Origin of the sequence: Kitasatospora sp. NPDC051170 (assembly GCF_044455705.1) — a bacterium.
Classification (GTDB): Bacteria; Actinomycetota; Actinomycetes; order Streptomycetales; family Streptomycetaceae; genus Kitasatospora.
Genome location: NZ_JBITFA010000005.1, coordinates 257137 through 368015 on the forward strand (window position 1 = coordinate 257137; position 110879 = coordinate 368015).

The 110879-nt window shown below is 72.7% G+C and carries 106 protein-coding genes, 5 tRNA genes and 1 pseudogene; 52 read left to right on the plus strand and 60 right to left on the minus strand.

Going from position 1 to position 110879, the window contains the following annotated elements; all coding sequences use genetic code 11:
- Positions 1 to 195: 195 nt before the first annotated feature.
- The 12 genes and pseudogenes from ACIBCA_RS14085 to ACIBCA_RS14140 all read right to left on the minus strand — a co-directional run.
- Positions 196 to 1296, minus strand: a pseudogene (locus tag ACIBCA_RS14085) (CynX/NimT family MFS transporter); the annotation flags it as partial.
- Positions 1297 to 1361: 65 nt separating this feature from the next.
- The gene (locus tag ACIBCA_RS14090; RefSeq protein WP_396283125.1) at positions 1362 to 2087 is read right to left on the minus strand and encodes a FadR/GntR family transcriptional regulator; all 726 of its coding nucleotides are present in this window, start codon (positions 2085 to 2087) and stop codon (positions 1362 to 1364) included.
- A gap of 61 nt (positions 2088 to 2148) precedes the next feature.
- The gene (locus ACIBCA_RS14095) at positions 2149 to 3423 is read right to left on the minus strand and encodes a metallopeptidase TldD-related protein (protein ID WP_396283126.1); all 1275 of its coding nucleotides are present in this window, start codon (positions 3421 to 3423) and stop codon (positions 2149 to 2151) included.
- Entirely contained in the window at positions 3420 to 4736 is a 1317-nt protein-coding gene (locus ACIBCA_RS14100; protein WP_396283127.1) for an aKG-HExxH-type peptide beta-hydroxylase, read from the minus strand. Before ACIBCA_RS14100 ends, ACIBCA_RS14095 begins: the two co-directional genes overlap by 4 nt.
- Positions 4737 to 4795: 59 nt before the next feature.
- A complete protein-coding gene (locus tag ACIBCA_RS14105) occupies positions 4796 to 6115 on the minus strand; it encodes an MFS transporter (protein WP_396283128.1) in 1320 nt (439 codons plus the stop codon).
- A complete protein-coding gene (locus ACIBCA_RS14110; RefSeq protein WP_396283129.1) occupies positions 6112 to 8259 on the minus strand; it encodes a JmjC domain-containing protein in 2148 nt (715 codons plus the stop codon). Before ACIBCA_RS14110 ends, ACIBCA_RS14105 begins: the two co-directional genes overlap by 4 nt.
- Positions 8249 to 9514, minus strand: a complete 1266-nt coding sequence (locus ACIBCA_RS14115) for a hypothetical protein (RefSeq protein ID WP_396283130.1) — start codon at positions 9512 to 9514, stop codon at positions 8249 to 8251. The genes ACIBCA_RS14110 and ACIBCA_RS14115 overlap by 11 nt, the downstream gene beginning before the upstream one ends.
- Positions 9511 to 10275, minus strand: a complete 765-nt coding sequence (locus ACIBCA_RS14120; RefSeq protein WP_396283131.1) for a hypothetical protein — start codon at positions 10273 to 10275, stop codon at positions 9511 to 9513. The genes ACIBCA_RS14115 and ACIBCA_RS14120 overlap by 4 nt, the downstream gene beginning before the upstream one ends.
- A complete protein-coding gene (locus ACIBCA_RS14125) occupies positions 10272 to 11267 on the minus strand; it encodes a DUF692 family multinuclear iron-containing protein (protein WP_396283132.1) in 996 nt (331 codons plus the stop codon). Before ACIBCA_RS14125 ends, ACIBCA_RS14120 begins: the two co-directional genes overlap by 4 nt.
- Entirely contained in the window at positions 11264 to 13003 is a 1740-nt protein-coding gene (locus ACIBCA_RS14130) for a B12-binding domain-containing radical SAM protein (RefSeq protein ID WP_396283133.1), read from the minus strand. Before ACIBCA_RS14130 ends, ACIBCA_RS14125 begins: the two co-directional genes overlap by 4 nt.
- A gap of 321 nt (positions 13004 to 13324) precedes the next feature.
- Positions 13325 to 13462 (minus strand): hypothetical protein, encoded by a 138-nt coding sequence (locus ACIBCA_RS14135; protein ID WP_396283134.1) that lies wholly within the window; start codon positions 13460 to 13462, stop codon positions 13325 to 13327.
- 150 nt (positions 13463 to 13612) lie between these two features.
- A complete protein-coding gene (locus tag ACIBCA_RS14140) occupies positions 13613 to 14119 on the minus strand; it encodes a nuclear transport factor 2 family protein (RefSeq protein WP_396283135.1) in 507 nt (168 codons plus the stop codon).
- A 146-nt stretch (positions 14120 to 14265) separates the two neighbouring features.
- Here ACIBCA_RS14140 and ACIBCA_RS14145 point away from each other — a divergent pair, with 146 nt between their 5' ends.
- Positions 14266 to 15180: a LysR family transcriptional regulator gene (locus tag ACIBCA_RS14145; protein ID WP_396283136.1), complete on the plus strand. Its 915-nt coding sequence runs from the start codon at positions 14266 to 14268 to the stop codon at positions 15178 to 15180.
- Positions 15181 to 15218: 38 nt separating this feature from the next.
- Here the strand turns inward: ACIBCA_RS14145 and ACIBCA_RS14150 are convergent, their stop codons facing one another.
- The 9 genes from ACIBCA_RS14150 to ACIBCA_RS14190 form a co-directional block, all read right to left on the minus strand.
- Positions 15219 to 16073 carry an HAD family hydrolase gene (locus ACIBCA_RS14150; protein ID WP_396283137.1) on the minus strand — a complete coding sequence of 285 codons (855 nt, stop codon included), beginning with the start codon at positions 16071 to 16073 and terminating at the stop codon, positions 15219 to 15221.
- 67 nt (positions 16074 to 16140) lie between these two features.
- Positions 16141 to 17415 carry a serine--tRNA ligase gene (gene serS, locus ACIBCA_RS14155; RefSeq protein ID WP_396283138.1) on the minus strand — a complete coding sequence of 425 codons (1275 nt, stop codon included), beginning with the start codon at positions 17413 to 17415 and terminating at the stop codon, positions 16141 to 16143.
- Positions 17416 to 18022: 607 nt separating this feature from the next.
- A complete protein-coding gene (gene pheA / locus ACIBCA_RS14160; protein WP_396283139.1) occupies positions 18023 to 18964 on the minus strand; it encodes a prephenate dehydratase in 942 nt (313 codons plus the stop codon).
- Positions 18965 to 19139: 175 nt separating this feature from the next.
- The gene (gene efeB, locus ACIBCA_RS14165) at positions 19140 to 20411 is read right to left on the minus strand and encodes an iron uptake transporter deferrochelatase/peroxidase subunit (RefSeq protein WP_396283140.1); all 1272 of its coding nucleotides are present in this window, start codon (positions 20409 to 20411) and stop codon (positions 19140 to 19142) included.
- 5 nt (positions 20412 to 20416) lie between these two features.
- The gene (locus ACIBCA_RS14170) at positions 20417 to 22444 is read right to left on the minus strand and encodes a copper resistance protein CopC (protein ID WP_396283141.1); all 2028 of its coding nucleotides are present in this window, start codon (positions 22442 to 22444) and stop codon (positions 20417 to 20419) included.
- A 12-nt stretch (positions 22445 to 22456) separates the two neighbouring features.
- Positions 22457 to 22984, minus strand: a complete 528-nt coding sequence (locus tag ACIBCA_RS14175; protein ID WP_396283142.1) for a copper chaperone PCu(A)C — start codon at positions 22982 to 22984, stop codon at positions 22457 to 22459.
- Entirely contained in the window at positions 22981 to 23652 is a 672-nt protein-coding gene (locus ACIBCA_RS14180) for an SCO family protein (protein ID WP_396283143.1), read from the minus strand. The genes ACIBCA_RS14175 and ACIBCA_RS14180 overlap by 4 nt, the downstream gene beginning before the upstream one ends.
- A gap of 70 nt (positions 23653 to 23722) precedes the next feature.
- Positions 23723 to 24484, minus strand: coding sequence for a YcnI family protein (locus ACIBCA_RS14185; RefSeq protein ID WP_396283144.1), 762 nt, complete (start codon positions 24482 to 24484; stop codon positions 23723 to 23725).
- A gap of 147 nt (positions 24485 to 24631) precedes the next feature.
- Entirely contained in the window at positions 24632 to 25459 is an 828-nt protein-coding gene (locus ACIBCA_RS14190; protein WP_396283145.1) for a hypothetical protein, read from the minus strand.
- 229 nt (positions 25460 to 25688) lie between these two features.
- Here ACIBCA_RS14190 and ACIBCA_RS14195 point away from each other — a divergent pair, with 229 nt between their 5' ends.
- From ACIBCA_RS14195 to ACIBCA_RS14205, 3 genes are read left to right on the plus strand one after another with little or no spacing between them, the layout of a single operon-like run.
- Positions 25689 to 26321 carry an ATP-binding protein gene (locus tag ACIBCA_RS14195; protein ID WP_396283146.1) on the plus strand — a complete coding sequence of 211 codons (633 nt, stop codon included), beginning with the start codon at positions 25689 to 25691 and terminating at the stop codon, positions 26319 to 26321.
- A 52-nt stretch (positions 26322 to 26373) separates the two neighbouring features.
- Complete coding sequence (locus ACIBCA_RS14200; protein ID WP_396283147.1) at positions 26374 to 26604, plus strand: hypothetical protein; 231 nt, start codon at positions 26374 to 26376, stop codon at positions 26602 to 26604.
- Positions 26605 to 26625: 21 nt separating this feature from the next.
- Positions 26626 to 27924 (plus strand): amidase, encoded by a 1299-nt coding sequence (locus tag ACIBCA_RS14205; RefSeq protein WP_396283148.1) that lies wholly within the window; start codon positions 26626 to 26628, stop codon positions 27922 to 27924.
- Here ACIBCA_RS14205 and ACIBCA_RS14210 read toward each other — a convergent pair.
- Positions 27921 to 28562: a TetR/AcrR family transcriptional regulator gene (locus tag ACIBCA_RS14210; RefSeq protein ID WP_396283149.1), complete on the minus strand. Its 642-nt coding sequence runs from the start codon at positions 28560 to 28562 to the stop codon at positions 27921 to 27923. The genes ACIBCA_RS14205 and ACIBCA_RS14210 overlap by 4 nt on opposite strands.
- Before the next feature lie 151 nt (positions 28563 to 28713).
- Between ACIBCA_RS14210 and ACIBCA_RS14215 the strand changes: the two genes are divergently transcribed.
- The 18 genes from ACIBCA_RS14215 (at position 28714) to ACIBCA_RS14300 (ending at position 42602) form a co-directional block, all read left to right on the plus strand.
- Positions 28714 to 29640, plus strand: a complete 927-nt coding sequence (locus ACIBCA_RS14215) for an alpha/beta hydrolase (RefSeq protein ID WP_396283150.1) — start codon at positions 28714 to 28716, stop codon at positions 29638 to 29640.
- A complete protein-coding gene (locus tag ACIBCA_RS14220; RefSeq protein WP_396283151.1) occupies positions 29637 to 30281 on the plus strand; it encodes a TIGR03086 family metal-binding protein in 645 nt (214 codons plus the stop codon). The genes ACIBCA_RS14215 and ACIBCA_RS14220 overlap by 4 nt, the downstream gene beginning before the upstream one ends.
- Before the next feature lie 314 nt (positions 30282 to 30595).
- The gene (locus tag ACIBCA_RS14225; protein ID WP_396283152.1) at positions 30596 to 31417 is read left to right on the plus strand and encodes a protein phosphatase 2C domain-containing protein; all 822 of its coding nucleotides are present in this window, start codon (positions 30596 to 30598) and stop codon (positions 31415 to 31417) included.
- Positions 31418 to 31487: 70 nt separating this feature from the next.
- On the plus strand, positions 31488 to 31892 hold the full coding sequence (locus tag ACIBCA_RS14230) for a hypothetical protein (RefSeq protein ID WP_396283153.1): 405 nt from the start codon (positions 31488 to 31490) through the stop codon (positions 31890 to 31892).
- Between the two features lie 241 nt (positions 31893 to 32133).
- Positions 32134 to 32853, plus strand: a complete 720-nt coding sequence (locus ACIBCA_RS14235) for an ABC transporter ATP-binding protein (protein WP_396283154.1) — start codon at positions 32134 to 32136, stop codon at positions 32851 to 32853.
- Entirely contained in the window at positions 32850 to 33644 is a 795-nt protein-coding gene (locus ACIBCA_RS14240) for an ABC transporter permease (RefSeq protein ID WP_396283155.1), read from the plus strand. The genes ACIBCA_RS14235 and ACIBCA_RS14240 overlap by 4 nt, the downstream gene beginning before the upstream one ends.
- A gap of 101 nt (positions 33645 to 33745) precedes the next feature.
- Positions 33746 to 33895: a daptide-type RiPP gene (locus tag ACIBCA_RS14245; protein ID WP_396283156.1), complete on the plus strand. Its 150-nt coding sequence runs from the start codon at positions 33746 to 33748 to the stop codon at positions 33893 to 33895.
- A 32-nt stretch (positions 33896 to 33927) separates the two neighbouring features.
- Positions 33928 to 34071, plus strand: a complete 144-nt coding sequence (locus ACIBCA_RS14250) for a daptide-type RiPP (protein WP_396283157.1) — start codon at positions 33928 to 33930, stop codon at positions 34069 to 34071.
- A 58-nt stretch (positions 34072 to 34129) separates the two neighbouring features.
- Positions 34130 to 34279: a daptide-type RiPP gene (locus tag ACIBCA_RS14255; RefSeq protein ID WP_396283158.1), complete on the plus strand. Its 150-nt coding sequence runs from the start codon at positions 34130 to 34132 to the stop codon at positions 34277 to 34279.
- Positions 34280 to 34337: 58 nt separating this feature from the next.
- Entirely contained in the window at positions 34338 to 34487 is a 150-nt protein-coding gene (locus ACIBCA_RS14260; protein WP_396283159.1) for a hypothetical protein, read from the plus strand.
- Positions 34488 to 34602: 115 nt separating this feature from the next.
- A complete protein-coding gene (locus ACIBCA_RS14265) occupies positions 34603 to 34755 on the plus strand; it encodes a hypothetical protein (protein WP_158845151.1) in 153 nt (50 codons plus the stop codon).
- Between the two features lie 92 nt (positions 34756 to 34847).
- Positions 34848 to 36527, plus strand: coding sequence for a hypothetical protein (locus tag ACIBCA_RS14270; RefSeq protein ID WP_396283160.1), 1680 nt, complete (start codon positions 34848 to 34850; stop codon positions 36525 to 36527).
- Between the two features lie 38 nt (positions 36528 to 36565).
- A complete protein-coding gene (gene mpaB, locus ACIBCA_RS14275) occupies positions 36566 to 37585 on the plus strand; it encodes a daptide biosynthesis RiPP recognition protein (protein ID WP_396283161.1) in 1020 nt (339 codons plus the stop codon).
- Positions 37582 to 38472, plus strand: coding sequence for a daptide-type RiPP biosynthesis methyltransferase (gene mpaM, locus ACIBCA_RS14280; RefSeq protein ID WP_396283162.1), 891 nt, complete (start codon positions 37582 to 37584; stop codon positions 38470 to 38472). Before mpaB ends, mpaM begins: the two co-directional genes overlap by 4 nt.
- A complete protein-coding gene (gene mpaD / locus ACIBCA_RS14285) occupies positions 38472 to 39752 on the plus strand; it encodes a daptide-type RiPP biosynthesis aminotransferase (protein WP_396283163.1) in 1281 nt (426 codons plus the stop codon). The genes mpaM and mpaD overlap by 1 nt, the downstream gene beginning before the upstream one ends.
- Positions 39753 to 39772: 20 nt before the next feature.
- Complete coding sequence (locus tag ACIBCA_RS14290; RefSeq protein ID WP_396283164.1) at positions 39773 to 40987, plus strand: iron-containing alcohol dehydrogenase; 1215 nt, start codon at positions 39773 to 39775, stop codon at positions 40985 to 40987.
- Entirely contained in the window at positions 40984 to 42282 is a 1299-nt protein-coding gene (locus ACIBCA_RS14295) for a YcaO-like family protein (protein WP_396283165.1), read from the plus strand. Before ACIBCA_RS14290 ends, ACIBCA_RS14295 begins: the two co-directional genes overlap by 4 nt.
- A 65-nt stretch (positions 42283 to 42347) precedes the next feature.
- Positions 42348 to 42602 carry a hypothetical protein gene (locus tag ACIBCA_RS14300; protein WP_396283166.1) on the plus strand — a complete coding sequence of 85 codons (255 nt, stop codon included), beginning with the start codon at positions 42348 to 42350 and terminating at the stop codon, positions 42600 to 42602.
- 25 nt (positions 42603 to 42627) lie between these two features.
- Here the strand turns inward: ACIBCA_RS14300 and ACIBCA_RS14305 are convergent, their stop codons facing one another.
- The 3 genes from ACIBCA_RS14305 to ACIBCA_RS14315 all read right to left on the minus strand — a co-directional run bounded on the left by ACIBCA_RS14305 (position 42628) and on the right by ACIBCA_RS14315 (position 45436).
- Complete coding sequence (locus tag ACIBCA_RS14305) at positions 42628 to 43584, minus strand: LuxR C-terminal-related transcriptional regulator (protein WP_396283167.1); 957 nt, start codon at positions 43582 to 43584, stop codon at positions 42628 to 42630.
- Positions 43585 to 43837: 253 nt separating this feature from the next.
- Complete coding sequence (locus tag ACIBCA_RS14310) at positions 43838 to 44806, minus strand: pirin family protein (protein ID WP_396283168.1); 969 nt, start codon at positions 44804 to 44806, stop codon at positions 43838 to 43840.
- Positions 44807 to 44932: 126 nt separating this feature from the next.
- Positions 44933 to 45436, minus strand: coding sequence for an SseB family protein (locus ACIBCA_RS14315; protein ID WP_031072267.1), 504 nt, complete (start codon positions 45434 to 45436; stop codon positions 44933 to 44935).
- 214 nt (positions 45437 to 45650) lie between these two features.
- Between ACIBCA_RS14315 and ACIBCA_RS14320 the strand changes: the two genes are divergently transcribed.
- Complete coding sequence (locus tag ACIBCA_RS14320) at positions 45651 to 47480, plus strand: acyl-CoA dehydrogenase (protein WP_396283169.1); 1830 nt, start codon at positions 45651 to 45653, stop codon at positions 47478 to 47480.
- 91 nt (positions 47481 to 47571) lie between these two features.
- Here the strand turns inward: ACIBCA_RS14320 and ACIBCA_RS14325 are convergent, their stop codons facing one another.
- The 4 genes from ACIBCA_RS14325 to ACIBCA_RS14340 all read right to left on the minus strand — a co-directional run bounded on the left by ACIBCA_RS14325 (position 47572) and on the right by ACIBCA_RS14340 (position 52118).
- A complete protein-coding gene (locus tag ACIBCA_RS14325; protein ID WP_396283170.1) occupies positions 47572 to 48834 on the minus strand; it encodes an ABC transporter permease in 1263 nt (420 codons plus the stop codon).
- Positions 48831 to 49535 carry an ABC transporter ATP-binding protein gene (locus ACIBCA_RS14330; RefSeq protein WP_396283171.1) on the minus strand — a complete coding sequence of 235 codons (705 nt, stop codon included), beginning with the start codon at positions 49533 to 49535 and terminating at the stop codon, positions 48831 to 48833. The genes ACIBCA_RS14325 and ACIBCA_RS14330 overlap by 4 nt, the downstream gene beginning before the upstream one ends.
- Positions 49532 to 51055: a peptidoglycan-binding protein gene (locus tag ACIBCA_RS14335; protein ID WP_396283172.1), complete on the minus strand. Its 1524-nt coding sequence runs from the start codon at positions 51053 to 51055 to the stop codon at positions 49532 to 49534. Before ACIBCA_RS14335 ends, ACIBCA_RS14330 begins: the two co-directional genes overlap by 4 nt.
- An 82-nt stretch (positions 51056 to 51137) precedes the next feature.
- Positions 51138 to 52118 (minus strand): hypothetical protein, encoded by a 981-nt coding sequence (locus ACIBCA_RS14340; protein ID WP_396283173.1) that lies wholly within the window; start codon positions 52116 to 52118, stop codon positions 51138 to 51140.
- A 299-nt stretch (positions 52119 to 52417) separates the two neighbouring features.
- On the opposite strand from ACIBCA_RS14340, the gene ACIBCA_RS14345 reads away from it, so the two are divergent.
- On the plus strand, positions 52418 to 53725 hold the full coding sequence (locus ACIBCA_RS14345; RefSeq protein ID WP_396283174.1) for a M18 family aminopeptidase: 1308 nt from the start codon (positions 52418 to 52420) through the stop codon (positions 53723 to 53725).
- A 60-nt stretch (positions 53726 to 53785) separates the two neighbouring features.
- Here the strand turns inward: ACIBCA_RS14345 and ACIBCA_RS14350 are convergent, their stop codons facing one another.
- The 4 genes from ACIBCA_RS14350 to ACIBCA_RS14365 all read right to left on the minus strand — a co-directional run bounded on the left by ACIBCA_RS14350 (position 53786) and on the right by ACIBCA_RS14365 (position 58746).
- Positions 53786 to 55594 carry an NHL domain-containing thioredoxin family protein gene (locus tag ACIBCA_RS14350; protein WP_396283175.1) on the minus strand — a complete coding sequence of 603 codons (1809 nt, stop codon included), beginning with the start codon at positions 55592 to 55594 and terminating at the stop codon, positions 53786 to 53788.
- Positions 55595 to 55646: 52 nt separating this feature from the next.
- Entirely contained in the window at positions 55647 to 56777 is a 1131-nt protein-coding gene (locus tag ACIBCA_RS14355; protein WP_396283176.1) for an acyltransferase family protein, read from the minus strand.
- A gap of 71 nt (positions 56778 to 56848) precedes the next feature.
- Complete coding sequence (locus ACIBCA_RS14360) at positions 56849 to 58156, minus strand: acyltransferase family protein (protein ID WP_396283177.1); 1308 nt, start codon at positions 58154 to 58156, stop codon at positions 56849 to 56851.
- Between the two features lie 89 nt (positions 58157 to 58245).
- Positions 58246 to 58746, minus strand: a complete 501-nt coding sequence (locus tag ACIBCA_RS14365) for a GNAT family N-acetyltransferase (protein ID WP_396283178.1) — start codon at positions 58744 to 58746, stop codon at positions 58246 to 58248.
- A gap of 102 nt (positions 58747 to 58848) precedes the next feature.
- Here ACIBCA_RS14365 and ACIBCA_RS14370 point away from each other — a divergent pair, with 102 nt between their 5' ends.
- Both ACIBCA_RS14370 and ACIBCA_RS14375 read left to right on the plus strand, forming a co-directional pair.
- The gene (locus ACIBCA_RS14370; protein WP_396283179.1) at positions 58849 to 59337 is read left to right on the plus strand and encodes an LURP-one-related/scramblase family protein; all 489 of its coding nucleotides are present in this window, start codon (positions 58849 to 58851) and stop codon (positions 59335 to 59337) included.
- 114 nt (positions 59338 to 59451) lie between these two features.
- Positions 59452 to 60021, plus strand: a complete 570-nt coding sequence (locus ACIBCA_RS14375) for a GNAT family N-acetyltransferase (RefSeq protein ID WP_396283180.1) — start codon at positions 59452 to 59454, stop codon at positions 60019 to 60021.
- Between the two features lie 43 nt (positions 60022 to 60064).
- On the opposite strand, the gene ACIBCA_RS14380 is transcribed toward ACIBCA_RS14375, so the two are convergent.
- Together ACIBCA_RS14380 and ACIBCA_RS14385 are read right to left on the minus strand one after the other, a co-directional pair.
- The gene (locus tag ACIBCA_RS14380) at positions 60065 to 60469 is read right to left on the minus strand and encodes a type II toxin-antitoxin system VapC family toxin (protein ID WP_396283181.1); all 405 of its coding nucleotides are present in this window, start codon (positions 60467 to 60469) and stop codon (positions 60065 to 60067) included.
- Positions 60466 to 60741, minus strand: coding sequence for a type II toxin-antitoxin system Phd/YefM family antitoxin (locus ACIBCA_RS14385; protein ID WP_396283182.1), 276 nt, complete (start codon positions 60739 to 60741; stop codon positions 60466 to 60468). The genes ACIBCA_RS14380 and ACIBCA_RS14385 overlap by 4 nt, the downstream gene beginning before the upstream one ends.
- A gap of 231 nt (positions 60742 to 60972) precedes the next feature.
- Here ACIBCA_RS14385 and ACIBCA_RS14390 point away from each other — a divergent pair, with 231 nt between their 5' ends.
- Positions 60973 to 61857, plus strand: a complete 885-nt coding sequence (locus ACIBCA_RS14390; protein ID WP_396283183.1) for a class I SAM-dependent methyltransferase — start codon at positions 60973 to 60975, stop codon at positions 61855 to 61857.
- On the opposite strand, the gene ACIBCA_RS14395 is transcribed toward ACIBCA_RS14390, so the two are convergent.
- Together ACIBCA_RS14395 and ACIBCA_RS14400 are read right to left on the minus strand one after the other, a co-directional pair.
- Entirely contained in the window at positions 61854 to 62513 is a 660-nt protein-coding gene (locus ACIBCA_RS14395; protein WP_396283184.1) for a LuxR C-terminal-related transcriptional regulator, read from the minus strand. The genes ACIBCA_RS14390 and ACIBCA_RS14395 overlap by 4 nt on opposite strands.
- Positions 62477 to 63835 (minus strand): sensor histidine kinase, encoded by a 1359-nt coding sequence (locus tag ACIBCA_RS14400; RefSeq protein ID WP_396283185.1) that lies wholly within the window; start codon positions 63833 to 63835, stop codon positions 62477 to 62479. Before ACIBCA_RS14400 ends, ACIBCA_RS14395 begins: the two co-directional genes overlap by 37 nt.
- Positions 63836 to 64075: 240 nt before the next feature.
- Here ACIBCA_RS14400 and ACIBCA_RS14405 point away from each other — a divergent pair, with 240 nt between their 5' ends.
- Positions 64076 to 66076 (plus strand): serine hydrolase domain-containing protein, encoded by a 2001-nt coding sequence (locus tag ACIBCA_RS14405; protein ID WP_396283186.1) that lies wholly within the window; start codon positions 64076 to 64078, stop codon positions 66074 to 66076.
- Positions 66077 to 66149: 73 nt separating this feature from the next.
- Here ACIBCA_RS14405 and ACIBCA_RS14410 read toward each other — a convergent pair whose 3' ends face one another.
- Both ACIBCA_RS14410 and ACIBCA_RS14415 read right to left on the minus strand, forming a co-directional pair.
- Positions 66150 to 66350 carry a DUF397 domain-containing protein gene (locus ACIBCA_RS14410; protein WP_396283187.1) on the minus strand — a complete coding sequence of 67 codons (201 nt, stop codon included), beginning with the start codon at positions 66348 to 66350 and terminating at the stop codon, positions 66150 to 66152.
- Complete coding sequence (locus ACIBCA_RS14415; protein ID WP_396283188.1) at positions 66347 to 67198, minus strand: helix-turn-helix domain-containing protein; 852 nt, start codon at positions 67196 to 67198, stop codon at positions 66347 to 66349. Before ACIBCA_RS14415 ends, ACIBCA_RS14410 begins: the two co-directional genes overlap by 4 nt.
- A 309-nt stretch (positions 67199 to 67507) precedes the next feature.
- Between ACIBCA_RS14415 and ACIBCA_RS14420 the strand changes: the two genes are divergently transcribed.
- The gene (locus ACIBCA_RS14420; protein WP_396283189.1) at positions 67508 to 67663 is read left to right on the plus strand and encodes a hypothetical protein; all 156 of its coding nucleotides are present in this window, start codon (positions 67508 to 67510) and stop codon (positions 67661 to 67663) included.
- Positions 67664 to 67728: 65 nt separating this feature from the next.
- Here ACIBCA_RS14420 and ACIBCA_RS14425 read toward each other — a convergent pair whose 3' ends face one another.
- Both ACIBCA_RS14425 and ACIBCA_RS14430 read right to left on the minus strand, forming a co-directional pair.
- Complete coding sequence (locus ACIBCA_RS14425) at positions 67729 to 68331, minus strand: GNAT family N-acetyltransferase (protein ID WP_396283190.1); 603 nt, start codon at positions 68329 to 68331, stop codon at positions 67729 to 67731.
- A 124-nt stretch (positions 68332 to 68455) separates the two neighbouring features.
- Positions 68456 to 69739: an adenylosuccinate synthase gene (locus tag ACIBCA_RS14430; protein WP_396283191.1), complete on the minus strand. Its 1284-nt coding sequence runs from the start codon at positions 69737 to 69739 to the stop codon at positions 68456 to 68458.
- Positions 69740 to 69865: 126 nt separating this feature from the next.
- On the opposite strand from ACIBCA_RS14430, the gene ACIBCA_RS14435 reads away from it, so the two are divergent.
- The 3 genes from ACIBCA_RS14435 (at position 69866) to purM (ending at position 73749) form a co-directional block, all read left to right on the plus strand.
- On the plus strand, positions 69866 to 70696 hold the full coding sequence (locus tag ACIBCA_RS14435) for a diacylglycerol kinase (protein ID WP_396283192.1): 831 nt from the start codon (positions 69866 to 69868) through the stop codon (positions 70694 to 70696).
- A gap of 298 nt (positions 70697 to 70994) precedes the next feature.
- Positions 70995 to 72578, plus strand: a complete 1584-nt coding sequence (gene purF / locus ACIBCA_RS14440) for an amidophosphoribosyltransferase (protein ID WP_396283193.1) — start codon at positions 70995 to 70997, stop codon at positions 72576 to 72578.
- Positions 72579 to 72663: 85 nt separating this feature from the next.
- Positions 72664 to 73749, plus strand: a complete 1086-nt coding sequence (gene purM, locus ACIBCA_RS14445; RefSeq protein ID WP_396283194.1) for a phosphoribosylformylglycinamidine cyclo-ligase — start codon at positions 72664 to 72666, stop codon at positions 73747 to 73749.
- A gap of 166 nt (positions 73750 to 73915) precedes the next feature.
- On the opposite strand, the gene ACIBCA_RS14450 is transcribed toward purM, so the two are convergent.
- Entirely contained in the window at positions 73916 to 74176 is a 261-nt protein-coding gene (locus ACIBCA_RS14450) for a DUF3073 domain-containing protein (protein WP_396283195.1), read from the minus strand.
- Between the two features lie 387 nt (positions 74177 to 74563).
- Positions 74564 to 75718 carry a Glu/Leu/Phe/Val dehydrogenase dimerization domain-containing protein gene (locus tag ACIBCA_RS14455; protein WP_396283196.1) on the minus strand — a complete coding sequence of 385 codons (1155 nt, stop codon included), beginning with the start codon at positions 75716 to 75718 and terminating at the stop codon, positions 74564 to 74566.
- A gap of 199 nt (positions 75719 to 75917) precedes the next feature.
- Between ACIBCA_RS14455 and ACIBCA_RS14460 the strand changes: the two genes are divergently transcribed.
- Together ACIBCA_RS14460 and bldC are read left to right on the plus strand one after the other, a co-directional pair.
- A complete protein-coding gene (locus tag ACIBCA_RS14460; protein WP_396283197.1) occupies positions 75918 to 76850 on the plus strand; it encodes a hypothetical protein in 933 nt (310 codons plus the stop codon).
- A 486-nt stretch (positions 76851 to 77336) separates the two neighbouring features.
- Positions 77337 to 77543, plus strand: coding sequence for a developmental transcriptional regulator BldC (bldC, locus tag ACIBCA_RS14465; RefSeq protein ID WP_014137253.1), 207 nt, complete (start codon positions 77337 to 77339; stop codon positions 77541 to 77543).
- A 358-nt stretch (positions 77544 to 77901) separates the two neighbouring features.
- Here the strand turns inward: bldC and ACIBCA_RS14470 are convergent.
- Positions 77902 to 77975, minus strand: a tRNA-Asp gene (locus ACIBCA_RS14470).
- 106 nt (positions 77976 to 78081) lie between these two features.
- Positions 78082 to 82074, minus strand: a complete 3993-nt coding sequence (gene hrpA, locus ACIBCA_RS14475) for an ATP-dependent RNA helicase HrpA (protein WP_396283198.1) — start codon at positions 82072 to 82074, stop codon at positions 78082 to 78084.
- A 155-nt stretch (positions 82075 to 82229) separates the two neighbouring features.
- On the opposite strand from hrpA, the gene ACIBCA_RS14480 reads away from it, so the two are divergent.
- The gene (locus ACIBCA_RS14480; protein ID WP_396283199.1) at positions 82230 to 82751 is read left to right on the plus strand and encodes a SigE family RNA polymerase sigma factor; all 522 of its coding nucleotides are present in this window, start codon (positions 82230 to 82232) and stop codon (positions 82749 to 82751) included.
- Positions 82748 to 83671 carry a hypothetical protein gene (locus ACIBCA_RS14485; RefSeq protein ID WP_396283200.1) on the plus strand — a complete coding sequence of 308 codons (924 nt, stop codon included), beginning with the start codon at positions 82748 to 82750 and terminating at the stop codon, positions 83669 to 83671. Before ACIBCA_RS14480 ends, ACIBCA_RS14485 begins: the two co-directional genes overlap by 4 nt.
- Positions 83672 to 83687: 16 nt before the next feature.
- Here ACIBCA_RS14485 and ACIBCA_RS14490 read toward each other — a convergent pair whose 3' ends face one another.
- From ACIBCA_RS14490 to ACIBCA_RS14510, 5 genes are all read right to left on the minus strand, one after another.
- Positions 83688 to 83993 carry a Uma2 family endonuclease gene (locus ACIBCA_RS14490; RefSeq protein ID WP_396283201.1) on the minus strand — a complete coding sequence of 102 codons (306 nt, stop codon included), beginning with the start codon at positions 83991 to 83993 and terminating at the stop codon, positions 83688 to 83690.
- Between the two features lie 55 nt (positions 83994 to 84048).
- Positions 84049 to 84122: transfer RNA gene (locus ACIBCA_RS14495), tRNA-Phe, on the minus strand.
- A gap of 27 nt (positions 84123 to 84149) precedes the next feature.
- Positions 84150 to 84223 (minus strand) — tRNA-Asp (locus ACIBCA_RS14500).
- 58 nt (positions 84224 to 84281) lie between these two features.
- Positions 84282 to 84354, minus strand: a tRNA-Glu gene (locus ACIBCA_RS14505).
- 129 nt (positions 84355 to 84483) lie between these two features.
- Positions 84484 to 84828: a metallopeptidase family protein gene (locus ACIBCA_RS14510; RefSeq protein ID WP_396283276.1), complete on the minus strand. Its 345-nt coding sequence runs from the start codon at positions 84826 to 84828 to the stop codon at positions 84484 to 84486.
- A 70-nt stretch (positions 84829 to 84898) separates the two neighbouring features.
- Here ACIBCA_RS14510 and crcB (ACIBCA_RS14515) point away from each other — a divergent pair, with 70 nt between their 5' ends.
- Genes crcB (ACIBCA_RS14515) through crcB (ACIBCA_RS14525) form a run of 3 tightly spaced genes read left to right on the plus strand, consistent with a single transcriptional unit; the run spans position 84899 to position 86120 of the window.
- The gene (crcB, locus tag ACIBCA_RS14515; RefSeq protein WP_396283202.1) at positions 84899 to 85378 is read left to right on the plus strand and encodes a fluoride efflux transporter CrcB; all 480 of its coding nucleotides are present in this window, start codon (positions 84899 to 84901) and stop codon (positions 85376 to 85378) included.
- On the plus strand, positions 85375 to 85749 hold the full coding sequence (locus tag ACIBCA_RS14520; RefSeq protein ID WP_396283203.1) for a DUF190 domain-containing protein: 375 nt from the start codon (positions 85375 to 85377) through the stop codon (positions 85747 to 85749). Before crcB (ACIBCA_RS14515) ends, ACIBCA_RS14520 begins: the two co-directional genes overlap by 4 nt.
- On the plus strand, positions 85746 to 86120 hold the full coding sequence (gene crcB / locus ACIBCA_RS14525; protein WP_396283204.1) for a fluoride efflux transporter CrcB: 375 nt from the start codon (positions 85746 to 85748) through the stop codon (positions 86118 to 86120). Before ACIBCA_RS14520 ends, crcB (ACIBCA_RS14525) begins: the two co-directional genes overlap by 4 nt.
- Before the next feature lie 113 nt (positions 86121 to 86233).
- On the opposite strand, the gene ACIBCA_RS14530 is transcribed toward crcB (ACIBCA_RS14525), so the two are convergent.
- Positions 86234 to 86410, minus strand: a complete 177-nt coding sequence (locus ACIBCA_RS14530) for a hypothetical protein (RefSeq protein WP_396283205.1) — start codon at positions 86408 to 86410, stop codon at positions 86234 to 86236.
- 758 nt (positions 86411 to 87168) lie between these two features.
- On the opposite strand from ACIBCA_RS14530, the gene ACIBCA_RS14535 reads away from it, so the two are divergent.
- From ACIBCA_RS14535 to ACIBCA_RS14555, 5 genes are all read left to right on the plus strand, one after another.
- Complete coding sequence (locus tag ACIBCA_RS14535) at positions 87169 to 89493, plus strand: DEAD/DEAH box helicase (RefSeq protein ID WP_396283206.1); 2325 nt, start codon at positions 87169 to 87171, stop codon at positions 89491 to 89493.
- 203 nt (positions 89494 to 89696) lie between these two features.
- Positions 89697 to 90581, plus strand: a complete 885-nt coding sequence (locus ACIBCA_RS14540; protein ID WP_396283207.1) for a TIGR02452 family protein — start codon at positions 89697 to 89699, stop codon at positions 90579 to 90581.
- A gap of 82 nt (positions 90582 to 90663) precedes the next feature.
- Positions 90664 to 91863, plus strand: coding sequence for a low temperature requirement protein A (locus ACIBCA_RS14545; RefSeq protein ID WP_396283208.1), 1200 nt, complete (start codon positions 90664 to 90666; stop codon positions 91861 to 91863).
- The gene (locus ACIBCA_RS14550; protein ID WP_396283209.1) at positions 91856 to 92323 is read left to right on the plus strand and encodes an RICIN domain-containing protein; all 468 of its coding nucleotides are present in this window, start codon (positions 91856 to 91858) and stop codon (positions 92321 to 92323) included. The genes ACIBCA_RS14545 and ACIBCA_RS14550 overlap by 8 nt, the downstream gene beginning before the upstream one ends.
- Positions 92324 to 92373: 50 nt before the next feature.
- Positions 92374 to 92817 carry a very short patch repair endonuclease gene (locus ACIBCA_RS14555; protein ID WP_396283210.1) on the plus strand — a complete coding sequence of 148 codons (444 nt, stop codon included), beginning with the start codon at positions 92374 to 92376 and terminating at the stop codon, positions 92815 to 92817.
- Here the strand turns inward: ACIBCA_RS14555 and ACIBCA_RS14560 are convergent.
- From ACIBCA_RS14560 to ACIBCA_RS14580, 5 genes are all read right to left on the minus strand, one after another.
- Positions 92713 to 93918 (minus strand): DNA cytosine methyltransferase, encoded by a 1206-nt coding sequence (locus ACIBCA_RS14560; RefSeq protein ID WP_396283211.1) that lies wholly within the window; start codon positions 93916 to 93918, stop codon positions 92713 to 92715. The genes ACIBCA_RS14555 and ACIBCA_RS14560 overlap by 105 nt on opposite strands.
- 145 nt (positions 93919 to 94063) lie before the next feature.
- On the minus strand, positions 94064 to 94942 hold the full coding sequence (locus tag ACIBCA_RS14565; protein ID WP_396283212.1) for a protein NO VEIN domain-containing protein: 879 nt from the start codon (positions 94940 to 94942) through the stop codon (positions 94064 to 94066).
- Positions 94943 to 94949: 7 nt separating this feature from the next.
- Positions 94950 to 96782, minus strand: a complete 1833-nt coding sequence (locus ACIBCA_RS14570) for a DEAD/DEAH box helicase (protein WP_396283213.1) — start codon at positions 96780 to 96782, stop codon at positions 94950 to 94952.
- Positions 96779 to 98203 (minus strand): ParB N-terminal domain-containing protein, encoded by a 1425-nt coding sequence (locus tag ACIBCA_RS14575; RefSeq protein WP_396283214.1) that lies wholly within the window; start codon positions 98201 to 98203, stop codon positions 96779 to 96781. The genes ACIBCA_RS14570 and ACIBCA_RS14575 overlap by 4 nt, the downstream gene beginning before the upstream one ends.
- Positions 98204 to 98272: 69 nt before the next feature.
- A complete protein-coding gene (locus tag ACIBCA_RS14580) occupies positions 98273 to 98959 on the minus strand; it encodes a hypothetical protein (protein WP_396283215.1) in 687 nt (228 codons plus the stop codon).
- Positions 98960 to 99281: 322 nt separating this feature from the next.
- Here ACIBCA_RS14580 and ACIBCA_RS14585 point away from each other — a divergent pair, with 322 nt between their 5' ends.
- Positions 99282 to 100028 (plus strand): helix-turn-helix domain-containing protein, encoded by a 747-nt coding sequence (locus ACIBCA_RS14585; RefSeq protein WP_396283216.1) that lies wholly within the window; start codon positions 99282 to 99284, stop codon positions 100026 to 100028.
- 140 nt (positions 100029 to 100168) lie between these two features.
- Here the strand turns inward: ACIBCA_RS14585 and ACIBCA_RS14590 are convergent, their stop codons facing one another.
- The 3 genes from ACIBCA_RS14590 to ACIBCA_RS14600 all read right to left on the minus strand — a co-directional run bounded on the left by ACIBCA_RS14590 (position 100169) and on the right by ACIBCA_RS14600 (position 102945).
- Positions 100169 to 100864 carry a tyrosine-protein phosphatase gene (locus ACIBCA_RS14590; protein WP_396283217.1) on the minus strand — a complete coding sequence of 232 codons (696 nt, stop codon included), beginning with the start codon at positions 100862 to 100864 and terminating at the stop codon, positions 100169 to 100171.
- A 64-nt stretch (positions 100865 to 100928) separates the two neighbouring features.
- Complete coding sequence (locus tag ACIBCA_RS14595) at positions 100929 to 101684, minus strand: SDR family oxidoreductase (RefSeq protein WP_396283218.1); 756 nt, start codon at positions 101682 to 101684, stop codon at positions 100929 to 100931.
- Between the two features lie 10 nt (positions 101685 to 101694).
- Positions 101695 to 102945, minus strand: coding sequence for a DNA glycosylase AlkZ-like family protein (locus tag ACIBCA_RS14600; protein WP_396283219.1), 1251 nt, complete (start codon positions 102943 to 102945; stop codon positions 101695 to 101697).
- A gap of 105 nt (positions 102946 to 103050) precedes the next feature.
- Here ACIBCA_RS14600 and ACIBCA_RS14605 point away from each other — a divergent pair, with 105 nt between their 5' ends.
- Both ACIBCA_RS14605 and ACIBCA_RS14610 read left to right on the plus strand, forming a co-directional pair.
- On the plus strand, positions 103051 to 103740 hold the full coding sequence (locus ACIBCA_RS14605) for a DNA polymerase beta superfamily protein (RefSeq protein ID WP_396283220.1): 690 nt from the start codon (positions 103051 to 103053) through the stop codon (positions 103738 to 103740).
- Positions 103741 to 103850: 110 nt separating this feature from the next.
- Positions 103851 to 103923: transfer RNA gene (locus ACIBCA_RS14610), tRNA-Lys, on the plus strand.
- 231 nt (positions 103924 to 104154) lie between these two features.
- Here the strand turns inward: ACIBCA_RS14610 and ACIBCA_RS14615 are convergent.
- On the minus strand, positions 104155 to 104385 hold the full coding sequence (locus tag ACIBCA_RS14615; RefSeq protein WP_396283221.1) for a hypothetical protein: 231 nt from the start codon (positions 104383 to 104385) through the stop codon (positions 104155 to 104157).
- A gap of 71 nt (positions 104386 to 104456) precedes the next feature.
- Between ACIBCA_RS14615 and ACIBCA_RS14620 the strand changes: the two genes are divergently transcribed.
- The 5 genes from ACIBCA_RS14620 (at position 104457) to ACIBCA_RS14640 (ending at position 110814) form a co-directional block, all read left to right on the plus strand.
- Complete coding sequence (locus tag ACIBCA_RS14620; protein ID WP_396283222.1) at positions 104457 to 104633, plus strand: hypothetical protein; 177 nt, start codon at positions 104457 to 104459, stop codon at positions 104631 to 104633.
- A 196-nt stretch (positions 104634 to 104829) separates the two neighbouring features.
- Complete coding sequence (locus ACIBCA_RS14625; RefSeq protein ID WP_396283277.1) at positions 104830 to 106101, plus strand: cytochrome P450; 1272 nt, start codon at positions 104830 to 104832, stop codon at positions 106099 to 106101.
- A 239-nt stretch (positions 106102 to 106340) separates the two neighbouring features.
- Complete coding sequence (locus ACIBCA_RS14630; protein WP_396283223.1) at positions 106341 to 107447, plus strand: ABC transporter ATP-binding protein; 1107 nt, start codon at positions 106341 to 106343, stop codon at positions 107445 to 107447.
- Positions 107444 to 108304, plus strand: coding sequence for an ABC transporter permease (locus ACIBCA_RS14635; RefSeq protein WP_396283224.1), 861 nt, complete (start codon positions 107444 to 107446; stop codon positions 108302 to 108304). Before ACIBCA_RS14630 ends, ACIBCA_RS14635 begins: the two co-directional genes overlap by 4 nt.
- 68 nt (positions 108305 to 108372) lie before the next feature.
- Positions 108373 to 110814 (plus strand): AAA family ATPase, encoded by a 2442-nt coding sequence (locus tag ACIBCA_RS14640; RefSeq protein ID WP_396283225.1) that lies wholly within the window; start codon positions 108373 to 108375, stop codon positions 110812 to 110814.
- The last annotated feature ends 65 nt before the right edge of the window (positions 110815 to 110879 follow it).

The following is a 110879-nucleotide window of genomic DNA, read 5'->3' on the forward strand; positions in this document are numbered from 1 at the left end:
GTACTCCCCGAGCGGCACGGCCCCCGGGGGGGGGGCGGCCCCCCCCCCCCCCCCGGCCCCCCCCCCCCCCGCGCCCCAGCCGGCCACGCCGACCACGGCGGCCAGCACCAGCATCACCGTCAGCGGGGCCGTCCAGCCGCCGGTCAGCTGGTGCAGCGCACCGGCGCCGACCGGGCCCGCCGCCGCGACGACGTAGCCGATCGCCTGCGACATGCCGCCCAGCTGGGCGGCCCCGGCCGCGGAGCCGGTCCGCAGCACGATGAACGCCAGGCCCAGGCCCAGCGAGCCGCCCTGCGCGACCCCGAGGATCGCCGCCGCGACCCAGGCGCCGGAGACCGGAGCCGCCAGCAGCACGGCGATGCCCAGCCCGTTCAGCACCGCCATGGTGACGGCCAGCCCGCGCTGGCGGGTCATCCGGCCGGCCAGCAGCGGCACCAGGAAGGCGCCCACGACCTGCAGCAGGTTGGAGAAGGCGAAGGCCAGCGCGGCCTGGCCGCGCGCCATGCCCTGGTCGGCCAGGATGGTCGGCATCCAGGCGACGACGATGTAGACCAGCAGCGACGAGATGCCCATGAAGAGGCTGATCTGCCAGGCCAGCGGCGTCTTCCACAGCCCCGCGATCGGCTTGCCTGGCTGGACGGCGGCCACCCGAACCTGCTCCTCGGCCCGCTCCTGCCGCGAGCGCAGCACCTGCGGCAGCCAGGCCACCGCGGCGACGACGGCGAGCAGCGACCAGACGCCCAGCGAGGCCTCCCAGCCGCCGCCCAGCATGTGCTCCAGCGGGACGGAGAGCCCGGCGGCCAGGGTCGCGCCGACCAGCATGGTGGTCGAGTAGACGCCGGTCATCGTCGCCGCGCGGTCCGGGAACTCCCGCTTGACCAGGCCCGGCATCGACACGTTCAGCACCGCGATCGCCACGCCGATCACCATGCAGCCCAGATAGAGCGCGTACACCGAGGGCAGCACCCGCAGCAGCACGCCCGCGCCCAGCACCAGTACGGCGCCCAGGACGACCCGCTCGGCGCCGAAGCGCCGGGTCAGCCGGGGCGTGAGCGGCGCGCCGACGCCCTGGAACAGCACCGGCACGGTGGTGATCAGGCCGCTCGCGGTGGCGGAGAGGCCGAAGGTGCGCTGGATCTCGGCGATCATCGGCGAGACGGCCGCCAGGCAGGCGCGCATGTTGAGCGCGACCAGCAGGATGCCGGTCAGCAGCAGGGCGGGGTGGGCCAGCCGGGAGCGGACGGGGAGCGCGGCGGAGGTGGTGACCACCGGCTGCTGGGCACGGGTGACGGCCATGGTTGTGCGGTTCTTTCGTGTACGGGGCGGGCTGGCGGACGGCGGAAGGGAGGCTCTCGCCCGTCCTACTTCCGCGCCGCGATGGCGGCGAGCAGCTGCTCGACGGCCGCGGTGGGCTCGGCGAGCAGCTCGCGACAGGCCGTCTCGGCGCGGTCCGGGTCGCCGCTCTCGATCGCGTCGACCAGCGCCGCATGGGTGGCCACGTCCACCTCGGGCATCTCGTGGTCGCCGAAGGCGGTGGTCATCGACTCGCGCACGGAGGCGCCGAAGTACCGGTACACCTCGGCCAGCGCCGGGTTGTGCGCGGCGTCGACGACGGCGGTGTGGAACTCCAGGTCGTGCTCGACGGTCGCCTCGCGGTTGGCCCGCTCGGGGTTCGCCGCCATGACCTCGGCCTCACGGGCCAGCGCGGCCCGCATCCGCCGGACGTCCTCGGGGGTGTGCCGCAGCGCGGCCAGCCGGGCGGCCTCCGCCTCCAGCGCCGCGCGGACCTCCAGGACGTCCCGCACGCCGGAGCGCTGGACGCCGCGCAGGACGGCGGCCGGGTCGCTGGTGGAGCGGACGAAGGTGCCCTCGCCCTGGCGCGAGACCAGCATCCCGGCATGCGCCAGCACCCGGATGGCCTCCCGCACGGTGTTGCGGCCGACCCGCAGCTGCTCGGCGAGCTCGTGCTCGGTCGGGATCTGCGACCCGACGGGCCAGGTTCCGCCGACCACCTGCGCGCGCAGCTGCTCGATCGCGGTGTCCACCAGGGAACGCCGCCCGGCCGCCTGCAGGCTCTCGCCGCCCATACCGGGCCTCCCTTCGCACACCGCTCATCGGTCGTCGGTCATCCTACAACCACTTGCCCGGTCATCCTACAACCGGCGCCCTCCGCGCTACGGGAAGCGGCACCGCCGTCAGCCGCTCGAACCCCAGGGACGGGCTCGCCATGCTCACCGGCAGCTCCTGGCCGTCCTTGCCGCAGCCCGTCACCGGATTGAACACGGCCAGGTCGTCGCCCACCTGCCGCAGCGAGCGCAGCGCCGCCGTCTTGCGGCCCTTGAGGTCCAGCCGGCCCACCAGCCGCCCGGTGAGCTCGCCATCCTCGATCCACTCCGCGTAGGCCGGGCGGATGACGAAGAACTCCTCCACCGACCCGCCGCCCCAGGCCCCGCGGCAGTACAGCCCCCGCCGTACGGAGCCGATCAGCTCCCCGGCCGGGGTGGCGCCCCGCGCCACGCACACGGAGGACATCCGCGGCAGGGCCCGCCCGGCCCCGAAGGCGCGCCGGCCGTTGCCCGTCCGGGGCAGCCCCTGCTCCCGCGCCTCCCGGGCGTCGGTCAGCACCCCGGAGACCACCCCGGCGTCCACCAGGGGGGTGACGGCGGCGGGGTGCCCCTCGTCGTCCACGGGCTGCGAGGTCTCCAGGCCGCCGGGCGCCGAGCCGTCCAGCCCCGCGCCGTCCAGGCCCGGGCCGTTCACCGCCGCGCCGTCCAGTCCCGTGCCGTCCACCGCCGCGCCGTCCGGCACCGGCCCGTCCAGCACCGTGAGCACCTCCGAGGCGACCCGGGTGCCCAGGGCCAGGCCCGCCCCGGCGGCGTAGCCGCGGTAGTTGTCGGCCTCCAGGCTGTGCCCGAGGGTCTCGTGCGCGAAGTGCACCGCCAGGTCCGCCGCCAGCACCACGGGCCCGGCGAAGGGCTCGGCCAGGGGCGCGGCGGTCAGCGCGGCCCGGATCTCCCCGGCCAGCCGGTCGGCGGTGGCGCCCAGCGCGGCCAGGGGATCGGCCCCCGCCCACTGCCACAGCAGCGGCACCGCCCGCCCCGACGGCCCGACCACCCGCAGCTGCACCAGCGCCTCCAGCCGGGTGCGCGGCACGTACCCCAGCGCCCCCAGCTCCCGGTTCACCCAGCGGCTGACCAGCCGGACGGCGACCCGGGTGTCCGCCGCCCCCGCCCCCTCGGCGACCGCCGAGGCCGCCCGGTGCAGCGCCACCGCCGCCTCCCGCAGCCGCGCCGCTTCGACCAGCGGAGCGTCCGGGTGCGGCCCGGACGCCTCCTCGGCGACCGCCGGCTCGATCGCCGGCTGGGCCGCCGGCCCGGAGACCGTCACCCGGCGGTGCGCGATCACGTCGGGCCCAGCCGTCATCCGGGCATCGCGGCGCGGAAGGCGGTCAGCAGCTGCGCCCCCTGCTCGGTCACCCGGGCGTGGCGCTCCAGGGTCTCCAGGCCGACGGTCAGCCGGTCGGTGATGTCCTTGACGTACGGGGCGATGGCCGGACCGTCCGCCGGGCCGAAGACCTCCTGGCAGCGGATCGCCATGTGGACGTCGTTCAGGAACGCGAAGACCCCGTGGAAGATGTTGACCAGCGGGCGGGGGACCTCGACGAACGGCGAGTAGTGCTCCTCGGCGGCGTTTTCGGCGACGGAGTAGAGGTCGAGCACGGTGTTGAAGCGGTTGTGCCCGCACTCGTGCACCAGGGTCTGGGCGGAGAGGTAGGTGTGCCGCCCGCTGGTGAGGACCAGCCCGCGGAACTCCGGGATGGTGAAGTTGAACGGCCAGTTGCCCTGGCTGACCACCGGCATCACCTGCTTCGCGGTGCGCCGCACCACGGCCGCCGCCTCCGGCCAGTGGGCGTCCACGGTGGCCAGGCCCGTACCGATGGCCGCGGCGAACCCGTCGAGTTCCGGCGCCGACAGCTCCAGGGGCCTGCCGGCCGCCGGAGGGTAGGCGATCCGGTGCCAGGACTGCGGCCCGGTGACCACCAAGCCCTCGGCCAGGGAGGGCAGTTCACGCAGTGCCGGGTGCTCGCCCGCGCCGGACAGCGCCTCCAGCGGCACCGCCACCACCCGCTCCCCGGCGCTCACCCGCAGCGAGGTGCCGTCCACCCGCACGGTCAGCAGGGTGCCGGCCGCCGCCGGAAGCCGCAGCGCGCGGCCCAGCGGCATCAGCGGCAGCTCGCCCTGCTCCGGCCCTTCCTCCGGACCCTTCTCCGCGACGGCGAGGATCCCGGCCTCCGCGAGCACCCCCGGGCGCAGCAGCCCCGGCAGCAGGAAGCTCCCCGCGTAGGCCACCAGCAGCTCCGGGTCGACCTGACGCTCGCCGCGCTGGACCAGCTGCGCGACCCTCGTCCAGGAGGTGACCTCCGGGCGCAGGACGGTGCGCAGCAACTCCTCGTGCGGCAGCCGCAGCAGGCCGTCCACCAGCCCCTGCGCGGAGCGCCGGGCCTCGGGGGAGCCGCTCGCGTTGCCCTGGTCGCGCAGCTGGACGAGCAGCCGCTTGAGGTAGAGCTTGGCGGCGCTGCGCGCCAGGACGGGGGTGGGGTCGTCCGGGTGCCCGGGCAGGACGGCCCGGCTGAGGTCGACCGCGGGCGCGGGCTCGTGGAACAGCGGGCGCAGCGACGACACGTCGACCTGCACCCGGTCGGCCGTCAGGCCGCTCGACGCGGTGGCTCGAGACATCTCATCCCCTTGGCAGCAAGCGGTGGTTGGTGTGGAGGCGCGGTGCGGCAGCGCCCGGGTTACGCCGGTGAACCGACCGGGTCCGCCGGGTCGGAGGCCCCGGCCTGCGGGTCTGCCGGGTCTGCCGGGTCCGCCGGGTCCGCCTCGGTGTGCCCGAACTCCCGTACCCCGGCGACCAGGAGGGGGGCGAGGGTGCTCAGGATGAACAGCCCGGCACCGGTCAGGGTGATGGACCACATCGGCACCCTGGCCAGGGCGAGCCCCACCAGGGCGTAGCCGATCGGCGCGGAGGCGGTGGAGCAGAGCCAGTCCAGGGACATGATGCGGCCCAGGAGTTCGTCCGGGATCCGGCGCTGGAGGGCGCTCATCCACAGCACCTGGAAGCAGGCCAGGCCCGCGCCGGCGGGCAGCGCGGCGAGGGCCAGCAGCGGCACCGAGGTGGTCAGCCCGAGGATCCCGATGGCGAGGCCGAACGGCACCAGCGCGAGCAGCGCCAGGGTGCCGGAGCCGTTGCGCCGGCCGCGGCGCACCAGGAGGCCGCCGATCAGCGCCCCGGCCGAGAAGGCCGCCATCACCACGCCGTAGCCGACGGTGTCCGAGCTGGACTTCAGCAGCCGTTCGGGCAGCAGCACGAACCAGACCGGTACGGAGGTCATCATGTGGAAGACCGACATCAGCAGCACGGCCCACACCCAGGGCCTGGAGCGCGCCGCGCGGACGCCCTCCAGCATCTCCGCGACGAGCGAGCCCCCGCCCGGCTCGGGCGCGCGCTCGACGGGCTTCTCCCGCACGCCCAGCAGCAGTGCGGCGCTGGCCACGAAGGTGACGGCGTCGAAGAGCAGCGCCGTGCGGGCGCCGATCATCGCGACCACGGCGCCCGCGACGGTGGGGCCGAGGATGCCGAGGGTGCGCTCGGTCGCCGTGGTGAGCGAATTGGCCGCCTCCATCTGGTGCTTGGGCAGCAGCCGGGGCAGCAGCGACTCGTAGGCCGGGTCGAAGAACGCCTCGCCCGCGCCGACCAGCAGCACCAGCAGGGCCAGCACCCAGGTCGGGGCGCCGACCACGGCCAGGGCCGCGCCGCCGACCAGCAGGGCGCGCAGCACGTCGACGCCCGCCATGATCCGGGTGCGCGGGAAGCGGTCGGCCACCACGCCGCCGATGAGCACGCACAGCGCCATGCCGAGGGAGCGGGCGGCCAGGACGGCGCCGAACCCGGCGACGCTGTGGTTCTCGATGAGCACCGAGGTGGCGATCGCGAACGGGAACATCTGGTCGCCCAGTGTGCTCGTCAGCTGGCTGATCCACACCCGCGCGAACGTGGGTTCGCGCAGCACGGTTCGCCAGGAACCGGTCGCCTCGGCGGTGTCGGTGGATGTCACTGCGATGTCCTGTCCATCCGTTCGGCCTGCGTCGTCCCGGCCTGCGTCGTCATGAAGGTCTCGAACCAGCCGCCCGGGCCCGCCTGGGCCCGGGCCAGCTCCGCCCGCACCTCGTCCACGGCCTTGGCGGCGGCGGAGAGCGCCGTCGTGGCGGCCGCGCCGCCGAGGCCGCGGTCGAGGAGGCGGTGGGCGAGTTCACCCTGCATCCTGGCGGCGAAGATCTGGCCGCACAACCATGCCGCCGAGCGGGAGGAGCCGTCCCAGGGGGAGGTGACCGGGGGCAGCGCGTGGGTCTCCACCGGGTACAGGTCGGTGACGATCCGCCAGCGCGCCCTGGCCAGCACGGTGACCAGGCCGGCCGCCACGCTCTCCACCGTTCGGCTGGTCGCGCCGGTCGCGCCGGTCGCGCCGGTCGTGCCGGTCGTGCCAGTCGTGCCGGTCTCGCCGTCGGGGGGCCAGCAGAGCCACTCGGCGGGCGTCCCGGGCTGAGTGAACGTCAACAGGCCCGACTCGACCTCGGCATGCGCCTGCGGCCAGCAGTCGGCGAGCAGGGAGAGGGCCTCCGCCGCCCGCTCCCGCAGGTCCGCCGAGGGGGCGGGCAGTCGGCCGCAGTGCCAGGAGACGCCGTGCCGCTGGGCCGTGTCCCACCAGGCGTGCCGCTCCAGCAGCAGCAGCGAACTGCCGGGCACCCGGGGGAGCGGCTCGGCGGCGGCCCGGTGCCAGGAGCCGTCGACGGCCCGCAGCAGCGGTGTCGCGGCCTGCGGCTCGAAGCGCGCCTCGGTGACCGCGGGGAGGTCCGCGGGCGCCGTCCAGCGCTCGCCGAGGTGCAGTTCGGCGATCCCGCGCGGCTCCGAGACCGCCACGGTCAGGGTGCGGCCGGCCAGGATGTCGGGGCGCCGGGCGGCGAGGCCGAGCACGGCGGTGGCCAGCTGGGCGACGAAGGCGTCCCCGGTCTCCCGGTAGTCGGCCGCCGCCTCGTGCTCGGCGCGGCGCACGGCGCCCAGCACCACCGGGTCGAGGGCGAGTCGGGCCAGGTCCTCGGCGGTGGCCGCGGCCAGCAGGTCGATCAGCGCCTGCGCCGTGGCCCGGATCCGCGGCTGCGCGCCCCACTGCTCGCTGCGGTGGCGCAGCAGTCGCAGCAGCCGGAGCAGGACGTGCCGGGAGTGCTCGGCGCGCGCGGCGGCCCAACTCGCCTCCGTGGCACCGTCGAGGAGCAGTTCCTTCGGCTCGGGCAGCCGCTGGGGCCGGTGCAGCAGTGCGCGCAGCGCCCCGCCGCCGAGGGAGAGGGTCAGGGGCTGTTCGGCGGCCTCGGCGGCCGGGCCGCTCTCCCCGAGGCCGCTCTCCTCGACCCGCTGCTCGCTGAGGCCGTTGGCGACCCAGGCGCCGTGCCGCTCCGCCAGCAGCGTCTCGACCCGGGCGCGCAGCGCGGGGTCGGCGAGGGCCTCCCAGAGGGCGTCGAGGTCGGCCGGCCCCGGGGGCATCGGCTCCCACCAGGCGCGCCGCTGCGCCAACTCCGAGGTGATCAGCGGGAGTACGGCGTCGAGGGCGCTGGCCGAGTTGAGCGCGAGGCTGACGCTGAGCGAGGGCCCGTCGCTGACGCCCCAGTGGCTCCAGAAGATCGGCAGGTAGAGCAGGTCCCCGGGGTTCAGCTCGAACTCCAGGGCGTCCTCGGGCATGTAGGCCGTGCCGACCGAGTGGTCCCCGACCATGCGGCGGCGCAAGGACTCGTCCGGCAGGCCCGAGGGCGGGGAGAGCTGCCAGCGCTTGGTGCCCTCCTGCTGGAGGACGAAGTTGTCGCTGTCGTCGAAGTGGCAGCCGATGCCGGAGGGGCCGAGGGTCTGCACCGCGTCGCACCAGACGTTCGGCCAGTCCAGGGTCCGCCGGACGGTCTCGCTCAGCGCCGCCAGCCGCTCGCTCGCCAGGTCGGCGACGCGGACGAACCAGGCTTCGCCGGGCCGCTCCACGACCTGGACGGGCTGCTCGCGGGTCATCCGCTCGCGGACGGCGTCGAACTCGGGGACGGTCAGCGGCGGGTTCAGCAGCGTACGGGCGCCGCCGCGCAGCACGAAGGGCTTGCGGCGGAAGTACTCGGCGAAGAAGGTCTCCCGGCTCAGGCCGGGCAGGAAGTCGATGTCAGGAGCCATTCCACACCTCCGCGAGGATCTCGGCGTGCTGCTGGGCGTCTCGTTCGGCGGCGTCGTCCCCGGCCCTGCGGCCGGCCAGGGCGAGCAGGCCTGCGCAGTCCCGGTGCAGTGGGACGACGTCCAGCGCCAGGCGGGCCCGTCGCACGCCCTCCCCGGCCCGGCCCAGGCGCAGGGCGCAGATGACGCTCAGGATGGCCGCGTGGGCGTCGAGGGTGTCGGAGACCTCTTCCGTGCACAGGTCGAAGAGGGCGAGCGCGCCCTCGTGCCGGCCCGCCCGCATGGCGGCCAGCCCGGTCACGTAGCCGGGCCAGGTGGCGCGGGCGCCCAGGGCGCGGGCCCGGTGCACCCCGGCGAGGGCCTCGTCGATCCGGTCCGACTGGGCGTCGAGCACGGCCTTCAGGGTGTGGCCCTCGGCGCCCATCGAGGCCAGTTCCTCGTCCCAGAGCCGGGCCAGCTCCTCCGGGGTGGTCAGGGCGCCGAGCGCGGCCGCGGCGAGGCTGCGCTCGGGCATGGTGTCGGCGTCCGGCGGCATGAAGACGGTGGCCGCGGGCCGGTGCAGCGTCAGGCCCAGCGCCTCCGCCAACCGGTCGGCCAGCGAGGCGAACTCCTGCGGGACGAAGCCGCTGGAGACGCTCATCGAGCCGCTCCAGCTGTCGATCCGGTCCCGCAGCGGGGCGAGCGCGGCCACGGTCTCGGTGACGGTGTGGTCGACGCTGCCGTCGCTGTCCACGAAGAAGTCGATGTCGAAGTCGACGGCGGTGATCGTGTCCAGGAGCTCCGGGCGCAGCCCGGGCAGCCCGGTGCAGGCGATCGTGCCGACGGGCAGCTCCGCGCGCACGCCCCAGGGCTCGCGCGCGAAGGTCTCGATCACCCGGCGGCCGACGTGCGGCACCAGGCTCAGGGCGCCCAGCAGGGCCGCGCCGGGGTCGCGTCCGGCCTGGCCCGGCACCACCCAGCACACCGAGGACAGCCAGCCGCCCGCCAGGGCCGGGTAGAGGAAGTCGTCCAGCCCGTAACGGCCGTGGCCGGGTTCGCGGAACGGCAGCCGGCGGCACTGGGCGGCCAGCTCCTCCGGGCGTCCGCGCAGCCCGGCGAGGGCCTCGCAGTCCGCCGCGGGCAGGTGCTTGAGGTCCAGGTGCCGGTCGAAGAAGAGCAGCCGCTCCTCGCGGAAGCCCCGGACGTCCCAGACCGGGAGCACGTGGCCGTGCTCCGGGACGATGGTCAGGCCGTCGCGGGTCTCGTCGAGTGGTGTCACCAGAGTCCTCGAATCCGTAGGGCGTCCAGCACCTGCGCGGAGGCCGGGTCGTCGGGGTGCTCCACGGCCGTCACGACGCGCTCGGAGACCTTCCCGAAGGCCAGGCCCCGCGCGGTGCTGGAGTACAGGCAGCCCACCGGGCCCGGGCCGTCGACGGCGACGCCCCAGGCGGCGACCACCTCGGCCGGGTGGCGCCGTACGGCCGCGTAGCCGTTGTCGGTGCGCCTGATCCCCTCGACGTCGCTGCGGAAGCTCACCGGGTGCTCGTGGACGAGCGCGGTCAGCAGGGCCCGCAGCAGCTCGTGCTCCAGGGTGTGCCGCAGCGCCTCGGCGCCGGCGCCGTCCGCGAGGCCGTGCGTGAGGCCGTCGGCGAAGCGGGCGAACGCCTCCTCCAGGGAGATGCCCTCGCCGGTGTGGGGCAGGGCCCGGTACGCCTCGAAGGCGGGCGAGGTGAGGAAGGCGGACAGCAGCCGCTCCCGGGGCCAGCCGGCCTCCGCGAGGAGCGGCAGCGAGCGCGGGAAGCCCGCGGCGATGCCGCTGCCGCCGTCGCCGTTCCAGAGGTTGCTGCGGAAGCGCCGGGCGGTGAAGTCCAGCTCCTCCTGGTCGATGGTGCTCAGGCAGACGAGCTCGGCCTCGTCCCGGGCCAGCGCCCGCGCGCCCCGGTCGGCGAGGGCGGTGCGGTAGCCCTCGTCGGTGAGCAGCCGCAGCAGCAGGTCGGTGAGCTCGTCGGCGTCCAGCTCGTGCCGGGCGGAGGCGGTCATCCCTGGTCCTCCCCGGGTGCGGCGGCCCACTCCCCGACGATCAGGCGCAGCCGCTCGTAGTTGCGCCGGGACTTCTCGACGAGGACGCCGTCCTCCCCGTAGACCGGGTCCTCGTACGTGACGCCCAGCAGGTTCGGGCACCTGGGCAGCAGGTGGCGGGTCAGGTCGATCTGCTCGTCCAGGAGCACGCCGTGGTGCAGGTCCCGGAACTTGCCGTTGGTGATCTGGCAGCCGGACAGGTGGAGTTCGCGGCAGCGCTCCAGCGGGAGCCGCTCCAGCTCGTCGTACATCGCCTGCCCGGTGCGCCCGCGCAGCCACTGGTAGCTCAGCAGGTGGCCGACGTCCAGGGTGACCCACACGTCGGCGTCCTCGGCCAGCCGCCGGAAGTAGTCGAAGCCGTCGAGGTCGCCGAGGACGAAGGAGCCGCCCTCGGTGAAGCCGGGGAACTCGACGTGCAGCGGCGGTTCGAGCAGCTCGCGGGCGTCCCGGGCGTGCCCGGTCGCGATCTCCAGCCCCCGCTCGGTCATGACGGGCGGCAGCGGGTAGGGCAGCGGCCGGCCCCGCAGGCTCCAGATCCCCAGGTCCTCGACGACCCAGGAGAACCCGTAGCGGGCGTGCAGGTCGTTGGCGAACTCGGCGGCCGGGCGCCGGTCGTAGCGCTCGGGGGTGCCCATGTTGAGCAGGGTGTGGTGGAAGGCGCGGACGTTCCCGGCGGGCATCGCCTCGTACAGCCGGTCGTACGCGGGGGTGTAGTCCCCGGCGCGCAGCCGGGCCCGGCTGCGGGGCTGGAAGGCGAAGAAGGAGTAGCCGAAGTGGTCGGCGTGGCGGTCGAGGAAGGCCCGCACCCGGGGGGTGACGTCGCCGCCCCCGGGAGTCTCGCGGAAGCCGATGCGTTCGCCCCAGGGCAGGTCCATGCCGACGCCCAGCCCCAGCCGGGCGGCGGGGCCTGCGGTCGTCGCCGGTACAGGGGTCGTTGCCGGTACAGCGGTCATGACGGGCTCCCCGCGACGAGGTGGGCGAGTGGCAGGCCGACGGCGACGTCGGCCGCGACGAGGCGGCCCAGGCGTCTGGCCCCCGGCTCGGTGCGGGCCACCAGGACGTCCCCGTCCTCCGTGACGCCGATCTGTTCGTGGGGGACGGCGAAGAGCTGCTGCCAGACGAGGTCCGAGAGCAGGAGGGACGTCGCCCCCGGGCCGAGCAACTCCTCGGCCGCGTCCGGGGGTACGGGGCGGACCCAGGGCTGCAGCCGGGCCCGCCACACCGGCGCCGGGGCCGCCTTGGCGCGGCGCTGGTGCGGCGGAAGCGCGTCGTTGCCCTGGGGTTTGACGGCCTGGAAGGTGTCGATCAGCCGTTGCAGCGACTCGGCGCGGTCCGGGCCCTCGGACACCGTCATCGGATGGCCGTGCCGCCCGCCCAGGTAGTTCAGTTCGGGGTTGGAGCTCAGCGGCCCGGACCGGTCGAGGGTGACGCCGTACCGGTCGGCGTCCGCCGTCAGCAGCGTCCCGGGTTCGGCGACCATGAGCTGGAGGACGTCGATGCCGATCTTCGACTCGTTCTCCCGCAGGAATTCCCGGGAGGCCTCCGCCTCGGCCGTGCTCTCGTCGAAAAGGCCGCCCATGACCGAGAGCCGCAGATTGATTCCGGCGCCGACCACGTTGTCGATGATCGTCTGGTAGTCGGCGGATTTCACGCCCTTGTCCATGCGGTCCAGGAGGCGCTGGGAATTCGTTTCGTAGCCGACGCTCATCAGCACGCAGCCGAGTTCGGAGAGTTCCCGGCAGAATTCCGCGTCGAGGAGTACGGATTCGAGCCGGTTGCGCGTGCTGAAAGTGATCCGTAAACCTCGTCTGCGGACTTCTCTCATCGCTTTCACGACGAGCCGCAGATTCGTGTTCTCGTCGACGACGGCCACGAAGTCCACGCCCTGCTGCCGGACGACTGATTCCACCACGTCGGCTATCTGTTCGGGTGTTCCCTGCTGATAGGAACCCTGCGGCAGGGACCGGTTCCCGTACGAGCAGAACACGCAGCGGCCCCAGTAGCAGCCCACGCACGAGACGATCGCCAGCTGGAAGTCCTCGGCGACGTAGGAACGCAGCGGAAGGCCCTCGAAATCCGGGGCCCCGGTGTCGCGGAACATCATCCGGACCGGCCGGACGTCGCCCGCCCCGGGCCGGCCGTCGAGCCAGAGGACGCCGGGCACCTCGCTCTCGGCGGCGGTGCCGTCCAGGGCTTCGAGCGCGCGGGCGAGGGGCTCCTCGCCCGCGGTGACGCACAGGGCGTCGACGCTCTCCCGGACGGCGGCGAGCGGCGCCAGCTCGTTCTGCCGCAGCATGATCTGCTGGCCGCCGAGCCAGATCCGGGCCCCCGGCGCGAGCGCGCGCACCCAGGCGGCGATCAGCAGGGCGGGGGCCAGCTGGCTGAAGAAGGCGACGGAGAGGCCCACCATACGGGGGCTGCGACCTGCGAGGGTGCGCTCCACCAGTCGGCGGAGGGTGGCCGTGGGCTCGTCGAGGGCGCCTTCGGGGAGGGCGGCCGTCCGGCGCACCTCCTCGTCCAGGGCGGCGAGTCCGGGCCAGCTGCGGGTCAGGAAGGTGTCCTCCAGGACGAGCTCCACCGCCTGGTTGGCCAGCCGCACGGCGCGGGCCGGCCCCAGCGGTCCGGAGCCCTCCTTGGTCAGGACGTGGCTGCGCACCTCGGGCAGGTTCGCCCGCGCGGCATCGGCCATCGCGGCGCGGTACCAGGGCCGCATTCCGCCGGCGGCCCGGTGGCGGTCGTGCGCGTTCCCGAGCGGGCCCGGCCGGAGGAGTTCGTGGAAGAGGCCGAGGTTCAGATCGGCCTGGTGAACCGTCCGCCCCTGCCTGCGTAGATGTCCGGCGAGATAGGGGAGGCTCAGATAGGGGAAGAGACGGGCTTCGGTCTGGGGCGGAAAGATGAGAATCGCGTCCACCTGTCCGGTTTCCCGTATCACTTTCCACTCTCCCCCGGGCGATCGTGCGATTCGGGCCGCGCGGAGCCGGGGGAAACCCGGCTCCGCGCGGTTCTGAAATCAGGCCTCCGGGGTGGCCTCGAGCAGGGTCTTGAAGCGGAACGCGTGGAACGCGCCGCCGACCTTGAGCTCGGCGGACTCGATGACCTCGAGGTCGTCCAGCTCGTTGAACTCGTTGACCTGCGTGTTCTCAGACATGCTAACTCCCTTGGTTTGGTGGCCAATGGTGCGTTGTGCGTGTTGAGCTGTACCTGACGCTAGCAACGGGTTCTCGGGACGGTCAACGTTATCCATTGGTGATCGGCAGCTTCCTGCCAATCAACTATGCGCGCTTTGGGTGGGGGCTTTTCATCCGAAGATCGCCTTCGGCTCCCCGGTGAACCAGGCGTTGTCGATGCGCATCCGCCGGACGACCCAGCGGTCGCCGTCGCGGACGAGCTCCACGTCGTAGGGGTTCTTGAGCAGCGCGTGGACGGCCGGGTCGGCGATCAGCAGGTGCTGGGCCTCCACCAGGGCGGTGAGGCGGGCGGTGTCGCCGTCGACGACGATCCGGGGGTTGGTGACCTGGTGGGTGGTGTCGATCCGGCCGGTGAACATCCCCAGGATGGTGTCGACGATGAAGTCCCGGCCGGTCATCACCGGGGGCTCACCGCCCCACTTGGCGGCGGCCGGGCGGAAGTCCAGCTCGGCGTCCTCGGCGAAGGCCGAGGCGAACAGATCCCGGTCCTTGAGGTCCTGGCCGAGGCCGAAGCGGTGGAGCGCGTCGAGGATCTCCGCGCGGTCGCGCAGCTCGGCGACCACGGCCGCGGTGTCCTGGGCCGGGGCGGTCAGGGCCCGGGGTGCGGTGACGTACATGATGGACTCTCCTCGGCGGGGGCGGATCTTCCGGTTTTCCGGCACCTGTGATCCTTCCCGCCGCCGGACGGGGTATCAACGCGCTTGTGAGGCACGATCGTTAAGCCCAGGTTGACGATGGACCGGGGTCGGGGGAGGGAACCGGGATGTTGGAGCGGTACGAGGTGGAGGCGTTCCTGACGCTCGCCGAGGAACTGCACTTCGGGCGGACGGCGGAGCGGCTGCACGTCTCCACGGCGAGGATCAGCCAGACGATCGCGAGGCTGGAGCGCCGGATCGGCGTCCCGCTGTTCCACCGCACCAGCCGCCGGGTCCGGCTCTCCTCGGCGGGGCTGGAGCTGTACGGGGAGGTCCGGCCCGCCTGGGAGCGGATCGGCGCCGCCGTCGTACGGGCGGTGGAGGCGGGGCGGGGCCTCAGCGGGCGGCTGCGGGTCGCCTTCGTCGGCCCGGCGGCGGGCCAGCTGCTGGCGGGCATCGCGCAGGAGTTCCGCGAGCGGCACCCGGACTGCGAGGTCCGGCTGCGGGAGGCCCAACTGCCCGAGGTCATGCCGTGGTTGCGCGAGGGCGCGGTCGAACTCGCGCTGACCTGCCAGTCGGTGCTCGGGGAGGACGTCGCGGTGGGCCCGGTCCTGGTGCGCGAGGCGCGGATGCTCGCCGTGCCGGCCGGGCACCCGTTCGCCCGCCGGGGCGCCGTCTCCCCGGCGGAGCTGGGCGGGTTGACGGTGCTGCGGCTGCCCGGGACGCCCAGCGCGTTCGAGGACCGTACGCCGACCGGCGGGCTCGGCGGGCTCGGCCCGGGCGGCCCCCTCGGCCCTCTCGGCCCGGAGGCGACCACGTTCAACGAGGCGCTCACCCTGGTCGGCGCGGGGGAGGGCGTCTTCGAGGTGGGCGCCCACGCCCGGCGGTACTTCGCCCGCCCGGACGTCGCCTACGTGACCCTCACGGACGCCGAGCCGGTCGAGTGGAGCCTGGTGTGGCCCGCCGACGGCGCCACCGCCCGCGTCCGGGCCTTCGGCGAGGCCGCCCTCGCCGTGATCGGTCCGGCCGAAGTGGGCGACTAGCGAGCGGTGACTAGCGAGCGGTGACTACCGAGCGGTGACTACCGAGCGGGGAAGAGGCGCTCCAGGACGAGGGCGACGCCGTCCTCGTCGTTGCCCGCCGTGACCTCGTCCGCGACGGCCAGCAGCTCCTCGTGCGCCCCCGCCATGGCCACGCCGTGCGCGGCCCAGCCGAACATCGGGACGTCGTTGGGCATGTCGCCGAAGGCGATGGTGTCGGCCGCGCGCACGCCCAGGCGGTGGGCGGCGACGGCGAGGCCCGTGGCCTTGGAGAGCCCGAGCGGCAGCAGCTCCACCACGCCGGCCCCGGCCATCACCACGCCGACCAGCCCGCCGGCCGCGCTGCGGGCGGCCTCCGCGAGGGCGTCGTCGTCGAGACCGGGGTGCTGGATGTAGAGCTTGCTGACGGGCGAGGCCAGCAGCTCCTCGCGCTCGACGCGCACCACCGGCAGGTCCGAGCCGATGATCAGCTCGTACCCGGGCCCGGCGAGCACCTGCCCGTCCAGGCCGTCCTGGCTGGAGGCGACGGCCAGCGGCCCGACCTCGGCCTCGATCTTCTCGATCGCGAGCGCGGCCAGGCGCCGGTCGAGGGTGAGGGAGGTGAGCAGCTTGTGCGCCCCGGCGTCGTAGACCTGGGCGCCCTGCCCGCAGACCGCTATGCCGGTGTACCCGATCTCGTCGAAGACGGGCCGGGCCCAGCTCGCCGAGCGGCCGGTGACGATGATGTGGAGCGCGCCCGCGCCCGTGGCCGCGGCCAGGGCGGCGCGGGTGCGCTCGGAGACGGTCTCGGCACTGGTGAGCAGCGTGCCGTCGAGGTCGGTGGCGACCAGCCGGTAGGGCAGGTCGCCACCGACCGCGCGCGCGTCGGCCGGGAGGTCGGGGCTGGTGGTGCTCATGGGCCGTACGTCTCCCGGGTTCTGCGGATGGAGCCGGTGGAGCCGGTCGAACCGGTGCGGCAGATGCCTACGTGACCGGCTCGAGGACGGTCCGCCCGCCGAGGAAGGGCCGCAGCGCCTCCGGCACGACGACCGAGCCGTCGGCCTGCTGGTGGTTCTCCAGGATGGCCACGATGGTGCGCGGGATGGCGACCAGGGTGCCGTTGAGGGTGGCGAGCGGGCGGGTCTTGCCCTCCTCGCGCATCCGGATGGAGAGCCGGCGGGCCTGGTACTCGGTGGTGTTCGAGGTCGAGGTGACCTCGCGGTACTTGCCCTGGGTGGGGATCCACGCCTCGATGTCGAACTTGCGGGCCGCCGAGGCGCCGAGGTCGCCGGAGGCGACGTCGATGACCCGGTAGGGCAGCTCGAGGGCGTTGAGGAAGTCCTTCTCCCACTGGAGCAGGCGGCGGTGCTCGGCCTCCGCCTCCTCCGGAGTGGTGTAGACGAACATCTCCACCTTCTCGAACTGGTGGACGCGGATGATGCCGCGGGTGTCCTTGCCGTACGTGCCGGCCTCGCGGCGGAAGCAGGAGGAGTACCCGGCGTAGCGCAGCGGCAGCTTGTCGGCGTCGAGGATCTCGTCCATGTGGTACGCCGCCAGCGGCACCTCGCTGGTGCCGACGAGGTACCGGTCGTCCTCGGCGAGGTGGTACACGTTCTCGGCGGCCTGGCCGAGGAACCCGGTGCCGTCCATGGCCGCGGGGCGGACCAGGGTCGGGGTGATCATCGGGATGAAGCCGGCCGCGGTGGCCTGGGCGATGGCCATGTTGACCAGGGCGAGCTCCAGCAGCGCGCCGGGACCGGTCAGGTAGTAGGAGCGGGCGCCGGCGACCTTGGCGCCGCGCTCGGTGTCGATGGCGCCGAGGATCTGGCCGAGCTCGACGTGGTCGCGGGGCTCGAAGCCCTCGGCGGCGAAGTCGCGCGGGGTGCCGATCTCCTCGAGCGTGACGAAGTCCTCCTCGCCACCGACCGGAGCGGCCGGGTCGATGAGGTTCGCCAGGGAGCGCAGGAGGCGGTCGGCCTCCTCCTTGGCGGCGCTCTGCTCGGCGTCGGCGGCCTTGACCTCGGCGGCGAGCTCCTTGGTGCGCTGGAGCAGGGCGGCCTTCTCGTCGCCCTTGGCCTGGGCGACCTGCTTGCCGAGCACCCGCTGCTCGTTGCGCAGTTCGTCGAAGCGACTGCCCGAGGACCGGCGCCGTTCGTCGGCGGAGAGGAGGGCGTCGACGATGTCGACGTCCTCGCCACGGACGCGCTGCGAGGCGCGCACTCGGTCAGGGTCCTCACGGAGCAGGCGAAGGTCAATCACAGGCCCTAGCGTACCGGGCGGAGGCTTCCCCACCGGTACCGGATTTCCCCTGGGGATAACTCGGCCCGTCCTGTGGATAACCCCTGTGGGGAAGTTCCCCGGGGCGGGTTATCCACAGGCGCCACCCCGAGCCTGTGGAGAGAGGGGGAGGGTCACCCTCCGCGAATCCGAACCAGGGAATTGAGGTTTCAAACCTCACTCGACCTACTCGGGTGAGGGAATTGAAGCACTCAGACGGGTGATTTGCAGGCAAGGGGGTGACTCTGGTCCGATTAGTCATCTCTGCGACGCAAACCGATGGTCCGACCGGGTCTGGGCAATGGCTATACCGGTTTGTCGACTCGTCCCCATGCCTGTGGATAACTTCCGGCTGTGGACAGCGCGCGGGCCTGTGGACAGCGGGCCCCGCCCGGGGCGGGCCCTGTGGACGACGGTGGAACGAGCTGCGGGGCCGCGGTGGACTCACGCGACCCCGCCCGATCGCCGCGATCGAAACCGGTCGAAAACGTCGGGAAAAGCGTAGAAAGACGACAGGCGTCCCTCGGATGTCCGGCGCTCAGATGTCTCGGATGTCCGCGCTCGGATGTCCGTGCTCAGATGTCCGTGCTCAGACGTCCGCGCGCCCGTCGAGGCAGCGGGAGAGCCAGTCCGAGGCCTCGGTGAAATCCTCATCCGAGGTTCCGGGCCGCCGGAGGGTCGAGACCTGCCGGTCGGCGCGCGGATAGGAGCCGAGGAAGCGCACCTGCGGACAGATCCGCTTGAGGCCCATCATCGCCTCGCCCACCCGGCGCTCGGACAGGTGCCCCTCGCAGTCGATGAGGAAGCAGTAGCTGCCCAGCCCCTCACCGGTCGGCCGGGACTCGATCCGCATCAGGTTGACCCCGCGCACCGCGAACTCCTGGAGCAGTTCCAGCAGCGCGCCGGGGTGGTCGTCCGGCAGCCAGGCCACCAGCGAGGTCTTGTCCGCGCCGGTCGCCGAGGAGATCCGCCCGGGCCGGCCGACCAGGACGAACCGGGTGGTCGCCGTCTTGGCGTCGGCGATGTCCTTGACCAGCGGGTCGAGGCCGTAGATCGGCGCCGCGAACTCGCCCGCGAACGCCCCGTCGTAGCGGCCCTCCGCCACCAGCCGCGCGCCGTCCGCGTTGGAGGCGGCCGACTCCCAGACGGCCTCCGGCAGGTTCGTCGCCATCCAGCGCCGCACCTGCGGCTGGGCGACGGGGTGGCTGGTGACCGTCTTGATCTCCGACAGCTCGGTGCCCGGCCGCACCAGCAGGGCGAAGGTGATCGGCAGCAGCACCTCGCGGTAGATCATCAGCGGTGCGCCGGAGGCGAGTTCGTCGTTGGTCGCGGTGACGGCGCCCTCGACGGAGTTCTCGATCGGCACGAACGCCCCGGAGGCGTCCCCGTTGCGCACCGCGTCCAGGGTCAGCGCCACCGAGGACAGCGGCACCAGCTCCCGGGTCGCCGCCTCGGGCAGGGTGTGCAGCGCCGCCTCCGTGAACGTGCCGGCCGGGCCGAGGTAGGTGTAGCGCGTGGCCGTGGCCGACATTGGACGCCTCCGGAGGTCTCAGCGATCGAAGCGGTGGGACGGAACAAACGGAAGAAGGGGTCCGGCGCCGTGGACCGACCGCCGTCCCCCTCCTGCCACCCTAGCGATTCCGGCCACCCGGAACGGGCCTGTTCCAGGGGACGGGACATGGATGGAATACGGCGCGAAGCGGAGGCTAGCCCTCCAGCAGCTCCTGCCCGAGATATCCGCCCGCCGCGACCCCCGGGAGGACCGCGTAGAGCCCGCTCGCCTCGTGCCGCAGGAAGCGCGAGAGCCCGTCGCCCCGGGAGAGCTTGCGCTGCACCGGGGTGAAGCCCTGGCGCGGATCGGACTGGAAGGCGAGGAAGAGCAACCCGGCGTCCGGGCTGCCGTCCGCCGACAGGCCGTCGTGGTACGAGAACCCGCGCCGCAGCATCGCCGCCCCGCCGTTCGCCGCCGGTGCGGCGACCCGGATGTGGGCGTCGGCCGGGATCGCCAGGGCGTCGTCCTGCCCCCGGGCCGCCAGGTCCACCGGGGCGTGCTCCCCGGCCCCGGCGGGCGCGTTCAGCGGGGCACCGTCCGACTTGCGCCGCCCGATCACCCGCTCCTGCCGGTCGACGGGCAGCGCCTCCCAGTGGTCCAGCAGCATCCGGATGCGCCGGAACACCAGGTACGAGCCGCCGGCCAGCCAGGCCGGCCGGTCCTCGCCGGCCGTGCAGAACACCTTGGCCGCGAAGCCGTCCTCGGAGGGCTTGGGGTTGTTGGTGCCGTCGATCTGCCCCATCAGGTTGCGCCCGGTGACGGCCTGCGCGGCGGCCCCCGGCGTCCGGGCGAAGCCGGCCGACTGCCAGCGCAGCGCCGCCGTCCCGTCCGCCAGCCGCTGCAACACCCGCAGGGCGTGCACGGCCACCAGCGCGTCGTCGGCGCCGATCTGCACGAACAGGTCGCCGTCGCCGCGCGCCGGGTCGAGGGCGTCGCCGGGGAAGGCGGGCAGCGGTTCGAGCGCGGCCGGGCGGCGGTCGGCCAGCCCGGCCTTGTCGAGGAGGGAGGCGCCCACGCCCACGGTGAGGGTGAGCGAGCAGGGCCCGGCGTCCAGCGCGACCTGGTCCTCGAACTCCTCGACGGGCTCCCCGGCCGTCAGCCTCTCGGCGGCCTTGGACCAGCGCCGGAACAGGGTGCGCAGCCCGTCGCGGCCGACGCCCTGGGTCAGGTCGAAGGCGGCCAGCTGCACCCGGGCCTGCTGCGGTTCGAGGATGCCCGCCTGATGTTCCCCGTGGAACCTCACCCGGGCGGCGCCCAGCGCCCCGGTGCCCGGCGTTCCCGTGGCCGGCGCCGCCCCCGTGGCGGCGGGCCGGTCCAGGGCGACGGCCCCGGCCACCCCCGCCCCGGCTCCGGCCAGCAGCCCGGCCCCGGCGGTGCCGATCAGCGCCCGCCGGGTGAAGCCCTCCGTACGCGTGGTCTCCTCCATCGCGATCACCCGATCCTGAACTGCAGGGTCGGGGTGGTCTGGTCGATGTCGGAGGAGCGGATCTGCGCCGACACCACCCAGGTGCCGGCCAGCGGCAGCTGCGTGGTGCCGCTCCAGCGGCCCGGGCCCTGGGGGGTGAGCACGACGGGCAGCGGGCCGAGGTCGCGGTCCGGCAGGGTGAAGGCGAGCTGGATCTCGGGCACCTCGACGGGCTTGCCGTCCACGCCGTCCAGCGCGAGCTTCACCTCGTTGGGGCCGGTCCTGGCCGGGTTGAGGGTGACGGTCGCGGTGCCCTTGGCGTTGGGGGTGCGGCCCTTGGTGTCGTACGGGAGCTTCAGCTCCACCGTGCGCCCCGGCTCGGTCTGCGGGGTGGCCCCGGCCGCGGGGGCGGCGCTCCCGGCGGTCCCGGCGGCCTTGATCTCGCCCGCCACCCGCCCGGGCGGGGAGTTGGTCAGCATCGTGGTGACGGCCAGCACCGCCACCGCGACCAGCGCCTCCACCAGCACCGAGCGGCGCAGCCCCGCCCGCGTCGGGGTGAGCCCGCGCTCGCGCCCCGCGCTCTCCCGGGCCGCGCGCTGGCGCTCCAGCTGGGCCTGCCGGGCCGGGTCCTCGCCGTGCGCGGCGACGGCCACCGGCTCCGGCTCGGGCAGCCCGGCCGGTTCGACCTCGGCCGCCTCCTCCGGGGCCGAGCGCAGCCGGGCCAGCCAGCTGCGGGAGATCCAGGCGACGCCGAGCATCACCACGACGCAGCCGGTCTTCACCAGCAGCAGCCGCCCGTACTCGGTGTCGCTGAGCGCGCCCCAGCTGCCGAGGCCCCGCCAGGACTGGTAGAGGCCCGTGGCGGCCAGGACGGCGACGCAGCCGAACGCGATCTTCGAGAAGCGGTCCACCACCTCGGCGCCGACGCCCTCGCGCAGCGCCACCAGCAGCGCGGCCAGGCCGCCCAGCCAGAGCGCCATCGCGATCAGGTGCAGGATGCCGAGCGGCAGCGCCAGCCAGACCTGGATGCCGACCGAGGCGTGGTCGGCGCCGACCCAGGTCGCCGAGAGCGCGACGGCGAGCACCAGCCCGGCCACGCCCAGGCCCAGCCTGGTCTCCCGCTGCGGGCGCTCGGCGGCCCGGCGCTCCAGCTCGCGCAGCTCCGCCTCCTCGGCGTCCTCCGCATCCCCCTCGGCGGCCCCTTCGGCGGCGGGGACCGGCATCGCGCGGGGCGGCTGCCCCAGCTGTCCGACCAGCAGCGACAGGAACACCCCGCTCGCCGCGAGCAGCAGCAGCCGCGCGGCCAGCGCGGTGCCGATCCGCTCGTCCAGGGTGGCGCGCACCAGCGACAGGTCGAACGCCTTGCCGACCCCCGACCCGCGCTCGTACGGGCCGCGCAGCATCAGCACGGCGACGGTGGAGACCAGCAGCGCCGTCCACCCGGTCATCAGCAGCCGCTGCACCGACCGGCGCGCGGTGCCGCCGGGCCAGCAGATCAGCGCGAACGCGGCCACCCCGGCCAGCAGGGCGAACGCGGCGTACGCGACGGTGCGCCCGGTGCCGTAGAGGGCGGCGACCAGCCCGTCCGCGTCGGCGCCCTGGAGGGCGGAGGCGGAGACGGAGGTGTCCGAGGGCGCGCCGACGGAGAAGGTGAAGGCCCCGCCCACCGGGTGGGAGTCCGCGGAGACGGCCCGCCAGGCCACGGTGTACGTGCCGTTGGCGAGGCCGCCGTTCAGGCCGACGCGGGCGGTGTTGGCCTTACCGTCCGCGTGCACGGGGTTGCCCGCGTCCACCGCCTTGCCGGCCGGGTCGAGGACCCGGACGGAGTCGCCGGACAGCGACACCTCCTCGCTGAAGGTCAGCGTGACCGCCTGCGGGGCCGTGGCGACGACCGAGTTCTGCCGCGGGTCGGTGGAGTCCAGGGTGGCGTGCGCGGAGGCGGGGCCGGCGGCGGCGAGCATCAGCGCGAGCAGCGCGCCGAGCACCCCGACCAGCCCGGTCAGGCGGCGGTGGACGATCCGGCGGGGGGTCCGGCGGGTGGAGGCCGTTTCCATGGCTGGCGAGTCCTAGTTCTGGCCGGGGCGGTAGGTGAGTTCCTTGACCGGCACCTTGACCGCGATGGTGCCGGACTTGGCGAAGGTCAGGTCCAGCTCGACCTCGTCGCCGAGGGCCGGGGCCTTCTGCCAGCCCATGATCATCAGGTGGTTGCCGCCGCGGGCGAGCTGCAGCGCGCCGTGCGCGGGCACGTCCATGCTCTCGACCTGCTCCATGCTCGACTCCGTGGAGCGGTGCATGGTGATCGACTCCGCGCCCGGGCTGCTCACCTTGACCAGCTGGTCCTGGCCGCCGCCGTCGTTGCGCACGGTCAGGTACCCGGCCGCCATCCCGCCCGCCGGGGGCAGCGGGATGTAGGAGTCGGCGACGCTCAGCTTCGCCGGGCCGGTCCCCGCGTCGGCCTGGCTGCCCGAGCCGCAGGCCGCGAGGATCGCCCCGGCGCCCAGGGCGGTGGCGAGCACCGCGCCGGTCAGCGCCGAGCGGCGGAAGCGGCGGGAGGTGCCGGTGCCCGTGCCCGTGCCGGTGGCCGCGGCGGTCACGCCGCCACCCCCTTGGCGAGCAGCGGCAGGTCGTGGGTGTAGGTCTTCACGTCGGTGCCGCTCATGTAGAGCACGTGCGCCTTGTCGTCCGAGGGGAGGAAGGCCAGCACCTGGGCGCCGTGGGTGGAGGTGACGGTGCCATCCGCGTTGACCACCGGGTCCTCGATCATGATGCCCAGCGACTTGGCGGCGGCCTTCACCTTCTCCAGGTCGCCGGTGAGACCTATGAAGTCCTTGCCCATGGAGTCCAGCCAGGTGCGCAGCACCTTGGGGGTGTCGCGCTGCGGGTCGGTGGAGACGAAGACGACGTCGACCTTCTTGCGCTCCTCCTCCGGCAGCGCCTTCATCGCCACGCCGATGTCGCCCATGGTGGTCGGGCAGACGTCCGGGCAGCTGGTGTAGCCGAAGAACAGCAGGGTGCTGTGCCCGTTGGTCTGCTTGCGCAGGTCGAAGGGCTGCCCGCTGGTGTCGGTCAGCTGGAGGTCGGGCTTCTCGAAGTTCTTGGCGAGCTTGGTGCCCTCGTAGGGCGTCTTCTCCTTCTGCTGGACGACGGTGGCGGCGTTGCCGCTGCCGCCTCCGTCGGAGCCGCAGGCGGAGAGGGCCAGGGCGGCGGCGAGCGCGAGGGCGGCGGCGCCGGCGAGGCGGGTGGTGCGGGCGGTGCGGGGCATGGGGTTTCCGATCGTGCGCGCTGGAGCGCCGGCGGGGGCCGTCGCGGGACGGCCCCCGCCGGCGCCTGGATCAGGAGGCGGAGCCGCTGCTCTTGCGGCGCAGGCCGGCGATGCCGACGGCGGCGCCGATCACGCCGACCACGATGCCGACGACGCCCAGGGTGCGGGCGGTGGAGTCGCTGGCCTTCTTGTCGCCGTCGGAGGCGGCGGCGTGGTCCGAGCTGTCGCCGTGCGTCCCGGCGGCCGGGCCGGCGGTGGCGCTCGCGCCGGCGCCGTGGGCGTCGCCCGAAGCCTTGGTGAGCTTGAGGACGGGCGCCGGGTGGGCCGCCTCGGGCTGGCCCTCCTTGGACTCGTCGATCCAGCGGACGACGTCGCCGTTGTCGTAGGTCTGCAGGGCCTTGAACGCCATGCTGTCGGCGTCGGTCGGCAGCGGGCCGAGGGAGACGCGGAACTCCTGGAACTGGCCGGGGGCGATCTTGGTGCCGGCGTCGGCGGTCCAGGTGATCTTGGAGACGGCCTCGTTGACGTCGCTGCCGTGGACCTTGATCGGCTTGTCGAGCTTGGACTTCTCGACGACGGCCGTCCAGCCCGGCATCGGCAGGGTGCGCACGGAGGCCAGCGGGTGGTCCAGCGGCAGGTTGACCTCGAGCTTGACCGTGCTCGCGGTGTCGCTCTCGTTCGGCACCCGGAAGTCGACGGCCGTGTAGCCGCCCTGCGAGGCCGAGCCGGGGTTCACGGTGACGTGCGCGAACGCGGGGCCGGCCAGGGCGACCACGGAGGCGGCGGCGGTCAGGGCGACGGCGGCGATACGGCGGGCAGGAAGGGTACGCATGATGCGGGGTCTCCGATCGGAGGAAGGACGTGTGGGGGTCGAGCCTGAGGCCGTCGTTCGTGATCGAAGGACGGTCCGGTCATCGCGCACACCCGCGCCCCGGGACGGCCGTACGGGCAGAGCCGTCGAACCGTGGGGAAGGCCGGGTCAGTACGCGAACGCCCCGCGCGGCGGCCCCCGCCGCACCACGCTGTGCCGCAGCGCGGCACCCACCGGGAACGGCGCCCCGCCGCCCCCGCGCCCGAACCGGGGCTCCGGGCCCGCGGTGCCGACCAGCCCGCGCAGCAGCGCGGCCGCCAGCAGCAGCGCCGAGCGCAGCGGAGCCGCCCAGTGCTCCCGGGCCGCCGAGGCCGCCACCCGCAGCAGCCGCCACAGCGCGGCCTCGCCGCGCCGCAGCCACCAGCCCGCCACCAGCGCGGCCGCCAGGTGCCCGGCCAGCATCGAGGGCGTCATCCCCAGCAGCCCGCCCTGCCACCAGGGCGCGGCGGCGAAGGCGTGCGGGTCCAGCCCCGCCGAGGAGACCAGCTGCTCGGCGGAGGGCGAACCGGGCAGGCCCGCCAGCGTGCCCGGGTGGGCCTCGTTGCAGATCAGCCGGGTGGCCACCTGCGGGACGCCCATCGCGCCGCCGCCGTGGTGCATCCCCGCCATCGCGCCGGAGCCGGAGCCACCGCCGAAGCCGTGGAAGAGGCAGTGCAGCCCCAGCTGGCCGAGGCCCAGCGCCCCGGCGATGCCCGCCAGCGAACGCTCCCGCCCGCCCAGCACCACCGCGCACACCAGCACCGCCGCGAAGCCCGTCACCAGCGCCACCGGCGCCGGGTTCCCGCCGCCGGCCAGCGCGTGCCCGACGGCCGCGATCAGCGTGCACACCAGCGCGAACGGGACGGCCCGGGCAACCCTCAGGTCCCAGGCGGCGGCCCCCACCGGCCGGGCCGGGGCGGAGGCGCCCGGGAGCGGGGCGGCGGGGAGGGCAGTCATGGCTGCGCCATCATCTCATCGCCTACCGGGCCGACACGGGCAGGGTGGGAAATCCCTACGAATGCCCCGTTCGGCCGCGGCGCGAGGGGTGAACAGTGCGCCGCCCGGCACAGACCCCGGCCCGAGTCCATCCGCCGAACGAGCGGTAGCGGCCCCGCGGCACGGTTCACCGCGTCATCGCCCGGAGATACCTAGTTGTATGTGGAGCCGCAGCCAGGAGGGACCTCCCGTGGACATCTGGTGGACTCTGCACCTCAAGCGCGACCCGGCCAGCGTCCCGCTCGCCCGGCGCATCCTGCTCGGTGCCATGGCGACGGCGGGTGTCGATCCGCAGATCGCCCACGACCTCGGGGTCGCCCTCACCGAGGCCTGCGCCAACGCCGTCGAGCACGGCGCCTGCGGCCGGCCCGAGGACGGCTTCCAGGTCACCGCCTCCATCAGCGGCGACCGGCTGCGCATCGAGGTCACCGACTCGGGCCCGGGCCTGCCCGCCCCGGCCGCCCCGCGCACCCGCCGCCCCGCCGCCCCCGCGGCCGCCCCCACCCGCCCGGCCCCGCACGCCCGCCCCCGCCGGGGCCGCGCCAGCGTGCCCGCCCGCGTGCTCACCTCCCACCGCCCCCGCCGCGACGGCCACCCCTACGACACCCACGTCCTCCCGCACCGCCCCACCGCCCCCACGCTGCGCCCCGTCGACCTCGACACCCTCCCCGACCTCACCGCCGAGTCCGGCCGCGGCCTCTTCCTCATCCACGCCCTCACCGACCACGTCCAGCTCCGCAACCACCCCCTGCGCGGGGCCATCGTGAGCTTCGACAAGATCCTCAAGTGGCAGGACAACGCCCTCCTGCGTGCCGCGTCCTGACCCGGCGGCCGCCCGGTTGCCGGGGGTCGGGGGCGGGCGGACGATGAGGGGCATGAGGCATCAGATGCGAGCCGAGTACGGCGCCGGCGGGGCGGCGGGTGGGGTGCGGCTGTGGCACGTGGTCCGGGGGGAGGAGAGCGTGGCGATGTGCGGGCGGGAGCTGGCGGCGGACGCTCGGGTGCGGGAGGCGGTGGACTGGGGGAAGACCGCGGAGTTGTGCTGCCACACCTGCGGGGCGTACTTCCTGCGCGAGGCGCCGTACCTGGCGGCCGAGCACCAGTAGCGCGGCACTACCGTGTCCGGCATGGACGAATCCCTGGTCCGGCCACGGTCGTTGACCGATGAGATCGAAGGGGGTGCCGCGCGGAGCTCGCCCCGGGAGTACGTCGACGCCTTCCTGACGCGGCTGGAGCGGGTGGACCCGCTGATCCACGCGTTCGTGCCCGAGGCCGGACGGGCGGAGCGGCTGCACGCGCAGGTGCGGGAGGCCGCCGGGCGGGGGCCGCTGCACGGGGTGGCGGTGGGGATCAAGGACATCGTGCACGTGGCGGGCCTGCCGACGCACGCCGGATCGGCGCTGCCGCCGGGGGTGCTGGCCGGGCCGCAGGCCGTGGTGGTGGACCGGCTGTTGGCGGCCGGGGCGCTGGTCGCGGGCAAGACGACCACCGCCGAGTTCGCCGGGAGCGCCCCGGGCCCGACGCGCAATCCGCACCACCCGGGCCACACCCCCGGCGGCTCCAGCAGCGGTTCGGCGGCCGCCGTCGCGGCGGGGCTGGTGCCGCTGGCCGTGGGCACCCAGACCGTCGGCTCGGTGATCCGCCCGGCCGCGTACTGCGGGGTGGTGGGCTTCCGGCCGACGTACGGGCGGATCCCGTTCGCGGGGGTGATCCCGAACGCGCCGAGCTTCGACACCCTGGGCGTGTTCACCTCCGACCTGGCGGGCGCGGCCCTGGCGGCCTCGCTGCTCTGCGAGGACTGGCGGCCCGACCCCGCGGCCGACCCCGCTGCCGCGCGGAAGCCCGTGCTCGGGGTGCCGGAGGGCCCGTACCTGGAGCGGGCCGAACCGGAGGCGCTGCGGGCCTTCGAGGGGTGGATCGCCGGGCTGGAGGCGGCCGGGCTGGTGGTGCGCGGGGTGCCGCTGTTCCCCGAATTCGTGGAGACCGCACGGCAGTTGCAGGTGATCAACCGCTTCGAGATGGCCCGTAGCCACGCCGACTGGTTCGCCCGGTTCGGCGGTCTGTACCGGCCGGAGACGGCGGCGGGCATCCGCGTCGGCCAGGGCGTCGCGGCCGAGGACCGTACGGCGGCGCTGCGGTCCAGGGAGCGGCTGCGCGAGCGGGTGGCGGCGCAGGCGGCCGGGGCGGGGGTGGACCTGTGGCTGGCCCCGTCCGCGACCGGTGGCGCGCCGGAGGGGCTGCACAGCACGGGGGACGCGGTGATGTCGCTCCCGTGGAGCTACCTGGGCCTGCCCGCCCTGAGTCTGCCGGCCGGTCGGACGGCGGCCGGGCTGCCGCTGGGCCTCCAGGTGGTCGGCGCGCGGGGGCGGGACGAGCTGCTGTTGGCTCAAGCAGCTGACGTGGAACGGGTGTTGGCGGAGGGTTAGGCGAGCGCCGGATCGGCAGGGTCGGTGGCCTCGGCGCGCAGCAGGCGCAGCAGGAGGCGTTCGGCCCGCTGGTACGGGGTGTCCTCCTCGTGCAGCACGGCCTGGGAGTTGGCCGTCTCCAGCACGGAGACGAGGGCGAAGGCGAGGTCCCCGAGGTCGGTGTCCGGTCGTAGGCCCCCGGTGGCGCGGGCCTCGGCGAGGGTGGCGGTCACGGTCTCGTGCCACTCGCGGGAGCAGGCGGCGAGGGCGTCGCGGATGGTGCCGGGGCGGGCGTCGAACTCGGCGGTGACCTCGTAGAAGAAGCAGCCGCCGGGGAAGATCCGGGCCCGGGAGTAGGCGAGCCAGCTCTCGCAGAGGGCACGGGCGTGGGCGAGGCCCGGCGGGGTGTCGGCGACGGGGGCGACGACGGCGTCGGCGAAGATCCGCCGGGCGGCGCGGACGGTGGCGAGCTGCAGTTCCTCCTTGGAGCCGAAGCCGGCGAAGACGCCGCTCTTGCTGAGCCCGAGGTCGGTGGCGAGCCGGCCGATGGAGAGGGCTTCGAGGCCCTCGACGGAGGCGATCTCGACGGCTCGGCGCAGGACGGCCCGGCGGGTCTCCTCCCCGCGCAGGAGTCGCCTGTCGGTGGTCGGTCCGGCCATCGTCCGCCCCGTTCTGGTCGCCGTGGGTCGCGGTGCTGCCAGCCCAGGGTAGTGCGTGGGCGCAGTTGCGCCCTTGCGCGGGCGTCCATAAAACTGTACGAACGGTCGTGCTAGCATCTCGTCCGCAGGAACGAGCGACAGGGAGACTCCGATGGGCCCCGCCCACGCACTGATCCGCACCACGCTCAACGGCACCGCCGCCCTCGCCCCCGGCCCGGCCGGGCGGGCCGCCTTCGAACTGTTCCGCCGCCCGCTGCGCCGCAGCCGGGTCCGCGGCACCGAGCTGGAGATCCACCGCCGCGCCGCCGTCGAACCGCTGCGGGTGAACGGCAAGCCGGTGGTCGGCTACCGCTGGGGCGACGGCGAGCGGCCCGTCCTGATGCTGCACGGCTGGCGCTCCCGGGCCTCCCGCTTCGCGCCGTACGTGCCCCGGCTGCGCGAACTCGGCCTGAGCGTCCTCGCGTTCGACGCCCCGGGCCACGGCGACTCGGGCGGGCGGGCCACCAGCGTGCTGGAGTACCGCCACCTCGCACTCCAACTCCAGGACAGGTACGGCCCGTTCGAGGCCGTCGTCGCCCACTCCCTGGGCGTCTGCGCCGCCTTCGGCGCCCTGGCGGACGGCCTGCGGGCCGGTCGGCTGGCCGCCGTCTCCGGGGTGTCCTCGGTCGGGTTCTTCCCGGCCGCGTTCTGCGCCGGGCTCGGGCTGAACGCCGCCGTGGAGCGCCAACTGCGCCTCCGGATCGAGGAGTCGCTCTTCGCGGGGGACGCGGGCGCCTGGGAGCGCTACGACGCGGCCCAGCAGGCGGAGGCCGTCGGCCTGCCCGTCCTGGTGGTGCACGACGAGGACGACCGGGTCGTCCCGCTCGGCCAGGCGCACCGGCTGCACCGCGCGTACGGCGACCGGCTCGACCTGATCGTCACTCAGGGGCTGGGTCACCGAAGGATCGTCACGGAACCGACCGTCGTTGATCAGGTGATCGGATTCATCTCCGCCGACACGTCTGCCGACGCGTCTGCCGACACGTCTGCCGACGGACCCACCGACGGATCCACCGACCAGGAGGTCACCACCGCATGACGCCCTACGACATGAAGCACGTGGCCGCGAAGCTCGTCGACCTGCACGCCCGTTCGCTGGACCTGGCCGCCGAGGTGGTCGACACCGTACGGCCCGAGCACCTCGACCTGCCCTCCCCCTGCGCCGGCTGGACGCTGCGCAAGCTGCTGGAGCACGTCATCGGCCAGCAGCAGGGCTTCGCCGCGGCCGCCCGCGGCGCCGGACCGGACCTCGCGCTGTTCACGGACGCGCCGGTCGGGCCGGACGTGGCCGCCGAGTTCCGCCGCACCGGCGCCGAACTCACCGACGCCTTCCGGGAGGCCGCCGCCGCCGAGCGGGCGGTCTGGCTGCCCGAGATCCGCGACGGAGGCCCCTTCCCGATCACCCAGACCGTGGGCTTCCACCTGCTCGACACCCTGGTCCACGGCTGGGACGTCGCCGCCGCCCTCGGCACCGCGGAAGCCCTGGTCGCCGCGGTGGAGGCCGAGGACGCCTTGGTCGGCACGCTGCTCAAGGTCACCGAGGTCGTCCCGGACACCCCGGAGGCCCGGGCCCCCGGCATGGCCTTCGGCCCCGGCCTGGAACCGGGCCAAGGCGGCGCCCGCTTCGCCCGCGCCCTCGCCCTGCTCGGCCGCGACCCGCTCTGGAAGGCCGCTAGTTAGACGGCTTGGACGGCTTCTCGTCCGGGAAGCGCGGCCCGCCGATCAGGAAGAGCAGCGCGGCGGCGGGAAACCCGAGCGAGGCGGCGAGCACCACGATGAACTGCCAGAACATGATCCGCTCCTCGTCAGTCCAGGGCCGCCCGGGCACTCGAAGGTGAACCCAAACCCGGCAGGCCCGAATTGGCCGAAAAGTCCAGCCGGTATCCGACGGTATGGCCGATTCGCCCCCGCTGCCACCGGACACCGCCCCCGATCCGCGCCACACCGGCGCACGGGTCTGGGCGCGGGCCGGGGGCGGCGTCCACACTGTCGGGATGCAGCTACAGCTCGCGGGTGAAGCACAGCGGCCCGACCGGGAGAGCGAGGACTTCGCGGCGGCCTCGCCGGAAGCCCTGGTCCTGCTGGACGGCTCCGGTTCACCGGCCGGGATGGAGTCCGGCTGCCGGCACGGGACGGCCTGGTACGTGCGCAGACTCGGGGTGCACCTGCTCGCCCGGCTCACCGACCGCGCCGACCGCTCGATCGCCGAGTGCCTGGCCGACGCCATCGTGGAGACCGCCGCGCTGCACGGCGGCCGCTGCGACCTCGGCCACCCCAACACCCCCGCCGCGACGGTCGTCGCCGCCCGGCGGCACGGGGAGTCGCTGGAGTACCTGGTGCTCGGCGACTCCCTGCTGGTGCTGGAGTTCACCGACGGCCCGCCCCGGGTGATCGGGGACAACCAGCGCTTCCCGGACGGCGAGGAGCTGCGCCGCCAGGTCTGGTCCACCGTCCCCGGCTCCGCCGAACGGGCCGCGCTGCACCTGGAGTACGCGCTGGCCGTCCGCGCCGCCCGCAACCGCGGCGACGGCCCCTGGATCGCCGCCGCCAGCCCCCGCGCGGCCGGCCACGCCGAGACGGGCTTCGTCCGGCTCGACGGCCTGCGCGCCCTGGCCGCCCTCACGGACGGCGCCTCGCGCTACACCGAGCGCTTCGGCCTGGGCAGCTGGGCCGACGCCCTGCGCCTGCTCGCCGAGGCCGGCCCGGCCGAACTGATCGCCCAGGTCCGCGCCGTGGAACGCACCGACGCCCGGTGCGAACGCTGGCCCCGCGGCAAGGCCCACGACGACGCCTCCGCCGTCTACGCACTCCTGTAGACGCGCGCCCGCTTCGGTTCCGTACGGTTCCCGTCACTTGTTGCATCGTGCTGCAGCGCAACTCTGCAAGATGCTGCACCCGAACTCCCTGGAAGCGGCCCCCGCCGGCTGGCATATTTCTCGTTGTCAGCAGCGAGCGGAAACGCCAAAGGGAACGGGAGTGAAAGTGGCTCGGTCGGGGGAGAACATGAAGCGGCGAATGATCGGCCGGATTTCCGGGATCGCATTCGCGGGGTCTTTCGCGGTGAGCGGTCTGGTGCTGGGGAGCGCCGGTTCGGCGCAGGCCGTGACCACGAACCAGGCGGCCGTCAACTGCCCGCTCGGGGTCACCGCCGCCATCGGCGAAACCTCCGTCTCTCTCGTCGCCCCGGTGCTGCCGACCCGTCCCACCTGCCCGATCATCGGCCCGCTGCCGGTCGTCAAGGCGGGCGCGGCCGGAGGCCTGATCACGGCGCGCACGGCCGCCTGGGACTAGTCCCGGCTTCGTGCTGGGCCCGCGCGGCAAAAGCCCTGGGAAACAGCGAATTCAAGGAAGAAACAATGCGGACGATGCGGACGAAGTTTTCAGTGGCGGCTGCGGGAATTCTCGCGGTCATGGCGGCCTGCGGAGGCCTGCTGATCCGGTCGGAATCCGAATCCAAGGGAATCGGTTACGCGTTTCTCGGGCTGGTTTTCGTCGGGGCCATCGCGGTGGGGACCATGATGAGGGGGAAGCGATGACCGGCCCCGGGCTCGACATCGTCCTCGACGCGGTCACCAAGGAGTTCGGCGGCCACCGGGCGCTGGAAGAGGTGTCGTTCACCGCGCGGGCCGGCCGGGTCACCGGATTCGTCGGGCGCAACGGCGCGGGGAAGACCACCGCGATGCGCATCCTGCTCGGGCTGGCCGCGCCCGGCAGCGGCACGGCCACCATCGGTGGCCTCCCGCACCGGCAGCTGCCGCCCGGGACCGTCGGCCACCTGCTGGACTCGGCGTTCCACCCCGGCCGGACCGGGCGGGCGCACCTGGAGATCCAGGCCGCCGCCCTCGGACTCGACCGCAGCGGGATCGACGACGTCCTGCGGGACGTCGGCCTCCTGGAGGCCGCCGGCCGCCGTACCCGGGGCTACTCGCTGGGCATGCGCCAGCGCCTGGGCCTGGCCCGGGCCCTGCTGGGCTCGCCGAAGGTGCTCGTCCTGGACGAGCCCACCAACGGCCTGGACCCGGACGGCATCCTCTGGCTGCGCGAGCGGCTGCGCCGGGCCGCCGACGACGGCGCCACGGTGCTGGTCAGCAGTCATCTGCTGGGCGAGCTCGAGCAGTTGGTCGACGACGTGGTGTTCCTCCAGGGCCGAGTGGTCTGGCAGGGCACGCACGGCGACGCGGCCGAGGAGTCAACCGACGGAAGTCTGGAGCAGCTGTACCGTCAGCTGGTCGGAACGGGAGCGGCAGCATGAGCGCTGCAGTGGCCATCGGATCGATGGCGGTCGACGGTGCCACGCTGAAGCGTGCGACGGCGGCCGAGTGGGTGCGGGTCCGTACGACCCGGGTCTGGTGGGGGCTGCTGCTGGGCGCGATGGGCATGCCCGCGATGTCCACGCTGGGCGCGGTCAGCACCGTCGGCAAGCCCGGCGGGCTGGACGCCGGCACCCCCGAGGGTCTGCACCAGGCGCTGAGCAACGGGTTCAGTTCCGCGCTGCTCGCCGCCGTGCTCGGCGCGCTGCTCGTCACGACCGAGTACCGCCACCGCACCGCCGGTGACTCGATCACCCTGCTGCCGGGCCGCGGGACGTGGCTGCTGGCGAAGGCGGTGGTCGCCTCGGCCCTGGGGCTGGTCTACACGATCTTCGGTCAGCTGACCGTCCTCGCCATCGGGGTGCCGATGCTGGGATCGAAGGGCGTGGACGTCGACCTCTGGCACGGCGACCTCTTCGGGACCATCTGGGGCACCTGTCTGCTCGGGCCGTTCGCCGCCGTCTTCGGCGTGGGGATCGGGGCGCTGGTGCGCAATCAGGTCGCCTCCGTGGCCGGTCTGGTGATCTACACCATCCTGCTGGAGGGCGCCCTGGTGAAGTTCCTCCCGGAGGTCGGCAGGTATCTGCCCGGCGGCGCCATCGCGGCGATCGCCCTGGACCCCGGAGTGGACCACGTGCCGATGGCGGCGGGCTTCCTGCTCTACGCCGCCTGGGCGGGAGCGGCCCTGTACGTCGGCGCCCGGCGCCTGGCCGCGCAGGACGTGGCCGGCTGAGACGTCGGCCCCAAGAGACTTCCCCGCCGTACGGCGGGGGGAGAGCGCCTGCCACATCCGTGGCGGGCGGTGGAGAAGAACACTGAAAGGTGGTGACCGGCATGCGCAACGACATCGACGTGGTGGAGCTGGTTGAGGTCGAGGAGCTGGAGGAGCTTCAGGCTCCGGGCTTCTGGGACACGGCGGCCGGCTTCGCCGTCGGTGCCGGTGTGGTCGGCGGTGGCCTGGCCATCGGCATCGCGATCACCTGATCCGACCTTCTACAGGAACCGAGGAACAGCACATGACCGAGCTGAACCCTTCCGGCGCCGTGGACCTCGCCCTCGTGGTCGAGGAGCTCGAGGCGCTGGAGGCCCCGGGCTGGGGCTGGCCCGAGTGGACCGCGGTGGGCACGACCATCATCGCCGGTGGCATCGTTCTCACCTGATCCGGTCAACTGTCCTGCCTCTGGCGGGAGTTCGAGTGCGGGAGAGGGGGTGAAAACAATGCAGAACAACATCGACGTGATGGAGCTGGTCGAGGTCGAGGAGCTCGAGGAGCTTCAGGCCCCGGGCTTCTGGGACACGGCGGCGGGCTTCGCGGTCGGCGCCGGTGTGGTCGGCGGTGGCCTGGCCATCGGCATCGCGATCACCTGATCCGGTCAAGCGTCCTGCCTCTGGCGGGAGTTCGAGTGCGGGAGAGGAGGTGAATGGAATGCAGAACAACATCGACGTGATGGACCTGGTCGAGGTCGAGGAGCTCGAGGAGCTCCAGGCCCCGGGCTTCTGGGACGGCGTGGCCCTCGGTGGCGCCTTCGCGGGTGCCGTCGGCGCCGGCATCGGCATCGGCATCGCGATCACCTGATCCGGCCACTGACCGAACAGGCAAGAAAAAAGCGCCCCCTGAAAGAGTCACAAGCCTGGCAGCTGAAGACGACTCGAACAGGAAGCGCGAAGAACGATCAAAGGAAGGATACCTCATGACGCTGGAACTGATCCAGAGCGAGTCCGAGCTGGTCGTCGAGGAGCTGGAGGAGCTTCAGGCTCCGGGCTTCTGGGACGGCGTGGCCCTCGGTGGCGCCTTCGCGGGTGCCGTCGGCGCCGGCATCGGCATCGGCATCGCGATCACCTGATCGGCACGGGGCGGTGACCGCAGGGTGAGAAACCCGGGCGGTCGCCGCCCCGCCCCACGTCTGAGCAGATCCCCAAGACTTCCGGAGGAACAGTGAGCGCGGTACAGGCCACGGCCACGGTGACCGGCCGTGCGCACGACGAGATCCCCGACGGCGACGCAGGCGCGTTCGACCTGGTGATGCGTCCCGGCCTCGACTTCGTCCCCGACAGCGACGGCCGCCGGGTGATCGTGGTGGACCGGGTGAGCGGCCGGCAGCTGCGGATGGCGCCGAGCGCCGCCGGTCTGCTCCGCTCCCTGGACGGCACCCGCACCCGCGCCTCCCTGGCCGCCGACCTCGGGGTCGCCGACCCGTCCGTGGTGGACCGGGCGCTGGCCCGGTTCGCGGAGCTGGAGCTGACCACCACCGTCGCCGACGCGGCCCACCTGCCCGAACCGAAGGCGCCCCGCCGCTGGGGCTACCGTCCGCCGGGCATCCTGGAACTGACCATCCTCAACCCGGCCCTCCTGCTCGCGGCCTGCGCCCCGGTCGGGCGCGCGCTGGCCTCCCGGGCCGGCGCGGCCCTGGGCGCCGCGGTGACCGTCGGCGGTCTCACCCACTTCGCGCTGGCCGGTGCCGGCGCGCTCCACGAACTCGACCGGCCCGCGAGCCTGCCCGTCCTGGTGGCCCTGCTGGTCGCGATGGTCACGACCACCTTCGTCCACGAGCTCGGCCACGGCCTCTCGCTGGTGCGCGGTGGCGGCCGGGTCCACCGGCTGGGCGTGATGCTGATGTACGGCAGCCCCGCGATGTTCTGCGACGTCAGCGAGGCCTGGCGGCTGCCCCGCCGGGAGCGGTTGCTGGTGGCGCTGGCCGGCATCCGGGTCCACCTGGCCACCGCCGGGCTGTCCGGGGCGATCGCCCCGCTGCTGCCGCACGGCGGCGCACGGCAGCTCGCCGCGGCGCTGGTGGTCTCCAACCTGCTGATGGGCGCCGTCAACCTGTGCCCGTTCGTGAAGTTCGACGGTTACCTGGCCCTGATCGGCTGGCTCGACCGGCCCAACCTGCGCGCCCAGTCCATGGAGGACGCCGGACGGGTCGCCGCCGTCACCGTGTTCGGCGGCCGGCTCGACAGCCGTCCGAGCCTGCGCCGGGTGCTGTTCGGCGTGGCCTGCGCCGTCACCGCGCCCGCCCTGGTCACCTCGGCCTTCCTCAACTACCAGGCGTTCGCCCTGGTGGTGCTCGGCCCGGTCGGCAGCGTGCTCGTCCTCGCGGTGGTGGGCTGGGCCGGCTTCCTCGGGCTGCGCAAGGCCGTCCGCTGGTTCCGGCTGGCGGGTGAGCACGGCGCGGGACCGCTGCGGCGCTCGGCCGGGGCGCTCGTCCTGGCGGCCCTGGTCGCGGCGGTGCTGTACGGGGTCACCGTCCCGCGCACCGTGACCTCGGTGTACGCCTCCACCCCGCAGGGCCCGGTGATGGTGCTGCCCGCCGACACCGGCGCCGACCGGCTGGCCGGACACCGGGTGAGCCTTCAGGCATCGGGCATGGTGCTGCACCCCGCGGCGGGGGAGGCCGTCGTCTGCGGCGGCGCCGTCAGCCGTCCGGTCTCCGCGGCGGCCGGCTCGCCGGTGGAGATCGGCGTCGACGCGCAGATCTCCCGCACGGTGGTGCCGCTCTGCACGGACGGCCCGCTCGCCCAGCCCGACGGCCTGACCTCCGTGCACCTGGACGACGTCCCGCTCGGCTCCTGGCTGGTCGGCACCTTCCTCGCGCCGGCCTGGTCGCAGCTCTTCTGAACCGCCCCACGACGTACCTGGAACCACTGGAGACTCCCATGACCATGCTCGACGCCGGGCCGACCCCGGAGCTCATGTCCGAAGCCGCCCTGCGGCTGCAGCGCTGGGTCTCCGGCTGCTACCCGGGTCCGCGCGACACCGCGCTGGAGATCGTCGCCGAGCCCGGCGCCGACCTCGGCCCCCTGCTCGACTCGGGTCTCGTCACCGAGGACACCTGGATCTTCGCCGACCGGGAGACCGCCGCCGGCCTCGCCGGCGCCACCCCCGCGACCGTGATCCCCACCGACGGCAGCTTCCGGTTCAGCGGGGACGAGATCGTCCTGGCCGACGAGATCTACATCCAGGTCTTCGACTACTCCTCGATCGGCTTCCTCACCGTGGCCGGCCCGACCGTCGTGCGGATCACCGGTGACGAGGACCTCGCCGCCTTCCTCGCCGACGCCGACCGGGCCGTCGCCGAGGGCGTCTTCCCCGAGCAGCTGGCCCACCCGTCGGTCCAGCTGGCCGACCTGACCGCACTGGCGGCCTCCGAGGTGCTCGGCGGCGCGTCCCGGCTGCACCTGGACGAGGACGGCACCCTGCGGACCGGGCCGGGCGCACCGGCCGGGGCCGAGGCGCCGGAGGCCGTGGCGGCGCTGGACGGCGTCCTGACCCCGGGCCTGCTCGCCGAGGCCCACGCCGAGCGCCCCTGGCTGGCCCGCTACGTCCGGGCGCTGGACGCCGTCCGGCGGCTGAACAGCCGCCACCCGGGCAGCATCCAGGTCTCCGGCTTCGGCGTCCGGTTCTGCGAGGGGCTGCCCGCCGGCCCGGTCGAGGACGTGGACGCGCCGCTGGCGGTCGCCGTCGACGGTCGGCCGCACGTGCTGCTCGGGGCCGAGCTGAGGATGTTCCGGGTGAACCGCGAGGCCGCGGTCGTCTTCGACGCGTACAACGCGGTGGCCCCGGAGGAGGCGGAGCGGCTCGCCGCGCAGGCGCTCGGCTTCCTGCCCGAGGCGGTCCGGCAGCTGCACACCGCGGTGGCCGAGCGGCTGGGCCTCCCGACGGGCGGTGCCGCGTGACCACCGCCGTCGCACCTGCCCCCGCGCCCGCCCCCGCGCCCGCCGTCGATGCACTGGCCCTCGACGCACTGGCCGAACTGCCCGGCACCGCCCGCCGACTGGCGGCCGAACTCGGCCCCGACCTGATCGTCGCCGACATGTACGGCGACCACGGCGGCCCGGTCTACCACGCGCTCTCCGCCGCCGACACGGTCGAGATCCCCGACCTGCTCGCCGCCTTCCGCGGCCTGCGCGGCCCGCTGCTCGAACTGGCCTGCGGCTCCGGCAGGTTGACGATCCCGCTGCTGGCCGCCGGCCACCGGGTGACCGGCATCGACAACTCCCGTTCGCTGCTCGACGTGCTGAGCGGCCGGCTGCTGGCCCCGCAGGGCGCCCGGCTGGCCGAGCGGCTGACCGTGGTCGAGGCCGACATGCGCGACCTCGCCCTGGGCAAGGTCTTCGCCGGCGCCCTGCTGGGCACCACCACCGTCGGCCTGCTCGACCCGGCCCTGCGGCCCGAGGTCTTCCGCTCGGTCCGCCGCCACCTGGCCCCCGGCGCGCCGTTCGTCCTCACGGTCCACCTCCCCGAGGAGTCCGGCACCGGGGCCCCGAGCGCCGAGCCCGCCGAGCCCACCGAGACCGTCCGTACGTCCGAACTCGGCGACGCGCAGTGCACGGTGATCTCCCACCTGGTCGCCGACCGCTCCCGCCGCTACGTCACCGTGCTGAAGACGGTCGCCGGCCGGCCGCCGGTCCTGCTGACCTCCGTCGTCCACCTCCCCACCGCCGACGAGCTGGCCGCGGAGCTCGCCGACGCCGGCTTCGAGGCCGAAACCACCCGCCCCGTCCGGGCCACCGCCACCGAGGACGGCTCCGTCCACTCCCTGATCATCGCGAGGAGCATCTGATGGCCGACCGCGCGGACCGCCCGTACCCGCTCTGGGAGATGCTCGTCCCGCCGAGCCAGTTCGCCCGCCCCGACCGGCAGTTGGCCAGTGCCGCGGGCAGCCGCCTGCGGTTCGCCGACGGCCACGAGGTGATGGACGCGACCAGCGGCCTGTGGAACGTCAACCTCGGCTACGGCAACGCGGCCATCGCCGCCGCCATCGGCGAGGCCCTCACCGAGGCCTCCTACCTGAGCCTGTTCCGCTTCGGCCACCGCTACGCCGTCGACGCCGCCGCCCGCCTGGTGGCCGCGGCCGGCGCCGACACCTACCGCCGGGTGCTCTACTCGACCTCGGGCGGCTCCGGCAACGACCTGGTCATGAAGCTCGCCCGCCAGTACGCCGTGCTCAACGGCGACACCCGGCGCACCCTGGTGGTCGGCTTCAAGGGCAGCTACCACGGCCTGACGTACGGGGCGTTCGCGGTGAGCGGCGAGGACCTCGGGCAGCAGATGTACGGGGTCGACGTCCGGCAGGTCCGGCACGTCAGCCCCGACCGCCCGGACGAGCTGGTCCGCCTGATGGAGCGCGAGGGCCACCGGGTCGCCGCCGTCGTGTGCGAGCCGGTCCTCGGCTCCGGGACGCACGTGGTCGCCCCGGAGATGATCGAGGCGCTGCTCAAGCTCCGCGCGGAGTACGGCTTCCTGCTCGTCGCCGACGAGGTCGCCACCGGCTTCGGCCGGACCGGCCCGCTGTTCGCCTCCGGCCTCTGGGCGGACGGGCCGGACCTGCTGCTGACCTCCAAGGGCCTGACCAACGGCACCTGCGCGGCCTCGGCCGTGCTGGTCTCCCACCGGGTGGCGGCCGCCTTCGAGGAGAAGGACGCGATCCTGGTGCACGGCGAGACCCAGGCCGGCTCACCCAGCACCTGTGCGGCGATCTCGGCGACCCTGGACGAGTTCACCCGGCTGGACGCCCTCGCCGCGGGCGCCCGTACGGCGGACCGGCTCGACGCCATCCTGCGCACGCTCCTCGACACCCTGCCCGGCGCCGCCGGCGTCACCGGCACGGGCTGCTTCCGCTCGCTCCGGCTGACGGACGCCGAGGGCGTCCCGCTGGACGCCGCGCGGATCCAGCAGACCATCTCGCTGGTTCGCCTGGAGGGCGCGCTGGTCTACCCGGGCCCCGGCTGCATCCAGCTGATCCCGCCGCTGACCAGCAGCGACGCCGACCTGGACGACCTCGAGCGCGCCCTGCGCGCCGGGCTGGCGACCGCCGCGCGAGAGGTCGGGAACCACCGGTGAACACCGCGACCCTGCCCCCCATGGCGATGTGGCAGCGCCGCACCCGCCTGCACCTGGGGGCGGAGTCGGGCGTCCGGACGCTGGCCCAGGGCCCGTCGGCGGACACCGTCCTGATGACCGACCGCGGCCTGCCCGAGGCCGTGACCGGCCCGCTGGCCGAGGCCGCCCGGGTGGCCTCGGGCGGCCGGCTGCGGACGCTCGCGCTCGACCCGCGGGCCCTCACCCTGGACGCGGTCGAGGAACTCGCCGACGCCGTCAGGGGATCGGCCCGGCTGGTCGCCGTCGGCGGCGGCAGCGTCCTGGACGCCGCGGCCCTGGCCCGGCTGCTGAGCACCGACGGCCAGGCCGCCCGCCGCATCCGGCACGGCGGCCCCCGCCCCGGCCTGGTCGCCCTGACCGGCGCCCCCGCCGCCACGGCCCCGCACGGGGGCGGCCCGGAGCTGGTGGCCGTGCCGACCACGGTCGGAACCGCCGCCGAGGTCAGCTCCGCGGCGACCGTCCTGGTCGACGGTGCCCGCAAGCTCGTCATGGCCGAACCGCTGGCTGCCGACCTCGCGGTCCTCGACCCGCGGGCCACCGCGACCCTGCCCACCGGGCTGCTGCTGGAGGGCGCCCTGGAGGCGCTGTGCCGGCTGCTGAACACCTACCTCCCCGAACCGGGCCGGCACGTCCCCCGGGCCGGCGACGCCGAGGCGCGCTCGCTGCTCGTCCGGCTCGCCGCAGCCGACCACGAGACCGCCTCCGGGCAGGACCTCGCGCCCGCCGCGTCGTCGGAGCTGCGCACCGAACTCGCCCTGCTCAGCGCGCAGACGGTGCTCGGCTGGTCGATGCTGGGCCGCGACCCCTTCGTCGGCAAGGTCTGGTACCTGGCCAACGAGCTGTCCCTCGCCACCGGCGCCCGCAAGATGTCCGCCACCGTTCTCGTGCTGCCCGCCGTCTGGGCCCGCGTCCTGGCCGGGGACACCCGGCTCGGCGACGCCGGCCGACTGCGGACCGCCTGGCAGGCCGTCCGCACCGGCATCCCGGACCTGCCGGAGGACCCGCCGGCCGGAATCGCCGAACTGGCCCGGCGCTGGGGCGTCCCGGCCTGCCCGACGGACGGTCAGGACCCGGCCGTGCTGGCCACCCGCGCCGCCCGGGTCTGGGGAGCGGGTCTGCCGATGCTCGGGGCCTTCCGCACCGCCGAACTGGCCGAGCTCTACACCGACGTCCTGGAAGGGGCCCCCGCAGCATGATCGACTTCACCCTGACCCTGGCCCCGGGGTCCGGCCTCGCCCGGGCCAGCGAGCTGCGGCCGCCGCGCGGTTCCGAGGAGCCGCTCTGGCAGGGCCTGGTGGAACTCGCCTGGCAGCAGGACGAGTCCTCCTCGGCCGAGCGGACCATCTCCCCCGAGGTGGTCGGCGCGTGCGGGGTGGCCCGCAGCGACGTGGTGGTCCGGGCCGCCGGCGAGGCCGTCGAGCGGTTCGCGCTGCGCCCCTCGCCCAGTGACCGGGAGGTCTGGAGCGCGCCTGCGGACGGCGAGCGGCTCGACTTCGCCGCACCCGGGATCGCCCTCGGCAGTGCCGATGCCACGGTCCTCGGCCGCTACCCGGCCCGCCGCCTCGCCGACGACACGGAGGTCCTGGTGCCGGCCGGCCTGGTGGACTACCCGGCGGCCGGCCCGGAGACGGCCGGCTTCGACCCGTCCCCGTCCGGCGCGGCCTCCGGCGACGGCCTCGACATGGCGCTGCGCTCCGCCCTGCTGGAGGTGATCGAGCGGGACGCGGTGATGGTCGCCTGGGCCCGGCGCCTCGCCCTGCCCCGGGTGGACCTCGACGCGAGCCTTCGCGACGCCCCGGCCACCCCCGCCTGGCGCCGGCTGCGGACCGCCCTGGACCTGGCCCGTGAGAGCGGGGTGGAGCCGGTGCTCGCCCGGATCCCGACCGGTGTGCCGGGCGTGGTCTGCGCGGTGGGGATCGTGCTGGACAGCTGCGACGGCCGTCCGCTCGCGGCCGTGGGGTGCAACGCCTCCACCGACTGGGGCCGGACGCTGGCCGGGGCGCTCCAGGAGGCGCTCCAGATCCGGACCGTCCTGCGGCTCACCCGCCGGGCCCCGCAGGACGGGCCCACTCCGTCCGTCGTCACCGAGGACGTCGACCGCGCCCGCTACTTCGCCGACGCGCCCGGCGCCGACGCGGTCGCCCTGTGGTGCTCGGGCTTCGGCGATCCGCAGCCCGTCGGCCACGAGCCCACCGAGAAGCCCACCGAGAAGCCCGCCGAACCCGTCACGGTCGCGCGGCTGGTGAGCGCCCTGCGGGAGCAGGGGGCGGACCCGCTCGCCGTCGACCTCTCGCACCGGCTGCCCGCCGCCCTGCGCCGGATGGGCTGGGCGGCCGTCAAGGTCGTCCCGGTCGGCCTCCAGCCGCTGCGGATGGACGAGCGCACGCCGTTCGGCTGGAACCACCCCCGACTGGCCTCGGCGGAACAGCGCACCGGAATAAGCGCCCTGAACAACGGTGAACCGCTGTGGGCGCCCCATCCGCTCATCTAGAGTGTGCAGCTGCTCGACCCGCCTTCCCCCACCGGCCGGTGACATTTCCTTAGGAGCAAGCGGTCATGGCGATCCTGACAATTCGTGTCCTCGCCGACCAGGCGTCGGACGCGGCCTTCTCGCCCCCCGAGACGGCGTCGATCCGCCTGGTCGCGCGGCTGCCCGCCCAGTGGCGGTGCACGCCGGTGATGGCGGGCGGCGGGTTCACCCTCGAGATCGAGACCCCGGACGGGGAGCCGCCGGCGGCGGACACGCAGGCGATCGACCGGGCCTTCGCGGAAGCCGGGCTGAACGGGTGGTACCTGGCGGAGGTCTCCTGAGCCCCGCCTTCGATCCCCGCCCGGCTCAGATCCACCCGCGTTCCCGGGCGGCGAGCGCGCCCTGGACCCGGCTGGTGGCGCCCAGGCGGCGCATCAGTTCCGCGACGTGGCCGCGGTAGGTGCGCACGGAGATGTTCAGCTCCCGTGCGCCGGCCTCGTCCTTGTCGACCTTCACCATGATCCGCAGCACCCGCTGCTCGATCTCGCTCAGCCGCTCCTCGTCCAGGCTGGTCGCGCCCTCCCAGAACCGTTCGAACAGCGCGAGCAGGCTCGACAGCATGCCGGCCTGGTGCACCACCAGGGCGCCCTTCGAGCTGTCCTGCGGGTCGATCGGGACGAGGGCCGTCCGCCGGTCGAAGATCAGCATGCGTTCCAGCGGGCCGTCCGCGGCGCGGATCCGCACCCCCTGGGAGGAGAGTTCCCGCAGGTAGTCGGCGGTGAGCCGGTCATCCAGGGCGTTGGCGCGGACGACCGTGCGCATCTCGACGCCGCGTCGCAGGCAGCGCAGGTCCACCTCCCGGGTCGCCTCGATCGCCGCCGGGGACAGCACGCCCTTCGCCTGGACGGAGAGCAGCTCGTGGTGGGTGAAGAAGGTCAGCTCGTCGATGCGCGCGCGGACGTCGTCGAGCCCCTCGATCCGCTCCACGCCCGCGGGCACCGCGTTGCGCACACCGTCCTGCTGGTCCTTGAGCAGCACGCTCGCCACGTGGCGGGAGGAGATCACCTCCCGCAGCTCGTTCTGGAGCTCGGCCAGCCGCTGCTCCACGAGCCGCTCGACCACCACCGCCGCATCGGTGGCGCTGAGCCGCTGCTGCCGGTCGATCTTGATCATTCCCCGCTCCTCCAGCCGGTCGACGACCGGCTGGAGGGTGTCCGGGTCCAGCGCGCAGCTCAGGGCGAGGGCCTCCAGTCCGAGGCCCGGGGCGCAGAGAACCGCCCGGTAGATCCGTTCCTCATCCGGCGACACCGCCAGATGCGTCAAAACGCCGTGCTCCATAACGCCCCCGAGGTATAACAAATCAGAGGGCCTCGTCCCTGGCCCCCTGGTCACGCCAGTCGATCGTATTCCACTACGTGGACATTCAAGATCGCTGCTGCGGGGTAATTTCCGGAACGCCGATAAATGATGACGCATCAGTAATATCCCACCGGAAATAGCGGGGAGCGCCCCGCCGTTTTCCCGGCTTCCGCCGTTCTTCCGGTGAGGCGCTCCCCGCTCCGATACGGGCCCGGCGTCAGCTCGGCAGGTGCGCGTCCGCCGGGATGGTGCCGAGGCGGCCGGCCTGGAAGTCCTCCATGGCCTGCTGGAGCTCGCGGTGGCTGTTCATGACGAACGGGCCGTAGTGCGCGACGGGCTCGCGGATCGGGAGGCCGCCGAGGAGGACGACCTCGAAGTTGTCGTCGCGGGAGTCCTGCTTCTCGTCGGCGCGCAGGGTGATCGAGTCGCCGTCGCCGAAGACGACGGCCTGGCCCCGGTGGAAGGGGCGGTGGTCGGTGCCGGCCGCGCCGTTGCCCGCGAGGCCGTAGGCGAGGGCGTTGAAGTCGGAGCGCCAGGGCAGGGTGATCTGGGCGCCGGGGTTGATCGAGGCGTGGATCATGGTGATCGGGGTGAAGGTGGTGCCCGGGCCCTGGTGGCCGTCCAGCTCGCCGGCGATGACGCGCAGCAGCGCGCCGCCGTCCTCGGAGCTGAGCAGCTTGACGCTGCCGCCGCGGATGTCCTGGTACTTCGGGGCGATCATCTTGTCCGAGGCGGGCAGGTTCACCCACAGCTGGAGGCCGTGGAAGAGGCCGCCGGACCGCACCAGCGACTCCGGCGGGGTCTCGATGTGGAGCAGGCCCGAGCCGGCCGTCATCCACTGGGTGTCGCCGTCGGTGATGGTGCCGCCGCCGCCGTGCGAGTCCCGGTGGATGAACGTTCCGTCAATGATGTAGGTGACCGTCTCGAAGCCGCGGTGCGGGTGCCAAGGGGTTCCCTTGGGCTCACCGGCCGCATAGTCCACCTCGCCCATCTGGTCCATCATGATGAACGGGTCGAGGTACTTCTGGTTGATCTTGGCGAAGGCGCGGCGGACGGGGAAGCCCTCGCCCTCGAAGCCCTCGGGGGCGGTGGCCACGGCGAGGACCGGACGGGCGGTCGAAGCGGCGGCGTCCGGGGTGGTCACGCGCGGCAGGGTCAGCGGGTTCTCGACGGTCACGGCGGGCATGTCGGCCTCCTTCGGGGGGTCCTCTCGGCCTTCGTCCACGAGAATAGTTCAATCCTCAACAACAAGCAAGTTGAAAGTTGAACCAAATGGTGACGAGGGAGCCGGGGCTCCTCTCCCAAGGATGGGTCAGCCGTACATCCGGCGCATGGTGAAGTCGACCATCTGTTCCACCGCCTTGGCGTCGAACACCATCCGGTGCTCGCCCTCCATGTCCAGGGCGAAGCCGTAGCCGGTCGGCAGCAGGTCCAGCACCTCGGCGCCCGTGACGGTGAAGTGCTTGGACTCCTTGCCGGCGTAGCGGCGCAGCTCCTTGAGCGAGCTGAACATCGGGATCACCGGCGTGGGGGTGTTGTGCAGCGCCAGGAAGCCGGGGCGCTCGCCGCGCGGGCAGTGGACCTTGGAGGTGATGAAGATCGCCTGGAAGTCCTCGACCGCCATCGAGCCCGTGGTGAAGGCCCTGACCGCGTCCGCGAGTGAGGGGGGCGAGGGCTCGGGGTACAGGGACTGCTGGGGGGCCTGTCCCTGTGCGCCGTAGGCGTCCGGTCCGGGCATGCCGCCCATGCCCGGCTGCGGACCCGCCTGCTGCTGGTAGGGGTCGCCCGGGTATGCGTTCTGGTCATATCCGTACACACGGACAGGCTAGCGGGAGCGCACCCGCCTGTGCGGGCGTCGATCCTGACAAGGAGTGGTCGTCCCGCCTTGTGGGACGTGACCACGTTCATATCGGATTTGCCGTCAGGGGCTTGCCCAAGTTACCGCCGGGTAGCATCATGATGCCTACTGGTGGGTACGGGACGCCCGAACGCGGCGGTCTCCCGGAAGCGACGAACCGGAGAAAACGGCCATGGGTCACTACAAGTCCAACCTGCGGGACGTGGAGTTCAACCTCTTCGAGGTGTTCGGCCGCGAGCAGGTCTACGGCACCGGACCGTTCGCGGACATGGACGTCGAGACCGCGAAGGAGATCCTCAGCGAGATCGCGCGCCTCGCCGAGAACGACCTCGCCGCGTCCTTCGCCGACACCGACCGCAACCCGCCGGTCTTCGACCCGGAGACCAACACCGCTCCGATCCCGGCCACGTTCAAGAAGAGCTACCAGACCTACATGGACGCCGAGTGGTGGCGCCTGGGCATCCCGGAGTCCATCGGCGGCCAGGTCACCCCGAACTCCCTGATCTGGGCCTTCGCCGAGCAGATCCTGGGCTCCAACCCCGCCATCTGGATGTACTCCTCCGGCCCGGCCTTCGCCGGCGTCATCGCCGAGGAGGGCACCGAGGAGCAGCACGCGGTCGCCCTGCGGATGACCGACCGCCTGTGGGGCTCCACCATGGTCCTCACCGAGCCCGACGCGGGCTCCGACGTGGGCGCCGGCCGCACCAAGGCGATCCAGCAGGAGGACGGCTCCTGGCACATCGAGGGTGTGAAGCGCTTCATCACCTCGGGCGAGCACGACATGTCCGAGAACATCATCCACATGGTGCTGGCCCGCCCCGAGGGCGGTAAGCCGGGCACCAAGGGCCTGGGCCTGTTCATCGTCCCCAAGTTCGACTTCGACTGGGAGACCGGCGAGCTCGGCGAGCGCAACGGCGTCTACGCCACCAACGTCGAGCACAAGATGGGCCTCAAGGCCTCCAACACGTGCGAGATGACCTTCGGTGCCAAGCACCCGGCCAAGGGCTGGCTGCTCGGCGAGAAGGTCGACGGCATCCGCCAGATGTTCAAGATCATCGAGTTCGCCCGCATGATGGTCGGCACGAAGGCCATCGCCACCCTCTCCACCGGCTACCTGAACGCGCTGGAGTACGCCAAGGAGCGCGTGCAGGGCGCCGACATCTCGCAGTTCCTGGACAAGACCGCCCCGCGCGTCACCATCACCCACCACCCCGACGTGCGCCGCTCGCTGCTCACCCAGAAGGCCTACGCCGAGGGCATGCGCGCGCTGGTCCTGTTCACCGCGTCCACCCAGGACGACATGACGGTCGCCAAGCTGCGCGGCGAGCACGACGAGGCCGCCGAGCGCCTCAACGACCTGCTCCTGCCGATCGTCAAGGGCTACGGCTCCGAGAAGTCGTACGAGCAGCTCGCCCAGTCGCTGCAGACCTTCGGCGGCTCCGGGTACCTGCAGGAGTACCCGATCGAGCAGTACATCCGCGACGCCAAGATCGACACCCTCTACGAGGGCACCACGGCGATCCAGGGCCAGGACTTCTTCTTCCGCAAGATCGTCAAGGACGGCGGCCAGGCGCTGACCGCCCTGTCCGAGCAGATCCAGAAGTTCCTGGGCTCCGCCGAGGGCGGCGACGCCCTCGCCGTCGAGCGCGACCTGCTGGCCAAGGCCGCGGGCGACCTGGAGGCCATCGTCGGCAAGCTGCTGGCGGACCTGACCTCGGTCGAGCAGGACGTCAAGAACATGTACAAGGTGGGCCTCAACACCACCCGCCTGCTCATGGTCTGCGGCGACGTCGTCATCGGCTGGCTGCTGCTGCGCCAGGCCGCGGTGGCCCTGGCCAAGCTGGAGGCCGGCGCCTCGGAGAAGGACGTGCCGTTCTACCAGGGCAAGGTCGCGGCGGCCCGCTTCTTCGCCAAGAACATCCTCCCGACCGTCGCCCCGCAGCGGGTGATCGCCGAGGGTATCGACAACGAGATCATGGAGCTGGCGGAGGAGGCTTTCTAAGCCCTCCCCCCTTCTGAACCGCCTGACGAAACCCTCACACCGAAGGGCCCGGCTGCCACCGGGCCCTTCGGTGTTTCCCCGTGCGGCTTCCTCATGCGCTCCGCAGGGCCGTGAGCGGGTCCGTACGGGCCGCGCGCAGAGCCGGGTAGAGGCCGGCGAGCAGGCCGACCACCGAGCCGATCAGCGGGGCGGGCAGGGTGGTCGCGGGCTGGAGGACGGCCGTCCACTCGCGGGCGGCGGCCACGGCGACCACCGTCACCACGCCCAGGCCCGTGCCGACCAGGCCGCCGAGGGTGCCCAGGGCCGTCGACTCGGTGAGGAACTGGGCGGCGATGTGCCCGGTACGGGCGCCCAGCGAGCGGCGCAGGCCGATCTCCGGCGTCCGCTCCAGCACGGCGACCAGCGTGGTGTTGGCGATCCCGACCGCGCCGACCAGCAGGCAGATCCCGGCCAGGGCCAGGAACAGGCCGGTGAGGTCCGAGGTCACGCCGTCCTGGAGGCTGTGCGGATCCGGCGGCGGGACGACGGTGAAGGACTCCGGGGCGTCCGGCCGCAGGGCCAGCGGGAGCTGGGCGGCGACCACCCCGGCCGCGCCGACCCGCGTCGAGACCAGCCCCTGCGCGCCGCGCTCCGGCTGCGGGGCGGGGTTGCCGTACCGCTCCAGCGCCGTACCGGCCGGGACGATCAGGCCGAGCAGCGCGCCCGGCTGTCGCTGGACGTCCGAGTAGATCCCGACGACGGTGTACGGGACGCGGTCGATGAACACCGCCGGCTGGGCGTCGAGCCGGCTCACCCCGAGGCGCTTGGCGGCGGCCTCGCTGAGCAGGACCACCGGTTGGGCCGTTTTCTGGACGAACTCGTCGAGCGTCACTCCAGCGGTCAGGGTCGGCTCCATCGCGGCCACCGCGCCGGGGGTGGCCGCGAGGACGGACAGGCCCGTGCCCTCGTTCGGGCCGTCCGGGCGGCTGGAGATCGCCGGGGCGCCGGGCACCGGCCACCAGACGCCGCCCGCGCGGACGCCGTCGATCATGGAGATCCGGCGGTCGGCGTCGGCGGGGAAGCTGCTCGGCGGGTTGACGCCGGGGGCGGTGCCGTCGGTGCGGGGCAGGTCGGTCACGGTGACGGTGGTGGCCCTGGTGAGGCTGAACCGCTCGCCGATCTGGCCGGTGGCCGTCGCGGTCAGGCCGAGGACGGCGACGAAGGCGCCGATGCCGAGCACCGTACCGAGCATGGTGAGCACCGAGCGGCCCGGGCGCTGGAGGATGCCGGACAGGGCCTCGGAGAGCAGGTCGCGCGGGCTCAGCCGGGAGGGCGGCTCGGGGAGCAGGGCCCGGCCGCGTCGTCGCCGGATCACTGGACGGCCGCCTCCGCCTCGGTCAGTACGCCGTCGTGGATGGTCACCCGGCGCCGGGAGCGGGCGGCCACGGCCGGGTCGTGGGTGATGACGACCAGGGTGTAGCCCTGCTCGTGCAACTCGTCGAACTGGGCGAGGACGGCCCCGGCGTTGGCCGAGTCCAGATTGCCGGTCGGCTCGTCGCACAGCAGCAGGCTCGGCCGGTTCACCAGGGCCCGGGCGATCGCCACGCGCTGGCGCTCCCCGCCGGACATCGTCCCGGGCAGGGCGTCGGTGCGGTGGCCGAGGCCGACCAGGCGCAGCGCCTCCAGGGCGGCCCCGCCGCGGGCGCGGCGGGGGGTGCGGTTGTAGACCTGGGCGAGGAGGACGTTCTCCTCGGCGGTGCGGTGCGCCAGCAGGTGGAAGGACTGGAAGACGAAGCCGATCCGGCGCCCGCGCAGGGTGGAGCGGTCCTTGTCGCCCAGGCTCCCGGTGTCGATGCCGTCCAGTTCGTAGCGGCCGGAGGTGGGGGTGTCCAGCAGGCCGAGCAGGTGCAGCAGGGTGGACTTGCCGGAGCCGGACGGGCCGGTGACGGCCAGGTACTCGCCGCGGCGGACGGTCAGGTCGGTGGGGCGCAGCGCGACCACGGGCGGGCGGCCGGGGTGGGTGCGGCCGACGCCGTCCAGGGCGATGACGGGCGGTTCGGTCCCTGCGTCGGTCACTTGCCGACCACCACCTGGTCGCCGGGCTTGAGGCTCGCGCCCTCCGCCGGGGTGACGGCCACCAGGCCGTCGGCGGTGACACCGGTGGTGACCGGGACGGTGGTGCGGTTCCCGGCGGCGTCCACCGTGGTGACGGAGGTCCGGCCGGCCGCGTTGGTGGAGACGGCGGCGACCGGCACCGCCGTGACGGGGGCGCCCGCTTTGGCCTTCAGGACGGTGAGGCGGACGTTCTTGCCGCTCATCGCGGCGGGCAGCGGGGCGTTCGGGGTGATCGTCACCGGGACGTAACTCTGGCCGCCCGGCTGGCCGTTGGGCTGCGCACCCGCCTGCGCACCTGCCTGCGCACCTGCCTGCCCGGCCGGGGCCCCGCCACCCTCCGGGCCGGACTTGCCGCCCGCCGCGCCGCCGAGGGTGATCACCTTGCCGGCCGGGGGAGCGGTGGTCGGGGCGCCGACCTCGGCGACGGTGCCGGGGACGATGGTGCCGGTGTCCTCGGCGAGCAGCTCGACGGCCATGCCCGGCCTCACGCCCGCCGCCTGGGCGGGGGTGAGCTGCCCGGTGGCGGCCAGGCCCCCGCTGGTGAGCGAGAGCAGGGTGCCGGAGACGGGCGAGCCGACCGAGCCGTTGACGGCCGTGACGGTCGCCGGGAGGGCGGGCAGGAACAGCACGTGCGCGGCCGGGACCATCGGGCCGTTGGCGGCCCTGGCCTTGGCGAGGGCGGCCTGGTCGGTGGCCAACTGCTTCCTGGCGGAGGCGAGTTGCTGGTCGAGGTCTCCCGCCGGGGGCTGCTGGGGCTGCGCGGTGGGGGCGGCCGAGGCCGTGCCGCCCTTCTTTCTCTCCGTCAGCCCGTCCACCGTCTGCTTGTCCGCGTCCACCGCCTTCTGCGCCGTGTCCACGGCCTGCTGGGTGGTGGCACCGGTGGTCGGCACCGGATAGCCGAGGTCGCCGTAGAAGGCCGACACCGCGGCGGCCGTGCCCGGCCCGAACGTCCCCTTCTCGTCCCCACCGCTCCCGTGCCCCAACCCGGCCAGGGCATCCTGGAGTTCGGCCACATCGGGCCCGGTGCTGCCCGGCTTGAGGTCGCGGAACGCGGGCACGGCCCCGGGCAGGGCGAACAGCGGCTGCCCGGACACCTCGGCGAGCAGCCTCCCGGCCACGACGCTGTCCCCCGGCTTCACGGCCAGCTTGGAGACGAACAGCTGGGTGATGTCCGCCGAGGCGGCGGCCGGGGCCACGTTGTACTGCGCGGGCGGGTACACCACCGCGCGCGCCGCGATCGACGGCGTCAGCACCTGGCTGACCACCGGCGCCGTGAGCAGACTGTTCGCCGGCGGCGCCGTCCGCGCCGCCCGCTCCGCCGGCGACTTCACCAGCGTGGCCGCCCCCACCCCGCCCACCGCCACCAGCGCGGCGGCCAGCGCCACCCCCAGCAGCACCCGCCTCCGCCGCGCGGCCCGCGAACGTGCGGGCGGCTCCAGGGCGCCGGCCGGTTCGTCGGCGGTCATCGTCGTCGTGGTCAACTGAGTTCTCTCCCCGGGGACTTCACTGCTCGTCAGTGTCATCTTCCGGCTGTCGGAGGGCCGTAAACGAACAGGGGCGCAATCAACCCCGGCCCCTGGTGGCGACCTGGGCCGCCCGGCGCAGCAGATCGTCCTTCCGCTGCCGGTAGGCGGCGAGTTCGGCAGCCTTGGCCTCCAGGTACTGCTTGTCGTACGCGCTCTGGAGGGCGACGAGCACGCCGACGGTGTTGTGGGCGAGCTTGCAGGCGATGTCGGCGGTGGCCGTCGCGATCTCGTTCGGGGTCGCGGCGCGGCTGTCGTGCCACCTCGGGTCGCCGAGGGCCGCCATCGGGTCCGGGTAGTCGAAGCCCCTGTCCTTCATGCAGGTCGACCAGGCGGCGTAGGCGTCCGTCAGCCGGGCGTCACCCGCAGGGATCTTCGGTCCGCCGTCGGGCAGGGCGGCGTCGCCGAGCGGGAACTCCTCGCCTCGGAAGGCTTCGCGGCCCTTGGCGGCGCAGCCGCCCGGCGGTACGGGCCTGCCGCCGACCCTGGTCACCGGCTGACGGGTGGCCGGGTCGTCGCCGTTCAGCGCGCTCAGCTCCTCGGCGGAGGGCGGTGGCCCGTCCGTGCCGGGCTGTCGGGCGGGCAGCCGCACGAAGGTGTCGTACCCCTTGGTGGAGGCCCCGGCGACGTCGAAGTACCCGTAGAGCCCGCTGCGGGTCAGCCGCGTCACGGGCGCCTCGTCCACCCCGAGGGCGATCGTCGGCCGCGCGGTGAACCCGAAGCCCCTCATGCACTCGGCCATCACCGCGTCCTGGGCCTGGAGCACCAGCCGGGCCTGCTCCGGGGTCACCCGGTAGGGGTCGGTCGGGTAGGAGACCTGCTCCGGCGCCGTGACGCTCGGTACGGGGCCCAGCGGCGGGGGTCCGGGTTTCGCGGAGCCGCCCGCCGTGGTGCCGGAGCAGCCGGCCGCGGCGGCGGCGAGCAGAGCGGCGGAGAGGAGGCGGGCACCGGCCGATCTCCTTGCGTTCCCCGGAAGTTCGCGCCGGGCGGCGGCGGGGGCGGGATGCGGGGTGGTTCGCATGGGGCCCATCCTGACGCGGGTGGGGCGAGGTGAACAGGAGGTTGGGTCCCAACATCCCGTTCTCGCAGGGGACTTGAGGGCGTCCGTCGCGATCGCCCGGTTCGGCGGCAGCCGGGTGGGCCGCGAGATCGGTCACTCAGGGTGATGAACGGAAGGAGGGTGTTCGGACGTGGTCGGCAGTGTGTCCGTGTTCCGCGTCCTCTGGGATGTTCCGAATGTCCTGTCCGTGTACGGGCATATGCTCAAGGTGCCAAGCCGACTTCCCAACCGGCTCCGGCTCCCCTCGACCCAGGAGCAGCATGTCGACCGCCGCCCACCAGGCCTTCTTCGACCGCACGCACAGTGACGACCTGATCGCGTTCCTCGGGACGTCCCCGTCTCCGTACCACGCGGTCGCGAGCGCCGCCGAGCGGCTGGAGAAGGCGGGCTTCCGGCAGGTCGCCGAGACGGACGCCTGGGACGACGCGCCTGGGGGGCGCTACCTGATCCGCGGGGGCGCGCTGGTGGCCTGGTACCTCCCGGAGGGCGTGGGGCCCGAGACGCCGTTCCGTGTGGTCGGCACCCACACCGACTCGCCCAACCTGCGCGTCAAGCCGGTGCCGGACACCGGCTCGGCCGGCTGGCGGCAGGTCGCCGTGGAGATCTACGGCGGCGTCCCGCTGAACACCTGGCTGGACCGGGACCTCGGCCTCTCCGGAAGACTCGTGCTGAAGGACGGTACGGCGCGGCTCGTCCAGCTGGACGAGCCGCTGCTGCGCGTGCCGCAGCTCGCCATCCACCTGGACCGCTCGGTCAACGACGGGATGAAGCTGGACCGCCAGCGCCACCTCACCCCGATCTGGGGCCTCGGCCCGGTCGACGAGGGCTCGCTGATCTCCTACGTCGCCGAGCGGGCCGGTCTGGCCGCCGAGGACGTGGCCGGCTGGGACCTCATGACGCACGACGTGCAGCCCGCCTCCTACCTCGGCCGGGACCGCGAACTGCTGGCCGCCCCGCGCCTGGACAACCTGCTGTCCGTCCACGCCGCCACCGCCGCGCTCGCCGCCGTCGCCTCCGGGCCCGACGCCGCCGACCTGCCGTACGTCCCGGTGCTCGCCGCCTTCGACCACGAGGAGACCGGCAGCGAGTCCGACACCGGCGCGCAGAGCCCGCTGCTCGGCAACGTCCTCGACCGGACGATCCACGCACGCGGCGGCACCGCCGAGGACCGCGCCCGGGCGCTGGCCGGCACGGTCTGCCTCTCCTCGGACATGGGCCACGCCGTGCACCCCAACTACGTCGAGCGGCACGAGCCGGGCCACCACCCGGTGCCCAACGGCGGGCCGATCCTCAAGGTCAACGTCAACAACCGCTACGCGACGGACGGCGTCGGCCGGGCGGTGTTCGCGGCGGCCTGCGAGAAGGCGGGCGTGCCGTGGCAGTCCTTCGTCTCCAACAACGCCGTCGCCTGCGGGACGACGATCGGCCCGATCACGGCGGCCCGCCTGGGCATCAAGACGGTGGACTGCGGCATCGCGGCGCTGTCCATGCACTCGGCGCGCGAGCTGTGCGGGGCGGAGGACCCGTACCTGCTGGCGAGCGCGATCAAGGCGTTCCTGGAGGGCTGAGGCGACGCGGAAGGGGCCCGGCGGCAGCTGCCACCGGGCCCCTCCTCCGTACTCCCGCTCCTACTCCATCCCGGCGAGGACCAGCGGCAGGCGCCGGGCGCCGTCGGCGACGAGCTTCACCGGCACGCCCCAGTCCTGCTGGTGCACGTGGCAGGCCGGGTACTCGATCTCCGGGTCGTCGTCGCAGGAGGCGGCCATCGCGGAGACGTGCAGGACCCCCTCGGCGACCTCCCCGGAGAGCACCAGCTCGCGGGAGAGGGCGGAGTCCGCGCCCGCGCCGGAGACCAGCAGTTCGGGCGGGGTGGAGCTGACCAGCAGGCGGGTGGACGGCCCGTAGCGCTCGTCCAGCTTCTGGCCGCTGGGCGCCTCGAAGACCACGTCCAGCCGGAAGGCGCCCGGCGCGACCTCGGTGGCCGCGCGCCGGGTGCGGTGCGCCACCGACTCGACGCGGACGGCCTCCTCGGGCAGCCGCAGCCTGGTCAGCCGGTGCCGGGCCGACTCGACCACCACGAGGTCCCCGTCCACCAGGACGGCGCCGGAGGGCTCGCGCAGGTCGGTGGCCAGGGTGCTGACCTCGCCGGAGGCGGGGTCGAAGCGGCGCAGCGCGTGGTTGTAGGTGTCGGCGACGGCCACCGAGCCGTCCGGCAGGACGGTGACGCCCAGGGGGTGCTGGAACAGCGCCTGCTCGGCGGCGCCGTCGCGGTGGCCGAAGTCGAACAGGCCGGTGCCGACGGCGGTGTGGACCGCTCCCCCCGAGACGAACCGCAGCGCCGAGGTCTCGGAGTCCGCGACCCAGAGCCGCTCGCCGTCCGCCGAGACCGCCAGGCCGGACGGCTGGGCGAACCAGGCTTCGCCGACGGGCCCGTCCACCAGGCCCTCGTTGGTGGTGCCAGCCGCGACGCGGACCGTCCCGGTGGCCGGGTCGTAGGCCCACAGCTGGTGCACGCCCGCCATGGCGATCCAGACCTCGCCGTCGAACCAGGCGACGTCCCAGGGGGAGGAGAGGTCCACCTCCGGGGCCGGGCCCTCGGTGGCGGAGCCCTGCCACCACTGGCGGCCGGTGCCGGCCAGGGTGGTCACGCTGCCGTCGGCCAGGCGGACGCCGCGCAGCGCGTGGTTGACGGTGTCCGCCACCACCACGTCGTACGGGTGGCCCTGCGGCAGCAGCGCCAGGCCCTGCGGTTCGCTGAACCGGGGGCTGGTGCCGTCGACCAGCCCGCGCTGCCCGTCGCCGATGCGGCGCACCACCGTCTCGCCGTCCTCGGCCAGCTCCACCAGGCTGTGGTGGCCCGAGTCCGCGACCAGGAAGTTCCCGCTCGGCAGGCGCACCGCCTTGCCGGGGAACTTGAGGTCGCCGGCGGTCGGCTCCGGCGGCACGTACGGGCCGTCGCCCCGGCGCAGCGTGCCCTTCGCGGCGTGCTCCGCCTCCAGCTCCTCCACCAGCCGCTCGATCGCGTGGGCGTGGCCCTCACCGGCGTGCTGGGCCACCACGTAGCCCTCGGGGTCGATCACCACCAGCGTCGGCCAGGCCCGGACGGCGTACTGCTTCCAGGTGGCCAGCGCCGGGTCGTCCAGCACGGGGTGGTGCACCTCGTAGCGCGCGACGGCGTCCACCACGGCCTGGTGATCGGCCTCGTGGACGAACTTCGGCGAGTGCACCCCGACGATCACCACGGTGTCGCGGTGCTTCTCCTCCAGCTCGCGCAGCTCGTCCAGGACGTGCAGGCAGTTGATGCAGCAGAAGGTCCAGAAGTCCAGGACGGTGATCTTGCCCCGGAAGTCGGCGAGCGTCAGCTCCTTGCCGCCGGTGTTCAGCCAGCCGCCTGCGCCGACGAGCTCGGGGGCGCGTACACGTGCACGAGAGGTCATGCCCCAATCCAACCGCACGCCCGGATCGCGCATTCCGGCGGCCGGTGCCGACTCAGCGGCCGACCGGCTCGGGGACGGCCCCGGGGGAGGTGGTGGACGGCTCGCTCGCGGGGGCCGGGACGGGGGCGGGGCGCTTGGGGACGTACCGCTTGATCACGGTCCGGCCGAGGTCGATCATCGGCTGCTCGAGGCGCTTGTAGAGGTAGTCGGCCACGAGCAGGCTGACCAGGACGACGGCGGTGCCGTGCCGCAGGTTGCCCGCGCTCGCCCAGGGGGTCAGCACGGCGGCGAGGCCCGAGGCGATGGCCTGGAACAGGTACAGCGCGTAGGAGCGCTCGCCCACGAACACCAGCGGGCGCAGGGAGAGCAGCCATCGGCCCGGACCGGCGGCCAGCAGCGAGGGGATGACGAGGGCCAGGGCGAGCGCGTACAGGAAGATCGGCTTGGGCTGGCCGCCGAAGTGCTCGATCAGGTCGGGGAGGCGCAGGTGCAGGTAGACGAATCCGGCGGCCAGCACGACGCCGGCCACCGGGTGCGTGAGCGGGCGCATCAGCGCGTAGCCGCGCGGGGAGTGGAGCACGAGCGCCAGCAGAGCGCCGATCAGCAGGATCGAGTAGTGCAGGCCCATGCCGCTCCAGGTCTGCGTCCAGGGGACGAGCGTGGCGGCGATGGCGGCGATCGCGAGCGGGATGCGCAGCTTGGTGGAGATGGCGCTGACGGCGATCAGCGCGATCGGCCAGACCATGTAGAACTTCCACTCGATGCCGATCGTCCACGAGTGGAGGAACGGCTCGTAGCCGTGGAGGTGGTACTCGTTCATGAACAGCAGGTAGTGCTTGAAGTGCCCCATGAGGGCGTTCCAGCCCCAGCCGCTCTGGTACACGCCGACCGCGGTGACGAACAGCGCCAGGTAGTACAGCGGCCAGATCCGGAAGATCCGGCGGATGTAGAACGCGCGGAGGTCTATTCGTCCCGTGCGGTCGCGCTCGCGCAGCATCAGGGTGGTGATCAGGAAGCCCGAGACCACGAAGAAGACGTGGACGCCGATCCAGCCCGACAGACCGTCGGCCCAGGGCCTCGCGTAGTGGAAGAAGACGACCATGACGGCCGCCAGCGCCCGCAAGCCGTCCAGGGCGTCGAACCGTCTCAGCGCGAGGAATTCGGTGTGGGTCATGGTGCGCATGGCTCGGGGGTCTCCGGGCGGTCTGAGTGGTCTGGGGGCGGGGATCGGATCGCGGTGGGAGCGCGGGGCCGCTAGGACGCGTCCCGGGGCCGGTCGACCAGCTTCGTGACCCGGTGGCCGAGCTTCTGGAAGGGCTTCTCGATCCAGCGGTGGGTCAGGTGGCTGAGGGCCAGGACCACGGCGCAGAAGACGAAGCCGAGGGCGACGCGCTTGCCGGTGTCGAGCGAGGTGACGGGGGCGGGGCCGATCACCTTCAGCAGTACGGAGAGCAGGACCGGGTGGATCAGGTAGACCGAGTAGCTGATGCCGCCCAGCCAGGTCAGCGGCCGGGGCATCCGGCGGTTGCGCAGCGCCATCCCGACGGCGAAGGTGCCCCAGACGGCGAGCAGGGTGGTCACCCAGACCCACTGGACCGTCGGGTACTTCTGGCCGTTCTCGCCGAAGTTGCTGCCGACGTAGAGAACGGCGGCCAGGCCCACCGCCAGGCCGACGCCGACGTAGATCCGGTTGATCTGGCGCTGTTCGGCACGGTAGATGGCGGTGCCCGCGAACATGGTGGAGAGGATCGTCATGCCGAACCAGCCGGGCATGCGGGTGTGGCCCATGAGCAGGACGACCGCCAGCCCGCCCAGCATCAGCGCGCCGAGGATCGCCACCGGCCGGCGGCGGCTCATCACGGCGAGCAGGCCCAGCGCCATGACGGCCGTGACCGCGACGAGCACGCGCTTCTGCTCCGGGAAGGTCTGGAACAGGGTGATCAGCGGGAAGGCGCCGACCGCGGTCACCGCGACCACGCCGAGGCCGGCCGAGATCTCCGTGCTGCGGCGGTGCAGGCCGAGGACGAAGAGCGAGGCGACCAGCAGGTAGAAGACCATCTCGTAGGAGAGGGTCCACATCACGAAGATCGTGCCGTGGACGCCGGTGAAGTCGTGCAGCATCGTCACGTTGCCCAGCGCGGCGACGGCCGGGTGCTGCATCGTGAACCCGTTCACCGGGGGCAGCCCCGGCGCGAAGTAGCCGGACTTCCAGACGATGACGCCCGCCAGGACGACGGCCAGGCAGAGCGGGTAGATGCGGAAGAGCCTGCTGACCCAGAACCCGCGCACGCTGCCCCGGCGCTCCAGGGAGGCCGGGATGATGTAGCCGCTCACCAGGAAGAACAGGAAGACGCCGAAGGTGCCGAGGTCCACGTGGGCCGTGACCTTGGGGAACTGCTCCGGCAGGACGAACTGCGTGAAGTGCGCGACCACGATGATCAGCGCCGCCAGACCGCGCAGGGCGTCCAGCCAGCCGAGCCGGGCGGCCTTCTTGGGTGCGGCGGACGGCTGCCCGGCGTCCGTCGTCGCCGGCGGCGGCGGGGTCTGGGAGATGAGAGACACCTGAGGAGGCTAGCGCAGCCCTCGCACGCATGAACGATCCCGGTACCGACCGTTGTACGACCGCGACCGGGGCGCTTCCCCGGGGCCCGTCAGAAGGTGGCCTGCCAGCGGGTCTCGCCGTCCACGGTGTGCGGGGTCGGGTGCAGGCCCAGGGAGCGGGCGACGGCGGCGGAGGCGTGGTGGTCGGGGTGGACGTGGGCGAGGGCGGTGGTGACGCCCCCGGCGGTGAGGTGGGCGAGGAGGGTGCGGGCGGCCTCGGTGGCCAGGCCGCGGCCCTGCCAGGCGGTGCCGACCACCCAGGCGAGCTCGGCGGCGTCGGGGCGGACGGTGGCCTGCACGTAGCCGACGAGCTCGCCGGACCCGCGCAGCCGCAGGGCCCAGTTGCCCCAGGCCTCGGCCGGGTCGGGGGAGCCGGCGGCGAGCCGGGCGTAGCGGACGCGCAGCTCGTCGGCGGTGGCGGGGGCGCCGCCGGTGAAGGCGTACAGGGCCGGGTCGTCGAGGGCGGCGGCCATCTCCTCGGCGTGCCCGGGGCCGATCGGGGGCAGGTCCAGACGGTCGCTGCGCAGGGTGGCGGTGAGGTCGGGTCGCATGGAGGTATCCAACCGCAGTGGCGGCGGTGCTTCCCGGGGAGCGGGGGCATCGGGTCGAATGGGACCCGACGCCTGCACGGACCTACACGGAGGAGACGCACGGTGCGCTACCTGGTCAGGGAGAAGCTGTTCGCGGTCGGCGACGACTACTGGATCGAGGACGACCGCGGGCACAAGGCGTACCTCGTCGACGGCAAGGTGCTGAGGCTGCGGCACACCTTCGAGCTGAAGGACGCGCACGGGAACGTGGTCGCGGTGGTGAAGGAGAAGATGCTCACCGTCCGCGACGCGATGAAGATCGAGGACGCGCACGGCGACGTCGTGGCGACCGTCCGGGAGAAGCTGTTCACGCCGTTCCGCGACAAGTACCTGGTGGAGCTGGCCCACGGCGGCGAGCTGAAGATCCACGGCGACCTCATCGACAAGGACTACCGGATCGAGAACCACCACGGCGACGAGCTGGCGCGGATCTCCCGCAAGTGGTTCCGCATCCGCGACACGTACGGGGTGGAGATCGCCGACGGCGCGGACACCGGGCTGCTGCTGGCCATCGCGGCCTGCGTGGACCACCTGGTGCACGAGGAGGAGTAGCCGGGTTCGGGCGTGATCGCCCGAAGTGGCACAAGTGTCAGGTTCGTGCGTGTAGTTGACGGAATGTCCGGCCGAATCGCTGCGCCGCGGCGGTTCGGCCGGTAACGTACCGGCATGGCTGACCTTGAAGAACGCGCCAACGTCGTCGCGTCCGGCCTTCGGCGGTCCGAGGAGGTGGCGTCCGTACGCGGGCGCCGTCCCGGTGACCTCGCCGACTGCGTCCGGGTGCTCGGCGACGTCCACGCCGCCGACCGCTATCCCGCCGACTGGCCCGACCACCCCGCCTCCTGGCTCACCCCGGACGGTCTGCTGGCCGCCTGGGTCGCCGAGGCGGACGGCCGGATCGCCGGCCACATCGGCCTGAGCCGCAGCTGCCCCGGCGACGCCGCCCCGGCCCTGTGGAGCCACCGTACGGGCGGGCGCCCGGAGTTGACCGCCGTCATCGCCCGCTTCTACGTCGCCCCCACGGCCCGCGGCCACCACCTCGGCGCGCAACTCCTCACCCACGCCGTGGCCCACGCCCGGACCCTCGGCCTCCACGCCGTCCTCGACGTGCTCCCCACCGACACCGCCGCCATCGCCCTCTACCGCCACCAGGGCTGGACCCTCCTCGGCACCACCCCCCAGCACTGGCCCTCCGGCCGCACCGTCGAGGTCCACTCCTTCGCCGCCCCGAGGACGTAGCCCCCGCCGGGTCGCCCGCCCGACGTGATCCGAAAGACACGGCCTAGACCGGCACGACCTCCACGCCTTGCTCCAGGCCCACGAAATCGCTCGCGTTCCGGGTGTAGAGCGGCAGGCCGTGAGCAGCGGCGGTGGCCGCGATCATCAGGTCCATCCGCCGAGGACGGGGGTCGCGCTTGGCCCGGATGGTGAGCGCGACCAGTGTTCCGAACCTTCGGGCGGCCTCCCGGTCGAACGGGACAGTGGCGAACTCGGCCTCCACGTCCGCCAGTCGCTGGGCCCGGGCCAGCATCTCCACCGGATCCTTGGCCATGGCGACGCCCTGGGAGAGCTCGGCCAGGACGATGGAGGCCACGGCAGCCTCGGCCGGCAGGAGACGGGGGTCGATCTGTGGCAGGTCGATCACGACGCAGGTGTCGAGCAGCCCGCGCCGGTGGTGTTCGGTCACGCCTGCTCCCACGGGTCGTCACCGCCGACCCGGTCCTCGTCGCCGTAGAAGGCGTCGGCCTCGGCGCGCATCTGCGCCGCGTCGATGGTGGGGGAGTTCCGCCATTTGCGCTGCAGTTCTTCGACGGGGACGAAGCGGCGGCGGGTGCTGATCGGCCGCACCTCGGCGATCTCGGTGCCGTTGCGGGTGATGTGGTAGATCTCGCCGGCTTCGACGTCGTCGAGCACGGCCTTGGACCGCGCTGCGAGCTCGCGCTGCGTGATGGTCTTCATGAGACCAGTGTATCGCGCCGTATTGCAGCGTGTTGCATTGCCGCTGGTCCGGAACCCCCGGGAGGGGGCACCGCGGCAGCGACGCCCGTCCCGTACGGGCCGGCGGTGGCCGCCCGCTCCTACTGGCTCCGGACGGCGGGGGTTTGCTGAGGCGGCAACAAAACTTGCCGCGCCGGGGCGGGGGTCGCAGGCTCGTCAGTGGTCGTCCGCATGCCTCGGAAGGGAACCTCCATGCACAAGGGCCAGCACAAGCACCAGGGCCACCACGCGGGCCACCACCACGGCGTCCCCGCCGCCGACATGGACTGGGACGCGCTCGCCGCCCACCTGGAGCGGGAGGCCGAGCTGCGCGGCGCCGCCGTCGGCGAGGCGGCCCGGTGGCTGGCGGGCCTGCACGAAGGAGGGGTGCGCCGAGCCTTGGACGTGGGCAGCGGCCCGGGGGTCATCGCCGCGATGCTCGCCGAGGTCTTCACCGGGGCCGAGGTCGTCGCCGTGGACCAGTCCGCCGCGCTGCTGGAGCGCGCCGCGGCCCGCTCGGGCGGCCGGCTCTCCGTCCAGCAGGCGGACCTGCCCGCCGAGTTCGGCAAGCTCGGCGAGGCCGACCTGATCTGGTCGGGCAACGCGATCCACCACCTCGGGGACCAGCAGGCCGCGCTCACCTCCCTCGCCGGGGTGCTGCGCCCGGGCGGGCTGCTCGCCGTCGCCGAGAGCGGCCTGCCGCCGCGCTACCTGCCGCGCGACTTCGGCCTCGGCCGGCCCGGCTTCCAGGCCCGTATGGACGCGGTGCAGGAGGACGGCTTCGCCGCGATGCGCGCCGAACTGCCGGGCGCCGTCGAGGAGGTGGAGGACTGGGCGGCGATGCTGGAGCGCGCCGGGCTGACCCCGAGCGGCACCCGCACCTTCCTGGTCGAGCACCGGGCCCCGCTCGCCCGGCCGGTGCGCGAGTACCTGCACACCCAGCTCGACCGCCGCCGCGAGCAGCTCGCCGAACACCTCGACCCCGAGGACCGTGCCACCCTGGACGCCCTCCTCGCCGACGCCCCCACCGGCGTCCTGCACCGCCCCGACGCCTTCTACCTCTCCGCGATGACGGTCCACACCGCCCGCAAGTCCTAGGCGGAGGGCGGCGCGACGTCGAGGTAGGCGAGGACCGCCAGCACCCGCCGGTGGTCCTCCTCGGAGGGCGGCAGGTCGAGCTTGAGGAAGATGTTGGCGGTGTGCTTCTTCACCGCCCGCTCGGTGATCACCATCCGCTCGGCGATCGCCCCGTTGGAGCGGCCCTCCGCCATCAGCTCCAGCACCTCGCGCTCACGCGGCGTCAACCGGGCCAGCGGCTTGGTGCGTTCGGTGTTGCTGACCAGCGTGGCGATGACCTGAGGGTCCAGCGCCGTGCCGCCGGCGGCCACCCGCCGGACGGTCGCCACGAACTCGTCGGGGTCGAAGACCCGGTCCTTCAGCAGGTACCCGATCGCCCCGCTGCCGTCCGCGAGCAACTCCTTGGCGTAGAGCTGCTCGACGTACTGGGACAGGACGAGCACCGGCAGGCCGGGTATCTGCCGCCGGGCCTCCAACGCCGCCTGCAGGCCCTCGTCGGTGAACGTCGGGGGCAGTCGCACGTCGACGACGGCCACGTCCGGGCGTTCGGTGAGGAGGGCCCGCAGGAGGTCCGGTCCGGTGTCCACCGCGGCCACGACCTCGAAGTCGTACGCCTGCAGCATCCGGACCAGACCATCCCTCAGGAGGAAGAGGTCCTCGGCGAGTACAACTCGCACGGCAGCTCCATCGTCAGAGTCGTGGGGCCGCCGAGCGGGCTGCGGACGGCCAAGATCCCGTCGAAGGTAGCAAGCCGCCGTTCCAGGCCCCGCAGGCCGCTGCCGCGCGAGGGGTCGGCGCCCCCGGTGCCGTCGTCGGTGACCTGGGCGCGCAGCTTGCCGTCCTCGTACCAGAGTTGGACGTCGACGCGGTCGGCGCCGGAGTGCTTGGCCGCGTTGGTGAGCGCCTCGGAGACGGCGAAGTAGATCGCGGACTCGACGGGCGCCTCGGGCCGGCCGGGCAGGTCGGCGGTGACGGTGACGTCGAGCGGGCTGTCCAGACCCAGGGCCCTTACGGCGTCGGCGAGTCCGCGGTCGGCCAGGACCGGCGGGTGGATGCCGCGCACCAGGTCGCGCAGTTCGCCGAGCGCCGCCGCGGATGCCTCGCGGGTCTCGGCGAGCAGTGCCTTCGCGGCCTGCGGGTCCCGCTCGAGGAGCCGCTCGGCGACGCCGATGTTCATCCCCATGGCGACGAGCCGGGCCTGCGCGCCGTCGTGCAGGTCCCGTTCGATGCGGCGCAGTTCGGCGGCCTGGGTGGTCAGCGCGTCGCGCCTGGTCTCGGTGAGGTGGGCGACCTTGCGTTCGGCGGCGAGGGCTTCGGCGCGGGCCGTCGGGCCGAGCAGGGCCCTGGCGAAGAGGCTGTGGGCGCGCAGCACGGTGGGGGCCATGGCGAGCCCGGCGGCGATCAGCGGCAGGCCGTGCACGGTGCAGATCAGGGCCCTGGTGTCGTCGGTCACCTTCACCCACAGGTACCAGTCGTTGCCGCCGTTGTCGACGATCGGCTGCCAGACCCAGGGCATGGCCAGGCCGAAGAGGCCGTAGACGATGAACGAGAGCGGGAGGATCGCCAGGGTGAAGCCGATCATCGAGTCGGCGAGCAGCCAGGCGATGTCCCGCCAGGTGGCCGGGTCGCCGAGGACGCTCTGGCAGCGCTGCCACAGGCCCCGGAGGCCCGGCGCGGCCTCGGGCATCGGCAGGTACGGCTCGGGGATCTCGACGCCGGTCCACCTGGCGGCCAACTCCCGCCGCAGCGTGGTGACCCGGCGCACCGCCAGGAAGGTCGGCAGTACGAGCAGCAGGCCCACGCCCAGGCCCACCAGGGAGGCGGTGAGGGAGACGGCCGTCAGCAGCACCATCTGCGGCACGAGGAACGAGGCCAGCGCGGTGCTGAGCGCCGTGGCCCGCAGGGCCCGCCCGATCCGGCCGATCAGGCCCGGCCTGCGCGCCCCGCCCTCCCCGCCCCGCGTCCTGTCCCCGATTCCACTGCCGACGTCGCTCGCCATGGTGTTCGACCCCCCTCGTACCCGCTCAATTCCCGCTGACAGGAGCAAGACTGCCGCGTCCCCCCGCGGAGAACACTGGGCCCAGGACCCCTGTCGGGGGTACCTGGGTACACCATCCAAACCACCTCCAGAGTCCCTGTCCACGAACAATTCCCGTGCGTAGCGTTCCCGGTGTCGGGAAGCGGCCCGCGGCACAGCGCCGGAGCTTCCACAACCACCTTTCTACGTACGGGAGTTCCGATGAAGAAGAAGTACGTCCGGCTGCTGCTCGTCCTGGCCGCGATCGGCCTCTTCCTCTACGGCCTCACCCCGGCCCGTGCCGAGGCGGCCACGACCGGCACTCCCGCCCCGTCCGCCGCCCCGTCCCCATCCCCAGCCGAGGTCAAGCGGCTGCTCGACGAGACCGTCCCGAAGCTGCTGGCCGAGCACCACGTCCCCGGCGCCACGGTGACGGTGGTCGGCGGGGGCCGGGAGCTGTACGCCGCCGGCTACGGGGTCTCGGACGTGCCGGCCGGCAAGCCGGTGGACCCGGCGAGGACGGCCTTCTTCATGGGCTCCGACGCCAAGCTGTTCACCGCGATCGCCGTCCTCCAGCAGGTCCAGTCCGGAAAGCTGGACCTGAACGCCGACGTCAACCACTACCTGACCGCCTTCAGGATCAGGGACACCTACCCGGGCCACCCCGTCACCGTCGAGAACCTCCTCACCCACACCGGTGGCTTCGACGACACCTTCATGGGCCTGGCCCAGGCCCGCCCCGAGCAGGTCGGCGCCCTCGGCGCCACCCTCGCCGCCCACCAGCCGGAGCGGGTGCGCGCCCCGGGCACCGCCGCCGCGTACGACAACTACGGTGTCGCGCTGGCCGGTTACCTGGTCGAGGTGGTCTCCGGGCAGCTGTACGACCGGTACCTGAGCGAGCACGTGCTGCGCCCGCTCGGCATGGACCGCACCAGCTTCGCCCAGCCCCACCCGGCCCCGATCGACGCCGAACTCGCCCACGGCTACCGCCCCGAGGGATCCGGCCAGACCGAGGCCGAGGGCCTCTACGGCCCGCTGACCCCCACCGGCGCCGCCGCCGTCACCACCGCCTCCGACATGTCCAGGCTGCTGCTCGCCCTGCTCCAGGGCGGCGCCGTCGACGGCCGGCGCATCCTCGACCCGGCCACCACCGCCCGGCTGCTGGAGCGCCACTACGGCCCCGATCCCCGACTGCCCGGCATGGCGTACCTGCTGGAGCAGCGCGACCGCAACGGCCTGCGCCTGCTGGTCAAGGACGGCGACGTGCCCGGCTTCCACACCAACGTGGCGCTGCTGCCCGGGCAGGGCGTCGGCCTCTACGTGAGCGTCAACGGCGACGGCGAGGACTCCACCGGCGGCTGGACCACCCAGCAGGTCCTCAACGCCTTCCTCGACCGCTTCTACCCGGCCCCGCCCGCGGCGGCCGCCCCGCCCGCGCCTGTCCTCACCTCGGGCCTCGACGCCTACACCGGCGACTACCGCTCCACCCGGACCAGCCAGTCCACCCTGACCAGGGCCTCGGCGCTGACGGGCTCCCTGCACGTCACCGCCGAGGGCGGCCGGCTGACGGTCTCCGGCCCGCTCTCCCGCGACCCGCAGGTCACCGAGACGCACTGGCAGCAGATCGAGCCGGGCCTGTTCCAGGAGGTCGGCGGCAGCGCCCGGATCGCCTTCCGGACGGACGCGGCCGGCCGGGTGGTCTCCCTGCTCAGCGACGCCGACCCGACGGTCGCCTACGAGCCGCTCGCCTGGTACCAGGCCCCGGGCCTGCACCAGGTCGTGATGATCGTCAGTCTGGCGGTCCTCGTGCTGAGCCTGATCGGGTGGGCGGTGGCCGCGGCGGTGCGGCTGCTGCGCCGCCGGAGCCGGCCCGCCACGCCCGCCGCCCCGTCCGCCGCCCGCCTGCTCGGCTGGACGACCGCCCTGCTGCTGACCGCCGCCACCGGCGGATTCGCGATGCTGACGGCCGACTCCAACGCTCTCAACGAGACGCTGTTCCTGGGCGATTCACCGCTGCTGACCGTCGTGCCGGTGCTGATCCTCACCGCCCTGGCCCTGGCCGTCCCGATGACGGTGTGCACGGTGCTGGCCTGGGTGAAGGGCTGGTGGGGCGTGCTCGGCCGGGTGCACTACACCGGGGTGACGCTGTCGGCGCTGTTCTTCCTGCTGCTGGCCGGGGCCTACGACCTGGCGAACACCGGGGCGCTGGACCTGATCGGCTGAGCGGGCCGGCTGAGCGGGCCGGCTGAGCGGGTCGGCTGAGCGGGTCGGCCGAGGGAACCGGCCGGCCGTGGCTTCACGGCTGGCCGAAGTCCCCGTAGCGGTCGAACTCGCCGGCCTTCACCCCGCGGACGAAGGCCGCCCACTTGCGCGGCGTCGTGCGCACCACGATCTCGGGCCAGTCCGACTCGCGGATCTCCACCACCCCGCCCGTCGCCCTGACCTCGACGCACTCGCCCTGCTCACCGCTGGTCGACGCCTTTCTCCACGTGCTCATGAGAAGTCTTTCGCTAAGGCCCGGATGAAGTCCCGGGACTCCTCCGCGCCGAGCGCGATCGCTGTGGCCTCCTCCTTGATCCGGCGGTAGGTGGCCAGTTCGGCCTCGGCGTGGACGAACTTCGGCCCGTTGGAGAGGTCGATCTGGACGGTGTCGAGTTCGGGGACCGGCCCCCGGGCGAGGTAGAGGCTGCTCTCGTTGGAACCCCGGTAGTTGGGGACGCTGAACGGAATCACCCGGATGTCCAGCCCCGGCTGCTCGGACTTCTCCAGCAGCGCGATCAGCTGTTCCCGCTGCACATCGGGCCCCCCGAACTGCATGCGCAGCGAGGACTCGTGGAGGATCGCGCAGTACGGCTTCGGGCAGTCGACGAAGATCCGCTGGCGCCGGAGCCGGAACTCCGCCCGGACCGGCGCGTCCTGCCGCATCTGCGGGGGGAGGCGCTCGAACACCGCCGCGGCGTAGGCCGGGGTCTGCAACAGGCCGGGGATGAAGGTGGTGTTGAGGATGGACAGCGACTCGGCGTGGTGCTCCATCTCCGCGATGTCGACGATGGCGCCCGGCATCCGGCCGCGGAAGCCGTCCCACCAGTACTTGCGCCGGTCCTGCGTCATGGCGAGCAGGGCGTCGAGGTATGGCCCGTCCGGGCAGTCGCAGGTGCGGGCCCAGATGCGCAGCCGCTCGGCGCTGATGCCCGACTTCCCGTTCTCCATCTGGGAGATCTTCGGCAGGTCGGTGCCGATCGTGGCGGCCAGGTTCTTGGGCGTCACGCCGACGCGTTCGCGCATCTTGCGCAGCTCGATCCCGAGGCGCTGCTGGCGCACGGTGGGCGACAAGCGGGGTGGCATGTCTCTGCTCTCCGGATCGCGGGCTTCGGTCGATGCTTCCGGTGAAGTGTGCCGCGCGTAACCGGACGTAGCTACCGAAATGGGGGATACCCCACGATGGAGTGAACGTCCACGGCCTCGGTAGCAAGTCTTGCACCCCGACTCTAGGGTCTTCCGTGTCACTCGCTGACTTGTTGTCGGCTGAACAGTCCACAATCCAGCCGTAAAACACACCGGTTGCATGGCCCAGTGCGCCCGACATCACCGACCGGATACGCCCGTGCCCCTTTCCCCCGCTCCCCGCCCCCACCCGGGCATTCGACCACCTCGGTGAATGCCCTCCTGGTCGGCGGATTGTCCGCCCTGCTGCTCGCCGTGCTTTTCGTCGGCTGGCTGGTCTGGCTGGTGAACAGCCAGCCACGCGAACGCCGTTCCCCCGATTCCGAGTTCCCCGTCCGTCATTCCCGCCCCGCCGAGCGCAAATGACCCCATGCCCCCCTCGGGGCATTTCGCGTGCGCGGAAGGGGGGCGCCCTTCCGCGCGGCGCGGTCTCAGCCGCGCGAAAGGCGCTCGGTGAGACGGGACTTGGCCTCGGGCCACTCGTCGGCGAGCATCCCGAAGTAGGCGGTGTCGCGCCAGGTGCCGTCGGGCCGCAGGCGGTTGCGGCGCTGGATCCCCTCGAACTGCGCGCCGAGGCGCTGGACGGCGTTGCGGGAGCGCTCGTTGAGGGCGTCGGTCTTCCAGTAGACCCGGCCCATGCCCAACTCCTCGAAGGCGTGGGTGAGCAGCAGCAGCTTGGCCTCGGTGTTGACCGCCGTGCGCCAGACCGAGCGGGCGTACAGGGTGGCGCCGATCTCCAGGTACTCGTCCTGCGCGCTGAAGTCGTGGTAGCCGGTCATGCCGACGGCCCGGCCGCTCGGGAGGTCGACGGCGGTGAAGAAGACCGCCGTCCCGGCGTCCGTCTCCGCGATCCTCGTGTCGACGATCCGGCCGAGCTCCTCCTCCGTTCCGGGTGTGAGGCACATGCTCCAGCGCCACACCTCGGGGTCGGGGCCGACGGTGGCCCAGAGGTCGGCGAGGTGGCGGCGCTCCAGCGGCTCCAGGCGGATGTGGCGGCCGGTGAGGGTGACGGGGGCGGGAAGCTTCGCGGTCATGGTGCGAACGTAGACGGCTTTTGCACTAGAGGCAAGAGATTCCTGCACTAGTTCAAAGTGTGAAAGGCGGGCAGAACGAAGGCCCGGCGGGATCTCCCGACGGGCCTTCGTCTCAACTGCTCGATCAGATGAACGAGTTGATCTGGATCGTCTCGTCACGGCCGGGGCCGACACCGATCGCCGAGATCGGGGCGCCGGACATCTCCTCCAGCGCCTTCACGTACGCCTGGGCGTTCTTCGGCAGGTCGGCGAAGGTCTTCGCCTTGCTGATGTCCTCGGTCCAGCCGGGCAGCGTCTCGTAGATCGGCTTGGCGTGGTGGAAGTCGGACTGGTTGTACGGGAGTTCCTCGACGCGCTTGCCGTCGATCTCGTACGCGACGCAGACCGGGATCTGCTCCCAGCCGGTGAGCACGTCGAGCTTGGTCAGGAAGAAGTCCGTCAGGCCGTTGACGCGGGTCGCGTAGCGCGCGATCACGGCGTCGAACCAGCCGCAGCGGCGGTCGCGACCGGTGGTCACACCGCGCTCGCCGCCGATGCGGCGCAGGGCCTCGCCGTCCTCGTCGAGCAGCTCGGTCGGGAACGGGCCCGAGCCGACGCGGGTGGTGTACGCCTTGAGGATGCCGATGACCCGGTCGATCTTGGTCGGGCCGATGCCGGCGCCGGTGCAGGCGCCGCCCGAGGTCGGGTTCGACGAGGTCACGAAGGGGTACGTGCCGTGGTCGACGTCGAGCAGGGTGCCCTGGCCGCCCTCCAGCAGGACGACCTTGTTCGCCTTGAGCGCCTCGTCCAGGACGAGGGTGGTGTCGGCGAGGAAGGGCCGGATCTTCTCCGCGTAGCCCAGGTACTCCTCGACCACCAGGTCGGCCGGCATGGCGCGGCGGTTGTACAGCTTGACCAGGATCTGGTTCTTGTCGTGCAGCGCCGCCTCGATCTTCTGGCGCAGGATCGACTCGTCGAACAGGTCCTGGACCCGGATGCCGATGCGGTTGATCTTGTCCGCGTAGGCGGGGCCGATGCCGCGGCCGGTGGTGCCGATCTTGCGCTTGCCGAGGAAGCGCTCGGTCACCTTGTCGATGGTGCGGTGGTACGGCGTGATCAGGTGGGCGTTGCCCGAGATCAGCAGCTTCGAGGTGTCGATGCCGCGGTCGTTCAGGCCGGCCAGCTCGGAGAGCAGCACACCCGGGTCGATCACGACGCCGTTGCCGATGACCGGCGTGACGTTCGGGCTGAGGATGCCGGAGGGGAGCAGGTGCAGGGCGTACTTCTGGTCGCCGATGACCACCGTGTGACCGGCGTTGTTGCCGCCCTGGTAGCGGACGACGTAGTCGACGGAGCCGCCGAGGAGGTCGGTGGCCTTCCCCTTGCCCTCGTCCCCCCACTGAGCGCCAACGAGCACGAGTGCCGGCACAGGCGTACACCCCTTCCGGTTGGGGCATCCTGCGTAGGCCGCAGTCTGCCCCGAGATAGACGAAGCCCCTGGCGCAGTAGCGCAAGGGGCTCTTGCACCGAGAGATTACCTGAGGAAGGACCGGTCGTGTCGTCCCAGTCCACGCCCGTGAACGGCGGCCCCGAGCCGATCCTGCTGCTCCTCGACCCGGTGGCCCGGCAGGTCGACGGGGAGTCGGTGCGGATCGCGAAGGACGTGCTCTGCGGAGGCGCGGACGTCAAGGTGGCCCATCCGGAGACCCCGTCCGAACTCGACCGGCTGCTTTCGCACCGGGGCCGGAGACGACCGGTGGTGATCGGTTCCGACCTCGCGCTCCAGCGGGTGCTGCAAGCCCTGTACCGCCAGCGTGAGCTGGGCGCGGAACCGGTGGGCATGGTTCCGGTCGGCCGCGCCGAGGAGGTGGCGGCGGCCCGCGCGCTCGGCGTGCCGACGGAGCCGGTACGGGCCGCGCGGGCGGTGCTGTCCGGCATCGCGCGCAGGCTGGACCTGCTCGTGGACGACGGCGGCGGGGTGGCCCTGGGCGGGGTGCGGATCATCGGGGGCGGCGCCCGGCGTCCGGTGGGCCGAACGGGTGGCTGGCGTTCGCTATGGGCGAAATTGGCTGCGGCCGAGCAGGCGAACGCACTCAGCGCCGAAGCGGTGGACCACAGCCCCCGCGTCCGGGTCGAGGCGGACGGGCGGCTGCTCGCCGACGTCCACCGTCCGGTCCGGCTGGTCGAGCTGACCCTGCCGGCGGACGGCGTGCTGGAGGTGGTGGTCCGCGCCCTCGGCGCGGAGGTGCGCGCCAGGGCGGCCAGCGTCTCGGTGGTCGGCCGGGGCTTCGGCTACGAGGCGGACGGCCACCCCGTCGGCCCGGTCCGCGCCCGGACGTGGACGGCCCACCCCGGCGCCTGGGACCTGCTGCTCCCCGCCGCCTGAGCGGGCCCCTCGACCGACCCCCGGCCGGCTCCCGTGCTCCGGCGGGCCCCGAATGACGCCGAGGTGAACCCCGGGTGAGCAGGCTCACTTTCCCGCCCGCCCCGCCGGCCCCCGTCGTACGCCCCCGAATCCCCAACGGGCGCGAACCACAAGGCCAACCGCCCTCCGCCGGAATTCCCCCCACCCGAATTCCCCGCCCCGTAAGGGGTTTTGTCTACGCGCGTCGCCCGTCCCCGGCCCGCTGATCAGGGCATCCCGCGTTCCGGAAGCCCTGGTCAACTGCCCTAGACTCGAAGGCGTGCCACGTGGTGACGGAAGACTCAACCACGATCTTCTTCCCGGCGAGAAAGGCCCCCAGGACGCTTGCGGCGTCTTCGGTGTCTGGGCTCCCGGCGAGGAGGTCGCCAAGCTCACGTTCTTCGGCCTTTACGCCCTGCAGCACCGCGGTCAGGAATCCGCGGGCATCGCAGTGAGCAACGGCTCCCAGATTCTCGTCTTCAAGGACATGGGGCTCGTCTCCCAGGTCTTCGACGAGGCCTCCCTGGGGTCGTTGCACGGGCATATCGCCGTCGGACACGCCCGCTACTCGACCACCGGGTCCTCGGTCTGGGAGAACGCCCAGCCGACCTTCCGCGCGACCGTCCACGGTTCGCTGGCCCTCGGGCACAACGGAAACCTGGTGAACACCGCCGAACTGGCGGCCATGGTCGCCGACCTGCCCGGTGAGGAGCACGTCTCGCGCTCCGGCCGGACGGCCGCGACCAACGACACCGACCTGGTGACCGCCCTCCTGGCCGGCCACCCGGACCTCTCCATCGAGGAGACGGCCAAGGTCGTGCTGCCCGAGGTCAAGGGCGCCTTCTCGCTCGTCTTCATGGACGAGCACACCCTCTACGCCGCCCGTGACCCGCAGGGCATCCGCCCGCTGGTCCTCGGCCGGCTGGAGCGCGGCTGGGTGGTCGCCTCCGAGACGGCGGCGCTCGACATCTGCGGCGCCTCCTTCATCCGCGAGGTCGAGCCCGGCGAGCTCATCGCCATCGACGAGAACGGCATGCGCAGCAGCCGCTTCGCCGAGGCCAAGCCCAAGGGCTGCGTCTTCGAGTACGTCTACCTGGCCCGCCCCGACACCTCCATCGCCGGCCGCAACGTGCACCTCTCCCGCGTGGAGATGGGCCGCCGCCTGGCGAAGGAGGCCCCCGTCGAGGCCGACCTGGTGATAGCGACGCCCGAGTCCGGCACCCCCGCCGCGATCGGGTACGCCGAGGCCAGCGGCATCCCGTACGGCTCCGGCCTGGTGAAGAACGCCTACGTGGGCCGCACCTTCATCCAGCCGAGCCAGACCATCCGCCAGCTCGGCATCCGCCTCAAGCTCAACCCGCTGCGCGAGGTCATCGCCGGCAAGCGCCTGGTGGTCGTCGACGACTCGATCGTCCGCGGCAACACCCAGCGCGCGCTGGTGAAGATGCTGCGCGAGGCGGGCGCCGCCGAGGTGCACATCCGGATCTCCTCGCCGCCGGTGAAGTGGCCCTGCTTCTTCGGCATCGACTTCGCCACCCGCGCGGAGCTGATCGCCAACGGCATGACCATCGAGGAGATCGGCCGCACCCTCGGCGCGGACTCGCTCTCGTACATCTCGATCGACGGCATGATCGAGGCCACCAAGCAGCCCAAGGACAAGCTCTGCCGGGCCTGCTTCGACGGCGAGTACCCGATGGAGCTGCCGGACCCGGCGCTGCTCGGCAAGCTCCTGCTGGAGGCCGAGATCAAGGGCGGCCAGCAGCAGCCGGCCGTCCGCGGCAAGCCGACCAGCGGCGGCGACCTGGACGGCGTCCAGTCGCTGCTCGGCGGGGCGGGCGCGGCCGACGCGCTGCGCCGCCCGTAAGAGCGCACGGTGGGGTCCCGCGAACCGGGGCCCCACCGCTGTTTCGAGAACCACCCCCCCCACCTGACCCGAAAGGGCCGCACGCGTGACCAGCAACCAGAACGGCGCCACCTACGCCGCCGCCGGTGTCGACATCGAGGCGGGCGACCGCGCCGTCGAGCTCATGAAGCAGTGGGTGAAGAAGGCCAACCGCCCCGAGGTGGTCGGCGGTCTCGGCGGCTTCGCCGGCCTCTTCGACGTCTCCGCCTTCAAGGACTACGAGCGTCCGCTGCTGGCCTCGGCCACCGACGGCGTGGGGACGAAGGTCGCCATCGCCGCCGCCATGGACAAGCACGACACCATCGGCCACGACCTGGTCGGCATGGTCGTGGACGACATCGTGGTCTGCGGCGCCGAGCCGCTGTTCATGACCGACTACATCTGCGTCGGCAAGGTCGTCCCGGAGCGGGTCGCCTCCATCGTCAAGGGCATCGCCGAGGGCTGCGCCCTGGCCGGCTGCGCCCTGGTCGGCGGCGAGACCGCCGAGCACCCGGGCCTGCTCGGGCCGGACGAGTACGACGTCGCGGGCGCCGGCACCGGCGTGGTCGAGGCCGACGCGCTGCTGGGCTCCGAGCGCGTGCGCGCGGGCGACGTGGTGATCGCCATGGCCGCCTCGGGCCTGCACTCCAACGGCTACTCGCTGGTCCGCCACGTGCTGCTGAACGAGGCCGGCTGGAAGCTGGACCGCAGGGTCGAGGAGTTCGGCCGCACCCTCGGCGAGGAGCTGCTGGAGCCGACCCGGATCTACTCGCTGGACTGCCTGGCGCTGATCCGCGCCACCGAGGTGCACGCCTTCTCGCACGTCACCGGTGGCGGCCTGGCGGCCAACCTGGCCCGGGTCATCCCGAACGGCCTGCACGCCCGCCTGGACCGCGGCACGTGGACCCCGCTGCCCGTCTTCCGCACCGTCGCCGAGGTCGGCCGGGTGGCCACCCTGGAGATCGAGAAGACGCTGAACATGGGCGTCGGCATGGTCGCCGTCGTCCCGCCGCACTCGGTGGACGCGGTGCTGTCGATCCTGGAGGACCGCGGCGTCGAGTCCTGGCTGCTGGGCGACATCGTCGAGCGCACCGACGAGCACGACGGCGGCGCGGCCCTGTACAACGCCTATGAGGGCTTCGCGACCCGCTGACCCGCCCGGTGACGTACGAGGAGGGCCCCCACGGCGCATGCCGCGGGGGCCCTCCTCGTACGGTCAGGAACCCGGCCGCGCGGGAACGACCGCGGGAGCGTCTGCGGGAACGCCGAAGACCGGCCCGGCGCCCAGGGCGCCCGGACCGGTCCGGCGAAGCTGTGGGTTACGAGCGGCTGCGGGCCTGCGAGGGCCCGGTGCCCGGCTCGGTGTCGTCCTCGTCGTCGAGGTCGGCGTAGCGGGCGGCGTACTCCGCGTACGGGTCGTCGTCCTCCTCCTCCTCTTCGATCGGCTCCGGCTCGATCGGAGAGGTGGACGGCGATACGCCCAGCTCGTTGGACAGACGGTTAGCGTCGAACCCGCCGCTGTTGTACTTCAGCTCGCGGGCGACCTTCGTCTGCTTGGCCTTGGCCCGGCCGCGCCCCATGGGTCGACCCCCTCAACGATGGGGCTCACGGCCCCGAGTCTGACACGTGTTCATGTTCAGGACCGGCCGCGCCCGAATGGGAGGACCGTCCCTTGGAGCATTAACGGTACCCGTTTCCGCCGCTGGACGGTACGTCGTCAGTGTGACGTGGCGCGCACCGACCGCATCCGTGGCCAGGTCTTCCCAGGTCAGCGGAGGTTTTGCGGCGGTTTGCACGCTGTTCGGTGGTGGCTCGGGTCCGTCGTTCCGAGAACGATTATCCCCCCTAGGGGGACGTGGGATCACCCGTTCGGGCGGAGAAGTGAGAATCCGGTTCCACATCGTGATGCGCGGGGGGCGGGTGGGGGTCGCCCGACGTGGGCCCCCCGCGCAACGCGGGGTATCGGATCAGGCGCGGCGGGCGGCCGGCAGCAGCACGGTCCGCAGGGCGCTGATCTCGCGCATCCGCTTCTCCGCCAGGCGGTCGGCGGCGACGGCCGGGGGGACGCCGTCGGAGGTGGCGCGGGTGAAGATCTCGAGGGTGGTGTCGAAGATCCTCGTGGCCTTGTTCTTGGCCCGCTCGAAGTTGAAGCCGTCGATCTCGTCGGCGACCTGGATCACGCCGCCGGAGTTCACCAGGTAGTCCGGGGCGTAGAGGATGCCGCGGTCGGCGAGGTCCTTCTCGACGCCCGGGTGGGCCAGCTGGTTGTTGGCCGCGCCGCAGACCACGGAGGTGCCGAACTCGCCCAGGGCCGCGACGACGTCGTCGGTCAGGGCGCCGCCGAGGGCGCAGGGGGCGTAGACGTCCAGCTTGGCCTGGAGCAGGGCGGTGGTGTCGGCGACGACCTCCACCTCCGGGTGGGCGGCGCGCACGCGGTTGACGGCGGCCTCGAAGGGGTCGGTGACGACGACGGTGGCGCCGTCCGCGACCAGGTGGCCGACCAGGTAGTGGCCGACCTTGCCGACGCCCGCGACGCCGACGCGCTTGCCGCGCAGGGTCGGCTGGCCCCAGCGGGCCTGGGCGGAGGCGCGCATGCCCTGGAAGACGCCGAAGGCGGTCAGGATGGAGGAGTCGCCGGCGCCGCCGTGCTCGGGCGAACGGCCCGTCACGAACGAGGTCTCGCGGGCGATGACGTCCATGTCCTGCACGTAGGTGCCCACGTCGCAGGCGGTGATGTAGCGCCCGCGCAGGGACTCCACGAAGCGGCCGTACGCGCGGAGCATCGCCTCGTTCTTGTCCTTGTTGGGGTCGCCGATGATGACGGCCTTGCCGCCGCCGAGGTCGAGCCCGGCGAGCGCGTTCTTGTAGGACATGCCGCGCGAGAGGTTGAGCGCGTCCTCCAGGGCCGCCTCCTCGGAGGCGTACGGGAAGAAGCGGGTGCCGCCGAGGGCGGGGCCGAGCGCGGTGGAGTGGATGGCGATGATCGCCTTCAGACCGGAGCTGCGGTCGTGGCAGAGGACGACCTGCTCGTGGCCGTCGCCGGCGCCGTCCTGCTCCGTGCGGAAGATCCTGCTGAGCACTCCGGGTGCGGGGTGCGTTGCCGGGGTCTGTACGTCGGTCACTGTGGTGACTCCAGTATGAAAGGCCCGCTGCTGTGGTGCGGGCGCCCTACGGCGAAGCGTAGTCGCGCGGGGGCGGCCGTTCCCCGGTTCCGTCCGAGGTGGGGGCGGTTGTCCGAGGAATGAGACGTGAGGGGGTGCGGAGTGCGGGCGCGAACGGTTCGGGTCCGCGCCCTCCCGGGCGTCGGTGGTGCGTGCGACCATGCAGGACGTGACCGTCGTGCGTACGTCCGTACAGCCGCCCTACGCCGCCCACCTGCGGGTGTACGAGCCGCTGGCGGCCTATCCGGAGCCCGAGCGCGCGCACTGGCAGGCGTACGCGGCCGAGCACGGGCCGGACGCGACGGAGGCCGGGCAGCCGGTGGCCGAGGCGGTGCTGGAGGAGCAGCGGGAGGCGCTCGCGGAGCTGGCCTCGCGCACGCCGAGGGCGCTGCCGGAGCGGGAGAGCGGGCGGGCGTTCCTGCGGGTGCTGGACGGCGTCCTCTACGTCTGCCCGTGGGCGACGCGGCTGCGCAGCTGGCAGGCGCTGGAGGGCATGCGGGAGGCGGCGCCGGTGGCGCTGCTGGAGACGGCCCTGCCGGCGGCGGTGCGGGAGGCCGCGGAGGCGGCCCGGGAGCGCTGGAAGGCGGAGCACCCGGACGCGCGGCCGTGGATCCTCACCAGCCGGTGGGAGGTCCCGGTGCGGTGGTTCCTGCCCTTCGGGGACGAGGACCGCTGCTTCCTGCCGCCGGAACCGCCGGAGGGACCGGGCGGGGTGGACGGCCAGGGCGGGGTGGACGGGCGGGTGCGGGCGGCGGCGCTGTACTACCTGGTGCCCATGTCGCAGGCGCGCCGCCGGGTGGCGCGGGCGTACCGGGCGCTGCGCGAGTGGGTGCCGGAGGGGGAGCTGGTGCGGGGGGCCGAGCGGACCGGGCGGTGGCTGGAGGAGTTCCATCCGCGCTCGCTGGTGGAGTTGGATTACGGGGGCCTGGTGCACCTGCTGGGCCCCGAGCGGCTGTCGGCGGACCGCTCGGCGGGGGAACTGGAGGAGGGGCTGCGGGCGCTGCGGGCCGGGGACCCGGCGGAGGCGCTGCGCGTGTACGGGGAACTGACGGTGCGCTGGCGCGGGGTGCTGGCGCTCAGGCACGCGAACTGACGTCCGAGCAGCCGTGTTTGACTGTAAGGGCCCTACGTCCTCGGGAGCCGATGACCAAGGTCCCGGTTCGGGTCAATACCTGTCGAACGTGACACTACTCACCGTTGACGCGAACTTACCCCTATGTGCAAAAATGGGACAACCAGCCCAACTTCACGTGAGCGTGCCCACTTTTGGGTGGTTCTGGAGTCGATGCGTGCTTTGCGGGGAAACGGAGGGTCTGGTCCCACCGTAACCGGTCGTCATCACCGCGTGACTGTCCGTTATGGGGTGGTCCATCGCCATCCGTCGGCCTTGAACCCGTGAGGGGTCAATTTTGGCGGTTTGGTCGATAGGGCTGGACGGATGGTGTAGTTGTAGACACCAGGACAAGCCGTTCGTCCTATAACCGACTCGGCCCGTCTATGCCATTTCGGGCATCGCGGGCCAAGGTGCAGAATTTGAAGGATAGAACCGCCCTGGTTCGGTTCTCCGAGGAGGCCGCTCATGACCGCTCGTACCCCTGATGCTGAGCCCCTGCTGACGCCGGCAGAGGTTGCCACCATGTTCCGCGTTGACCCGAAGACGGTCACCCGCTGGGCCAAGGCGGGCAAGCTGACGTCGATCCGCACGCTCGGTGGTCACCGCCGTTACCGCGAGGCGGAGGTGCGTGCTCTGCTGGCCGGGATTCCCGCTCAGCGCACCGAGGCATAAGCCGCTGCTCAAGCGGCCCAAGGCTCTTTAAAGGGGCTGCTTACCGGACTCCGCCGGGTCCGGTAAGCAGCCCCTTTGCCGTACCCCGGGCCGGCGTTCCAGGTGACGGAATGTTGAACTCCGGATAACGATTCGACGCGCGTGATACGGGGGGGATTTACAGTGAATAACAGTGCAATTTTACATATTAAATTAACGGGGTCCGGGATGGGGCGGAAGACGACCGTTCTCGGGAGGGGTCGGGTGACGACCGTCACGCGTGCCGCGCCTTGTGGTCTAGACCTAGTCCGGGGTAAAGGCCGGATGTCAAAAAGCGAGAGGCCCGGAACCTGACGGTTCCGGGCCTCCGGCACTACGGCGATCCTGACGGGACTTGAACCCGCGACCTCCACCTTGACAGGGTGGCGAGCTAACCAACTGCTCCACAGGACCAGAGTGTTCTGATCTCGTTCACTCGCTTGCCGCGCTGCGAACAAGACAGATCGTAGCCCATGGTGGGCCTCCAGGTCGAACTGGCTCCTGGAGGCCCACCCGCAGCTCAGAGCGCTGCCCGGGCAGCCTCCATCGCCTTCATGATCCGCTTCTCCGAGACCGGGCTCGGCGTCCCCAGTCCCTGGGCGAAGAAGCTGACCCGCAGCTCCTCGATCATCCAGCGGATCGCCCGCACCTCCTCCGAGGGCTGCCGGCCCGCCGGCACGGCCGCCAGCAGCTCCCCGTACGCCTGCTGCACCTGCTGGACCTTCAGCAGCTGCTGGGCGTCGCGCTGCGGGTGGTTGGGCAGCGCCTCCAGGCGGCGGTCCACCGCCAGCAGGTAGCGCTTGAGGTCCGGCAGCCGCTGCCAGGTGGTGGCCGTCACGAAGCCCGGGTGCACCAGGGAGGCCAGGTGCAGCCGGACGTCGTTCACCGCGTTCAGCAGCACCGGGCTGCTCACCGACTTCAGCCGGGTCGACGCCTTGTGGAAGGCGATCAGCGCCGTCGCCGTCTTCAGGGTGGTGTCGGCGGACAGGTCGTACAGGTCCGCGCGCACCTTGTCGTGGAGCTTGCCGAAGGCCGCCTCGTCCCAGGCCGGGCCGCCCGCCAGGGCCGTCAGCCGGTCCGTCGCGGCGGCGACCACGTCCTCGAACAGGGCGGCGATCGAGCCGTGCGGGCTGTGCGAGAGCGCCAGCTTGGCCTGGTTGCCCAGGCGGCCCTGGATCGACTTCGCGGGGGAGGAGGTGGTCAGCATCAGCAGCCGCCGGGTGCCCTCCCACATCGCCTGCTGCTGCGCCTCCGGGGTGTCGAACAGCTTCACGCCCACCGAGGCGCCCTCGTCCACCAGCGCCGGGTAGGCGCGCAGCGAGTGGCCCTTGGAGCGCTGCTCGAAGGTGCGCTGCAGCACCGGCAGCGAGGCCGGCCAGGCCGTCAGCCCGCTCTGCTCGATGCCCCGGCCCGAGGCGGCCGAGGAGAGCGTCTCCTTGAGCTTGGGCTTGAGCCTGAGCCGCAGCTCCTCCAGATCCTTGGACTCGGCGAGCCTGCGCTTGCCGTCCACCACCCGGAAGGTCACCTTGAGGTGCTCCGGCACCCGGGAGTCGTCCCAGGCCTCCGGGGGCACGGTGATCGCCGTCAGGCGCTTCAGGGCGTGCTCCAGGGCCGGGAGCAGCGGCTCCTGGCGGTCCTTCACCGCGCGCAGCGCCGCCTTGGCGAAGTCCGGCGCGGGGACGAAGTTGCGCCGGATCGCCTTCGGCAGCGACTTGATGTACGCGGTGACCAGTTCCTCCCGCAGCCCCGGGATCTGCCAGTCGAAGCCCTCCGCGGTGACCTGGTTGAGCACCGGCAGCGGGATGTGGACGGTCACGCCGTCCGCGTCGCTTCCCGGCTCGAACTGGTACGTCAGCTGGAAGCGCAGCTTGCCCTGCTGCCAGTGGTCCGGGTAGTCGGCCTCGGTGACGCCGCCGGCGGCGTCGTTGATCAGCATCGACTTCTCGAAGTTCAGCAGGTCCGGCTGGTCGTGCCGGGCCTTCTTCCACCAGGAGTCGAAGTGCCGGGTGGAGACGACGTCCTCGGGCAGCCGGGCGTCGTAGAAGTCGAAGAGGGTCTGGTCGTCCACCATGATGTCGCGGCGGCGGGCCCGGTTCTCCAGCTCCTCGACCTCGCCGAGCAGCTTGCGGTTCTCGGCGAAGAAGCGGTGGTGGGTCTCCCAGTCGCCCTCGACCAGGGCGTTGCGGATGAACAGCTCGCGGCAGAGCTCCGCGTCGATCTTCCCGTAGTTGACCTTGCGCTGGGCGACGACCGGCATCCCGTACAGGGTGACCTTCTCGTAGGCCAGGACGGCGCCGGCCTTCTTCTCCCAGTGCGGCTCGCTGTAGCTGCGCTTGATCAGGTGGCCGGCCAGCGGCTCGACCCACTCCGGCTCGATCTTCGCGTTGATCCGCGCCCAGAGGCGGGAGGTCTCCACCAGCTCGGCGGACATCACCCAGCGCGGGGGCTTCTTGAACAGGCCCGAGCCCGGGAACACCGCGAAGCGGGCGCCGCGGGCGCCGCCGTACTCGCGCTTCTCCACGTCGTACAGGCCGATGTGGGAGAGCAGGCCGGCCAGCAGTGACTGGTGGATGCGGTCCGCGTCCGGCTCGGCGTCGGGATGCGGCTCCTCGATGGTGACGCCCAACTGCTTCGCCACCGTACGGAGTTGGGTGTAGATGTCCTGCCACTCCCGTATCCGGAGGTAGTTCAGGAACTCCGACTTGCACATCCGGCGGAACGCCGAGGAGGACAGCTCCCGCTGCTGCTCGCGCACGTAGCGCCACATCGCGAGGAAGGAGAGGAAGTCCGAGGTCTCCGAGTTGAAGCGGCGGTGCCGCTCGTCGGCCGCCTGGCGCTTCTCGGCCGGGCGCTCGCGCGGGTCCTGGATGGAGAGCGCGGCGGCGATCACCATCACGTCGCGCACGCAGCCGTTGCGGTCGGCCTCCAGCACCATGCGGGCCATCCGCGGGTCCACCGGGAGCTGGGCCAGCTTGCGGCCCAGGTCGGTGAGGCGCTTGCGCGGGTCCTTCTCCTCCGGGTCGAGGGCGCCCAGTTCGTGCAGCAGGTGGACGCCGTCCTTGATGTTGCGCGAGTCCGGCGGGTCCAGGAACGGGAAGGCGGCGATGTCGCCCAGGCCCGCCGCCGTCATCTGCAGGATCACCGAGGCCAGGTTGGTGCGCAGGATCTCGGCGTCGGTGAACTCGGGGCGGGAGAGGAAGTCCTCCTCCGAGTACAGCCGGATGCAGATGCCGTCCGAGGTGCGGCCGCAGCGGCCCTTGCGCTGGTTGGCGCTGGCCTGGCTGATCGCCTCGATCGGCAGCCGCTGCACCTTGGTGCGGTGGCTGTAGCGGGAGATGCGGGCCGTGCCGGGGTCGATCACGTACTTGATGCCGGGGACGGTCAGCGAGGTCTCGGCCACGTTGGTGGCCAGGACGATCCGGCGGCTGTGGGAGCGCTGGAACACCCGGTGCTGCTCGGCGGAGCTGAGGCGGGCGTACAGGGGGAGGATCTCGGTGTTCTTCAGCTTCAGCTTGGTCAGGGCGTCGGCGGTGTCGCGGATCTCCCGCTCGCCGGAGAGGAAGACCAGGATGTCGCCCGGGCCCTCGGCCTGGAGCTCCTCGGCGGCCTCGCAGATCGCCTGCACCTGGTCGCGGTCGCGGTCCGCGTCGTCGGCCTCGTCCTCGTCGCCCTCGTCGACGATCGGGTGGTAGCGGACCTCCACCGGGTAGGTGCGGCCGGAGACCTCGACGATCGGGGCGTCGCCGAAGTGGCGGGCGAAGCGCTCCGGGTCGATGGTCGCGGAGGTGATCACGACCTTGAGGTCAGGGCGGCGGGGGAGCAGCTGCTTGAGGTAGCCGAGCAGGAAGTCGATGTTGAGGCTGCGCTCGTGCGCCTCGTCGATGATCAGGGTGTCGTACTGGTGCAGGTCGCGGTCCGTCTGGATCTCCGCCAGCAGGATGCCGTCCGTCATCAGCTTGACCAGCGTCTGCTGGCCGACCTGGTCGGTGAACCGGACCTTCCAGCCGACCGCCTCGCCCAGCGGGGTGTTCAGCTCCTCCGCGACGCGGTCGGCCACCGTACGGGCCGCGATCCGGCGCGGCTGGGTGTGGCCCACCAGGCCCCGCACACCCCGGCCCAGCTCCAGACAGATCTTCGGGATCTGCGTCGTCTTGCCGGAGCCGGTCTCGCCCGCGACGATCACCACCTGGTGGTCGCGGATCGCCGCCAGGATCTCGTCCTTCTTCTGGCTGACCGGCAGCTCGGCGGGATAGCTGATCCTCGGCACGGCGCCGCGGCGCTGCTCCACCAGCAGCTCGGCGCGGTCGATCTCGGCGCCGATCTCGTCGGCGATCTTCTGCCGGGCCTCCGGCTTGCGGACCCGGCGGGCCCCCTCCAGCCGGCGCCCGATCCGCACCTGGTCGCGCAGGGTCAGTTCGGGCAGACGGGCGGCCAGCTCACCGATGCCGGGCCCGGCGCTCTGCGCGGCGTCGGCGGCGGTGGACTGGGCTGCGGGAGAACTCACTGCGGGCATCCCTCTAGGTTCGCAAGGAGGCACGGTGGCGCGCACCTCGGTTTTCGAGCCCCTCCAGTGTCACAGCCTCCGCCGGGCTCTCGCGAACAGCGCCCGTCCGCCGGGATGCAACGGTTCGCAGGGCGGACGGGATCGGAGGGGGTGAGGAGGTGCCCATGGAAGCCCAGAAGAGCGCACGGGACGAGGAGTTCCGGGCGTTCGCCGGCGGGGTGTGGAGCAGGCTGTACCGATCGGCCTATCTGCTCGCGGGGGAACGCCACGGGGCGGAGGACCTGGTCCAGCAGGCGCTGGAGCGGGCGTACGTCGCCTGGGGAAGGGTCCGGGCGGCCGACGACCCGTACGCGTACGTGCGCCGGATCCTGATCAACGAGCACGCCAAGCGGTTCCGGCGGCGCCGGCCCGCCGAACAGCTGGTCACCGACGTCCCCGACCGGCCCGCGCCGGCCGGGCCGGACGCCGAGGACCGGGCCGCGCTGCTCGCCGCCCTCGGCACGCTGCCGCCCCGGCAGCGGCAGGCCGTGGTGCTGCGGTACTGGGAGGACCTCTCCGAGACGCAGGCCGCGGCGGCCATGGGCTGCTCGGTCGGCACGGTGAAGAGCCAGGCCGCGCGCGGGCTGGCCAAGCTGCGGGGGGCCTCCTCGCTCAGTGGACTGACCAACGTCGGAGGTGGGAGATGAACGAGGAGTCCGTGTTCGGAGCCGGGAAACCGGCGGAGGCTTCTTCGGCTGCCGAGGCTTCGGCCCGGCTGGGGGAGCTGGCCGGCAGTGTGGAGATCGGGCCGGTGCCGTACGACCGGCTGGTCGCCGGGGGCCGGCGGCGGCTGCTGCGCCGTCGCCTGGTGACCGCCGGGGCGGCCGCGGCGCTGGTGGCGGCGGTCGGCGGGGGGGTGGTGTTCGCGACCGTACGGGGGTCGGGCGCGGACGTCACCGTGGCCGCCGCGCCGACCACGGCCGCGGCCGCCGCGCCCGTCGTCACGCCGAGCGCCGCGCCCACGCCCGCGCGGGACCCGTACACCCCGATCCGGGTGAAGCTCGGCGAGGGCACCCGGGACGGCCACACCTGGCAGGCCTGGGCCGCGCTGTGGCCGGCCGCCCCCACCAAGGAGGCCGCCCACCGGCAGGCGCAGCTGATCTTCGAGGACCGGCACGCGGCCATCCCACAGCTGCCCAAGCCCACCGAGGCCGAGGTCGACCGCTCCTGGCGGCCGGACATGGACGAGGTGAACCTCTACCTCACCCTGGACGGCAAGCGGCAGGTGGACGACTCCACGCACCAGGTCGACGCCCCGGGCTCGCCCGGCTCGAAGGACGGCTCCAGCAGCCCCACCGCGAACGGCGGGACGATGCTCGGGTTCAAGGGCGGGGAGATGGGCGCCTCCCCGGTGGTCGTCGCCGGGGTCAAGCCCAAGGTCGCCAAGATCGTCGTCACCTGGCGCACCGGCGGCTCCACCGAGGCGGTGCCCGTCGCCGTCGCGGACTCCGGCACCCGGTGGTTCGCCATCGCCCGGAAGCCCGGCTCGGACGCGGAGACCTTCACCTACTACGGCGCGGACGGCGCGGTGCTGGGCACCGACACCGGGTGGTTCCGCAGCTCCTGACCGGCTGGTTCTGCGCTCAGTGGGGGAGCAGGCCCGCGGTGACCAGCTCGAAGTCGAACGGCTCCGGGATGTGGATGGTCTCGCCGAACGCGATGTCCTCGCGGCGGTGGTACCTGGTGCCGTCCGGCCGGCTGAAGAGCGTGACGCCCTTGTCTCGCGCGTCGATCACCAGGTAGAGCGGGATGCCCATGAGCGGGTAGTCGCGGACCTTGCTCACCCAGTCGTTCTCCGGGTTGGACGGCGAGACCAGTTCGACGGCGATCACCATGTGCGGTGCCCTTCCGAGTGAGCCGGTCGATGCTCCACTAGGGCCCGCCCTCAAGGGCCGGGAACGGCGGAAGGCCCCGGAGAGTGAACTCTCCGGGGCCTTCCTTCTGTGGCCAGGGCCGGGGTCGAACCGGCGACCTTCCGCTTTTCAGGCGGACGCTCGTACCAACTGAGCTACCTGGCCGTACTGCACCGTCTCCTGAGAGACGAGCGATCCCGACGGGACTTGAACCCGCGACCTCCACCTTGACAGGGTGGCGAGCTAACCAACTGCTCCACGGGACCTAGAGGTGGTGCGAACCACTCAGGTCTTGCGGCACTGCATTTTCACTACGGTACTACGTGCCCCCAACGGGATTCGAACCCGTGCTACCGCCTTGAAAGGGCGGCGTCCTGGGCCACTAGACGATGAGGGCTTGCGGCCGTTCCTTGTGCCGTTTCCGGCGTTCGGGGACGTCGAGAAGCATATGGGATGCCGGGCGGATCGCCAAAACGGGTTTCGGCCGGGTGGGGGTGGGGTGGTCGTGGGGCGGTTGGGGAGGGGGTCAGGACCAGCCGAGTTCGTCGAGCTCGTGGTCGTCGAAGCCGAAGTGGTGGGCGACCTCGTGGATCACCGTGGTGCGGACCTCCTCGACCACCTGCTCGCGGGTCTCGCAGAACCGCAGGGTGGGGCCGCGGTAGATCAGGATGCGGTCGGGCAGGACGCCGGCGTACCACTCGCCGCGCTCGGTGAGGGGGGTGCCCTCGTAGAGGCCGAGGAGCTCGGGGTCGCCCGGGTCCTCCGGTTCGTCCTCGACGAAGACCGCGACGTTGTCCATCATGGCCGCGAGCTGCGGGGGAATCTGGTCCAGGGCATCGCTGACCAGCGTCTCGAACTCTTCCCGGGTCATCTCCACCGGAACATTGTCGGGTCTGGGGTGACGGTGTGCCAGGCGGTCGGGGCCGGTGTTTGATGGGGCTGTGGCGACCTCGGAGGACGTGGTGGACGACGCGGCGGGCCGGACGGCTCCGGTCCGGCCGGCGGTGCTGCGCGGGCAGGGGCCCGCGGTGGCGGTGATCGCCGTCGGCGGCGCGATCGGGGCCCTCGCGCGGTACGGGGCCGGGCTGCTGTGGGGGACGGCGCCCGAGGCGTTCCCGTGGACGACGCTGCTGGTCAACGTGGTCGGCTGCGCGGTGATCGGGGTGTTCCTGGTGGTGATCACCGAGGCGCGGCCCGCGCATCCGCTGCTGCGGCCGTTCTTCGGCACCGGGGTGCTGGGCGGGTTCACCACCTTCTCGACGTACGCGGTGGACATCCGCCGGCTGCTGGAGGCCGGGCGGCTCGGGCCGGGGCTCGCGTACCTGGGGCTGACGCTGCTGGGCGCGCTCGGAGCGGTGTGGGCGGCGGCGGTGCTGACCAGGCGTCTGCTGCGCCGGGGCCCCGGGGCCGGTGCGCGGTGAGCGGCACGAGGCGGCTGAGCGGGCCGGCGCTGCGGCTGACGGTGCTGGTGGGCGAGAGCGACACCTGGCACCACCGGCCGCTCTACGACGAGATCGTGCACCGGGCGCGGGCCGCCGGGCTGGCCGGGGCGAGCGTGTTCCGGGGGATCGAGGGCTTCGGGGCCTCGTCGGTGGTGCACACCTCGCGGCTGCTGTCGCTGAGCGAGGACCTGCCGGTGGCGGTGGTGATCGTGGACGGGGAGGAGCGGGTGCGGGCGTTCCTGCCGCAGCTGGACGGGCTGGTGGCGCAGGGGCTGGTGACGCTGGAGCGGTGCGAGGTCGTCCGGTACGCGGGGCGCGGCGGCGACGGGGGAGCGGGGGCCGGGGAGTGAACTGGCTGCTGGTGGTGGCGGGCGCGGTGGTCGGCGCCCCGCTGCGGTACCTGACGGACCGGGCGGTGCAGTCCCGGCACGACTCGGTGTTCCCGTGGGGGACGTTCACGGTGAACGTGGTCGGCTGCCTGGTGCTCGGCACGCTGACGGGGGCGGTGGCGGCCGGGGCGGCCTCCTCGCACGTCCAACTGCTGGTCGGGACGGGGTTCTGCGGGGCGCTGACGACGTACTCGACGTTCTCGTACGAGACGCTGCGGCTGGCCGAGTCGGGGGCCGGGCGGTACGCGGCGGCGAACGTGGCGGGGAGCGTGGTGGCCGGGCTGGCGGCGGTGTACGCGGGGGCGGAGCTGGCCTCGGCGCTCTGGGGCTGAGAACGCCGCCGGCCGCTCGGCGGAACCTTCCTGCCGTGCGTGCCGTGTCCCGCCGGGGTGGGCGCGCGTTGGGCACCGAAAGCGGCCGCGCCATGGGCGGCCCGGGCGGGGCGTCAGAGAGGGAACTCGGTGGCTTCGGTGCGTGTGGTGCGGGCGGTCCGGTCGGCGCGGTCGGTGCGGGCGGAGTGGACCCGGCGGTCCGGCGGGTCGGGACGGTCCGGCCGGTCGGGACGGGCGCTGCGGGCGGCGGCGGTGCTGGCGGTGGCGGGGCTCGGGCTGACCGGGTGCATGTCGGTGGGCTCGGCCGCGGAGGAGAAGCACGGCGTGGCGCCGGTGGGGCAGGCCGGTCCTGCGGGCCGTCCGGGGGCGTCGGGCGGGGCCTCCGCCTCCCCGGGGACCGGGCACCTGGGTGGTGCGGCGGGGCACGCGGAGCGCCAGGGGGGCTTGCAGGCCGAGAGTGCGCCGGGGGCGGGCGTCCCCGGCGCACCCGGTGAGGGCGCGCCGGGCGCGGTGACCGGCGTGGTGCCGGTGCCGGGGGCGGTCGCCCCGGACGGCGCGCCGGGAGGCGGTGGTGCGGGCGGCGGGAACACCAGCCCCGCACCCCACCCCGGCACGACCACCTCCGGCACCGGGGACGGCCACACCGGGGGCGCTGGCGGCGCGGGCGGGTCCGGCGGCGCAGGGGGTTCAGGGGGCTCGGGGAGCTCGCCCTCGGCGGGCCCGAGCGCCCACCCGACCGGCTCCCCCGAGCCGGAGCACACCCCGTCGTCCTCGGCCACGCCCGGGCCGGGGGAGCCCACCGGCGGAAGCTCGGGTTCGTCGGCACCGAGCCCGCGAGCGGGTGGGCATTAGGGAGCTGGCCAGGGCATTTGCCTCCGATCCGGAGGTTCGTCTATGGTGGTAGATCGTTCGTTTGATTCATTTGACTGGCGCCCTATTCCCATCTGGCGCCCTTGGCGCGTTCCGGCGATCCGTGGCTGACCGCATAGAGGCGGTTGTGAAACAGAACCCCCGGACTTTGGCGCGTGCCACTTCCGGAAGGTTTTACATGTCTCTCGTTGACGACGCCCGCTTCGCCATGCCCGCGAACGAGGCCGCCGCCGATGTCACCGACACCGCCGCCGACACCACCGAGACCCTGATCGAGGCCCCCGAGGCCGTCGAGATCGTCGAGATCGTCGAGATCGTCGAGGCCGACGACTCCGCCGACGCCACCGAGACCGCCGAGGTCGAGGAGAGCGTCGAGGAGGACGCCGAGCCGACCATCACCTTCGGCGACCTGGGCCTGCACGACGACGTCGTCCGCGCCCTCGCCAAGCGCGGTGTCACCACCCCGTTCCCGATCCAGGCCGCGACCATCCCGGACGCCCTGGCCGGCAAGGACGTGCTGGGCCGTGGCCGCACCGGCTCCGGCAAGACCCTCAGCTTCGGCCTGCCGCTGCTGACCCGCCTCGCCGACGGCGAGCGCACCAAGCCCAAGCACCCGCGCGGCCTGATCCTCGTCCCGACCCGCGAGCTGGCCATGCAGGTCGCCGACGCCCTGGAGCCCTTCGGCTCGGTGCTCGGCCTCAAGCTCAAGGTCGTCTGCGGCGGCACCTCGATGTCGAACCAGATCTACGCGCTGGAGCGCGGCGTCGACGTCCTCGTCGCCACCCCCGGCCGTCTGCGCGACCTGCTGAACCGCGGCTCCGCCAAGCTGGCCGAGGTCAAGACCGTCGTCCTCGACGAGGCCGACCAGATGGCCGACATGGGCTTCCTGCCCGAGGTCACCGAGATCCTCGACCAGGTGCCGGCCGGCGGCCAGCGCCTGCTGTTCTCCGCCACCCTGGAGAACGAGATCGACACCCTGGTCAAGCGCTACCTCAAGAACCCGGTCACCCACGAGGTCGACCCGTCGGCCGGCGCCGTCACCACCATGACCCACCACATCCTCGTGGTGAAGCCCAAGGACAAGGCGCCGATCACCAACGCGATCGCCGCCCGCAAGGGCCGCACGATCATCTTCGTCCGCACCCAGATGGGCGCCGACCGCGTCGCCGAGCAGCTCATCGAGGCCGGCGTGAAGGCCGACGCGCTGCACGGCGGCATGACCCAGGGCGCCCGTACCCGCGTCCTCGGCGACTTCAAGGACGGCTACGTCAACGTCGTCGTCGCCACCGACGTCGCCGCCCGCGGCATCCACGTCGACGGCATCGACCTGGTCCTCAACGTGGACCCGGCCGGCGACCACAAGGACTACCTGCACCGCTCGGGCCGCACCGCCCGCGCCGGCCGCTCCGGCGCCGTCGTCACCCTGGTGCTGCCGCACCAGCGCCGCGGCGTCTTCCGCCTGATGGAGGACGCGGGCGTCGACGCCAGCCGCCACATCCTGGACCACGCCTTCGACGCCGAGGTCGCCAAGATCACCGGCGCCCGTTCGCTCACCGAGGTCCAGGCCGAGAGCGCCGCCAACATCGCGGGCGCCGCCGAGCGCGAGCTCGCCGACATGACCCGCCAGCTGGAGCGCGCGCAGCGCCGCGCCACCGAGCTGCGCGAGGAGGCCGACCGCCTGTCCGCCCGTGCGGCGCGCGAGCGGGCCGACCTGGGCATCGTGGACGAGGAGCCGGCCGAGGCGGCCTCGGAGGAGGGCGCCGAGCAGGCCGCGGCCGAGGCTCCGGCCGCCGCCGCGCCGCAGGCCGAGGAGCGCACCCCGTCGTACCGTGAGGCGCGCACCGAGCGCACCGAGCGTCCGGCCTTCGGCCGTGACCGGGACCGTGGCGACGACCGTCGCTCGGGCGGCTTCAACCGCGACAACCGTGACGACCGTCGCACCGGTGGTTTCAACCGTGACCGTGGCGACGACCGTCGCTCGGGTGGTTTCAACCGCGACAACCGTGACGACCGCGGTGGCTTCAACCGTGACCGTGACGACCGCCGTACCGGTGGTTTCAACCGGGACCGTGGCGACGACCGTCGCTCGGGTGGTTTCAACCGCGACAACCGTGACGACCGCGGTGGCTTCAACCGTGACCGTGACGACCGCCGTACCGGTGGTTTCAACCGTGACCGTGGCGACGACCGTCGCTCGGGCGGTTTCAACCGCGACAACCGTGACGACCGCGGCGCCCGCTCCTTCGGCGACCGCCCGGCCCGTTCGTTCGGCGACCGCCCGGCCTTCGGTGACCGTCCCTCCTTCGGCCGTGACCGCGACGAGCGCGGCGGCAGCAGCCGTCCGTTCGCGCGCCGCGACGACCACCGCTCCGGTGGCCGCCCGCAGGCGTCCGGCGGCTTCAACCGCGACCGTGACGACCGCGGTGGCTTCAACCGTGACCGTGACGACCGCCGCGCCGGTGGCTTCGGCCGCGAGGACCGCAAGCCGCGCTGGAAGAACTGATCATCAGCCGGTAGGCCCGGCGGTCGATGAGACCGCCGGGGCCGACCGGTGACACGAAGGGCCCGCTCCGTTCGCCGGAGCGGGCCCTTCGTGTTCCCCCGATTCCCCCCGAACACCGACCCCTGCTGCTCGGCGAGGGCGTTGTTCTGGAAGTGAGAATAACCTGTGGCGGGCGGGAGCGGTAGTCCCGTAGCGTCGCGGGCATGAGCAGTCGACTGCATGACGTGGCGCGGGTGAACGAGCAGATCGCCGAGCGGGGGAGCTACCGGGCCGACGGGGGCGAACTCGTGCAGGTGGGGGAGGACTTGGCGGCGGCGCGGGCCGGCACGGTGTCGTACACGCCGTCCGGCCTCGACGCGCTGCTGCGCGAGGGCGGGGAGCCGGGGCCGCTGGGCGCCGGCCGGGTCGAGGTGACGGCCGAGGGCAGCGTCGAGGCGGCCCGGAGGCTGGTCGAGGCCGGGGCCGGCCCGGTCGGGGTGCTGAACTTCGCCTCCGCCCGCAACCCCGGCGGCGGGTACCTGCGCGGTGCCCGCGCCCAGGAGGAGGACCTGTGCCGCAGCGCGCTGCTGTACACCTGCCTGCTGGAGGCGCCCGACTACTACGAGGCCCACCGCGCCTCCGACGACCTGCGGTACAGCCACCGGGTGATCGTCTCGCCCGGCGTGCCGGTGATCCGCGGCGGGCGCGGCGAACTGCTCGCCCGGCCGTACCCGGTCACCTTCCTGACCTCGCCCGCCCCCAACGCCGGTGAGCTGGAACGCCGTTCGGCCGGGTCGGACGTACGCGGGTCGGACGTACGCGGGTCGGACGTACGCGGGTCGGACGTACGCGGGGCGGACGTACGCGGGGTGCTCGCCGAGCGGGCGCTGCGGGTGCTGGCCGCCGCCGCCCGGCACGAGGTGCGCACCCTGGTGCTGGGGGCCTGGGGCTGCGGGGTGTTCCGCAACGACCCGGCGCAGGTCGCCGAGGCGTTCGAGGACGCGCTGGGGCGGTACGGGGCGGCCTTCGAGCGGGTGGTGTTCGCGGTCTGGGACCGCTCCCCGGTCTCGGCCAACCGGGCCGCCTTCGAAGCCCGGTTCGGAGACTGAGGAGCCCGAGGACGCGGCGGCCGACCGGTCCGTCCCCCGGAAACCCGGGCGGGGGCGGGGCCCGGTGCCGGATACTCGCGCCGTGACCGTGCCTCCCCGGACCGCCTCGTCCGCCGCTGCCGCCGCTGTGCCGATAGCCGCCTCCGCCTCCTCTGCCTCCGTCGCCTCCGCCGGAGAGCCCGCCCTGAAGGTGGCCCCGCTCGAACTCTTCCTGGACCTCGTCTTCGTCTTCACCGTCACCCAGTTGACCGGTAGCCTCGCCCACCACCTCACCCCCGGCGGGCTGGCCCAGGTGATGGTCATGCTGGCGCTGATCTGGTGGATGTACGACGCGTTCATCTGGCTGACCAACGCCATGCCGCCGAGCACCCACGGCCGGCGCGGGCTGCTGATGCTGGCGATGGGCGCCTTCCTGGTCATCTCGCTGTCCGTCCCGCACGCCTTCCAGGGCAGCGGCGCGGCCTTCGGCTGGGCGTACCTGGTGGTGGTCCTCCTGCACACCGGGATGTTCGGCGCGGCCGGGGTGGCGCCGGAGTCGGTGCTGCGGATGGGCGCGGCCAACCTCGCCCTCGGGGGCCTGGTGGTGGCCGGCGGGTACCTGACCGGGACGGTCCAACTCGTCTTCTGGACGGCGGCGTTCGCGATGCAGTACGTGACGCAGAGGGCCGCTCGGCTGCCCGCGTTCCGACTGCGCTCCGACCACTTCGTGGAGCGGCACGGGCTGATCATGATCATCGCGTTCGGCGAGTCGGTGATCGCCATCGGCGTCGGCGCGGGGGCGCTGGGCCTCGGACCCTCGCTGATCGCCGTCGCCCTGCTCAGCCTGAGCGTCTGCGTCGGGCTCTGGTGGGCGTACTTCGGGCACGACGACGACGCCCGCGCCGAGCACCACATGGCCGCGCTGGCCGACGCCGAGCGCAACCGGGCCGCCGTCCTCGTCTACTACCTCGGGCACTTCGGGCTGCTGCTCGGCGTGCTGCTGTTCGCCGCCGGGGTCAAGGCCGCCGTCGCCCACCCGGGGGCGGCGAGCACCCTGCCGCAGGCCGCCGCGCTCTCCGGGGGCGTCGCCCTGTACCTGATAGTCAACGCGGCGATCCGCCGGTTCTTCGCCCTGCGGCCCAACCGGGCCCGGCTGCTCGGCGCGGCCCTGATCCTCGCCGCCGTGCCGCTGGGCGCCTCCGTCTCCGCGACCGACCAGGTGGGCGCGGTGGCGGCGGTGCTGGCGGGGGTCTTCGCCTACGAGGCCCGTCGGAGGTCGGTGGGAGACTTCGAGCGTGACTGACTCCGCGAACGCGAACGCCCCCGTGACCGACGGCAGCTACCTGATCCGCAACGTCGGCAGCGGCCTGCTGCTGGAGGTCGCGGACGGCTCCAAGCGCCTCGGCGCCCGCGTCCGCCAGGGCGCCGACGACGGCTCCGAGGCCCAGCTGTGGCACCTCACCGCCATCCACCCGGGCGGCGCGCTCGTCCACCTGGAGAACGCGGGCAGCGGCAAGCGCCTCGACGTCACCGGAGCCGCCACCGAGGACGGCGTCCCGATCCAGCAGTGGTCCGCCAACGCCTTCGGCGCCCAGGAGTGGCTCCTCGAGGCCCACGTCGACGCCCCGGGCACCTACACCGTCACCAGCTTCGTCAGCGGCAAGGCCCTCACCGCCGCCGAACCCCCCACCGACCCCGTCCACCAGTGGGAGGACCTCGACACCCCCACCCAGTGGTGGCGCTTCGAACGCCAGAACCGGTGAGGGAGCCCCGTCCTAGTCTGGATACGGCACCTGTACCAAGGCAGGAGAGCATGACTGACAGCTGGGTCCCACCCGAGGGCTCATGGGCGTCATCCGCAGCACGTCGACGGAACATGCAGGCCATCCGCAGCCGGGACACCAAACCCGAATTGCGGATCAGGCAATTGGTGCACGCGGACGGCCTCCGCTACCGCGTGGCAGCCCGGCCGCTTCCTGAGCTGCGCCGTACGGCCGACATGGTGTTCCGTCCGGTGAAGGTCGCCGTCTTCGTGGACGGGTGCTACTGGCACGGATGTCCCGAGCACTATGTCTCACCGAGGACCAATCCGGGTTACTGGTCCGAAAAAGTAACCCGGAACGTCTTGCGGGACCGGGATACGGACTCCCGGCTAGAAGAGGCTGGGTGGATTGTTCTCAGATTCTGGGAGCACGAGCCCCCGGAGGCCTGCGCCCGCACCATCGCCAGCGCCGTCAGAGATCGTCGAGGAGAATGAAGCAGGGACTTCGCCCTCCGGCCGCTTTCCGAGTCGCAGAACCTTGGCAATGCTCTCACCGAAGGCCTTGGCCACAGGTGGCGGGAAAGCGTTCCCAATCTGGCGGTATCGGGCTGTCTTGCCGCCCTCGAAATGCCAGTTCTCCGGGAATCCCTGAATGATGGCGGCCTGAGCTACGGTGAGCTTCGGTCCGGCCTCGCACAGAAGGTCGCGGTCCACATTGATATCGTCACCCATGTCATTCGCTACGCCCATGGCGTCGACGCCCAGGAGCTTCCAGGCTGCCTTGGCACGGCTGGGGCCGAGGTCGGCACCTCCGTGCTTCTTTGAGCCGCCGACCAGGGTGGGAGCGACTCCGTGACGTTCAGCGCGCTCCTTCCATTTCTGGTGAGCATTCTGGAGCGCCGCCTTCTTGTTCTTGTGCAGCTCCTCGGCGTGCCTGTAGCGTTCCTCCATGCTCTTCCGCAAGGCCTCGAATACCGTCTTGCGCTCCAGGTCCCCGGAGGGCCACTCGAATTCTTCGAAATAGAATTCCCTGTGGATGGCGATAAGAATTGCGCGGGGGCGCAGTTGCGGAACCCCGTAGTCGGCCGCCTCGACCATGCCCCAATTGCAGACGTGATATCCGAGTTCTTCTAGCTCGGAGATAATCTCTTTCCGATATCCGGCGAACTTGTGTTCAGGCTGCAGAAGGCCTCGGACGTTCTCGATCATGACGGCCTTCGGGCTGATTTCCCTGACTAGATCGAGCATCCTCGGGAACAGGTCTCGCTCGTCGTCCTGACCCAGCTGGTGGCCTGCGAGCGAGAATGGCGGACAGGGTACGCCTCCGGCGAGCAAATCGACATCGAACGGTTCGATGTCCGGGAGATGGTCTTTTGGAAAGAACTTATTCACGTCCAATTCATGGACAACCTTGTTCTTTCGTTCCCATTCCCAGCCGCGGCGCTTCTCCACATTCTTCTTCAGGGCAGTCGCGGCGTGTCCGTCGATCTCGACGAGTGCGAGATGCCTGAACCCGGCATCGTGGAGGCCGATCGCTTGGCCGCCAGCGCCCGCACAGATCTCGACTGAGGTCAGCCGCTCGGCGCTGGTAGTCATAGGTCGTCCTCCCTGCTGTGACACACAAAGGCCAAGTGTCGCAGAGGCTGAGGCGTGGATGTGTTCTCGGCTGGACTGTGGGCACCTGGCGGGTAACTCTCGCCGATTCTGCCAGGGGGCACCGACAGCGGAGTTGCCCGGCCGCCTAGCTGCCGGTGGTCCTGCCGCTCACCAGCAGACGGGAGGAATGATCCATGCCGGGTCGAGGCCCGGGTGCGTCCGGCCGGAGCCACGGCCAGATGGCCGGGATGCCTGGTATCAGGGCTGCCGAGGGGACCGTCAATCGGGCCGACGCCCATTGCGAGGCATCGGTGTGGCCGTCAGAGGGCGCCACCTCGGTGATCCAGTCCCGGTTGATGCTGCTGACGGACGTCAGCTGGTCCTCCCGGTCCAGGACCGCGAAGACCAGGTGCCACGCGGGATCAGCGTGCATGGTTTCGTACTCATGGCGTGACAGGAAGATCACGGGAGCCCTGCCCGCACCCGCAGTGCTCTTCACCTCCAGGTGCGCAGTGGAGCCACCCGACTCCACGGAGATGTCGTAGCCGAACCGGTCCGAGATGGCCGAGACGTGGATGACGTCGGCTTTCACCGTGAGGTTCAGGAGAGCCAGCAGTGCTCGCTCCCCTGCAGCGCCGACTCGAGCACGTTCGGCGATCCAGGCCTTTGACACTGCGGCCGTCATGTCGCTGTCCCGGAGGCCGAGGCTCGCCGCCAGGCGCTGTCCAGCGGGCGGCAGCGGCGTGCTCGCGGAGGGGGCGCTGTGGATCTCGGCTATCCAGTCAGGGCAGGCTGTTTCTAGAGATCGCTCCAGCAGTTGAAGGCAGAGGAGTCTCAGCTCCGTCACAGACTGTGCCGGCCGTCGCCGTGATGGTGCCAGACCTATGCGCCGAAGCCAGGCCAGCCCGTCGTCGTACTGGCCCGGGGTCAGATCGGAGAAGGACTCGTGGCTGGTGAAGAGAGCCCGAGTCCGGTGGACGTCTTCCGTCTGCATCGTGTGAAGCCAGCGCAGCGCTGCCTTCATGGTTCCCTCAGCGGGCAGTTGTGGCACGAAGGTGCTCCAGGAAGGCCTCGATGTCCGCCATGTCCATTCCCGCGGTGACAGAGGGCTCTTCCTGAAGGTCGGCGAGCTGCTGGACCGCCGGATCGTCCAGGATGCGTCCCATGAACTCGAGCTTCTGCTCCAAGCGCTTGGCCACTGCTTCGTCCACTGAGCCACGGCAAGCCAGGACGGTGATCCGGGTCTCGGTGTCAGGCGCGAGTCCGAGGCGATGGATGCGGTCCAGGCTCTGCAGGAACCGTCCCGCCTGGAAGTCCCGGTCGACGTAGACGGCGTCGTGGCATACCTGGTGCAGGCTGATGCCCTCGCCCAGCGTGGCGGGATTGGAGATGAGCACCATGCAGTCCGGGTCTTCCCGGAAGCGCTGGATCTGTTCCTCCCTGTCGGCTGTGCCGCCGTGGACGAGTGCGGGCTGGAAATCCCTGAGCATGAGGTTGAGGGTCGTCAGGCTCCGAACGAAACTGGCCCACACCAGGGTCTTCCGTCCCCTGGCGGCGTTTGCGGATACGAGGTTCCGGGCTTCCTGGTACTTCGGGGACAGCTCGTAGGCGGGTAGTTCTGCCATGAGGCTCTGAAGTGGTGCGCCTGCGGGGATCTCCAGCGGATCGAGCCGGTATTCAAGCGGCTCGTAGGAGCTGCCGCCCTCGGTGAGGAGTGCCGGGCTGGTGGCAGCCATCAACATGCGCAGCATGGACCTGCCGAGTGCCTCGAAGTCCGAACGGACGGCTTCGGCCCGAGGCGAGTACTGTCCGGCCAGCGCATCGTAGATCTCGCGGTGGAGACTGGGCATCTCCACATACCGGATGGTCGTCACCGCCGGCGGCAGGCCCAGTTCCCGCTTCGTCGTCCGGGTGTACAGGGGGCGAAGTACAGCGCTCGCGTGCGCGAGATCGCCGCCTGCCACTGCCTGGCTGACGACGCGGCGCCCGTGTCCCGGCCAGACGAATGAGAGCAGGTTCTCGAGGTCCTTCGCGCCGTTGGGCGCCGGGGTGCCCGTGAGGATCAGCCGTCGTTTGCTCAGGGGCCCGAGCGCCATGCAGGCCGCGCCGTAGATTCCTTGTGAGCCGAGCTTCATGCGATGGGCTTCGTCGAGTACGAGCATGCTGGGAGCTGCTCGCAGCCAGCTGGCCAGGGCGGCCAGATGCCGCTCAAGCCGTTCGTAGTTGACGATCAGGATCTCCGTACCGGGATCAGGCGGGCCGGACAGCACAGCTGTCCTCGGCTTGCGCCTGAAGCACAGTTCGGGCTCGGCCTGCCACGCCTCGTACGCGGACTTCGGGCAGACAACGAGGATTCGGCTGACATCCTGCTGCTCACGAAGAGCCGCGAAGACGGCCAGGGCGGAGCGAGTCTTACCCGCGCCGGGAACGCTGAAGTTGGCGCCGTGGCGCAGGGAGAGAAGTCTCGCGACATCTCGCTTCTGGAATGACGTCAGGTCTGCGGACCAGTCATCTCCAAGCAGGCCGAGCACGGCATTCGGCGAGACGGCGGCATCGTCGGCGGTCTCGCCGGAGAGCCGCTTGCCAGCCGTCGAAGCGTCATCGAGGATGTCCCCGGTCAGCTCTGCGAGCGCGTCCTCCCAGTGGACGCTCTCCGGGGCCGGCCAGCTGCCCAGCACCTCGAGGGAGGCCAGGAAGTCATCCAGCGGGATCTCGGCAGATGAGGGGCCTCGCATGCCTCCGTTGCCGAAGCGCATGGCCAGCCGGGCAAGGTCACTGTGGTAGCCCGCTGCCGCCCGGAGGACAGCAGCGGTCCGCGTGACGTCAAAGCCGATCTGCAGAGACGGTTCTGCGGTCAGGCTCACTTATTCTCCTGCTGTACGGCGGCTAGCAGCCACATGACTCCGTCTCCTGGCTCCGTGATGCTCCGCTGAGCCTCTTTGGCCAGCTTGGACAGACTGTCACGGAGCTGGAGCACTCCTTCGTCGAAGGCCTCCTCATCGAGACTGCGGTTGGCGCGGGACAGGACGAGGTCCGTGATGCACTGATCGATGTCCTGGCTCGCGTCGTTCAGACGATCTGGAGCCGCCCGCTTGCGCTTTCGGAGCCGCGCGTCACGACCTGCCGGGTCGAGGGCCCTCTCGACTGCCTCCCTGACGGCTTCGAACTTCTCGGACGCGGCCTTGACATCCGCAGGTGAAAGCTTGTCCGCAGCTCCCGCTGCTGCCTTGGTACGGAGCACCGTGTCCGTGAAGGCCTTCGCCGCTGCAACCCTCGGGCTCTCGGCCGGCTGCACCGTGCGGTTGAGTCCGGGGATGACCACCGCTGCCGGGGTCTTAGCGGCCGGCGTGTGGAATTCCTCCGGCAGCTGCTTGCTCAGGTAGCGGTCCAGGAAGTCCTCGTCGATGACGCGGACGTCGGTCTTGGAGAAGCCGAGCATCATCGCGGCGGTCCGGGCTTCCTTGATCATCTCCGCACTGTCCCGCTTGTTGTCCGCCACTTCCTTGGCGTATCGCCGGCGAAGCTCCTTGAGCTTCTCCTGATGCTCCTCGAAATCGATCAGCCGGAGGGAGACGTCGCCGCTGGAGCTCCGGTCGATCATCTCCCGAATGCAGGTGAGGACCCACAGGTCCTGCTCGCATGCGGCTGCGTTGGAGCGGAAGTCGTGCGCGACGCTTCCGATCGGCCGCCCGAGTCCGACCTGCTCCTCGATCGCCAGCAGCCGGTTGATGTAGGAGTACTCGCGCCGGTGGTCCTTGCGGAGCTGCAGCGACAGCTCCACCGCGCTGATGTCCTCCCAGGTGCAGTCACCCGGGAGGACTCCAACGCGGATGCTCTGCTTGCCGAGTTCCTTCAAGGCGGCCCGCCGGCTGTTGCCGTTGACGAGAATCCCGTCCCGGGTGATCAGACCCGGGTCGTTCTGGCCGAAGTCAAGGATGCTCTTCTTCAGTTCCGCGAAGTCCGGGTCCGTCTCATGGGGGTTGGACGGCTTGGCCTGGAGCAGATGATGAAGGTAAGCCTGGCTCTCGGCGCTCCAGGGATTTGCGTCGAGTGCGGTGTCGAGCCTCGGGTCGTGGCTGCGCTGAGCCCGGATGCGATGCGTTCCCGGGTTGTAGTAGAGCGTGTCGGTCGGCATGTCGATGACCTCGACGTTCACGGGCTGACCGCGCCACTCGATCTTCACCGACTCACGCACCCCGCCGGTCCGGGCGCCCTCCTGGAGCCGCTTTGCCACCAGATCCTGGTTGTACGCAGCCATCGGGGGGCGGCCAAGGTCCGGACTCATGAACCCAGTTCTCCTCTTCATGGGGTTTCAGGCACTGCTTCGAACATGATCTGCGGGTCGCGCGGTGGGCTAGCCCAGACTGGACTTGAGGGCAACCCTGAAACGCTCGCGGGAGTCAGCCGGCATGGTGCGGTAGGCCGCCCACAGGAGTTCGACCTTTCCGAACTCCCGTTTGTCCTCCTTGACCCAGGAGTCGAGCATCCGGAGCTCCATGGAACCCAGGTGGGAGATCTCCGCGATCGTCTGGGCGGCGTCCGTCTCCAGCTGGGACGCCCCCACCCGGCAGCGCCGGCATTCCGTGATCAGCTCCACCGCCGTGGAGCCGTCCGGGAGCCTGACCTCCCGGCGGGCGATGTCCAGCTGCGACCGCTCGAAGGACCCGGCGTAATCCTCGCCCACCGAGATGCCGCAGCTCCGGCAGATGTGGCCGTCCTTGGCCAGCACCTCGCGGCGGCGGGTGCCGGTAAGGCCGGACGTCTCCTTGCCTGGGCCCTTGCGGTCCTCCCAGACGGGTTCGCCGACGGACACCAGCCGGAGTTCGTGCATGCCGAGCTGGGTGTCCTCGCGCGCGGTATCGATGCGCCAGCCGCGGCCCCGCAGATCGCGGACTCTCCGGTCGATCTGCGCCACGCCGGGGAACACGTCACGCAGCTGGGTGTACGTGAAGATACGGCCCTCGCCGGCCACGGTGGCCAGCCACAGGGCCACTCGCTTCATCGAACCCAGCTTGGGGTCTTCCCACGAAGGGAGTGCCATGACCGTTCCTTTCCGTCGAGTACGAAGGGGTCCACGCGGGCTGCAGCGCATGGCTACGCAAGGGCGGCTCCATGCATCGGACCACCCACGTGGATAGGACAGTTTTACGGGCACGGACCCTATGAACGCCAGCCCTAAATGATCTTTCGAGAATACTCTGAAGAGGGTCTCCTTTTCTTGCCGGGCTTGATCGGACAGACTCAGATGACCACTACTGTGCGGACACTGAGGAGGGGCTGTGCCACCGCTTGGCCGAGTCGGCAGGAGTTATGTCGCGAGGAGGACGCCGGAGCAGCGGGAGCTGGCGGAGGCTTTGCGCGTCATGTACGGCATGCTCAAAGCACGTCCGCGCCCGGCGGGCGCTGCTGCTGATGGCCCGAATCCGGGAACCATGGCAGCCCATGCTGAGCGCTTGAACGTGTCGGAGAGCGCTCTCAGTGGGTATCTGCGCGCCCGGAACGTCCCGTCTTGGGGGATTGTGGAGCGCTTCTGTGAGGTGGTGCAAGAGGACGCGGGGGAGCCGCCGAGGCCGTTGGCGGAGCTCAAGGAGCTGCACGGCCTGGCGCTGTTGCGGCCGTGCAAGCGGTGCGATGAGGAGCAGCACCGGACCTGTCGCCACTGCGGTCACCGCAGTGATGCCTGTACTGAGCCCCGGACGTCACTGCCGGTGGCAGTCGGCGAAGGCCCCGGCGGCCGGCCTGCTGACGCCGGGACGGTGGAGGAGCTCGCCTTGCCGGTCCCCCCGGCGGAGGGGGACCGGCAAGCTGCCGCGGAGCTGACCCCGCTTGAGCCAGGTCTGGAAGAAGCCATCCAGTACCTCAGGGCGGGCCGTGACCGTGACGCGCACCTGGTGCTTGCCGAAGCCGGCGACAAGCTTCCGCTGCATCGCATTCCGGATGTGGTGAGGGCATGTCAGGGGCAGGGCTTCGTTGTTGCGGCGGATGCACTGCTTCATAGCGCGGCCCGGCGTCCGGCGGTCGATGTGCTCCACATCGTGCGCCTGTTCAATTCGGCGCAGTGCTATCACGAAGCCGACCTTGTGCTGAAGGTGGCAACGGCTAACCAGTAGAACGCGCACGAACGAAACCTCCAGGATTCACCTTTAACGGCGGAGCTGGTAATGCCGCGTGCGGGCGCGGAATGCGGCGGTGTCCTTTCTGTCGGGCGGAAGTCCATTGAGATGCCGCACATTCAGCCGATGGGTGAGGGCTAGGCGGAGAGGTTGGCGTAGAGGGCGTCGAGTTCGGCCGGGGAGACGCCGTGGGTGGCCAGGTAGGTGCGCAGGTCGCCGTGGTGGGTGTGTATCCAGGTGAGGGCGGAGTCGAGGAGTTCGGCGCTGATGGGGCGGGAGATGCGTTCGGAGCCGGTCTCGTCGATGTAGGGGGTGGGGCCCTGGTCGAGGCCGAGGCCGATGTTGGAGAGCAGGAAGTCGGCGGTGATCTCCTCGGGCGTGGCGCCGAGGAGGGACTGCAGGACGGCGATGGTGAGGCCCGTGCGGTCCTTGCCGACGGCGCAGTGGACGACGGCCGGGGTGGCGCCCGGTTGGGCGAGGCGGCGGACGACGGCGGCGAGGGAGGGGCCGGCGGTCTCGGCCATGAAGGGGTAGAGGGACGCCTGGTCCTCGGGCCAGGGGCGGTCGAGGTCCTCGCGGTTGGCGGGCAGGGTCGGCACGCTGAGGGACTCGACGTCGAGCCCGTGGAGCTCGTCGGGCCAGACCTCCAGCTCGAAGGCGCTGCGCAGGTCGACGACGGTGCGCAGGCCGAGGTCCTTGAGGCGGCCGGCGCCCTCCTCGGTGAGGGTGTGGAGGGAGCCCGAGCGGTACAGCACGCCCCGGCGGAGGGCGCCGATGCCGCCCGCGTCACGGAAGTTGCGGACACCGGGGATCTCGATGAAGGCGTCGGTCATGGCCCCACCGTACGGGCGCGGGCGGGGCCGGGGGAAGGAGATGTCAGGTTGTACGCCCGCGGCGTCAGCGCCCGCCCGTGACGTCCAGGATCGCCCCGGTCGTGTACGAGGACGCGGGGGAGAGCAGGAACAGGATCGTCTCGGCGACCTCCTCCGGCCGACCGCCGCGCCGCATCGGCAGGTTGGGGGCGACGCGGTCGACGCGGCCGGGCTCGCCGCCGAGTGCGTGGATGTCGGTGTGGATCAGCCCGGGGCGTACGGCGTTGACCCGGACGCCCTCGGCGGCGACCTCCAGGGCCAGGCCCCTGGTCATCGAGTCCACCGCGCCCTTGGCGGCGGCGTAGTCGACGTACTCGTTGGGCGAGCCGATCCGGGAGGCGGCGGAGGAGACGTTGACGATCGCGCCGCCGCTGCCGCCGTACCGGGTGGACATCCGGCGGACGGCCTGCGCGGCGCAGAGGAAGGCCGAGGTGATGTTGGAGGCCCAGATGCGGTTCAGCCGGTCCTCGTCGATCTCCTCCAGCCGGCACTGCTTCTCCAGCGTGCCCGCGTTGTTCACCAGCCCGGTGAGCGGCCCGAGTTCGGCGTCGACGGTGGCGAACAGCCGCTCGACCTCGGTGCTGCGGGTGACGTCGGCCCGGACGCCGAGGGCGGTGCCGCCCTCGGCGCGGACGGCGTCGACGACGGCGGCGGCCGAGGCCTCGTCCGAGCGGTAGTTGACGCAGACCCGGTGGCCGCGGCGGGCGGCGAGCAGGGCGGTGGCGGCGCCGATGCCCCGCCCGGCGCCGGTGATGATCAGGGCGCCTTCGGAAGTCGTCATGTTCCGTACTCTATCGATCAGTTGGCGCCGCCGCGCGCAGGGCGGCGATCTTCGGCGCGCGGCTCTTCGGGGAGTCCAGGCTGAAGCCGCGCGCGTCCCCGAGCTCCTCGCGGACGAACGCCTCGGTACGGGCGACGGCGGCGCGCAGCGCCTCGTCCGGCGGGACGAAGGACTGCAGCACGATCTCGGACCGCTCGACGTCGTACTCCCACAGGCCCACGATCCGGCCGCGGTCCAGGACGAGGTGGGTCTGCGGGTCGGCCTCGCCGCCGAAGGTGCGTCCGGCCCGACCGGCGGGCAGGGGGCGGGCGGCGTCGGCGGGGTCGAGCAGTCGGGGCAGGTCGCGGTGGAGCAGGTGGATGCCGTCGATCCCGGCCAGCAGGGTGTAGTGGGGGTCGGCCGGGGGTTCGAACTCCTGGAACTCTCCGGCGAGTTCGGCGGTGATCAGCAGCTCGGAGCCCTCCGCGACGGGGGCGGCCCCGGCCTCGGCGGCGGCCCGGCGGGCGGTGGCCGCGCCGAAGCCGGAGAACCAGCGGAAGTGCCGCAGGGTGGCGGGGCCCGCCCAGGCGAAGTAGCGGCGGGCGAGGTCGGCGGCGTCCCCGCGGACGGGCTGGTCCCAGGTGACGTAGCCGTAACGCTGCTGGTCCAGACGGCCGTTGACCGGCACCCGGCGGATCCGGCCGCGCGACTGCATCAGCCCGAGGGCGAGCGGCAGGGTGGTCGACACCCCGCGCTTGCGGCCCGCCTCGCCGAGCGAGCGGACGGCGTCGCCCACGGCCTCCCGGATGGTGGTGGGATCCACGGGCTCCGACGGGCCGAGGACGCGTTCGATGGCCAGGCAGAGCTTCTCGACCTCGTCCCGGGCGACGCCCAAGTGCCGCTCGGCGGAGGCCACTTCGGACTCCGGCGCGGCCGCTCCGGCCGCCAGGCCGAGCGCGAAGTCGGCCGCCGGCAGCACATAGGTGCAGCCCCGGGCGGAGGGCAGCTCGTGCACCCGCAGCCCGGCCACCGCCGCGTCCACCTCCGCCCGGTGCAGCCCGGCCCGGGCGAACAGGCCCAGGTACGGCGCCGCGCCGCCCACCGAGCGGGCCCAGCCGGTGGCGGCCAGCACCTCGGCGGCGGAGGCGCCGGTGTGCGGGCGGTCCAGCCACTGCCGGTGGGACCACCAGGCGCGCAGCCGGGCGGGGTCGAGCGCGGGGTCGAGCGCGGGGCCGTGGGAGGGGCCGTGGGCGGGCAGGGCGTCGGAGGGAGCGTGCTGCATGGGGCCAGTATCGGCGGCGGAGGCCGCCCCGGTCCGGAATTCGCTCGCCCGGGCGCGGCCCACCAGGGAGGATGTCACGAATCCCAGAGGCCGGAAGGAACCCTGATGCCCACCACTCCCGGTACCGTCCTGCTCTCGGGCATCGTCGGCTCCACCGCGTACGGCTTCGCGCACGCCGGCTCCGACATCGACCGGCTGGGCCTGTTCGCCGTCCCCACCGAGGAGTTGCACGGCCTGCACCGCCCGGCGGAGTCCCAGGTCACCACCGAGCCGGACCTCACCCTGCACGAGGCCGCCAAGTGGTGCCGGCTGGCGCTGAACTGCAATCCGACGGCCTCCGAACTCGTCTGGCTGCCCGACGAGTTGTACGAGACCCGCACCCCGCTCGGTGAGGAGCTGATCGCCCTCCGCTCGACGTTCCTCAGCGCCCCGGCCGTCCGCAGGGCGTATCTCGGCTACGCCGACCAGCAGTTCCGCAAGCTCCTCGCCCGCGACACCGCCGACCCGGCCGCCCGCCGCCGGGCCGCCAAGCACGCCCGCCACCTCGTCCGGCTCACCGAACAGGCCGTACGGCTGCACGAGAGCGGCCTCAACCTGATCCGGTTGCCCGACCCGGAGCGCGTCCGCGAGCTCGGCGAGCGCATCGCCGCCCGCCCCGCCACCGCCGAATCCCTGCTCGCCGAGGCCGCCGAGCGCCTCTCCCGCCCCGGCGTCCTGCCCGACGCCCCCGACCCGCGCCCCGCCGAAGCCTGGCTCCGCCGCGTCCGCGCCGCCCACTACGCACCCGCGGCCTAAGGCCTGCCCCAGCCACCGCCACGCCCGCTCAATCCACTGGCCAAGCCCCTCCCTGCACCGGGTAGGATCGCGGTGGTCCTTCCCACCGGCACGCCCGGCCGAAGGGCCGCGGGCCGCTAGCTCAATTGGCAGAGCTGCGGACTTTTAATCCGTAGGTTCAGGGTTCGAGCCCCTGGCGGCCCACTGCCCGGGCCCGGGTCGGAGTGCTTCCGGCCCGGGCCCTTTTTCGTGCCCGCAGCGTGGTGCTCGCAGCGCCGGGCCCGCCGTGTCGTACCCGGCGGTAGGGACTTAGTACGAGTGGATGACTGGGACCTGATCAACCCGACGGACACAACGGTGATCGGCCGCCGGGGCCGGTGAAAGGGCCGAGCCGGACGGCATCCAGCCGTCCGGCTCGTGGCGACGAGGAGGTGGTCAGGCGTTCCAGTACCCCTTGGCGAAGACGTTCTCCGCCGCCACCCCGTACGAGGGCAGCAGCCCCCGCAGCCGCGCGGCGACCCGGCTCTCGGTGAGCGCGTGCGCCCGGCCGAGGCCTCCGGGGGGGTGAAGGCGTCGAGCGCCGCCACCAGCAGGTCGGGCGTCCCGGCCGGGCGCTCGCCCGGTGGAGCCAGTGCGGGGCGCGGGCCGGCAGGGGGAGGTGGTCATGGCGGCGTACCAGCAGGACTAGATCGCGGACATGCCCCAACTGCCCTAGCCGAGAGGGTGGTTGAAGAGACATGACGGTCCGTCCAGGCTCCGGGGTGGAGGCCGCCGACCCGCACCCCAGGCGGCCCGCCCCGGGCGTCGTCCACTTCCTCGTCGAGGCCGACAACCAGTCCGGCACGCCCGTCTGCCGGATGCGCACCCGGCTGCTCTTCGCCCGCCGCGCCCCCGGCGGCGGCGACCGGAAGTGAGCCCGGGGCGTGCGGGGCGGCGGGATGCGCTCTCGACGGGAGAGGGGCGGCGGGTCATCCTCGATCGTGCGTGTGTGGTCCGAACGTCCCGAACGTCCCAGTCCCGAACGTCCCAGTCCCGAACGTCCCCGTCCCGTGCGAAGGAGCCCTCGTGGAGCGTCCGTTGGAGAACCGTCCGGCCTCGCTGAACCGCCCCCTGGAGTGCCCGGTCAACCGCCCGACGCTCGTCCTCGACCCCACGGGGAGGGCCCGCGACGCCGAGAGCGCCGAGCTGATCGCCCACGGGCCCGCCGTCCCGGCCGACATCCTCGGGGTGCAGGTGTGGGCGGTGTCCGACCCCGACCTCCTGGAGGAGCTGCTCAAGGACCCCCGGATCTCCAAGGACGGGCTGCGCGACTGGCCCGACTTCGAGCCGGTGGTGGCCGGCTGGCCGCTGGCTCTCTGGGTGACGGCCCGCAACATGTTCACCGCCCAGGGCGACGAGCACCGCCGGCTGCGCCGCCTGGTCAGCGGGGCCTTCAGCTCCCGCCGCGTCGCCGCGCTCACCGGGCGCATCGAGGAGCTGACGGCCACCCTGCTCGACGGCATCGCCACCGCCGGCGAGGGCGGGGAACCGGTGGACCTGCGCGAACACCTCGCCGGGCCGCTGCCCATCCTCGTGATCGCCCAACTCCTCGGCCTGCCCGAGGAACTGCGCGACGGCTTCCGCCAGTACGTCGACGGCGTCTTCTCCACCGTCCTCACCCCGGAGGAGGCCGAGGCCAACGCGCTCGCCTTCTACGCGATGATCGACGCCCTCATCGCCTCCAAGCGCGAACAGCCCGGCGACGACATGACCTCCCTGCTGATCGCCGCCCGGGACACCGAGGGCGACGGCAGCGCCCTCACCGAGGACGAACTGCGCGACACCGTGATGCTGGTCGTCTCCGCCGGGTACGAGACCACCATCAACCTCATCGGCAACACGATCTCCCTGCTGCTCGCCCACCCCGACCAGCTCGACCTGGTGCGCGGGGGCAAGGCGGCCTGGGACGACGCGGTCGAGGAGTCGCTGCGCCTGGAGGCACCGGTCGCCCACCTGCCGCTGCGCTACGCCCTGGAGGACGTCGAACTGCCCGGCGGGGTCACCGTCCGGCGGGGCGAGGCGATCCTCGCCTCCTACGCCGCCGCCGGACGCCACCCCGCACGGCACGGGGACGGCGCCACCGCCTTCGACGTCACCCGGACGGTCAAGGACCACCTCGCCTTCGGGCACGGCCCGCACTTCTGCCTCGGCGCCCAACTCGCCCGCCTGGAGGCGCGGACGGCGCTGAGCGCGCTGTTCGAGCGCTTCCCCCGGCTGGTGCTCGTCCCGGGCGTGGACCTCGAACCCGTGGACTCCCTGATCTCCAACGGGCCGCGCACCCTGCCCGTCCTCCTGGACGGCGCGGAGGCCACCGCGGAGGCCACCGCTGGGGCCACCGCATAGCGCGCGGACGACTGCGGCGGGGCGGGAGGGGTTGACGGACACCTCCCGCCCCGCTCGCATGCGTACCCGGGGCCGGACACGTACGTACGCATTCCTCGAAATGCTCAACGCAATTCTGAGGGTGCGTCATTCCATACGTCATTCCATGCGTATTCCCGGGATTCGGGCGGATGGAATCTACCGCGCCCGGTCGGCGTGCTCAATACTCGGTCCGCAACCGAGAGAAGGAAATCATTCACATGGCTCTGGACGCGCGGCAACGGGCCGATTTCGTCGACCACCGGTCCACCGGGACCACCACAGCCGGGGAGTACGCCGTATCGGTCCGCGGCCTGCGGAAGAGCTACGGCGACCGGCACGCCGTCCAGGGCCTCGACCTGGACGTCCACCGCGGGGAGGTGTTCGCCCTGCTCGGGCCCAACGGCGCGGGCAAGACCACCACCGTCGAGATCCTGGAAGGCGTGCGGCAGCGCACCGCCGGCGAGGTCCGGGTGCTCGGCTGCGACCCCGGCCGCGACCGGCGCGACTGGCGGGCCCGGATCGGCGTGGTGCCGCAGACGACCGGCGCGTACGCGGACCTCACCGTGCGCGAGGTCGTCGAGCACTTCGCCGCCTTCTACCCCCGGCCGCTGCCCGTCGGCCAGGTCATCGACATGGTCGGCCTCGGCAGGCACGAGCGGAGGCGGAGCGCCGACCTGTCCGGCGGCCAGGCCCGCCGCCTCGACGTCGCCGTGGGCATCGTCGGCGACCCGGAGCTGATCTTCCTCGACGAGCCCACCACGGGCCTCGACCCGGTGGCCCGCCGCGAAGCCTGGGACCTCGTGCGCTGGTTCTGCCAGCGCGGCCGCACCACCGTCCTCACCACCCACTACCTGGACGAGGCCGAGGCGCTCGCCCAGCGGGCGGCGGTCGTCGTCGCCGGGCGGGTCGTCCGGTACGGGCCGCTGGCCGAGCTCGGCGGACGCGACCGCACCCCGACCACCGTCTCCTTCCGGCTCCCCGACGAGTCCATGCGCTCACATCCGCCCGTGCTGCCCGCCCTGCCGCCCGGGGCCGAGGCCGCGCCGGTCGGCGAGGACGGCGTGCTGCGGATCGCCACCCACGCGCCGACCGCCCTGCTCGCCGTCCTCGCCCCCTGGGCGCACGCCGCCGGGATCGGCGAACTGCCCGAACTGCGGGTGCACCGGCCCACCTTGGAGGACGTCTACCTGGACCTGATCCGGGAACACGCCGACGGCACCGACCGCGCCACCGACCGCGGCACCGACCGTGCCACCGACCGCGCCGCCGCCCGCGCCACCGACACCAGCAGCCCGACCATCAGCCGGAAGGCGGCCGACCGATGACCACCACCCTCGAACCCCGGGCCCTCCCGACCGCCACCGAACCCCGCCGCGCCGCCCCCGCGCCCGGCATGTGGCGCGCCTGCGCCGCCCGCTCGAAGGCCGAACTCCGGGCCTTCTTCCGCAACAAGCAGTCACTCGTCTTCACCCTGATGTTCCCGGTGATCCTGCTCCTCGTCTTCGGCTCGATCTTCTCCGGCAAGGTCGCCGGCACCGACACCGACCTCAAGCAGGTCTTCATGGCCGGCATCATCGCCGCCGGCGTCATGAGCACCGCCTTCTCCGGCCTGGCCGTCAACATCGCCATCGAGCGGGACAACGGCACCGTGCGCCGCCTCGCCATGACACCGATGCCCAAGTCGGCCTACTTCATCGGCAAGTTGGTGCGGGTCACCGTCACCACCGCACTCGAGGCGGTGCTGCTCATCGGCCTCGCCCTCCTCGCCTTCGGGCTGCCGCTGCCCAGCACCCCCGAGCGCTGGTCCACCCTCCTCTGGGACCTCGCGCTCGGCACCGCCGCCTGCGCGATGGCCGGCGCCGCGTACTCGGCGCTGATCCCCGACAGCCGGTCCGCGGCGGCGATCGTCACCCCGGTGTTCATGGTGCTGCAGTTCATCTCCGGGGTGTTCTTCCCCTTCGGCCAACTGCCCTCCTGGATGCAGACGGTGGCCGCGTTCTTCCCGGTCAAGTGGATGGCCCAGGGCTTCCGCTCGGTGTTCCTGCCGGACACCTTCACCGCCGTCGAACCCGCCGGGAACTGGGAGCAGGGGCACATCGCGCTGGTGCTGGCCGCCTGGACCCTCGCCGGACTGGCGCTCACCGCGCTCACGTTCCGCTGGCGCGGGCCCCGGGTGCGCTGACACCCGTGGGAAGGGGCTCTGAGCAGGGGGTACGGTGGGCCGCGCGAGCCGACGAGGGGGTAACGGGGATGCCGACCGGAACGCTGCTGCACCGTGAGCGCGAACTCACCGAACTGGCCCGCGCGCTCGCCGGCATCCGGGCCGGCCGGCCCGCCGTCGTGCTCGTCCGCGGCCCTCGGGGCATCGGCCGGAGCGCCCTGCTCGCCGCCGCACCGGCCCGCGTCGACGGCGGGGCCGTGGTGCTGCGGGCGCGCTGCCACGCCGCCGAGCGGGAATTCCCGTACGCGGTGGTACGACAGCTCCTCGACCACTTTCCGGAAAAGCGACGAGAGGTCGAGCCGCCCGAATCCGGGGAATTCCCGGAACGGGTGCTCGACCACCTTTTCCGCACCGTCCGATCCCTCGCCACCCGCACCCCCGTGGTGATCGCCGTCGACGACCTGCACCTGGCCGACGAGGAATCCCGCCGGTCGCTCTCCTACCTCGCCCGCCGCATCGAGGGCCTGCCCGTCGCCCTCCTCGCCACCACCCCCGACGAGGCCGCCGACCCGCTCGCCGCCGAACTCGCCGGCCTCGGCCAGGCCCGAACCGTCACCCCCGACCCGCTCTGCGACGGCTGCGTCGCCGAACTGCTCGCCGAGGAGTTCGACACCCCCGTCGACCAGGACCTCGCCGCCCTCTGCCACGACCTCACCCGGGGCAACCCGCTCGTCCTCGAAGAGCTCGCCGCCCGCCTCCGCGCCGCCCGCATCCCCGTCGGCGCCCCCGACCTCGCCGCCGTCCACCGGATCGGCGCCGCCACCCTCGCCGACACCAGCCTCACCTGGCTGCGCCACAGCCACCCCCGCGCCGCCGACCTCCTCACCGCCCTCGCCGTCCTCGGCCCCGACGCCGACCTCGCCACCGCCGCCCTGCTCACCGGCCTCGGCGAACTCCACACCGACGAAGCCCACGAGGCACTGCGCCGCACCGACCTCCTCCATCCCGGGTCACCCGCCGCCTTCCGCCACGACACCATCCGCGCCGCCGTCCTCGCCCACACCGACCCGGCCACCCTCCTCGCCCTCCACCAACGGGCCGCCACCCTCCTCACCCGCCTCGGCGCCCCCGCCACCCGCACCGCCGAACACCTCCTCTCCGCCGGCACCACCCACCCCGACCGCTCCGTCCCCGTCCTCCGCGCCGCCGCCCACGAAGCCGCCACCGACGGCCACTGGGACACCGCCGCCCGCTACCTCCACCGCGCCCTCGCCGACACCCTCCCCCCGGACCCCGCCCACCCCCTCACCGCGCACCCCCTCACCGCGCACCCCCTCACCGCCCACCTCCTCACCGCGCACCTCGGCACCATCGAACTCCACCGCGACATCCCCGCCGCCATCCGCTGCGCCACCACCCTCGCCACCATCCCCGACCCGGCACAGCGGGCCCTGCTCCTGGCCCCACTCGCCGCCCCGCTCCTCACCCTCGGCGTCGCGGCGGCCCCCTTCTCGGAAGCGGCAGCAGCCCTGGCGGCCCTGCCTGCCCTGCCCGCCCCGCCCGCCCTGCCCGTGCTCGCCGCCCACGCCGTGCTGGCCGGTCGACGCGCGCCCCTGCGGCCCGCGCTCGCCGCGTTGCGTACGGGCGCGGGGCGGGCGGGAGCCCCGGCGTTGTTCGGTGCGCTGGCGGCCTCGGCCGCTGCCGCAGGTTCCTCCCGTACGGCCGTACGGTTCGCGCGGCGCTGTCTGGAGGCGACCTCGCCCGCCGAGGCCGGGGTCGAGGTGCTCGGGGCGGCCCTGGGACTCGCCTGGACGGGGGCTCCGGAGGAGGCGATCGCCTGGGTCGGGCGGGCCGTGCGCTCGGCCGAGCGCTGGAACCGCCGCGGCGACCTCGCGCTCGCCCTGCTCATCCGTGCCGATCTCGCCCACCACCGGGCCCGCCCGCAGGACGCCCTGGCCGACGCCGAGCGCGCCGCCGAGCTGGGCGCGGCCCTGCGGGCGCAGGAACTGACCTCGACGGCGGGCACGTCGGCGCTGCGGTCGCGCCTGGCGCTGGGTCGGCCGGGCGACCCGGCCGTCGCCGAACTCCCGGTCGAGGCACACCCGTTGCTGCGGGCGGTGGCCCTGGAGACGCGAGGGCTGCTCGCCGCCCACCACGGTGACCACCGGGAGGCGCTGCGACTGTTCCGGTCCTGCGGCGCCCTGCTGGCCGCCCACGGCGTGACCAACCCCGCCTGCGTGCCCTGGCGTTCGCACGCGGTCCGGGCCAGCCGCGCCCTCGGCGACCATGCCGCCGCCCACGTCCTGGAAGCCGCTCCGGCGTCCCCGGCGGGCGGCCCCAGGCGGCAGGCCCGGCTCTCCCCGAGCGAACGCCGGGTCGTCGACCTGGTCCTGCAAGGGCTGAGCAACCTGGAGGTGGCCGAGCGCCTCTTCCTCAGCAAGCGCACGGTGGACACCCACCTCGGCCGGATCTACCGCCGGCTGGGCATCAAGGGCCGCCCCGAACTGGCGGCGGCCGTCGAGGGCTTGTGAGAGGCGCACCCGCCGGGGCAGGTACGGGCCGCCGCCGGGCGGAGGCCGGGGATCCGGCTCCGGGC

Bases quoted from the DNA above. Each gene is read 5' to 3' on its own strand.
- ACIBCA_RS14090 (WP_396283125.1), bottom strand. From the start codon at position 2,087: ATGGGCGGCGAGAGCCTGCAGGCGGCCGGGCGGCGTTCCCTGGTGGAC.
- ACIBCA_RS14095 (WP_396283126.1), bottom strand. From the start codon at position 3,423: ATGACGGCTGGGCCCGACGTGATCGCGCACCGCCGGGTGACGGTCTCC.
- ACIBCA_RS14100 (WP_396283127.1), bottom strand. From the start codon at position 4,736: ATGTCTCGAGCCACCGCGTCGAGCGGCCTGACGGCCGACCGGGTGCAG.
- ACIBCA_RS14110 (WP_396283129.1), bottom strand. From the start codon at position 8,259: ATGGCTCCTGACATCGACTTCCTGCCCGGCCTGAGCCGGGAGACCTTC.
- ACIBCA_RS14120 (WP_396283131.1), bottom strand. From the start codon at position 10,275: ATGACCGCCTCCGCCCGGCACGAGCTGGACGCCGACGAGCTCACCGAC.
- ACIBCA_RS14125 (WP_396283132.1), bottom strand. From the start codon at position 11,267: ATGACCGCTGTACCGGCAACGACCCCTGTACCGGCGACGACCGCAGGC.
- ACIBCA_RS14130 (WP_396283133.1), bottom strand. From the start codon at position 13,003: ATGGCCGATGCCGCGCGGGCGAACCTGCCCGAGGTGCGCAGCCACGTC.
- ACIBCA_RS14135 (WP_396283134.1), bottom strand. From the start codon at position 13,462: ATGTCTGAGAACACGCAGGTCAACGAGTTCAACGAGCTGGACGACCTC.
- ACIBCA_RS14140 (WP_396283135.1), bottom strand. From the start codon at position 14,119: ATGTACGTCACCGCACCCCGGGCCCTGACCGCCCCGGCCCAGGACACC.
- ACIBCA_RS14145 (WP_396283136.1), top strand. From the start codon at position 14,266: ATGTTGGAGCGGTACGAGGTGGAGGCGTTCCTGACGCTCGCCGAGGAA.
- ACIBCA_RS14150 (WP_396283137.1), bottom strand. From the start codon at position 16,073: ATGAGCACCACCAGCCCCGACCTCCCGGCCGACGCGCGCGCGGTCGGT.
- pheA (WP_396283139.1), bottom strand. From the start codon at position 18,964: ATGTCGGCCACGGCCACGCGCTACACCTACCTCGGCCCGGCCGGCACG.
- efeB (WP_396283140.1), bottom strand. From the start codon at position 20,411: ATGGAGGAGACCACGCGTACGGAGGGCTTCACCCGGCGGGCGCTGATC.
- ACIBCA_RS14170 (WP_396283141.1), bottom strand. From the start codon at position 22,444: ATGGAAACGGCCTCCACCCGCCGGACCCCCCGCCGGATCGTCCACCGC.
- ACIBCA_RS14180 (WP_396283143.1), bottom strand. From the start codon at position 23,652: ATGCCCCGCACCGCCCGCACCACCCGCCTCGCCGGCGCCGCCGCCCTC.
- ACIBCA_RS14185 (WP_396283144.1), bottom strand. From the start codon at position 24,484: ATGCGTACCCTTCCTGCCCGCCGTATCGCCGCCGTCGCCCTGACCGCC.
- ACIBCA_RS14190 (WP_396283145.1), bottom strand. From the start codon at position 25,459: ATGACTGCCCTCCCCGCCGCCCCGCTCCCGGGCGCCTCCGCCCCGGCC.
- ACIBCA_RS14200 (WP_396283147.1), top strand. From the start codon at position 26,374: ATGAGGCATCAGATGCGAGCCGAGTACGGCGCCGGCGGGGCGGCGGGT.
- ACIBCA_RS14205 (WP_396283148.1), top strand. From the start codon at position 26,626: ATGGACGAATCCCTGGTCCGGCCACGGTCGTTGACCGATGAGATCGAA.
- ACIBCA_RS14210 (WP_396283149.1), bottom strand. From the start codon at position 28,562: ATGGCCGGACCGACCACCGACAGGCGACTCCTGCGCGGGGAGGAGACC.
- ACIBCA_RS14215 (WP_396283150.1), top strand. From the start codon at position 28,714: ATGGGCCCCGCCCACGCACTGATCCGCACCACGCTCAACGGCACCGCC.
- ACIBCA_RS14220 (WP_396283151.1), top strand. From the start codon at position 29,637: ATGACGCCCTACGACATGAAGCACGTGGCCGCGAAGCTCGTCGACCTG.
- ACIBCA_RS14225 (WP_396283152.1), top strand. From the start codon at position 30,596: ATGCAGCTACAGCTCGCGGGTGAAGCACAGCGGCCCGACCGGGAGAGC.
- ACIBCA_RS14230 (WP_396283153.1), top strand. From the start codon at position 31,488: ATGCTGCACCCGAACTCCCTGGAAGCGGCCCCCGCCGGCTGGCATATT.
- ACIBCA_RS14235 (WP_396283154.1), top strand. From the start codon at position 32,134: ATGACCGGCCCCGGGCTCGACATCGTCCTCGACGCGGTCACCAAGGAG.
- ACIBCA_RS14240 (WP_396283155.1), top strand. From the start codon at position 32,850: ATGAGCGCTGCAGTGGCCATCGGATCGATGGCGGTCGACGGTGCCACG.
- ACIBCA_RS14245 (WP_396283156.1), top strand. From the start codon at position 33,746: ATGCGCAACGACATCGACGTGGTGGAGCTGGTTGAGGTCGAGGAGCTG.
- ACIBCA_RS14250 (WP_396283157.1), top strand. From the start codon at position 33,928: ATGACCGAGCTGAACCCTTCCGGCGCCGTGGACCTCGCCCTCGTGGTC.
- ACIBCA_RS14255 (WP_396283158.1), top strand. From the start codon at position 34,130: ATGCAGAACAACATCGACGTGATGGAGCTGGTCGAGGTCGAGGAGCTC.
- ACIBCA_RS14260 (WP_396283159.1), top strand. From the start codon at position 34,338: ATGCAGAACAACATCGACGTGATGGACCTGGTCGAGGTCGAGGAGCTC.
- ACIBCA_RS14265 (WP_158845151.1), top strand. From the start codon at position 34,603: ATGACGCTGGAACTGATCCAGAGCGAGTCCGAGCTGGTCGTCGAGGAG.
- mpaB (WP_396283161.1), top strand. From the start codon at position 36,566: ATGACCATGCTCGACGCCGGGCCGACCCCGGAGCTCATGTCCGAAGCC.
- mpaD (WP_396283163.1), top strand. From the start codon at position 38,472: ATGGCCGACCGCGCGGACCGCCCGTACCCGCTCTGGGAGATGCTCGTC.
- ACIBCA_RS14290 (WP_396283164.1), top strand. From the start codon at position 39,773: ATGGCGATGTGGCAGCGCCGCACCCGCCTGCACCTGGGGGCGGAGTCG.
- ACIBCA_RS14295 (WP_396283165.1), top strand. From the start codon at position 40,984: ATGATCGACTTCACCCTGACCCTGGCCCCGGGGTCCGGCCTCGCCCGG.
- ACIBCA_RS14300 (WP_396283166.1), top strand. From the start codon at position 42,348: ATGGCGATCCTGACAATTCGTGTCCTCGCCGACCAGGCGTCGGACGCG.
- ACIBCA_RS14310 (WP_396283168.1), bottom strand. From the start codon at position 44,806: ATGCCCGCCGTGACCGTCGAGAACCCGCTGACCCTGCCGCGCGTGACC.
- ACIBCA_RS14320 (WP_396283169.1), top strand. From the start codon at position 45,651: ATGGGTCACTACAAGTCCAACCTGCGGGACGTGGAGTTCAACCTCTTC.
- ACIBCA_RS14340 (WP_396283173.1), bottom strand. From the start codon at position 52,118: ATGCGAACCACCCCGCATCCCGCCCCCGCCGCCGCCCGGCGCGAACTT.
- ACIBCA_RS14345 (WP_396283174.1), top strand. From the start codon at position 52,418: ATGTCGACCGCCGCCCACCAGGCCTTCTTCGACCGCACGCACAGTGAC.
- ACIBCA_RS14350 (WP_396283175.1), bottom strand. From the start codon at position 55,594: ATGACCTCTCGTGCACGTGTACGCGCCCCCGAGCTCGTCGGCGCAGGC.
- ACIBCA_RS14355 (WP_396283176.1), bottom strand. From the start codon at position 56,777: ATGCGCACCATGACCCACACCGAATTCCTCGCGCTGAGACGGTTCGAC.
- ACIBCA_RS14365 (WP_396283178.1), bottom strand. From the start codon at position 58,746: ATGCGACCCGACCTCACCGCCACCCTGCGCAGCGACCGTCTGGACCTG.
- ACIBCA_RS14375 (WP_396283180.1), top strand. From the start codon at position 59,452: ATGGCTGACCTTGAAGAACGCGCCAACGTCGTCGCGTCCGGCCTTCGG.
- ACIBCA_RS14385 (WP_396283182.1), bottom strand. From the start codon at position 60,741: ATGAAGACCATCACGCAGCGCGAGCTCGCAGCGCGGTCCAAGGCCGTG.
- ACIBCA_RS14390 (WP_396283183.1), top strand. From the start codon at position 60,973: ATGCACAAGGGCCAGCACAAGCACCAGGGCCACCACGCGGGCCACCAC.
- ACIBCA_RS14400 (WP_396283185.1), bottom strand. From the start codon at position 63,835: ATGGCGAGCGACGTCGGCAGTGGAATCGGGGACAGGACGCGGGGCGGG.
- ACIBCA_RS14405 (WP_396283186.1), top strand. From the start codon at position 64,076: ATGAAGAAGAAGTACGTCCGGCTGCTGCTCGTCCTGGCCGCGATCGGC.
- ACIBCA_RS14410 (WP_396283187.1), bottom strand. From the start codon at position 66,350: ATGAGCACGTGGAGAAAGGCGTCGACCAGCGGTGAGCAGGGCGAGTGC.
- ACIBCA_RS14415 (WP_396283188.1), bottom strand. From the start codon at position 67,198: ATGCCACCCCGCTTGTCGCCCACCGTGCGCCAGCAGCGCCTCGGGATC.
- ACIBCA_RS14425 (WP_396283190.1), bottom strand. From the start codon at position 68,331: ATGACCGCGAAGCTTCCCGCCCCCGTCACCCTCACCGGCCGCCACATC.
- ACIBCA_RS14450 (WP_396283195.1), bottom strand. From the start codon at position 74,176: ATGGGGCGCGGCCGGGCCAAGGCCAAGCAGACGAAGGTCGCCCGCGAG.
- ACIBCA_RS14460 (WP_396283197.1), top strand. From the start codon at position 75,918: ATGCAGGACGTGACCGTCGTGCGTACGTCCGTACAGCCGCCCTACGCC.
- bldC (WP_014137253.1), top strand. From the start codon at position 77,337: ATGACCGCTCGTACCCCTGATGCTGAGCCCCTGCTGACGCCGGCAGAG.
- hrpA (WP_396283198.1), bottom strand. From the start codon at position 82,074: ATGCCCGCAGTGAGTTCTCCCGCAGCCCAGTCCACCGCCGCCGACGCC.
- ACIBCA_RS14480 (WP_396283199.1), top strand. From the start codon at position 82,230: ATGGAAGCCCAGAAGAGCGCACGGGACGAGGAGTTCCGGGCGTTCGCC.
- ACIBCA_RS14485 (WP_396283200.1), top strand. From the start codon at position 82,748: ATGAACGAGGAGTCCGTGTTCGGAGCCGGGAAACCGGCGGAGGCTTCT.
- ACIBCA_RS14510 (WP_396283276.1), bottom strand. From the start codon at position 84,828: ATGACCCGGGAAGAGTTCGAGACGCTGGTCAGCGATGCCCTGGACCAG.
- ACIBCA_RS14530 (WP_396283205.1), bottom strand. From the start codon at position 86,410: ATGCACCCGGTCAGCCCGAGCCCCGCCACCGCCAGCACCGCCGCCGCC.
- ACIBCA_RS14535 (WP_396283206.1), top strand. From the start codon at position 87,169: ATGTCTCTCGTTGACGACGCCCGCTTCGCCATGCCCGCGAACGAGGCC.
- ACIBCA_RS14540 (WP_396283207.1), top strand. From the start codon at position 89,697: ATGAGCAGTCGACTGCATGACGTGGCGCGGGTGAACGAGCAGATCGCC.
- ACIBCA_RS14555 (WP_396283210.1), top strand. From the start codon at position 92,374: ATGACTGACAGCTGGGTCCCACCCGAGGGCTCATGGGCGTCATCCGCA.
- ACIBCA_RS14560 (WP_396283211.1), bottom strand. From the start codon at position 93,918: ATGACTACCAGCGCCGAGCGGCTGACCTCAGTCGAGATCTGTGCGGGC.
- ACIBCA_RS14565 (WP_396283212.1), bottom strand. From the start codon at position 94,942: ATGAAGGCAGCGCTGCGCTGGCTTCACACGATGCAGACGGAAGACGTC.
- ACIBCA_RS14575 (WP_396283214.1), bottom strand. From the start codon at position 98,203: ATGAGTCCGGACCTTGGCCGCCCCCCGATGGCTGCGTACAACCAGGAT.
- ACIBCA_RS14580 (WP_396283215.1), bottom strand. From the start codon at position 98,959: ATGGCACTCCCTTCGTGGGAAGACCCCAAGCTGGGTTCGATGAAGCGA.
- ACIBCA_RS14585 (WP_396283216.1), top strand. From the start codon at position 99,282: ATGTACGGCATGCTCAAAGCACGTCCGCGCCCGGCGGGCGCTGCTGCT.
- ACIBCA_RS14590 (WP_396283217.1), bottom strand. From the start codon at position 100,864: ATGACCGACGCCTTCATCGAGATCCCCGGTGTCCGCAACTTCCGTGAC.
- ACIBCA_RS14595 (WP_396283218.1), bottom strand. From the start codon at position 101,684: ATGACGACTTCCGAAGGCGCCCTGATCATCACCGGCGCCGGGCGGGGC.
- ACIBCA_RS14600 (WP_396283219.1), bottom strand. From the start codon at position 102,945: ATGCAGCACGCTCCCTCCGACGCCCTGCCCGCCCACGGCCCCTCCCAC.
- ACIBCA_RS14605 (WP_396283220.1), top strand. From the start codon at position 103,051: ATGCCCACCACTCCCGGTACCGTCCTGCTCTCGGGCATCGTCGGCTCC.
- ACIBCA_RS14615 (WP_396283221.1), bottom strand. From the start codon at position 104,385: ATGACCACCTCCCCCTGCCGGCCCGCGCCCCGCACTGGCTCCACCGGG.
- ACIBCA_RS14620 (WP_396283222.1), top strand. From the start codon at position 104,457: ATGACGGTCCGTCCAGGCTCCGGGGTGGAGGCCGCCGACCCGCACCCC.
- ACIBCA_RS14630 (WP_396283223.1), top strand. From the start codon at position 106,341: ATGGCTCTGGACGCGCGGCAACGGGCCGATTTCGTCGACCACCGGTCC.
- ACIBCA_RS14635 (WP_396283224.1), top strand. From the start codon at position 107,444: ATGACCACCACCCTCGAACCCCGGGCCCTCCCGACCGCCACCGAACCC.
- ACIBCA_RS14640 (WP_396283225.1), top strand. From the start codon at position 108,373: ATGCCGACCGGAACGCTGCTGCACCGTGAGCGCGAACTCACCGAACTG.